Raw genomic sequence first — 115,343 nt, forward strand, 5'->3', positions numbered from 1 at the left:
GCAAGGCATTCAGGGTAATCGCTTGACCATTAAAGGAGGCGCCGCTTATGAAGCAATGGCTGCAAGGCTCTGGCAAACGGCTTGGATGGATTCTACCCTTGGTAGGTCTGATTGTTGTACTCTCAGCAGTGGCGGTTCCGGGCACAGCCCGGGCCGCAGGCACCATTACACTGGATGAACCGCCCGGGGGATATGTCTCCTCCGGCGGGCCGGTGGAGGTCAGCGGTACCTATAGCGGACTGTACGATGTCCGGCTATATGTGAACGGGACGGCCCAGTTCGAGGCGCTGCTGGATGACCCGGACGGGGATGACAGCGGCACCTGGTCTTATACGCTCGACACCTCACGTTACAACGGTTCGGTGGAGCTGGTGGCCCGCGGGCTGGATACCACCACCCGCTATGGGGTGTGGAGTCCGTCCGTCACCCTTGAGGTGAACAACCCGGCAGGCGTTGCGCCAGTGGTGACGATTACCGGACCGGACGAAGGCATTGCCGTGACTGGACAGGTGGCGGTCACCGTTCAGGCAGAATCGGCTACGCCGGTCTCGGGCGTGCAAGTCCGGGTGAACCGGGGACCGTGGCAGCAGGCCGCTTATAACGGCACGCAATATGTATATGCCTGGAATACGGCGGGCATCGGTGACCGCACGATCAGCCTGGAGGCCCGGGCCACGAATGCGCCCGGACGCTACGGCTACAGCCCGACCGTCTATGCGCAGGTCGGTGCGGGCACACATGAAACGGCGGTGCCTCTGCCCGACCAGGACCGGGCCATGTGGATCTGGGAGCCGGAGAGCTATAAGCTGCTGCTGAATCCGGGTTCGCGGGAGGTGCTGGAGTCCTTCGTTACGGACACCGCAACCTTCGGATCAGAGCCGGTGACGACGCTGTATCTGGCTGTGGGCAACTACGCGGGCTACCGGGCGCTGGAGGAGCAGGAGGATGAGCTGCGCTCCTTCATGCGCTGGGCGCATGAGCGAAACTTAAGCGTCCATGCCCTTGTCGCGGGCGGAACCTCCCCGGCTTATATGGGTGCTTATGAGCGCTACCATAGTCATGCTGTACGGGAGATCGAGCAGATTATCAACTACAATCTTGCGGTGGATGCGGATGAGAAGTTCGATGGAATCAATGTGGACATCGAGCCGTATATCTCCCCAGACTTCAAAGACCCAAGCAAGTTCCTGCAAAAGGAGTACCTGGATGGTCTGCAAAAAATGATTGACCGCCGGGATACAGCCGGTATCCAGCTGCCCTTCGGCCCTGCTGTCCCTAAATGGTATGATTCCTCCGAGCAGGGGGCGAATATCCAGTGGAATGGCACGACAAAATGGCTGTCCGAGCATATCCAGGATATCTCCGATTATATCTCGATCATGGATTACCGGGATTCCGCAGACGGCACAGCGGGCATCATTGCCGGCGCAGCTGGAGAGCTGGCTTATGCCGAGGCGATCGGCAAGCCGAATTCCGTAGTCATCGGGGTAGAGACGCTGGATATTGCGAACAGCGGTGACCCGGAGACCATTACCTTCCAGGAGGAAGGCCGCTCTCATATGGAAGCTGAGCTGGACAAGGTCTATGCCGCTTCCGGGCAGAGCAGCGCCTTCGGCGGAATTGCTGTCCATCATTATGATTCCTACCGGGCATTACCTTCATATTGGGGACCGGGCGGCGTCTTCTGGACAGCGCCGGAAGACCATGAAGCACCATCTGCACCTGCGGGTACGCCAACCGCTATTGCCAGTGACTATCAGAGCATACGGCTGAATTACGGAATGGCTACTGACAACTTGGAGGTAGACCGCTACATTATTTACCGCAGCACAGTACCCGGCTTCACGCCAACCTCCGCGGATATTGCCGGACTCGCCCGGGGCCTGAATTATCAGGACAAGGGACTGCTCCCGGACACCACTTACTATTACCGTATTGCTGCCCGTGATCTTGCGGGCAATATCGGGCCGGTCTCCAGCGAAGTGTCTGCTGTTACTGGAAGCACAGCGCTTAAGCCGATGATTGTGACGGATATGCAGCTAGCCTACACCGGGACTGCGGCTTCCGCTGCCATGAAAGTGCGCGACTATACTACCGGGGCGGTGCTTGCAGGGGCAGCGATAGAAGGCCGCTTCACGTATTCGGCGGGCCGTTATGCAGCGACGGTAACCGGAGCGGACGGGCGGGCTGCCTTCACTTCAGAGGCTATTCTGTCGGGGCGTCAAGCCGGATTCGAGCCAAGAAGAGTTCAGTCAGCCGGTTATTACTATGCCAGCGCCCATGACTTGCCGCATACTACCGCATTACTGTCGCATGGCGGGCTTAGTGGATTAACGTTATCGGCAGGAGTGTGGAATAAGCCTTTTGCTGCAAGTGACAAAGCCTATACCGTTACAGTCAACAGCAACGTAACCGTGCTACAAGTCACACCGGTTACCGTCAAGGCCTCGGATGCAGTACTTGTAAACGGAATGCCCGTGGCATCGGGAACAGCCGCGTCCGTTACGATCGGATCAGAGCCTGCCGATGTATCGGTCCTGGTGTATCACGAGGATGGAACCGCAGATCTCTATCTGCTGCATATCGAGCGAAATGCCCCGGCAGATCCGGTAATCCCGGTGACCATGGATGCTTATGTCCATGAGCATCAGCCTTCGGCCAATTTCGGGCAGGAGCCTGTGCTGGAGGTGGCCGATCTTCCGAATGCACAGGGCGGAGGGGACCGTATCGCCTTCATGAAGGCGGAACTGAATCTCTCTGGAACGGCGGTGCAGTCCGTAACGCTGAACGTCTATGTTACCGCTGCTCCAGCTTCTCCGGTTACGCTTGCTCTGAAGGGCTACACCGGAACGCAGTGGACCGAGAGTGGAATTACCTGGAATAACCGCCCTGTCAGCGGCGGAACGAATCTCGGAACAGTCCGGGTCACCGGGTCCGGGTGGTACAGCGCGGATGTGACCGCTTATGTTGTCGCGGCAGCGGCGGCTGGACTTACGCCGACCTTTCAGTGGAGCGACCCTAATACTGCGGGAATCGTTGTAACGCTGGCCAGTTCTGAGAATTCGGATAACAAGCCATATCTGTTAGTTAATGACGGGTTGTAAAAGAGAAGGGGCGGTCACTTCCGCCCCAATAAGGAGGAGAGGGTTCATCATGGAAGAGACGTTGACTCCGGCGGCGGAGCATCTAGTGGAGCGTATGCGCGTTCTGGTCTATAACCAGCGCAGCGAGATGGGTGCTGCAGCGGCAGGAGCAGTTGGGCGGCGAATCAGAGACTTGCAGGGGAAGTCCCAGGCTCCGGTCCGCATTGTATTTGCCGCAGCTCCGTCACAGAATGAGCTGTATGAGGGGCTGGTGCGGGAGCAGGGGATTGACTGGTCCCGGGTGCACGCTTTTCATATGGATGAATATATCGGCCTGCCGGAGAAAGCCCCTCAGCGCTTCGGGAACTATTTGCAGGAACGGTTGTTCAGCAGAGTCAATCCCGGACGGATCGAGCTGCTGGGCCGGACGGGCAATATTGAAGGGGAGTGCCGGAGATACGCGGAGCTGCTGAATGAAGCGCCTATTGATATCGTCTGCCTTGGCATCGGTGAGAACGGGCATATTGCGTTCAATGATCCGCCTGTAGCCGATTTCGCCGATCCGCTGCTTGTTAAAGCGGTTGAATTGGATGAAGCCTGCCGGACGCAGCAGGTGAATGACCGCTGCTTCGCCACATTGGACGATGTCCCTACTCATGCGCTGACGCTGACCGTGCCCGCCTTGATGGCAGGCCGCCATCTGTTCGGGATTGTACCTGGGAAGGCCAAGCAGGCCGCATTGCAAGCGGCGCTTCATGGCCCGCTCAGTACCGTGTGCCCGGCGAGCATCCTACGGTCTCATCCCTCCATTACGCTGTTTACGGACCGGGATGCCTTCGGCTCATGAACGGTGTGATCTCGGGAAGACATTACAGAACCGGCCTGCCGCTTGAGGTCCACGTTAACGGTGGCGTCATTGAAGCGGTTCATACGCTGGCCGAGAGTCCGCATATGGCCGATTGGCCATTGCTTGCGCCGGGGCTGGTTGATTTGCAGGTGAACGGCGGCTGGGGGCTTGACTTCAATACGCTGCCGCTTGCACCGGAGACCGTGGCTGGACTCTCGCACCGCCTGCTGGCCCGGGGAGTTACCTCGTATTGTCCTACCCTGATTACGAACGGGTCGGACCAGCTCGTCCAGGCAGCATCCGTGATTGCTGAAGCCGTGCGGACACAGCCGGATATCGCCGGGCTGATTGCAGGCATTCATCTGGAGGGGCCCTTCCTGTCCCCGGAGGACGGTCCGCGCGGGGCGCATCCCCTGGAGCATATCTGCCCGCCCGATTGGGAGGCCTTCTGCCGCTGGCAGGAGGCGGCAGAGGGCCTGATCCGGATCATTACCGTGTCGCCCGAATGGCCGGGAGCCGCAGCCTTCATCTCCAGATGCACCGCTTCCGGCGTCAGGGTCTCCATCGGACATACGGCGGCCTCACCGGAGCAGATCCGGCAAGCAGTTGCCGCAGGGGCGGTGATGTCTACTCATCTGGGCAATGGTATGCATCTCACGCTTCCGCGCCATCCTCACTATCTGTGGGAGCAGCTCGCAGCCGATGAGCTGTACGGCTGCATGATTGCCGACGGCTGCCATCTGCCGGATGCGCTGCTGAAGGTGATCCTGCGGGTGAAGCAGAGCCGGGCGATTCTGGTCAGCGATGCCGTCTCGCTGAGCGGCATGGCGCCGGGTGCCTACCGGCTGCATATCGGCGGCGACGTGGTGCTGACGCCGGAAGGAAGGCTGCATCTGGCTGGCCATCCGCGGCTGCTGGCCGGATCGGCCATGACGCTGGCGGACCAGGTGGCCTACCTGGCCCGGGCCGGGTTGGCAACGCTGGAGGAGGCGCTCGACTGCGCTTCCCTTCACCCGGCCCGGCTGCTGAGGCTCCCGCAGGCTGCCGGACTTACCGCCGGTGCCCCAGCAGATCTGATCGGCTTCCGCAAGGGCAGCGGCGGGGGCCTGGAGATCCAGGCGGTGTGGAAGAATGGCCGGATTACAGCGGCCAAGAAGGACTAGGAGAGTAGCAGAATAAAAGAACTGATTCCATTTGATTAACGCGATAGAGTAGGACGTTGCGTTCGTTCCGAACAATCAGAGATAAATGTAATGGAGTGGTCATAATGAGGCCATCCGTCCCAATGTAATCGAAAAACCGATCACATTGCGACTGGGGACGGTGCGTAGGCCCAATGTAGTCGAAAAACCGAACACATTCGGACCGGGGGCGGCGCGTGAGCCAAATGTAGTCGAAAAACCGATCACATGGCGACCGGGGACGGCGCGTAGGCCCAATGTAGTCGAAAAACCGATCATATTGCGACCAAGGGCGGCGCGTGAGCCGAATGTAATCGAAAAATCGATTACATTCGGACCGGGGATGGCGCGTGGGCCCAATGTAGTCGAAAAACCGAACACATTGCGATCGGGGACGGCGCGTAGGCCCAATGTAGTCGAAAAACCGATCACATTGCGACCAGGCGCGGCGTGTAAGCCCAATGTAATCGAAAAACCGAACACATTGCGACCGGGGGCAGCGCGTAGGCCAATGTAGTTCAAAAACCGATCACATTCGGACCGATGGCGGCCCGTAAGCCCAATGTAGTCGAAAAACCGATCACATTGCGACCGGGGGCAGCGCGTAAGCCCAATGTAGTCGAAAAAACGATCACATTGCGATCGGGGACGGTGCGGAGGCCCAATGTAGTCGAAAAACCGATCACATTGCGACCGGGGACGGCGCGTAGGCCCAATGTAGTCGAAAAACCGAACACATTCGGACCGAGGATGGCGCGTGAGCCCAATGTAGTCGAAAAACCGATCACATTGCGACCGGGGACGGCGCGCGAGCCCAATGTAATCGAAAAACCGATCACATTGCGACCGGGGGCGGCGCGTAAGCCCAATGTAGTCGAAAAACCGAACACAATAATAGGCGGTTTCGTCCTTACTGATCCAATCCATAAATTTAAACCTGACGATGTACTAGGAGGAGAGAGCGATGCTTAGCTTAATACCCGAGCCAAAGCAGGTGAGGAGTACAGAGAAGAAGCCATGGAGAGCCGGCGGGGAATTCCGTCTGCGGCTGGCTATGGAAGTGGAAGATCCCCGGCTGGTGCTTCATTGCCGGCGGGCTTTTCCCGGCAGGGAAGTCACCGCCGCCGTCTCGGGAGCAGGCGAGGGATACTCACTGCTGATTGAGGAGATTGTGAGAATCGAGGGAGCTGCGGGAACTGAGGACACTTCAGCGCAGGCTGAACCCGGAGCTTCCGGGCAGGATGCAGCCTGGGCAGCGCCTGGAGAAGCCGGACCGACTAACGGCCGGGCTTCGGCTGCTGATCCTGATGAGACAGGCCTGTTCCCACTGAAGGGCCGGGCGGAAAGCTACCTTCTGGACGTTAGCGCAAACGGAGCTGTAATCCGCGCACTCGACGCCCCCGGACTCTATTACGGCTTGCAGACGCTGCTGCAATTGCAGAGCCTGCACGGGGACGGCAGTATTCCGGCGATGTCCATTACGGACTGGCCCGATACGGAGCTTCGGGTGATGAATTTCGATCTGCGCCAGACCTTCTCGAAGCCGGAGCGGCTGATCGAATATCTGGCTGAATTCTCCCGCTACAAGACGAACGCGGTGCTCATTGAATACGAGGACAAGTTCCCATTCCAGACGCACGGGGAATTCGCCCATCCGCAGCACGCGCTTAGCCGGGAAGAGCTGGAGGCGCTCCAGGCTGCGGCCCATGAGCATTATATCGAGATTATTCCGCTGCAGCAGAGCTTCGGCCATCTGGAGTATGTGCTGCGCCATGACGCCTGGAAGCATCTACGGGAGACAGAGGAATCTACTGGCGAGATCTGCCCGTCCCATCCGCAGACCTATGAACTGATTACAATCTTGCTGGCGGAGATGATGGATGCCCATCCTGAATCACGTTATATTCATCTGGGTTGTGACGAGGTGTACAGCCTGTGCGAATGTGAAGCGTGCCGGAAGGAATTCGGCGGCGTACGGGAACGGGCCTTCATCTCCTTCCTGAACCGCCTGATTGAATTCACGGCCAGCCGGGGACGCCAGCCGATCTTCTGGCATGACATGCTGGACAAATGCCCGCCCGAGGAGTTGGCGAAGCTTGATCCGCGAAGCGCAGCGATGATCTGGATCTATAACGGCCGCAATATACAAGCGGAGGTTACTTCCCTGACCCATAAGTTCAGAGCGCTCGGCATTGAGGTGATGGGTGCACCAGCGGTCCGCAGCTTCGACTGGGCGGAGCATCAGAACTACCCTGTCATTGACAACCGGACCGACAATCTGCTGCAGTGGGCAGAGACAGCTGAGAAGCTGGATATCCGCTGTATGGTCGCTACGAACTGGACCGGGCCGTTCAGCCTTGGCGTTCCTTATGGCGTGTTCGAGACGACCTGGTATCCGATGCTGCTTCATGCCGATCTCGCCTGGAACCGGCGGGCAGATGCTAGTACGTTCATCGACCGCTTCCTGGAGCTGTTCCATGGTATAACTCCAGAGACAGGTCATGCGCGGCTGGGAAATTACCAATTAGAGGATTACTACGATATCATCTGGAAGCTGCGGGAGGAGGTACAGCGGAATCACGGCTACGCTGAGCTGATCGCGATCATGCATGATTTCGAGGTGGCCACCGACCGCTCCAGGGCGATTCACAAGTATGCCTACCGCTGGGAGCTGTACCCGGGCGACAGCGCAGAATGGCGTTCTCTGCTGAACAATTACACCCGTAACCATAACGGACGCGAAGCGGTCCGGCCCCGGATGCTGGAGGCGCTTCTGAAATACCAGCCCCGGGATATGGCTGAGCATTTCGTGAAATCGCGCTTCTATCTGCATGATTACCTGGAGCGGACGCTCTACCGGGAGATCGGGCTGGCCCAGGGAGAATGAGCACTCAATATACCGAGAGGAGGATGGAGCAATTATGCAGCTGAACGAAGCAAATCTAAAGCATGATCCGGACGCCATGAGCCTGGAGGACAAAATAGCGCTTATGTGCGTAGTCGGCACCCCTTCTATAGCGGCAGAGCCGGAGTTCCGTGAACGGGTGTCCGGAAACCGGTTCGGCGGGATTGGCCTGTTCCCTCATAATGTGAAGGATGAGCAGCAGACGCTGAAGCTGATGGCGGAGGTTCAGGCCATTGCCGGAGACTCCGGCATTCCGCAGCCTTACTATGTGTCTATCGATGAGGAGGGAGGCACGCTCTCCAAGTTCAAGACCTTCTATCCTTACATTCCCGGCAACCGTGCTGCCGGATTAAGCCTGGATGCTGAGACCGCCTATCTCCAGGGTAAAATCATCGGCAGCCAGCTCCACGCGCTGGGCATCCCGATGAACTGGGCGCCGGTGCTGGATGTGAATACGAACATTGACAATCCGGTTGTTGGGGTGCGTTCTTTCGGCGAAGACCCTGAAGTGGTGGCCGCCTTCGGCAAGGCATATATTCAGGGGATGCACGAGACAGGTGTAGCGGTAACGGCCAAGCATTTCCCCGGCCATGGACAGGTCAGCGGCGATTCCCATGTCGTCCTCCCCGAGTGTGAACTGACGCTGGAGGAATTAATGAACGGGCCGCTGTTGCCATTTATCGCTGCCATCGAAGCCGGGGCCGATTCAATCATGATGGGACATCTCGTATTTCCTAACATTCCCGAGTCGGCAGGACTGCCTGCTTCACTGAGCCCCTTCTTTGCCGGAGACTTACTGCGCAGCAGGCTGGGCTTTGAGGGTATCATCTGCACCGATGACATTGAGATGGGCGCGATCAAGAAGAATTTCAACCCGGATGAGGTGGGCGTACTGGCCGTGCTGGCCGGCAACGACATGATTCTGATGTGTCATACCCCGGAATTCCAGGAGCGGATCATCGCGGGTATCCGAAAAGCTGTTCTGGACGGCGTCATCGCCAAATCCAGAATTGACGAATCAGTCAACCGCATCCGCCACCTCTATGCGAAATTCCGGCAATACCGGGCGGCGGCCCGGCCCATTCCGCGCGAGGGATGGAATGAGGCGGCCCTGCAATATGCGCGCCGCACGGTCAAGATCAGCCGCGATCCGCAGCAATTGCTGCCACTGTCTCTATCGCGCCAATATATGCTAATCTTGCCGCGCCAGGAGCAGCTCACCATCGCCGATAACTCCGGCGGTAGTGACATCGGCTTAGCTGCGTTGCTGGTAGCCCGGGGCTTGTCCGTGCAGACAGAGTATTGCAGCATGAAGCCGGACGCCGCCGAAATTGCGAACCTGTGCGCCAAGGCCGCCGGCCGCACCGTCATTCAGGGAACACTGAATGCCCATCTGTTCCGGGGACAGCTCGAACTTGCCGCACAGCTTGCCGATGCCGGACCGCTGCTGACCCTGGTGTTACGCAACCCGTATGACGATGCTTACCTGCCGCAGAGTGCCGGCAGCATTCTGCTATGCTCCACCTCCGATTATTCGCTTCAGGCTCTAGCGGAAGTGTTGGTTAGACAGGCTTAATAACTCACTCAAGAGCAGACTCTCATGCCATACTTGGGGTCTGCTCTCATTTGTGTTGATAGAATAACATAGTATTATTGTTGATATATGGGAAATAAGACGGTGTTCGTCACAGAGGAGGATCTGCAGCATCTCTGATCCAGCGCACAATCGGCCGGAATTGATCGGTATGGATCAATTTTATCGTTGTATCCATCATTGGTTTGCGGGACGGGCTGCTTTATAATTTCATTGTGCAAGCAATGCAAGCAATGTCATTCTATTAAGGGGCTGCAGCAATGAGAGAACTGAAGGGCAAACAGGTCATTCTTCAAGATCATGATTTGAGACGCAGAGAGGACGCCAACCGCCGGTATCTGATGAAACTGACAAATGACAATCTCCTCTTTAACTATAAGGTGGAGGCAGGAAGATATGACGGCAGAGATATTCCAGCGGATGCACACGGGGGCTGGGAGACGCCGGTCTGCCAGATCCGCGGACATTTTCTGGGACACTGGCTGTCTGCGGCAGCAATCCGTTATCATGAGACCGGGGATCTGGAACTCAAGCTGAAGGCCGATCTTATCCTGGACGAGCTGGCTGAATGCCAGAAGGACAACGGAGGGCAATGGGCTGCGCCGATTCCCGAGAAATATCTGCACTGGGTGGCCCAAGGCAAGGCGATCTGGGCGCCGCAATATAACATCCATAAGCTATTTATGGGTCTTGTCGATATGCATCATTTCACCGGGAGCCGTAAGGCGCTTGACATCGCAGACCGATTCGCCGACTGGTTCGTCGATTGGAGCAGTACCTTCACCAGAGAGAAGTTCGATGACATACTGGATATGGAGACAGGCGGTATGCTGGAAGCTTGGGCTGATCTGCTGGAGCTTACCGGGAACGATAAATACACTGTTTTGCTGGAACGGTATTACCGCAGCAGATTGTTCCGCCCGTTACTCGAAAATAAAGACCCGCTGACCAACATGCACGCCAACACGACCATTCCCGAGGTACTCGGCTGCGCCAGAGCTTACGAGGTTACCGGCGAGCAGCGCTGGATGGATATTGTCACGGCCTACTGGAAATGTGCGGTCACTGAGCGGGGGATGCTGGCTACCGGCGGCAATACGGCAGGTGAAGTATGGATGCCGAAAATGAAGATCAAGGCCCGCCTTGGAGATAAGAATCAGGAGCACTGTACAGTGTATAACATGATCCGTTTGGCAGAATTTCTTTTCCGGCACACCTCGAATCCGGCCTATGCGCAGTATATCGAATATAATATGTACAACGGAATTATGGCGCAGGCCTATTACCAGGAATACCATCTGACCGGCAACAAGCACAGTGATCCGGCAACTGGGCTGCTCACGTACTTCCTGCCGATGAAGGCCGGGTTACGTAAGGATTGGAGTACGGAGACGGATAGTTTCTTCTGCTGCCATGGAACGATGGTCCAGGCTAACGCCGCGCTGAATAGAGGGATCTATTATCAGGAGCAGAACGATATCTATGTCTGCCAGTATTTCCGTTCGGAGCTGACCACCGAGATCCACGGAGAGAGCGTGCGGATTCAGCAGTCCCAGGATCATATGAGCGGAAGCATGCTGAACTCCTCGAACACAGCCGGGCAGCAGGAGCTGAATGAGATTACTGCACTTCATGAGAACATGCCGGATTACAGAAAATATGACTTCACCGTCCATGCCAGCTCTGTCAGCGAGTTTGCCGTCCATCTGCGGATTCCAGACTGGATCATGTCAGAAGCTGTGATCTATGTGAACGGCGAGCTGCACGGGAAGTCTGCGGATCACTCCGCCTTCTATACGATACTGCGAGAGTGGCAGGACGGCGACCGGATCAGCATCATTCTGCCTCTAGGCATCCGTTTCATCCCTCTGCCCGACGACGAGCAGACCGGCGCGTTCCGCTATGGCCCTGAAGTACTGGCTGGCATCACCGAGAATGAACGGATCCTCTACACCCCGTTAGCGGATGCAGCCGGTGAGATCATCATGGAGAACGAACGGGAGTGGGGAAGCTGGCGTTACTTCTTCAAGACCACCCGTCAGGACCCCGGCATCCAGCTCAGAAGAATCCGCGATATCGGGTATGAGCCTTATCAGGTGTATTTCCCGGTGAGAAACGAATAGAGGTTAGAACGGCCACCTGTATCCTTGCAGGTGGTTATTTTATGCGTAAATTTATTTTTTGAACGATCGGTCGTTAAATTATTGACAATTCATTAGGTTAATCCTTATAATGACATTAATTCAATCGAAGGGAGCCTGAGGGTTATCAAGAAAAAAGAGATTACATCCAGTTACATCATCCAGGCAGCATTTGAGCTTTTTGCTGAGTATGGAATAGAGAAAACGAGTTTGGGTTTAATTTCAAAAAAAGTGGGGATCACCAAATCCTCTATTTATTATCATTTTGCTACAAAAGAAGAGCTGATCAGCCGGACCTTTGAGCATATTTTCCGGGATCATCATTTTACAGCGTATTTTGATACGGAATCCGTTAATAAGGACAATTTTGCAGAAATCCTAATCAGCGGCGGTCTAAACATGCTGCCAAGCGGCGAGGAAGAGTATCGCTCCACTTTAAGGGTGCTCAGTGAGTTTGCCATGCTGGCTGAACGGGATGAGCAATTTCGAGCTCCATTCTTGAGAATCCAACAAGATTTTGTAACCGGTTTTGTTCAACTTCTGTCGAAGGGCGCTGAATTTGGCCTTATTGCTTCTTCAACCATCGGGGTTAACGCAGCCATTCTTGCCTTGCTTATAGATAATTTGTCCAGATGCAAGATGATGAGGATGGATCTCGAATATGAGCTGATTTGGGAAGAGGCTGTCCGAAGAATGATACTTCGTGAAGATCACCAATAACTTACAGGGGGCAGATACACTTGAAACATATTATTATTACAGGTACATCCAGAGGAATCGGTGAATCCCTGGCTAATCAATTCATCGACCCGTCCCACCATCTGATATGTATATCCAGAACGGCTAACCAAGGACTCATGGAGCGAGCGAAGCAACTGGGTTGTCACATGGATTATTTTAATTATGATTTAACGGATATCAGTGGTATCGATCAGCTTGTTGAAAATATTTTCAGCCGAATTGAGCTTCGTTCCAGCGGGGAAGCCGTCTATCTAATCAATAATGCCGCCATGCTGACGCCTGTAAGCTCGATTGATAGGTTAGAAACGGGACAGATCATAGAGAACCTCCACTTGAATCTGTTAGCACCCATGGTGATTACCTCCAACTTTTTACGACTTACTAAGCATCTGAATGTGGACAAAAGAATCCTGAATATCTCCTCAGCTTCTGCAAAGTACATACTGCCTTCACAAAGCGCCTACAGTACTGCCAAAGCTGGTTTAGACTCTTTTACCAAGTGTATAGACATAGAACAGAAGCTGGCTACGTATCCGGCAAAAGCAGCAGCAGTGTATCCCGGCATGATCGATACAAGCTTGCAATCGGAAATACGGTCTGTAACCACTGAGCTGTTCCCCTATGTGAATGAATTCATTCAGCTCTCTGCGGAAGGGAAACTGCAATCACCGGAATACACAGCGTCTAGATTAATTGAAATTCTTGTACATGATGATTTCGGAAAGACTGTTATTATTGAAACCATCGATTAATGCTGAGAGAGAGGTGATTAACATCAGTCCCTCCAGAAAATTAAGCAGCTTCAGCCAGCTTGATGACTTCATAACATACGGCGGTTATATGGAAATACCGGAGAATCACGGACGGACACTTCAGGAGCTTATGCTTGACTGTCAAGTCAGCTACAGAAGTGAGCACGGGCTCAGCCTGGAATTTGAGTTCCGGCAATGCAGCTTAACAGTGATTTACGCAAAAAAAGGCTATTTCGGATCGCAGCTTGACTTCAGCCGCAGAGGACGAAGAGTTACGGAGAGGGACATGCACCTATGGCAGGATTTTGCCACTTACCTGGCAGAGCTTGGGTTGACCACCGTCAACTTCACTCAGAACAGCAAGAGGATTAGAGCGCAGCTAAGCAACGGATTGCGGGTTATTTTCCAATACTCGGCGGACCATGGCGATTATCTGCTGGATCAGATCACCAGCCGTTACGGCAACCAGAGAAAATTGAACCGCATTATCGCTGAGCCAATGATCCTGGAGCTGGAGAGCATGGGCTGTATGGTCAGCGAATACCTGAAGCAAGGCGGATTCTTCAAGCTGCCGGGGCAGCAGGACCGCCGCTTCACGGATCTACTCATGCGGTGCACCACCAAAGAAAGCCACAGCAGTATAACAGGCACTATATTGGGATTTCAATTTAAGCGTTGGCTGCTGGAGATCTTTTATGATGAGAGGCTGCAGTTCACAGGCGAGAATATGAAATTCATCGGGGAACACGGAGAGGATAGGAAAGAGGAAGGGCAGCAGGATAACGAATTCCGCACATGGGGAGATTTTCAGGCGTTTGCCCGGTATCACGGCATTCAGATCGTAGAGCAATGCCGCAGCCTGGATGTCATGATCGTCTTCCTGGATACAGGGGCCAATGTGCATTTTAATTATTCCGAAGACCTGGAGGATTATGTTGTCACTGTGTTAGAGGGCGACGGAATGCGCTTGCGCGACAGCTACAGGAGAATTTATAAGGATTAATGCGTGTATTCATATGAAAATAAAAAAACCACCGTTGAAGGGCTTTCCCTTAACCGGTGGTTTTTTGCTGATAAACGAACTCCTGCCATGATCACCTACAAAAAGTAGGTCAAATGGAAATTCAATTGCCATTTTTTTGCGCATCTGCACGTTGATTAGAGTATTTCCATTCATCTACTTCACGGGGATCAACACCACACAAGTGACTGATTAGAAGCGCCAATGTAACGTTCGGGAGTACCACACCGTACTCAATATTCTGGTAGTTGCGCAAGGTGCATTTCATGGTGTCGTTAATCTGATGTACGATGGATTCTTGGGTATACCCTGCGGCTTTCCGTGCATCCTTTATCCTCAAAATGCAATATCTCCCTCGACTTTTCGGTATGTTTTTATGATAGGGGAGGAGACTCGTTAATTTAACGCTTTATAATACACGAAATATATTGCGTATAATGATTTTAGGTATATAATAATAGATGTAAACGGGATAATTAGTAAAATATCCCTTTATATTGACCGCCGTTTGATTCATCCTTAGTATCAACTATACGTATGCTTTTAATCCTATTTTATGGGAGGAGGGGTGTTGGTTTGGGATCGGTACATTCTATCCGGGAAGAACTGCTCGCGTATATGAACAGAAATCAAATGATACATTCCCATTTTGCAGAGTTAGCGGGTCTCAATTCAGGTACGCTCAGCCGGATCTTAAAAGGTAAACATCCAATCTCTATGGCACAGCTTGCTGCGATTACTGCTGGAATGAAGCTGCCTGAAGACTATTTTTTTGAAGACTATATCGATGAATGCTTTTCTTTTGTAGTCTCCATGCGGAGGATCCGACCCTTTATTTTCCGATGTGCAGAACTAGATCGTTTGGATTGTATTGAACAGATTGTGAACCGTCTGCTGGAGGATTTGTCTTATGCATCTTTACTGTTTGAATTCGCTGAACTTTTGTATGAGGACAATAAAAGCCAAGCTGCAAGGATACTGTATCAGGGTGTGAGCGAAGCCGAAAAGTATCAGCATTCCGAACGGTTAGCATTATGCCAGTACCGTATATTTCAGATTGAATTAGAAGAACAACAGGATCTGGAGGAGAGGTTACGTGCAGCCACTCAATTTGAGTTGTATGTCAACCGGTTAGACGCAGCCGATCAGCTCGATGCAATGAAACAGCTAATGCATATTTATGGTCTGGTACACAAGTGGAAGAGAGTAGACGAACTCGCTAAGGAAATGCACCGGATTGCATCCGTTCAATATGAGCTGGAAGGCCGTAGTTCTAACACAATAGAAGAAAGGGTGAAGCGTCCTGATCGTCCTTTTTACTATTATATCCTGTACGCATACTTAGCCAGATCTACTGCCAGCGAAGAGTGCGGCGACTACAAGAGGGCATTATCCTTTGTGAAATTGTATGCAAATGGTGAACGCTGGGTTCAGGAGAACGATGAAGAATCCCGGCAGGTCATTGCACAATTTACGGAATGGGCCGTTGCTAACACTTATCTGTACCGGTTAATGTCCGGAGATTTGGATGTAATACATGAGTACGCAGACTATATAGCTATTCAAGAGGATGAAATATTTGTGGCAGTGCGTTATATGGTTCAAGCGGCGAATGTATTTAAGCTTAATATCGACAGTATCTTAGAGCGGTTCGCGGCATACATACCTTATGAATCCAGCAAGACAGAGTTCGGTGAATACAATCAGGCCATCCTGCAAGAGAGCTACGCGCAATTCCTCATCGACCTGGCAATCTATTTTTTCAATCACAGCAAGAGTAAGGAACAGGCATTGAACACGGTACTGAAAGGCTTGGAAATATCAATTAGGATCAATAGCAGCCGAAATATCATTGTTTTTATGAGTCTTTATGAGCAATATAGGGAATTTACGGATCAGGAGCTGGAGGAAAGATTCAAAAATCTATCAAGTGAGGTGTATCAGCCTGTAGTGTTTCAATTGTTATTTCAACGACGATAACCTTGGTGACTACACTGGGACATGGTTGGGGAACTTAATCATTTTCGCGAAAATATACAGGGGTGCTCCTGACATTTCGGGGGGCGCCTTTTTTGTTATGTTCTGAAGTTATTTTGTGCAATGCAAAAGACATCCTATTATCTGTCATAAAACCCTAAGATAGCATAAAGGGAGGATTCTATGGTGAACAGAAATATGCTCGTGCAGGTCCGGATTGAACGTGCCCGGAAGCGGCTTCACATTCTGGCGGAGAAACATCATGATCTTCAGCACCCTGCGGTCCTTAAGCAATCCATGGTATTGGATGAATTGATTAACCAGTATAATATGGAGGGAGAGCAGCAGAGATTAATAGAGAGCAGGAAATCACTTGAGAACAAGCATACTTTATATTGAAGATAATGAAAAAATAGGCACTTGGGTCAAAGAGGAGCTGGAGCAGCGGGGATATTCGGTACAATGGCTGCAATCCGGTGAGGGAGCCGAGGCTGAGGTTACGCAGTATGATGTCGTTATTCTGGATATCATGTTACCGGGCTTAGATGGATTCACTATAGGCAAACGGTTGAAAAAGGCGGCACCCGCCGTTCCAGTGCTGCTGTTGACCGCCCGAACCTCCGTCGATGATAAGGTAGAGGGCTTACAATTCGCGGATGACTATGTGACGAAGCCCTTCCATACCGATGAATTGGTGGCCAGGCTGGAGGTATTAATCCGCCGGAGCGGCGGAGTCTCTTCGGACCGTATTACACTGGGCACTCACATTGAAGTGGATACGAAGCTTCAGACCATCTATGACAAGCGTACAGGAGAAGAGATTATTTTGACAGGGAAGCAGCATCAGATCCTGATGTATTTCCTGCGCCATCCGAATCAGGTTCTGCCGAAGGAACAGCTCTATGAAGCAGTCTGGGAGGAAGCTTATATCCCTGGAGACAAGACTTTACTGGTACATCTCCACCGGCTGCGGCACAAGCTGGAGCGCGACCCGGAGACCCCGGAGATTATTGAGACGCTGAAGGGAATCGGCTACCGGGTGAAGCTATGAAGCAGCCCCGTTCCTTGTTCCGGCATTTTCTGAAGCTGCACTTTCTGTTCATCTTGCTGCCGCCCCTTGTGCTGATGGTATTCTCATCCTTCTTTGGCACTTCCGGGACAGAGCCAAGATTCAATACGCTGAACCTTTTTTACATTACAGTGCTTATGTTCACTTGTATCATTGTCGCGTTCGTTGTTCTATCCTGGCTGTTCTTCTGGAGACTCCGCAAACGTCTGACCCGCTTACAAGAAGCTATGTCCGCTACTCCAACTAATGTGGATTCGTGGCCTGAGCCTGTCCTGATTCAAAAGGACCGCATGGATGAAATAGACCAGTTAGGCGGTTCCTTCAACCGGATGATCCGGCAGCTGGAAGACAGCCGCAGGCGGGAGCAGGAAGAGGCAGGGCTGCGGCAACGGCTCATTGCCAACATGTCCCACGACCTGCGGACGCCGCTGACCATCATGCGGGGACATGTCACCCGGCTGAACAAAGAACCTTTGAGTCCAGAAGGACAGAGCTCTTTAGCCGAGATCAACCAGACTATTACCCGGACCGGAGAACTGATGGATGATTTGCTCTCGTACACCTTGCTTACCTCGGGAAAATATCCCTTCGAGCCTGCACCCACAGACATGGGGCGCCTGGTAAGAGCCTCGGTTGCTGCGTGGTATCCGGTTTTTGAAGAACATGGCATTCAAGTCGATGTTGATTTGCCCGCAGAAGAAACCTTCCACTGGACAGCAGATCCTGGGTGGATGACCCGGGTGCTGGATAATCTGTTTCAGAATATCATCCGCCATGCAGCGGACGGGAAATATGTCTATATTGCTGTAGACGTGCAGCAGGAACGGATTCTTGTGGCTGACAAAGGCCCTGGCATGGATCATTCTGCATACGGTGGCGGGGCGGGAATAGGGCTATCGACCGTACATTACATGCTGAATACAATGACCCTGAAGGCTGAATTCAGCTCAAGCGGGCAGGGGACAAATGTAGTCATTGGCAGAATGTAACCTGAAATTAACCCGGAAGTAAACGGCCTGCCCACCGGGATGTAACCTTGTATCTGTATACTTAACACCATAACGAAAGGATGTGTTATGGTGCTTACCATCAATAACTTAGTCAAACGCCGCGGTACGCAGGAGATTCTATCCGGGATCACCTTCGAAGCGAGCCCCGGAAGAGTCACGGGATTCCTCGGGCCAAACGGGGCCGGCAAAAGCTCTACACTCCGCATTCTGCTCGGACTGGATCATGCCACCGCCGGCAGCGCCTTGATTCATGGCAAGCCCTTCGCAGAATTACAGCATCCGCTGCGAACCGTAGGTGCTGCACTGGACGGATCTGGAGCCCATCCGATGCGGACAGGACGGGCACACCTGCGCTGGATCGCTTGCGCCGCCGGTCTGCCCCGCTCACGGGTCGAAGAGGTGCTGGATATTGTCGGTCTTACCACGGCAGCGGGCACTAGAGTCAAGCAATATTCGCTCGGCATGGGGAGAAGACTGGGAATCGCAGCAGCGCTGCTTGCAGACCCGGAGATTCTGATTCTGGATGAACCGGTGAACGGGCTCGACCCGGAAGGCATCCGCTGGATCCGGACATTTCTGCGTAAGCGGGCAGAGGCCGGGAATACGGTGCTGCTCTCCAGTCATCTTATGGGCGAGCTGGCCGAAACGGTGGACGATGTGGTGATTATTAAGCAGGGGAGAATTGTCGCAGACGGCACCTTGCAGGAGGTAACCGGCAGTCATTCCACGCTGGAGGATGCCTTCTTCGCCCTGACCTCTGAACAGGCAGGTGATGCTTGGTGAAGGCATTCCATGCAGAAATCTCGAAATTGCTCTCGCTGCCGGGGATTTGGCTCGCCCTGCTTATTGGAGCATTGGCTCCTGCGGTCATTGCTGCCTTGGACGCTATAGCAGAAAAAGAGGCGATTATAGCTGGAGTCAGCACACGGCTGCCCGAAATGGGCTACAGCGGATTAGGTCTTGGTGTGCAGGGCGTTATTATCCTTGGCGTGCTTGCAGTCAGCAGCGAGTACCGGACAGAGAGCAGTGAAGGGGCCGGAGGGCAGCAGATTTCCACAAGTCTGATGGTTGTGTCATCGCGGCTTCAGTTGTTTCTGGCAAAAGCAGGCGCTGTATCTGTCATCAGCATCCTCCTGTGTATCCTTGCTGTAATTCTGATTGTACCAACCACACACTATATATTAGGTGACTATGCCCCGCTACTTGAATGGACCCGGCTTGCCGGTGCCGTCTGCTACTGGACCTTCACTGCACTGTTGGCCTTCGGGCTGACGCTGCTGACGAAGCAGGGCATGATCCCGCTTACCGTGCTCATGATTAATTCATCGCTGGTATCCTTCAGTGTCCTGCTGGCCAAGGTGACGAAGCTGGCATTCTATTTGCCGGACCGGGCCGGCTTCGAGATGTTTATGTTTACTAAGAACAGTGCCTCGACCGAGGTTACAGGCAGTCTGTTCGACAGCTATCACACCCCGTTCACCGGCGGCTTGATCATGTTTGCCTGGGTGGCCGTGCTGCTTGGGATTGCAGCTATTGTGTTCCATAGGAGGGATGTTGCAGCATGAATGTCTCATCCGGCAGGAAGACTATTCGAATCCTTAGGGCTGAACTGGACAAGCTGATGACATTGCCATGGATATGGACCGCAGTTACGGTTACATTTCTTGTTCATCTGCTTTTGACTGCGGCCTTCACTTCCGCCTCTCTGCAGGAAGGAGCCGCAGCACCCGGAATCCTGAATACAGGACTTGCCTCGATGAGCTATCTTCAGGCAGGGTTCATTATTCTGGGGATCTTGGCGGCTTGCTCCGAGTATACGGGCGGACAGATCCGCACAACGTTAACGGTAATCCCCTGGCGCGGACGCCAATTATTGATGAAGCATCTGGCACTCACCCTGATTACGATTCCTGCGGCGTTTATCCTTACGGCCTCCGGTGTCCTATATGCGGGCTGGAGGCTAGGCGGCCGTGCAGCAGGGATTGAACCTCATGAAGTCATACAAGCATTGCTGGGGGCAACGGGCTATCTGACCTTGACCACACTGCTTAGCGCGGCGATAGGGGCTTTATTGAGAAGAACCCTTCCGGCCCTGGTGATCCTGCTCGGCTATTATTTCATTATCAGTCCATGGTCGCGGGGGCTTCTGCCGGCCTGTTTCCCGGATACGGCTGGACGTTACATGTACCTGCTGCCTTCCTCTGGCGAACTGAATGTCCTTACGCCTGTGCAGGGGGCCGGTATTGTAATGTTCTGGATGGTGTCCTTTGTGGCGACAGCGATTGTTGTCTACCGTATCCGGGATGCCTGAGGCTAAGCGGAGGGTCACGCGGCTGACGGGCTGGACTTAGAGACGTTAAGTATATTACCATAGAGGCAATGAGTCATGAGACGGTACAAGAATGTACCGTTTTTTGGCGTCCAGGAAGATTGTATTACACCAAAGTACCTGACAGAGGTGATCCCGCATGATTGATGAATTCCCGCTTGCCGATTCATCTAAGTGACTTAAGGTGAAGGCTATAGTGAACACCGAACCATGTAGAGGAGCGAGAAGGCGATGAGAAAATCATATTTGTCCTTATTTACTCTGGTATTTTGGATTCCTGCAGTGATCCTTAGCATCCTGGTCTGGAACGATTATTCCGGTTATGTGCGCAGTGCAGCGGACCGCCTGCTCCCGGTCAAAGCGTTGTACTATCTGGACCAGGGCAAGAAGGTGCTTGCGGTCACGGACAGCAGCAACGGGCTAATGGCAACGTTGTATGACGCAGGCACCCATAAGGCTGAGCAGGAGGTGGAGCTGCGCTCAGACATCCACCGGCAGCGGCTGGTCTCTTATCAGGCCGGTAAGCTGGTGATCGCAACCAAGGATAAGGCAGGCCTGCAGGTGAATGTTATTGATCCGGCGGGGGGCGCGAAAGAGCTGGTACAAGGAAGCTTTAATATCCCGACCTTTCTGAGCTCCGACGGGCATGAATGGCGGGGCAGATTACTGTTCGCCGGGGCGGATAAAAGCTCAGCGGTCCATGTGGCGGAAGTCAGCCAGGCTCAGCTCCACTACGCGAATCTGAACGGCTCAGCCGCTCTTCCAGCACGGCCGGTCTCCATTCGTGAAGCCTTCTTCAGCTTCCAGGAGGGGCATTCTCTGCCCGTCTATGAGGTGGGACTCAAGGACGGGCGCACTGCTTATGCTTCTGCCCTCTTCGGCAAGGACGGCATACCTCTACTTGGGCTGAAGGGCGCGCAGGAAAGTGCTCCCGAAGCGCAGAAGAGGGTAGGACAGGAGTTTGCCGCGCAGCTCGGACTGGACAATACCCGGCTACTGCGGGTAAGCAGCGAATATCCAAAACAGGTTCACTATTACAATGAGGCTGCGGGTAAATGGGGCGAAGCCGTCAAGACGCCGGAGCCGGTCTATCAAGCCAGGCTCTTCCCGCTGAACGACCAAGAGACGCTGATTGCCGGGTCCACCACGGAAGACGAGATCAAGGGTACCTTACGCGGTTATTTGTATCATGAGCAGACTGGGGAATTTACGAATGTCAATGCCGCGCTTAAGACATTATCCTACGATAAGCTGCAAGATCCGAAGCTGAGCTTCTATAAAGAAGCGAATAATGATACACTGTACTATTCAAGTCTGGATTCATTGGGAGGCTGGCTGCATGTCAAGGAGGGGCTTAGCGGACAGATCAGCAACGGGGAGCTGCAGCAATGGCAGATGGCTGCCGGGGAGGATCAATTATCTGCAGCGACCTTCAAGAACTATGTGCTGACATGGAATGCCCTGGTTGTGAACTGGGTGATCTGGCTCGCAATTCCTTTACTGATGGTGGTGGGACTACTCTGGCTGCCACAGCTTCTCATCCGCAAGCGGTGGCAGAAGCTGGCCGAGGGGGTTCTGATTCAAGGCACGGTTATGAATCTGGCCGAGACAGGGATGCTGGTCAACGAACAACCACAGGTCCGGCTTACCGTCCGTTTCACGGACCAGGGCCAGAGTAAGGAAGTCCAGATCAAGCAGGTCATTTCTTATCTGAACCCGATCCGTCCAGGCGATCAGGTGATGATTAGCTATAACCGGAGCAAGCATACGGCGATCTTGGTACGGGAGAGCGACCTTAAACACCAGGCGCCGCCCCGGATCATTCATGATGCGGTCTTAAGACAGATAGAAGCCTGCGGACCTGTAAACCGCGGGCAAGCACTGCTGCTGCACCTTGAGGCAGCAGGCCAAAGCTACAGTGTGCCTGTGGTGCAGCCCTCCGGCTTCGTCTACCGTACCGGAGAACGGGCAGATCTGATAATCACAAGCGGCAACGCCCGTTTGTTGAGATACGGTCCTGCGGAGCGGAGTGATCAGGCAAACCAGCTCACCTTAGAGGCTGAAATTACAAGAGTTCAGCGGTTGCCGGTAAAGATTGCCGGCCAGAATCTGCTGCTGCTTGAGATAGTGATGGTGAACGGAAAGGAACGTCTGCGCAAGGTGAACAGCCAGTTCGTCCCGGAGAATCTGGAAGTCACTGTAGGAGCAGTAGTTCCCGTAACTGCGAAGCCGGAGGAGGTTGCGCTTCAATCGCGGCTTCTGCAAGGCAAGCAAGGCAGTGCCAGCGTTCGATCGGTCGACTACCGGGGAACGACCGGCGACCGGCCGCTTGCCACGATCACCGTCGAACGCAGTGGACAGAGCTACCGGATCAGGCAATCTATAGAACCGGTGTATGGCGTAGAAGCCGGGGATGAATTATGGATTGCTTACGATGAGCGCACCGGGGAAGCCACTATTGTTAATTATGCTACTTAGTCATTTATCATATGTATGCGGGAAGGGGAGAACAGACGATGGACAGCGGCAGCCAAATATACGATTACAGTAATTTTATGTTCCGGTTAAGCAGGAAGCCTACCCTTCCCCCATTGCAGTATAGGTCTGTCCTATTCAGTCTATCTTCAAGCGCCTCTTATTGACTGAGCAGGATAGCTTTATATTCTTATGAATGAAGGAATGTGCAACTCTCCCTGCCTAAGGCAGCGGAGAGTTTTTTTATTTACCTCAGATTGGAGTTGTACATTATGCAAATGAACTTTTTCCATCAAGGGAATCAGCGGAGAACCTTGGGCTGGGCGGATATTCTCGTCATTTCCTTTTTGTTATCCGTCCTGTATGCCGCAGCGAAGCTAGGCTCGGGGATGCAGGTGCCTCTAGATCCAGAGGAACTGTCTTCGCTCAGTCTGGACCCTAAGTGGCTGCCTTACTATGCAGGCCGCTCGCTCTTACGCATGTTTATCGCTTTTGCAGCATCCCTGATCTTCACCTTCGTGTACGGCCGCATTGCGGCGTATAACCGGACTGCTGAAAAATTCATGATTCCCGCTATTGATATCCTGCAATCCGTTCCTGTGCTTGGATTTCTGTCGGCCACAGTCCTGGCCTTCATGGCCTTGTTCCCAGGCAGCTTGCTCGGCGTGGAAATGGCTTCGATCTTCGCTATTTTTACCAGCCAGGTCTGGAATATGACCCTTAGCTATTATCATTCCCTTAAGACGATTCCGCGCGAGCTGAATGAGGCTGCCGCGATGAACCAATTGGGCGGATGGCATCGTTTCACGAAGCTGGAAGCGCCATTCTCGATGATCGGTCTGGTATGGAACAGCATGATGTCATTTGGCGGAGGCTGGTTCTTTCTGGCGGCCAGTGAATCGATCAGCGTGCTGAATCAGGATCTGCATCTGCCGGGAATCGGGACGTACATGGCCCTAGCCGCAGAGGATGGCGATATTAGAGCACTTATCTATGCGATCCTGGCGATGGTGGTGCTGATTGTAATGGTAGACCAATTATTCTGGCGTCCGGTGATTGCCTGGAGCCAGAAATTCAAGAATGAACAGACGGAAGCAGGCGAAGCACCAACCTCCTGGGTGTTAGAGCTTCTGAAGCGGGCCAGCTTTGTTCATTATCTTAACCGTAAGCTGCACGGCGGCGTTCATGACGGATTCCTGCGGCTTGCCACCCGAAGCGCACAGTTGAAGCTGCCTCATGTCCCGTCAAGGGTCAAAAAGGCTCTTCAATGGCTATTCCTGTCTGCGGCCGCTGTGCTGATGCTCAAGTATTTGTATTCAGGCATTCTCGAGATTGCCCAATTAAGCTGGGGCGAGCTGGTGCATGTGGTGTACCTCGGCCTGCTGACCGCACTGAGGGTAGTCGTCTCAACACTGCTGGCTGTACTCTGGACGCTGCCCGTGGGTGTGTTCATTGGAACGAATCCTCGGCTATCACGAATTGTTCAGCCTGTTGTGCAGGTGTTGTCTTCTTTTCCGGCGAACATGGCATTTCCGATATTCACGATTCTGTACTTGAAGTTCGGGATATCGATGGAGATTGGGGCAATTCCGCTGATGATGCTGGGGACACAATGGTATGTATTATTTAATGTTATTGCCGGTGCGATGGCCATTCCTTCCGATCTTAAGGAAGCTGCGGTGACTTTGAAATTGACACGCTGGCAGACCTGGAAAAAACTAATTCTCCCCGCCGTCTTTCCATTTCTTGTAACCGGCTGTATTACGGCAAGCGGAGGCGCCTGGAACGCCAGTATTGTATCCGAAATTGTATCGTGGAAGGATCAGGATCTTCAAGCAGCCGGGTTAGGTACGTACATCGCTGAGGCCACTACGAACGGCAATTGGCCGGAGATCATCTGGGGAATATTTGTCATGTGCCTGCTCGTTGTAATTGTGAACCGTCTGGTGTGGCGCAGGCTGTATGCACTAGCTGAAAGCAAATATCATTTGGATTAGAGGTGTGGAACATGACCAAAGTATTGATTGAATTAAAGCAAATCAGCAAACGTTATGATCAGCCGAAGCAGGCAAATGTGAGTATTATGGAGGATATTAATATCAATATTAAGGAGGGCGAGCTGGTATCCATCCTGGGACCTTCAGGGTCAGGGAAGTCGACTCTTTTGCGAATCATTGCGGGACTTGTCCCTCCTTCACAGGGCACGGTGCTCTATAATGGACGGGAGATTGCCGGTACCAATCCGGGTGTGGGGATGGTATTCCAATCATTTGCATTGTTTCCTTGGCTTACAGTCCTGGAGAATGTGAAGCTGGGGCTGGAGAACAAACCTCTGCGCGAAGCCGACAAAATGCGTAAAGCCCTCTCGGTCATCGATATGATTGGGCTTGACGGATTTGAAGGAGCGTACCCCAAAGAATTGTCCGGAGGGATGCGCCAGCGTGTCGGTATCGGCCGGGCGCTCGTCATGGAGCCGGACATTCTCCTGATGGATGAGCCGTTCTCCGCCCTTGACGTATTGACCGCAGAGAACTTGAAGCGGGACCTGCTGGAATTATGGACGGAGAAGCAAATCCCTACCAAATGCATTATTATGGTCACCCACAGTATTGAGGAAGCCGTCTATATGTCGGACCGGGCCATCGTCCTCTCCAGGGACCCTGCCCGTGTAATCTCCGATATTCCCATTCCCATGGCGCACTGGAGGGATAAACAAGATCCGCAGTTCACATCGCTTGTGGACCAAATCTACTCCATACTGACCCAAAGGGAAGTGAAGCCTGCCGGTCCGGCCGAAGAAAAGAAAAACACCATCGAGAAAATACCACCGGTTCCGGCAGGCGCCCTTACAGGCTTCATTGAACTGATTGACGATCTGGGTCAACAAGTGGACTTGTACAAGCTGGCCGATCAATTAAGTCTGAAACTGGAAGACTTCCTGCCCATCGTCGAAGCGGTGGAAATGCTGCAATTTGCTACGGTTCTGCATGGAGATATCGAGCTGACAGAGGTTGGACATCAATTCGCCGATGCAAGCGTCCTGTTGCGCAAGGAAATTTTCAAGGCCCAGGTGCTGGAGCATGTTCCGATCATGGACAAAATCATCTGGATTCTGCAATCAAAATCTAATAACAAGATGGAACGGGCCTTTTTCGTGGAGATTTTTGAGAAGCATTTTGAGGCAGAGGAAGCCGCACTTCAACTGGATATCCTGATCGACTGGGGCCGGTACGCGGAACTGATTGCCTACGACAAAAAAGCAAAGGTGTTGTATCTGGAAAATGATTCAGATTAACTTGGACATTCGCGCGGAGGAGGTTCCCGGTTTAAGAGAAGCCGTGGGCTGGTCAAGAAGAGACTCTGACTATCCTGCCCTGTTTCAGCGGTGCAATTTCTGGGCCGGAGCTAGAGATCCCGGAGGGAGACTCATCGCTTTTGGCTATGTTGCCGGAACGGGTCTGGAGCACGGGTATATGGAGGACATTATCATCCATCCAGATTATCAGAGGCGCGGAGTAGGACAGCAGCTTGTTAAGGAGCTTTTGAACGAGTCTATTCGACGCGGATTGACCATAGTAACCCTCACTTATAGCCGTGAGCATAAGGAATTCTATGAAAAGTGCGGATTCTCGTCTACAGCGGCCGGGATCTGGAAAGCGGAGGAAGGAAAGTAATTCATACAAGAACTGAGAAGCCAGCGAACTCTTATGGACGCTGGTTTTTTGGAGACCTTAAACCGACAGTAATTCTATAATATGTAAGGTGATTTACTATTATTAGGCAGGTTAATTCCATCATCCCGATCCGTTATGATTACATAAGCTGCGCCCTTTGAAGGAGGTTATGCGGACTTATGAATCCGACCCGGACATTGATTAAGGAGATATTGTCTAATAGTAAGAGAATCCTTGTTATGATCCTACTCTTCAATATTTTAGCCGCATTCGTCTCGACTGTTCAGCCCCTCCTGTTCAAAGACCTATTCGACGACATCCTGCCTGACAAGCAGATCGGTACGGCTGCATTCTATATGCTCCTGCTTATTCTGATTCCCGTAATTTACGCAGCTTTGAACAGCGTCACCTCTTATTATAATAATGAGCTGGGCAACCATTTATCCAAGAATCTGCGCCTGCGGCTGTTCTCTGACGTACTCCAGACCCGGCCAAGAAACGTGGACAGCATCGGCAAGGGGGAAATCATTAACCGGATCACCTTGCAGGTGGGGATGCTATGTGAAATTTTCGTGGTAGACACCCTGATGTCCATGGTCTCGAATGCTATTCTGCTAATCGCTACCCTGTGGATCATGTTCTCGATGAGTACCGAGCTTACACTCGCAGCCATCCTCTCATTCCCTCTATGTATGTATGGCTTCAAGCGCTTCAGGAGCAGGACGGAGCGCCTGGATAAGCAGTATCATGGCATTTTGGATAAGGGCATCAACTATTTGAATGATTTCTTCACGAATCTGAAGGCGGTCCACAGGTGTAACGGACATCAGGCGGAGCAGAAACGCTGGAGGGAGTGGAATGACGAGGCGTGGAAGATATCCCGGCAGTCTAGGCTATTTCATCATGTGGTGTTGAACCTGGTCGCGGATACGGTCATTTCCATCATTACGGGCATCATTTACGGCTATAGTCTGTTCCTGATTCTGAGAGGCCGCATCTCACCAGGCACATTGCTGGCTTTCATTGTGATTCTTCCAAGACTGTATCAGATTTTCAAGTCGCTGTTTACGCTGAACATCGATAGGAGCCGCATGACGGTCATTATTAATAACCTGAATGACGTCCTTGAACTGGAAAAAATTTCATCGGGAGCTACAGCTCCCGACTATCACAGTGTCCCCCTCCTGCAGCTGAGGAATGTCTCGTACCGGTACGCTCCGGCAGATTCTTTTGGGATCACGGACTTTACTCTGGACATTCAGCCCGGAGCCTTCGTGGGGATTGTTGGATTAAGCGGCTCAGGGAAATCTACGATATTCGAGCTAATCCACAGGTTCATTGAGCCGGATGAAGGGGAGATTTGCCTGGACGGCGTTCCGATCCAAGAACTGGACATTCATGAACTAAAACGATATGTCGGCTATTCCCCGCAAAAGGGAGTGTTATGGAACAAGTCCATTCTCGACAACATTATTTATCCATTGCAGAAGGAAGACATGAATGAAGAGACCTGGCGCAAATTCAGCACTGCTGTTGATCTTGCCCATGTGAATTCATTCGTACAAGCCATGCCTGAAGCGTATGATAAGCAGGTGGAGAACCATGGAGACAATCTCTCCGGCGGCGAGATCCAGCGGATTCTTTTAGCACGGGCTTTCATGAGTGAACCCCGGATTCTGATGCTGGATGAATACACCTCAGCTCTCGACGCCTTGACAGAGAGTGACTTGAACGATACCTTGTTGAGCCTGAAAGGGAAGCAGACGTTCCTGGTGATTGCACACCGGCTGTCCACCGTGAAGAATGCAGATGTCATCCTGGTCGTGGATAAGGGAAGAATTGTTGAGCAAGGCAGTCCAGCCGAATTACTGGTCCAACAGGGAATGTATTACAAGATGGTGGAGAAGCAGAAAATTTAGCGCTTCAGCAGAATAACACAGCTTGCACCGCCTCAATTATCACCTTTTGGTGACTATATCACAAAAAAGTGGGTACTGTTTTTCTTGTAACTTTTCCCCCATACTAGCGTTCATAGGAACTACAAACCATAAAAGGAGTGTATAATAGTATGGGTAGATTTGATGGGAAAGTAGCAGTTGTAACCGGAGGAACAAGCGGCATCGGGCTTGCGGCGGCAGAGCAGTTCGTACGAGATGGGGCTTACGTGTTTATCACAGGACGCAGACAACGTGAATTGGATGAAGCGGTACAGCAAATTGGTCAGAATGTTACAGGCGTTCAAGGTGACATCTCCAAGCTGGAAGATCTGGACACCTTATTCGATACCGTCAAGCGGGAAAAGGGACATTTGGACATTCTGTTTGCCAATGCCGGACTAGGGTCATTCCTGCCGTTAGGCGAAATTACGGAAGCCCACTACTACAAGACCTTTGATGTCAACGTGAAAGGAACTATTTTCACCGTTCAAAAGGCACTACCCTTGTTCCCTAACCAAAAAGGTTCCATTATCCTGACAGGCTCTACAGCCGGCTCAATGGGGGTACCTGCGTTCAGTATCTACGGCGCCTCTAAGGCAGCGATCAGACAGCTCGTCCGCAACTGGATTCTGGATATCAAAGGAACTGGAATTCGGATGAACGTCCTTAGTCCGGGTTCAGTCGTCACACCGGCGTACGATGAATTGTTCGGCTCCGAGCTTGACAATTACCTGGAACAGGCCAAAACAGATGTCCCGCTCGGCAGAGTAGGGCAGGTAGAAGAGATCGCCAATGCAGTCATGTTCCTGGCCTCGGATGAAAGCAGTTATTTGAACGGCATTGAATTATTCGCAGACGGTGGAGTGGCTCAAATCTAAATCAGCTTAACGTTTGTGTATCAACTCGGGAGATGATGGATTATTATGAAACTCTTTCACTGTGAACTGGAAGTGACACTAGAGGTGATCGGAGGGAAGTGGAAGGGACTTGTGCTGTACTATTTAATCAAAGGACCCAAGCGGACAGGGGAGCTTAAGCGGCTTGTTCATAATATCTCGCAAAAGATGCTGATCCAAACGCTTCGGGAACTGGAGAATGACGGATTAATCCGCAGAACCATGTACAATCAAGTACCGCCTAAGGTGGTATACTCAACAACAGAGCTGGGGCAATCCCTCGAACCCGTTCTGAGATTACTCTGTAACTGGGGAGGGGAATACGCAGAACAATCCTACGCTCCTGGCGAGATTGAGGTTCTAAATTTGGAATAAGTATTGATAATAAACTATAGTTCTAACCAGAGGAGCCTGCTGCCAGCAGGCTTCTTCTGCGTTTCCGCCGCACTGCTTACGCTCAATTAGATTTGTAGTACAATGTCAGCAACCCTTTTGACCAGTGACCAGGGGGACGTCTGGCGACGGCCGGAGACCCAAACTTCTCCGGAGTCACGGTAATCCCACACCGAGGAACTTTTGTTTGGGAACTTTAATTTGGAATATTTAGGATGTCAAATAAGCCGAGGCTTAGTATAATAAGTGCAGACGGATTCCAGGGAGGAGGTGGTTGTATGAGTGCAGGCGATATTAGCGACATTAGCGATATTACTCCGATTACCCAATTGAATATGAAAAGGAGAGGCTTTCATGAGCTACAACCCCGAAATCCCGAGAACCCGGTACGACAACTATGGCGACCGCGAATGGACACGGCTTACGAAGGATGGTCCCGGCGAACTTTTGTATCAAGTGCATCTGGACATTCTACAGCGTTACACTAAGCCTATTGATACAGTGCTGGAGATTGGTGCAGGTTCAGGCAGGTACACCAAAGATCTGGCTACCATGTGTTCTGAGTTGACCGTCGCTGATCTGTCCAGCCATCAGATTGAATTCAACAAGTCCAAAATGCAAGAGCTGTCCCTGGTGGACAGAATCAAGGCATACCATGTGTTAGATGTGCTGGATATGAGCGTGTTTGCAGATGCTTCTTTTGACTCAGTAGTATGTATTGGCGGTGTCATCAACTATCTCTTGGAAAGAGAGGCGGATGGTATCCGGGAGCTGTTAAGAGTACTTAAGCCGGGCGGCATCCTGATTGTCGGGTCGATGAGCTTCATCGGCGCTTCTATGTATTATCTCGAAGGCATCCGCTATGAGAAGGACCAGTTCGGGATCGATGCTACAAGATGGCTCATGAATACAGGGGTTCAGGACGAAGATCATTATCCAGTTCCCAGCAAGCATTACGTCCATATGATGAGGAGCTCTGAACTGGATGCTTTATTTGCACAGTTTCCGGTTAATATTCTGGAGAGAAGCTCTGCCGGACTATATACGCAAGCTGGAGATGCTGCCTTAGAGAACGCCCGGGCTGATCAGGAATTCTGGAAGCTGCTTGTCGAACAGGAGATCGCGTTCACCAAACTGCCGGGCACGCTGGATTGCGGCATGAATCTCATCTACGTGGTGCGTAAGCTATAAGGCTGCCGCTCAACAAGCATGACTTAATCAAAATCCCGTCTGCCACAAACAGGCGGGACTTTTTATATCCGAAGGAACGGGGGAACACGGAAATGGGAGTATGGACTAGCTCAATGAATGGAGCACCTTGGACAAAAGGTAAAATGGATCAGGCGGTGAAGGAGCTCAGACAGCGGGCGCTTATTTCGTATGTCATCGATGTGGACAAGCTCCAGGATCTGCAGGAATTGGATCAGCATGTATTTGCCGAACGCCCGGATCTGGTCTTGTCAATTAGCCAAGTGGACAGGAAAGTGCGCTATTCCGAGGAATTGCTGCAGACCTTAGCGGAACTACAGCACATCACAGCCTTAGAGTTGAATCTGTTTCATAGTGTGGATCTGAGTGTGCTTGGCAAGTTGCAGCGACTGCAGTTTTTATCCATTTCGGCCAAAAAGCCAGTGGACCTAAGCTTCCTCGCAAGCTTCAAGCAGCTGCAATATCTCTCGGTCCATGGGAAATTTCATGACTTAACGCCGATAGGCGATGCCGCCAGCCTGGATACCTTAATCTTGCGGACTACGATTCATGAGCTGGAATTTGTCCGCCGGTTACCGAACCTGCTGTGCCTCTTCATTCACGACTCCATCTTGAAAGGATCACTGGATGCGCTTGCAGATTCTACCGTCCCCATGCTGAGTCTGGCGGCTATCCGCAACTTAACGGAGGTGGATGCCCTGGAGTCCATGAGCAATCTTACATACCTGAACTTATCCTTGCCGAAGCTTGAGGCTTTGTGTGACTTTTCGAATATGCCGGGGCTTATACAGCTTGAACTCGATCAGATGAAATCCCTGGAGGATATTGACCCTTTATGGACCGCAACGCAGCTTGAAATGTTACAGCTAAGAGAGATTTCAGCAGCCGTGACCGCGAAGGAGTTAGAGCCTTTGACCGCAATGAAGCATCTGAAGCAGATCGACTTCCAGTTCCTTGATCTCAAAAAAGGAAGGATCGCAGCCTTACGTGAGTCGTTTGCCCATGCCGGCAAAAGCCATCTTCTGTATGAGAATATTGCCGAAGCCCAGCGAATCCAGCCCATGTCGTTAGTGCATTTACGTAAGCATATGGGAGTAGTTCAATAAGTTATTTCAATTAGACAGAAGATAGGAGTGATCACAGTGATTGATTTAGTACAACTCCAGAAGAGAGTGTATCAGAACAAGCTGGAAAAGGGGTTCAATGTCACAGATATTTATCAGGAATTTTGCCTGACCCACGGCGAACTGTCTGAGGCCTGCGATGCTTACCGGAAGAAGAAAGATGACCTCGGTGAAGAATTAGCGGATGTTGCCATCTACCTGATTGGACTGTCGGAGATCCTGGGGATTAACCTCGAAGAAGAGATCATGAACAAGATCGAAAAAAATGAAAGCAGAGTCTATGAGAATAGGGATGGAGTGCTCATAAAAGTTAAGGACTAAAGCGCATTCTCCAATCTTCGTGCATAAGTACCCCGATAGTATGGAAAAACTTCTATAGTGCAGATAAACAGCATGAATAGATTTCTCAGGAGGTTAGCGTGATGACAACTCAGGACCCGAAGGAGCTTTTGAAGCTGAAGCATGAGCAGGACGAGGAGAAGAGACAGTTCACTAGCTTTGCCCGGGCTGTATCCGAAGATGGGGAAGTAGAAGCAGGTCAGGAATTCAGTCATGACCGGGTGCCTGACGACCAGAACCGTATGAAATCGGTGGAGAACAGACAGAACTGAGCAGGACACTGACGGAAAAGTACAATGGATGGACCCCTCAGGAAGCCTTCCATGCTTTCCTGAGGTTTTTTTTGTTTATTATTGTATACATACACTACTCATGGAGGTTCATATATGGTTTTTATCATTTCAATTACTATCGTAGCGATTTTTGCCATATGGGGAGCAGTGGCGCCTGACCAGATGGCAAGTACCGCTAATGCCGCGTACACTTTCTCCATCCATAATTTCGGCTGGTTCTATTTGCTGGCGACTCTGTTCTTCTTGATCTTCACCTTCTATTTAGCCTTCAGCAGGTTCGGCAGTATCCGGCTGGGAGACGATGACGATGAACCGGAATATTCCACAGTCTCCTGGCTGTCGATGCTATTCAGCGCAGGAATGGGGATCGGGCTGGTCTACTGGGGAGTAGCTGAACCGCTGTCCCATTATTTATCTCCGCCGGAGGGCGTAACAGGAGGGACGACAGAAGCAGCACGGATCTCCATGCGCTATTCTTTTTTCCATTGGGGACTTCACCCATGGGCCATCTATGCCGTTATTGGATTGACGCTTGCTTATTTCCAGTTCCGCAAAGGGTACAAAGGCTTGATCAGCTCTGCTTTTATCCCTCTACTCGGTGAGAGGCTGGTATCCGGCTGGCTGGGCAAGGCCATCGATATTTTGGCGGTGATTGCTACGATTTTTGGAGTAGCGACTTCGCTGGGTCTCGGGGCTCTGCAGATTAACGGAGGTCTGCATTATTTATTCGGACTTCCGAACACCGTAGCCGCTCAGATTGCAATTATTGCGGTTGTGACCGTGCTGTTCCTCATCTCCGCTACCAGCGGTCTGGACAAGGGTATCAAAATCCTCAGCAACACCAACCTGGTGATCGCCGTTCTTTTGATGCTGTTCGTATGGATGACGGGTCCGACCTCGTTTATCTTTGATACCTTTACCACCACATTAGGCAGTTACCTGCAAAACATCGTCAATATGAGCTTGAGGTTAACGCCTTTTTCCAAGGGAACCTGGGTAGGGGCGTGGACCTTATTCTATTGGGCCTGGTGGATTGCCTGGGCACCCTTTGTCGGAACATTCATTGCGAGGGTATCCAAAGGAAGAACAATCAAGGAATTTGTCATTTGTGTGCTGATTATACCGAGTCTGTTCGGTTTTATCTGGTTTTCGGTATTCGGGGGAACGGGCATGCAAATGGAGCTCTTCGATGGTGTCCAGCTGGCTGAAGCCGTTAAAGGAGACACGACCACAGCTCTTTTCGTCATGCTGGAGCAATTGCCCTTAGACACCACAGTATCGTTAATAGCTACGATCCTGATTATGATCTTCTTCATTACATCAGCCGATTCGGCTACCTTTGTACTGGGCATGCTGACATCAGACGGCAAGCTGAATCCCAGCGCAAGAGTCAAACTAACCTGGGGAATTCTGCAATCCTCCATCGCTGTTGTGCTGCTGATTAGCGGCGGCTTGGGCGGCCTTCAGACTGCTTCCATTGTAGCTGCGCTGCCTTTTGCCATTGTTCTGATCGGCATGTGCTTCTCCCTGCTTAAAGCGCTCAAGGAGGAGGACAAAGAGCGCCGTCAACGGGAAAAACGCCAACGCCAACAGCTGAAGCGGCTGCTGGAGGAACATGAGGCTATCCAAGCTAATGCGGATTCCATTTGACCCGATGTTATCCTTATAACTAAAATTATAAAAAGGTGTGCGTTAAAGATCACAAAGGATAATCTAAGGATAGAAGCTAACAGAATGGAGGTACTTCATAGAGGCAAGCTAACGCGCGTATCGTCAGAGGTGCCCGGCCCCCTGGATACTAGCTCTCACCGTCGCCTCGCTCACTGTCGTTTATTTTATCAGTGCATTTCCGCTTGTCTCAAGGTACTCATGCAGCAGATTTAGCCTGAAATAATATACAATGGCTGAACCCTCAGGAACGCGATCCTAGCGTCCTGAGGTTTTTTTCGTAAAGCCTCCATTCACAATTCAGATTAATATCTTATAAGAAATTCTAGAAATCACAGAAATTTATCCGGGCAGGGGGTGCTACTATACAACTATAAATAGAGACGAGGTGATGACATGCAAGCGAAATTGGCAGCGGACGCCATGCCCCTACCCCAAAAGCGGAACTCATGGATAAGAACGATAAAAAAGTATAAAGTGATGTACGCTCTCCTGTTCCCGGCGTTAGTTTATTTTGCCGTATTCAAATACATTCCTATGGCGGGAATCATTATTGCTTTTAAGAACTATAACCTGGCTTTAGGACTATGGGACAGCCCGTGGGTGGGATTTAGAAATTTCACGGATTTTATGAACGGCGTTTATTTCTGGGACATCATGAGAAACACGATTATCATATCGCTGTATAAGCTGTTGTTCGGTTTCTCGGCTCCGGTCCTTCTGGCTTTGCTGCTGAATGAAGTGTATACCCAATGGTTTAAGAAAATCGTACAAACGATCACTTATTTGCCCCATTTTCTGTCATGGGTCATTGTGTATGGAATGATGGTGGCGTTATTGGCCCCGGGGGATGGGCTGTTCAACATGATATTGAAGGAGGCTGGAGTTGAACCCATCTCATTCCTGACAGAACCTGCCTGGGGCCGGCTGCTGATTATCTTATCTGAAATATGGAAGGATATTGGCTGGGGCGCGATTTTGTACCTTGCCGCATTAGCAGGAATCGATCCAAGCTTGTATGAAGCGGCCAGAATGGATGGCGCCTCCAAATGGAGACAGCTCTGGCATGTAACCCTTCCCGGCATCCGGGGAGTTATGATTCTGATGCTGATCCTCAAATTAAGCCATATTCTGGATGCCGGTTTTGACCAGATATTCATGTTTGCCAACAGCTTCAATCAGGAGAAGATCGACATTATTGACACCTGGGTCTACCGTGAAGGGCTTGAGCGGCTGAAGATTGGCCTGGCTACGGCTGTGGGATTGTTTAAAGCGGTCATCGGATTTGGTTTAGTGCTCGCGGCGAATAAGCTGGCCAAAAAATTCGATGGGCAAATCTGGTGAGGGGGTGATCCAAATGATCAATTTGACAACCGGGGAAAAAGTCTGGCAAGCCGTCGTTTATTTTATTCTGATTTTGCTGTCCTTGATGTGCTTACTGCCCTTTCTCTATGTGGTTGCTGTTTCAGTGACTCCGGAATCAGAAGTGTTAAGAAGAGGAATTGTGATTATACCAGAGACCTTTACCTTTCTAGCCTATAAAGAAGTATTCATTTCTCACGGGATCGGGCAGGCGTATAAAATCACCTTGTTTCGGACGATTGCAGGCACTGCGCTGAATGTGTTTTTTACGGTAATCGCGGCTTATCCCTTATCCAAAAAATATTTACCGGGACGAAGCCCGTTCCTGCTATTCATTGTCTTCACCATGATGTTTGGGGGAGGATTAATTCCGACTTATTTATTAGTCCGCTCTCTGGGATTGCTGAACAGCCCATGGGTACTGATCATTCCACAGCTTATTAGTGCCTTTAATCTGGTCATCATCAAAGGGTTTTTCGAGCAATTGCCCGCAGAAATCGAGGAATCCGCGAGGGTGGACGGTGCAAGTGAGCTTCAGTCGTTATGGCGGATCATTTTACCCCTGTCACTGCCCGTCCTGTCCACAATTTCTTTGTTTTACGCAGTCGGGCACTGGAACAGTTACTTCGATGCGATTGTGTATATCAATGATTCGGGCCTAATGCCGCTTCAAGTGATCTTGCGCAACATCCTGCTTAACGTCGCCACACAAAGTGCGGATTCGCTTGCCAATTCCGGCACGGTCAGTACGTTTGCTGTGCAAATGGCTGCAGTTGTCGTGACTACGGTTCCGATTTTGATCGTCTACCCGTTTATGCAAAAGCATTTTACCAAAGGTGTGCTCTTGGGATCAGTTAAAGGTTAAAAGGCATTCCAACCTGAGTTGTTACGGGGAAACCGTGATAATATAGAAGCAAAGGAGAGGTCATTATGCAACGTAAAGCAATTACATTGGCTATGCTGACAGCAATAGTGGGTATGGGAACGGTATTGTCAGGATGTGGGGGACCCAAAGAGGAACCGCCGGCAGCATCGGGGAATTCAGAGGGCCAGCAGAGTCCCTTTGAAACCAAATTGAAAATTACGATGTTTAACCAGGGTACGTTCAATGCGGCTGCTCCGATTCCTCCACGTGAAGAAGATATTCAGCGCCAAATGCTGGAGGAAGCCGTAAACATTGACCTCGAAATGATGATTCCCCAATCCGGGCAAGCCACGACTAAATTAAATACGCTCATAGCTGGCGGAGATATTCCGGATTTGATCTTCTTGAAAAGCCGGGCGGATCTTGCTCAATATTATGATCAAGGCGTTCTTGCAGATCTGACGCCGTATCTTGATCAATTTCCTGAATTGCAGAAACGTTTCAGCAGCGACTCCTGGGAGGCGGTGACCTATCAGGGACAAACCATTGGTGTTCCGGGTTATGATAATGTAAACGGTATCAGCCGAAGCTACTTCATCCGCAAGGATTGGCTGACAAAGCTGAATATGGAGGTGCCAACAACACCTGACGAGCTGTTTGAAGTTATGAAAGCCTTTACAGAGAAGGACCCGGACGGTAACGGCAAGAACGATACGTACGGATTCATCGGCGGTATGAATAAAGAAGGCAATCTGCAAACCTACGGCTTCGATAGTCTGATGTGGATGTTCGGTGTCAATCCTCCCTCAGCCATTGATGTGAAGGACAATGAACCGGTGTTCCTGTATACCGATCCCAAAATGAAGGAAGCGCTCGCTTATATCCATAAAATGATGGAAGCCAAAGTTGTAGATCCGGACTGGGTGACGATGAATACGCCCGATTTGCTCGACCAAAAGTTATTTAAGGGGAAAGTGGGCTTCATGATCAGAGACGCCCGCAGGCTGGAGCCGGATTATCAGCAGAAAATGAAAGAAATCAGCGGAGAGGTACCGGAATGGATCGTTATTCCTCCAATGACAGGTCCTTATGGTGATCAGATTGTAGAGAGAAAATCGTTCCAGGGCAATTCATGGGCCATATCCAAGAAAGCGGATAAGGAGAAAATCATCCGGATCTTGTCCATGCTGAATTATTTCTTCACGGACCAAGAAGCCTATCCGAATTTTGCCTACGGAATCAAAGGAATTCACTGGGATGTGGTGGACGGCAAGATCAAAAATAAAACCTCCGAATTATCGAAGGACATGAAAGAAAAGTACCTCTGGGTCGATCATTACAGAATGCCGCGCCGCGGGGATGATGCGGAGTACTTCAGCTTCCAGAATCCTAAGACGGCAGAAGCGTTTGAGAACAATCAGAAATACGTGGCGCCCACGTTGCCCGGGAACTTATTGACTGAAGACCCGAACGATTCATTGGCAGCTGACCGCCAGCGTTACATTAATGAGAGCCTGGTCAAATTTATGACTGGCAAGGAACCTCTTTCGAACTGGGACAATTTCCTTGATACACTAGCGACCAAGTTTGACATGCAGAGGTATAAGGAGTCTGTAATCAAACAATTTAAGGAAGCAGGCTTAATCAAGTAAAAAATATACGAAGAGAGCGGCTATCCTTAGCCCTCTCTTTATTGTCATATGCTATGATTTGTTCCATACCGATGCAGAAGGAAGATGATCGATGCGAAGAAGAATTAGCCTGCCTTTAAAATTATTTTTGATCGTCTTTGCCTTTGTATTAAGCTGCATCATCTTGATCAGCCAATTATCTTACCGCTATGTCCAGAAGGAAATAAGAACCACGGATGTGTATTACACCAACCAAATTCTTGACAAGATAGACCAGTATTTCACCGTTAATTTTTCCTCCTTCCAGACGATCCTGTTCTCGGTGGAATCATCGGTGAAAGCCAATATTGACAATACGGACGTAATTAAAAAGCAATTAAGAGAGCTGTATGAACTCAACAGCAGTTACGTCAGTAATATTTATCTGATCCAAAGCGATTTATCCATTCTAGGCGGAAGCACGGCTACCCGGATATTCGATGAACCTTTAGCTGAAAGAGAACCCTTGTTTGCTGCCGCTGACCAGAACAGAAGGACAACCTTTGTCAGCGACCCTTACAAATCTAAATATTCCGGCTGGACCGTTACCATGGTCCGGTATCTGAACGGCACTCCGTTTCCTATGGCCATTGCGGTAGATTTGGATCTCAATGCCATTGAAGAAACCTTGTTCAAGATTAATAGACAAGAACAAATGAATCTGGCTCTAATCACCGCATCGGGTAAAATCATTGCCGGATTTTCGGGAAATAAAGGCTCCCTGAATATTCAAGACCATACGTTTTCAATCGGTGAAACGTCAGCGGAACAAATTCTGGATACCGCAGAAACAAGCCTTCAATTGCACACCAAGGAGGGAGCTCAGGTCTCCCTGCTGAAAAAACCGACGGAAAAGTTCAACTGGACCATTATCTCAATCAATGATGAATCACGCTTGAAAGCGGCTTTGTCCAGATTGGAAACCTATTATATCGAGCTTCTGGCTGCGGGTTTTCTCTTAAGCCTGTTCGTTTCCTTTTTTATTGCCAAATATATAAGGACTCCGCTCTACGCACTCAAAACAAAAATGAAACGGGTGGAGCAGGGTCTCCTGACAACTACTATATCTATTAACCGAAACGATGAGTTTGGCGATCTCTCCCGGGCATTCGATCGTATGCTGCAGCAAATTGTGGAACTGATCCGGGGAGCAGAGCTTCATCATGACCTTGAACGCAAGCTGGAAATTCAAGTGCTGCAGTCGCAAATCAACCCTCATTTCCTGTATAACACGCTTGGTTCTATCAGCAATGTCATACGGCTCGGACAGATTGAGAAAGTAGATGTGGTGATCGAGTCTCTGATTTCAATCCTGGAATACGGGATCGCCGACGCTTCGGAGAAGGTCTCACTGCGCCAGGAGCTGCAAAATGTATCGGATTATATCGCGATCCAGAACATCCGTTATAACCGGAGCTTTCAATTGATTGAAGATCTCGAAGCAGGATTAACAGACTTTCCGGTATTTAGAATGCTGCTGCAGCCGCTTGTGGAGAACAGTATCTTCCATGGTTATAACGGAGGGGGGATCGAAGGCCCTATTACTATTCATGCGTACAGAGAGGGCGGCAGGGTCATCATAGAAGTCGTTGATCAAGGCGAGGGTATTCCGGCTGATACCATACAGCATATTTTAACTTCAGAACCCAGTGATGTGGAAGTGAAAAGGAAAAGAATCGGATTAAACAATATTCATGACCGGATCAGACTTCACTACGGAGAACAATTCGGACTCCAAATCACGAGCATACCTAAGGAAATAACCCGTGTTCAGGCCGTATTCCCGGCAGGCTTGTTTAAAGGAGATGCATGATGGTGAGAGAATACACCTGCTTCATTGTTGATGATGAGGATCTGATCCTTCAGCGGCTGGAATTGTTTTTTCAAGAGCTCTCCCTTAGGGATAAGCGATTTCATCTGGTGGGCAAAGCGAATAATGGGCTGGAGGGGATAGAGGAGATCGTAAAGCTTAAGCCGGATATCGTGATATCTGATATTGTGATGCCGCGAATGGACGGGATTTCCATGATAGAGCAGCTAAAGTCAACGCTCCCCCGTACCCAGTTCATTCTTTTGACCGCTTATTCCTCCTTTGAATACGCCCAGAGAGCGATTCAAGCCAACGTAATGGAGTACATTGTTAAGGTTCCGCTCAGGGAAGCGGATTTGAACCGGGCTTTAGATAAGGCAGCCGGGAATTTAAATGAGCTTAAGAAAAAAGAAGCGGAATTTCAATCGTTAAACGTATCCGTGCTTGAAAATAAATATAGAGTCCGCAAGCAGTTTTTTAACGAGCTAATCAGAGGGGAAATTCCTTCTCACCGGGCATCGGATTTTGCCAACCGCATGCAGTTTCATTTCTTCCAAGCTAATTATTGCTGTTTTATTGTCGAAATGAACAGGTATGAAAGTTTCCGGAACGCTTATTCAGCGTCTGATCAAAGCATCCTGAGGTATGCGATTACGAATATCATCGAGGAAACGGTGATGAATGGGGGCAGTGGTGTAGCTGCGGATTTATCCGCTAACCGTTTTATTGGCTTCCTATCCTGGGAGAATAACCGCAGTGATCTGGAAACGGAATATGATTGCCAAGCATTAGGGGGGCAGATCGTCTCCCATTTGCACCAATACTTGAATGTAAGGGTATCTGTCGCTTTTGGAGGTCCGCACCGGGGCTGGGAATCGATCAAACAAGCTTACACGGAAGCACAAAAGGTGAGTGATGATTTCTATTATCATACGGAGAAAGCAGTAAAAACACCTATGCACCGCTTCCATTACCATAATGACAGAAAAGAAGAATTTCAGCAGAGGCTGGCTGAATTTCTTGACGGGCTGAAAAGAAAGGTCTCCAAGGATGAGCTGGAGCAGGCCTTTGCTGATCTGAACCAGTTCGTTACGGACCATAAAATCCATAAGTCCATCATGGTGCCTATGCTGCGGGACTTGTACAGAGACATTACGGTGAAGTTTAAATCAGGAAACAAGCTGACCACGGAGGTAGCAGAGTTTCCCATCGAGTGTATGTCTTTCCGGGAGCAGCTTGCCTATATTGGCGACTTCACCTACGACTATGTACACGCCGGCCAGCTTTTACACCGCGCTGAAATCATGAGTGCTATACAGTTTATAGAGCGTAACCTGAAACAGCGGTTAACGCTCGAGGCGATTGCCGAGGAAGTGAATTTAGCTCCATCGTATTTTAGCAGCTTATTCAAAAAAACAATGAACGAGGGCGTGATCACTTACATCAACCGTAAAAAAATCCAATTAGCTCTCGAGCTGTTAAATGTTCGGGATTATTCAATATTGGAATTGTGCGAGGAAGTAGGGATTGTGAACGAAGGTTATTTTTGCAAATTATTTAAAGAATATACGGGGGATACGCCCAAGCAATACCGGATTAAAATGACCCGGTATGAATCCGGATAACCTTGCAACAATCGTATAATTTTTTCGTGAAATTATGTAAAAAAAAGCTCCACAAAAAGCTTACCATGAGAGAAGGATCTAATCATGGAGGTTATCAAAATGGAGCTTATTAAAGCAGATGTAACTGTCGTAGGCGGAGGTATTGCCGGGATCTGCGCAGCCATTGCTGCCGCACGCCAAGGGCTGCAGGTCTCACTTATAAATGACCGGCCGGTCCTTGGGGGAAATGCGAGCAGCGAGGTCAGGGTTCATATCAACGGGTCGGCATATCTCGGAAACAGTCCATCCTATTATGCGCGCGAGGGCGGATTGGTGGAAGAGCTCAAGCTGAAGATTTTTCACTATAATCCGTTGTACAACAAGAAGCTTATGCTTTCGCTTTCGGATACGGTCTTGCTCGACATGGTCTATGGTGAGGCTAACATTGCTCTATTCCTGAATACATGTGTGCATGAAACGGGGATGGAGAACGGCAGAATTAAGTGGGTGGAGGGTCTTCAATTAGCTTCCGAAAGAAAATTCCGTTTCGAAAGCCGGACCTATATCGATTGTTCCGGAGATGGCATTGTCGGCTATCAGGCAGGGGCTCACTTCCGGCAGGGGAGAGAGGCGAAGCATGAATATAAGGAAGAATTGGCACCTGAAGTGGCGGACCATTACACCATGGGCGATACGATCCTGTTTCAGGCCCGTGACGTAGGGTATTCCGTTCCCTACCAAAGACCTGGCTTTGCGTATGATATTACGAAGCTGGCTTTTTTCGATAGTATCAGACAAGGCTTAAACCACCGGTCATTTCCAAGGAAAATCAACGGGCTTGGCGGATTGTGGTGGCTGGAATACGGCGGGCATCTGGATATTATCAAGAATAATGAAGAGATCGCCTTGGAACTGCGGAAACTGGTGTACGGAATTTGGGATTATATCAAAAATAGCGGCGAATTTGATGATGTAGCCAATCTCATACTGGATTATGTATGCCCGATTCCGGGAAAGCGGGAGTCCAGGCGGTTTATTGGTGATCACATGCTGTCCCAGAACGATCTTACCACAAAGCCGCATTTCGAGGATGCTGTATCCGTCGGCGGATGGTATATGGACTTACATGCCAATAAGGGCATCTACGATGAGGGGCCGGCTACAGCCTGGAATTTCGTGCCCGGATTGTACAATATCCCTTTCCGCAGTTTATATTCACGAAATATTCCTAATCTTATGTTCGCCGGCCGCAATATAAGTGCTACCCATGTGGCCTTCGGATCAACCAGGGTAATGGCAACCTGCGGTTGTATGGGACAGGCGGTGGGAACGGCTGCTTCGTTATGCTTTAAATATGAGGCAGATCCTGCGGCTATAGCTGAGGATCATATGAGTGAGCTGCAGGCGCTGCTGCTCCGGGACGGACAAACGATTGTAGGGCTTCAGGAGGAATTGGACCCGTACTTCGCTGACGGATTAACGATTCGTGCTTCATCTCAGCGCAGCTACGACAATCTTCATCCAACCGAAGAGCTTTCCCTGGAGACAGGGTTATGTCTGGTCCTGCCGATTCAGACATCCGTAGCTGAAAGCGTACGGATCAAAATTAAAAACAGGTCCGGGCATCCGGAAACCCTGCAGGTGAAGCTGTTCGGCGGGGAACGGAAGGAAAATTATATTCCCGTCAGCGGGTTGAAAGACTACAGCTTGGCTGTTGCACCCGGTCATGACGACTGGATTACGCTGGACCTCGGCTGCCAGAAACCGGCTGACGACAAAATCTACATCGTACTGGAAGGTACGGCGGGCCTTGCCGTATACGGCAATGAAGAGAAAATGACCGGAGCGGTCAGCTTCTATTATAGACCGGAAGAGCCGTCCGGACTGAAGAAATTCAATAAGAGCATTTGCTTCAAGGAGCTGTTGCCGGCCCAGGATATGTATAATCCGGGGAATGTCGTCAACGGCTTCTCCAGACCTTATGGTCTGCCGAACAGCTGGATTTCTGAGCGTACGGAAGGACAGGAATGGCTGGAATTTGGTTTGGCCAGCCCCAAAAATGTGGACGAAATCCAGCTTGTTTTCAACCCGCAGCTGAATTTGGAGCATTTCGACGATCCGATTGAGTCTCTGATCCAAGATTATGAGTTGACCTTAACCTTAGAAGACGGAAGCGAGCGGACAATCATAACCCGCGGCAATTATCTCACCCTGAACAAACATAAGGTGGACGCGAAAGCGGTCACCCGAATCCGTTTTGATTTCTATGCGACGTATGGTTCGCCTTATTTTGAAGTGTTTGCTGTAAAATGCTTTGCTCCTAAAAACGATAAGTGAGGTCAGGTGAAGTCGAGATGAAGGATGTATTCCCTCGAAGAGGGCTCCCTAATGTCATTCAGAAGCTGGAAAATGGGGATACGGTCACCATCGTCTATTTCGGTGGCAGCAATACGCGTTCTGAAGGATACAGGGTTATGACGGCGGATTGGCTTCGTGGGCAATATCCCAAGGCGGATATCCGCGCGGTGAATGCAGGTATTAACGGGACAGGCTCGGATCTGGGCTGTGCCCGTGTGGAGACAGATGTACTGCGTCACCGGCCTGATCTGGTATTTGTTGAATTTGTCGGTAACGATGGCGGAGATCCCGAATCCAAGGCGCGGATCGAAGGGATTGTCCGTCAGATCCGCAAGCGGAGCCGGTTTACCGATATCCTGTTCGTGTATACGCTGAAGGAGCGGGATGTGGCCTTGTTCCAGTCCGGGGAATACCAGAAGGGCGCTCTAATGCAAGAGGAAGTGGCTGACTATTATGGGATTCCATCGATCCATCTGGGCGTAGCGGTCAGTCATCTGGTGTCGGAGGGACAACTCGTGTTCACCTCAAGAGAAGACGTATCCATTCCCGGCGCCGTTATTTTTACGCATGATTCGATCCATCCGACCATTCCCGAAGGACACCAGATTTACACGGATACGATCACCCGGTCCTTTGAGCTCATTAGAGAGCTTCAAGATCAGCCGGGAAGGTTCGTACATCACCTGCCTCAGAATCCGCTGGTCCCCGCTAATCCTTGGGAGTATGCGGCCATGCTGCCACTGGATAGTCTGACTACTTTTTCTGCAGGATGGTCATATCTGACACCGGGTGATTCTGCTCTAGCTCGCGAGTACAGCTGGTTGTTTCCCGGCCTGTGGCGGGCAGCCGATCCTGGAGAGGCGGTCACGGTGCAGTTCGAGGGTACCCGTATCGGATTATTCGATATCGGAGGGCCTGATTCCGGCAGATTGAAGGTGTCGGTGGATGGAGGGGAACCCTTTATTATCGATCGGTTCACCAATTACAACGATCATAATCGTAATCAGTATGTATTCCTGCCGGAGCTCCCGAACGGGCAACATACGGTTCGCTTCGAGCTCGATACCGGCAAGACAGACAAAGCGGCCGTGTTCGAGGCATCCGGCAATGAACGGAGCAGTGAGCATTTCCGGCAGCATCCGGATTGGTATGATCAAACGGTGATCCAGCTTGGGAAGCTGTTACTGGTGCAGCCTCCCTTATAATGGCTCATTCGACATTGTACAATGGATGAACCCTCAGGAACGCTATCCTAGCGTCCTGAGGGTTTTTAGCTTTTGATGCATTTCTTTTGTCCGTTCATATTCAGTTCATATTGACGTCACGGGGAATACACTTTCATTGGTTAAGCTTACATCTTAGCAAAAGAAGAAGTAGAAAGAGAGGGTGTCAAATGAGATTATTTGAGATACTTTTAGTTCTATCCTGTTTCGCGCTGCTCGCAGATCTATTGTTTATCAGAAGAGGGGCAAAGACAACAGGACTGGTTTTGGGGATAGGAAGCAGCGTTATATTAGTAGTTCAATTATTTGTAGAGGGATACAGATGGCAGTTGCTTTTGGTATATATGATGACGGCGTTACTCATACTCATCGTTATACTCAGGCATTTAGGCAAGATGGGAAATATAGGGAATATAAAAGCAGGGAAGCTGTTGAAATATAGTTCATCTTCCATCATCGTCATTCTGCTTGTTATATCTACCGGCTTGTCTGTATACTTGCCAGTCTTTCATTTGCCGAAGCTTGAAGGTCCGGAGAAAGTGGGTACTCAAACCTTTCATTTTACGGATCAGAACAGAGATGAAGTCTTAACTGCAGATCCAAGCGATAAGAGGGAACTAATGGTTCAAGTGTGGTACCCTACTGCAAATAGCAGTAACAAGAAGAGTGAAGCTCTTTTTCCAAAAGATAAAGAAATGTTCAAAAAGTATATCCAGACCTATTCTAATTCATTAAACCTACCAGACTTTGTATTCGATTACTGGAAGTATAGTAAAACCAACTCTTATGAAAATGTAGAAATATTGCCTTCTACAAGTCCTTATCCTGTGGTACTGCTATCTCACGGTATGGGAACCAGTCGGGTTCTCCATGCATCACAGGCCGAGAATCTCGCCAGTCACGGATATATCGTGGTCACTATCGATCATACGTATAGCACCTTTGCTACCATTTTTCCGGATGGCCGTGTAACGGACTATACCACCAAGACGACTACCGTAGAAGATCGCAGAAGAATCGGTAAGATATGGACGAAAGATGTGGAGTTTGTAATCGACGAAATTGAAAAGCTGAATTCAGGTGCAATCGAAAGTCAATTTAAAGGAAAAATTGATCTAGATCATCTGGGCGTAATGGGGCATTCCTTCGGTGGGGCAACAGCGTTTAACACAACTTATGTAGATCCTAGAATCAAGGCCGGGGTCAATATGGACGGGTCACTGATCGAAGTGGACAATAGAGATGATCTAAACAAGCCGTTTATGTTCATAAGATCCGGAGTTTTTAAAGACTGGTTGACAGATTTCAAGAAGGGGACCAATCCGGATAACGAAGTCACTAAACAACTTGAAGAAGAGCTGCACATTATTAAAAATGTGATCAATCAGGGAGGGCCTGCGATTTATATAGAGGGTACCCAGCACTTCAATTTCACGGACCTTCAATTCTATTCTGAACTGATTAAACTGACTGGAATCACAGGAGATATTAATGGTAAAAGAGGATCAGACGTCGTAAATCACTATGTCCTCGATTTCTTTAATAAGGAATTGAAAGGAGAAGGGGGACAACTATTGGAGGGGCCAAACGACAGTTATCCCGAAGTGAAATTTATAAAGCCGGAAGAGCTTTAATATGAAACAATATACGATTTTGATATAATTACAAACGATTTCGGGAGCAGCACTCCCTTCTTTATACTATTCTGAGAATAGAAATAAGAAGGGGGTGCTGCTTATGATCGTTCAGGCTGCGATAGGAATTCTGTTGATTCCATTCCTGTTTTTCGGTATACGGGCAATAGTTCATTCTATATGGTGTGACAAACTAGCCAGACAGCAGGATAAACGGTTCACTTATTATATCAGTCAAGAATACGTTGACGGCAAGGAATGCCGTCGTTAAGAATCGTTGCCGGCAGCAGCAGATTGCTTGCGAAAGTCTTGCGGGATCTGTCCTAATTGTTTACCGAACACATACGAAAAATAACTTGCCGTTTGAAACCCGCAGGCATGGCGATCTCTCCAACAGGCATCTTTGTCTCTTTCAGCATCTCACAGCTTTTTTGAAGACGGTAGCGGGTCAAATAATTATTGGGTGTCCATCCAACATGCTTTTTAAATAGCTCACAACATCTGCTTCTGCATACTGAACCGGCGGCTGCAATCTCATCAATGGTTAGTTTAGCGTCATAATGCTGGTGAATATACCTGGTCATTTTACGGATTGTCATCCATACCTGTTCATCATTCGGATTGCCCGGTGCCTGCTGTATATGATCGGCTATACCCGCACATATGGACACAGCCTGGGATAATAAGCGGAGCAGGTTCCCTTCATTACTGTGCACCTCATCATACAACTCAGTTAGCGCGAGCAGAATCGCATGCTGCCAAGACGTTTGGGAAGATAACAGTAAATAATCGTCGGTGCCGGAAGCGAATTTTTCTTCAAGATATGCTTTTCCCGCAAGCGTGTTTTCGCCCAGAAGGGCAGGATGAATGACGATGACCAGAAAAGTACAATCACTCTTCGCAGCAGAGAAGCCATAGTGGAGGCGTTTACTGTTAACGAAAATTCCATTCCCTTTATCGAGATGAACCGTTTGTCCATTCACATAATAATCCATTTCCCCGTCCAGCACTACAATGAACTCCAGGTCCGGATGCCAATGATACGCGGCCGCGAAGCGGTCAAATTGATGCAGCGCTCCCTTTTTAGCATACAGCGGGAAACCCGGCAGATTATAATTCAGTCTTTCGGATAAATCAGAGAATACCTCAAGGGCGAATTTATCCATAGCTACACCTCACTAGTGGATTATACGATTTTGACATAATGATAACTGATTCTGGAGGGTAAAACAAAAAAATGTCATAAGGATGGGATTTCCAAAGCAGAGGATAGTTGTATAATAAAGCTTGGAAAGAACTTTTCTGTTTTTGCTACATGTAACCTACTCATGGAAATATGCTAGCAAGATTGGTAGAGACCTTTACTATGGGTAAAAAAGCGGGGAGAAAGCATCTATGAAACAAAAGAGTTTGATTTATTCGCTAATGTTAGCACTTATATTATCGGTCGTATCTGGGGCTGGAAATATAAGTGCGGCTGCACGGAACATTACCGACATTGTCAAAGTAACCACACCTAGTGAGATTAAAATTGGAGAGTGGAAGTCATACGAAATAGCCATCACTGACTGGACAGATGGAGACGTTGCAGACCATGATTTTACTCCGATTTCTTCAGATGAGAATATTATAAAGGTTGTCCGGAAAACGAAATGGGTTTCTGAACTTCATGCCTTAAATAAAGGGACTGCCACCTTAACTGTCAATATTGGAGAAAAGTTTGAACCTTATATGTTCACTGTTCAAGTGGTCGATGATTATACAGTTAAGCCTGAAACAACTCCTACACCAACTCCTGAACCAACAAGTCCAGGAGTCAAAAAATCACCTACCCACGAAGAAGTTATGGTTAAGGACTTTGAAGAGTATAACAAGCAATTGCAGATTATAGGAAAGTATGAAAATAAAGCCATCACTTTGTATAATGAGCTAATTGACTTAGGAATAAAAGACTCAACAAGAAAAACATTTTTTCTTTCTCTAAGCAATACTGTAGTGCCCAACTATACTAAGTTTGTATCCGGATTGAAGTACCTAAAAGTGAATAATGCAGAGTTAAAAGAAATGCATAATCATTATCTAGCAGGGGCAAAACTCCAGTTAGAGGGGTTAACTATAATGCGGGATAGCCTGAAGACAACCAAAATAAATTATTCCAAATTCGAAGCAGGTTACAATAAGGTTGGAGAAGGAGTCAAGCAATTGAATAAAGCGGAGCTTCTCATGGATAATTACGGAAGTAAATACATCAAATAAATCATAAAAAGAACCCTTATATTCATATAAGGGTTCTTTTTATGATTCTAAGAAAAACGCACACCATAACGAACATCATTCTTGACGAACAGTGTTCGTTATGGTATAAATAGTTCAAATCCATTATTCATGCTGGATAGCTGTTCTGAAGCTTGTATTACTGTAACTTCATACGCTTATTTAAGGAAAGGAGAAGAGCGTTTATGTCAGAGACAAAGGATAGCGACAGTATGAAACCAGCCTTTTCCTTAAAGCAGATACTGCCCATAATTCTCGCAGTTGCTTCAGGGATGTTCCTGGTGATCTTAGACAGCACTATCATGAATGTAGCCGTGCCGAAATTAGTAAGTGCCTTCGATACCAATCTTAGTACGATTCAGTGGGTCATTACGGCGTATACCTTGTCTTTATCGGCAGTCATTCCGTTAGCCGGCTGGTTCTCTGACCGTTTCTCGCCCAAACGGATGTTTATGATTAGCATTGTGTTATTTGTTCTTGCTTCTGTACTGTGTGCAATGGCAACCACTCCTACTCAGCTTATCGTTTTCCGCATCATTCAAGGTCTGGGCGGGGGCATGGTGGCTCCCATCGGAATTGCCACTGTATTCATGGTCGCTCCTCCGGACAAAAGAGGATCTGTCATGGGCATCCTCGGGATCCCAATGCTGCTTGCTCCCATTCTAGGCCCCTTATTGTCGGGCTGGCTGATCGAGTACATCAACTGGCACTGGATCTTTTTCATCAACGTTCCGGTTGGCATCTTGGCTTTATTCATGGCCTGGAGGTACTTACCTGCATCGGATGCAAAATCGAACAACAAGCTGGATGTAATCGGCGCGCTTTTGGCTCCGGTTGCCTTTACTTCCATTGTGTTTTCTGTTCATCAAGCAGGTGAGAAGGGGTGGTCCAATCTATGGACGTTAGCTCCACTGGCATGGGGTCTCATTATACTGGCCATCTTTATATGGAATGAGCTCAGGCAAAAGCACCCGCTGCTGGAGCTAAGAGTATTCCGTTCACCTACCTTTGTACATGGCATTTCTGTCGCCTGGCTGAATCAAATTGCTTTATTCGGGAGTATTCTGTTATTCCCGCTGTATTTACAGCAAGTGAGGGGGCTAACTCCTCTTGAGGCTGGATTATATGTGATCCCGCAAGCCCTGTTATCTACTGTCGGGATTAATGCCGGCGGCCGGTTGTTTGACCGTTTCGGTGTTCGCCCGGTAGCCATCATAGGTATTCTGAACTTTGCGGTTCCTTACTTGCTCTGACACAGATTGATGCCCATACGAGTTCTCTATATATTATTTGCAGCTTTGCTTTTGCAGGACTTGGGCAAGGATTAACAATGATGCAGATCAATACACATGTCCTCCGATCAGCTCCCAAGGAATTAATAAGCCGTGTTACTCCCATCACCACTTCAGCCCAGCAAATCATGTCCTCCTTCGGCGTTACCATCACGATGGCTTTTCTGGCCAAACAAATCAGGGGACTTCCCGCACAGCATTCACCCGATCAATTAGGTCATGCCTTCGGCTCAACCTTCTGGATTACTTTGGGGTTTGCAGTTAGTGCATTGGTTTTATCTTTGTTTTTTGCAGGCAAGAAGCAGGTTTCTTAAGAAAATAACTATCTATACAAAAGGAGATGTCTACACATGACAACTGTTCATTCGACTGAACAACGCCGGATCGCAATTATTGGAGGTGGACCAGGGGGGCTAACGCTTGCCCTGATTCTGCAAAAGCATGGTATTACCTCGACAATCTATGAACGTGAGCATAAGAACCTAAGCCATGAACGCGGAGGCTCCTTAGATATCCATGAAGAGTCCGGGCAGCTCGCACTGAAGGAGGCCGGATTATATGAAGCTTTTCTGCAGGCAGCACGGTTTGAGGGCGAAGACTTCCGGCTCATGGATAAGACGGGGACCCTATACCTGGATGAAGTGGCCGACGAAGAGAGCTCGGAAGGGCAGAGACGCCCGGAGATTGACCGTGGTGTGCTTTGTGACTTACTCTTAAACAAACTAGATCCGTCTACCATACAGTATGGCTATAAACTGGAGAAGGTGGTGTCTCTGGGCGAGGGTAAGACGGAGCTTCATTTTGAGAATGGACATATCGCTGTGGCAGATCTTGTAATTGGTGCGGATGGTGCCTTTTCCCGCGTTCGTCCTCTGCTTACGGATACAGACGTGGAATATTCAGGTCTGACGATGCTGGAGCTTAACGTAATTGCAGCCGATCACCCGGATCTGGCCGCATTTAACGCACGTGGCAAGATGTTCGCCCTGGATGATCACAAAGGGATTCTGGGCCAGCTGAACGGCAACGGACGGATCAAAGTATATGCAAGCTTCAAGGTAGAGCGGGACTGGTTAGACGAAATCCGGAACGATAATCCGCAGGAGACGAAGGCCAAGCTGCTTGAGCTGTTTCACGATTGGAGTGAGCCGCTCAAGAATTATATCCGGTATGCCGAAGATGCGGTTGTACCCAGACGGATTTACATGCTGCCCGTCGGGTTTCGCTGGGAACACAGCGCTGGTGTCACATTAATCGGTGATGCAGCACATGTCATGTCTCCTTTTGCCGGAGAAGGGGTGAATCTTGCGATGCTGGATGCGCTGGAGCTGGCTCTTGCCATTGTAAGAAATAAGGACACAGCTGGGGCAATTGAAGAATATGAAGAGAAAATGTTCCAGTATGCTTCAGAGAAAGCATATGTATCTAACGAAAACCTCATCCTGAGCTTCTCGGAGAATGCCGCTCCAAAGTTCGCAGCACTCATGCAATCTTATCAAGACCTGTATGAGCAGCAAGGCTGATGTTATCTTCCATGATGTATTTACTATTGGCTTCCGGCATGTTATAAGGAAAGTATGATGAAACCTAAACGTGAAATTGTGAGCCGCCGTAACCGGCCAGCCAAAGAACCCCTTAGTCATGAATTGATTGTCAAGACCGCGTATGAGCTGCTGAAGCAGGAAGGGACCTCCGGCATGAGCATGAGGAAGGTAGCCAAGCAACTGGACACTGGACCTTCCTCCCTCTATGTGTACGTCAAAAATTTGCAGGAATTGAGTTCTTATGTGCTTGACCTTGGTCTCGGAGAGTTGAATCTGCCGGAGCTGACGAACGAGAACTGGAAGGAGCAGTTATTTCAAGCGCTGCAGGCTTATGCAGAACTGCTTATCGAGCAACCTGGATTAGCTGAGCTATCCCTACAGACGATTCCCATTGGGAATCATGCTTTTCGTCTGAATGAGTATTTACTTACCGTCCTCCAGAAAGGCGGAATCACCTCTACGGCCGCTGCTTGGGGAACGGACCTGTTGCTCCTGTACGTGTCTTCCATTGCGTTGGAGAAGGCTAAGAGAGCAAGCGAACTGATGGAAACTGCCCAAAGTTACTATAATGAAGCAGATCCGGTACGGTTTCCGCTCATGAACAGTCTGAAGACTGATTTATTCTCGGGGGATACCGCCTCCAAGGAGAGGTTCTTCTGGGCCATTGAAGTAATACTCCAGGGGATATTGCACAAACAGTTGGGAGACAATGGTAAGTAACCAAGCGACGAAGTTCATGAGAGAGGTGTCTATTGAAATGGAAGAGAATCAACCGGCGAAAGTAACCGTACAAACTGTGGTACAAGCCCCTATCGAGAAGGTATGGCGCTACTGGACTGAGCCGGAGCACATCACGAAGTGGAATCAGGCCTCCGAGGACTGGCATGCGCCAAGAGCCGAGAACAATCTGCGGCCTGGCGGAACCTTTCTGACACGGATGGAAGCAAAGGATGGCAGCATGGGCTTTGATTTTGGCGGCGTATACGATGTCGTGAATCAGCATGAGGTGATCAGCTACACCATAGAAGACGGAAGAAGAGTGGAGATTACGTTCGCCCGTCAAGGGAATGAGACGAAGATCATTCAAACGTTCGATGCGGAAAACGCCAATCCCGTCGAGCTCCAGCAAGCAGGCTGGCAAGCGATCATGGACAATTTCAAATCCTATACTGAAAAAAACTGATTAGAACAAAATCACCCTAAGGGATGAACAAGATTACCTTCGCGCGGCCTGAATGTATGCTGTTTTTCACTTACATTCAAGCCGCATGCCTACTTACGAGCCCAATGTATGTTGTTTTTCACATACATTCGGTCCATATGCCTGCTTGCGAGCACAATGTATGCTGTTTTTCACATACATTCGGTCCATATGCCTGCTTGCGAGCACAATGTATGCTGTTTTTCATATACATTCAGGCCGCGTGCCTGCTTGCGAGCACAATATATACTGTTTTTCACATACATTGGTCCATATTCCGCTGTACCGACAATTGTATTCGGTTTAAAACACTAAACTATCAAAGAAGACGCCGGGGAAGATGCCCGGCGTCTTTCTTTTGCAGCCTTAGTACGAGTGTATTCGTCGTTAGCCTCAACCCTGTGCCGCGTCCATGCCCATATAGTTAATCGCCCACAGATGGCCGTCCAAATCCACGAAGCCCCAATGATACATGAATCCATGATCTTCAGGCTCAGCGTGCAATTTCCCGCCTAAGGAGAGTGCGGTGTTCACGATTTCATCAACCTTGTCCCGGCTCTCGAATTCCAAAGCAATCGTAATCTGCGCATACTTGCCCGTATCGACGGCTTCCTTCTCCGTGAGTGTAAGAAAGAAGGCTTGATCGATCAGCATGACCTGCAGGTTGTCGCCGATCAAGAGGGCTACCGAAGTCTCGTTATCCGGATATTGCGGGTTGAGCTCAAAGCCAAGTCCAGTGAAGAACACTTTCGATTGGGCTACGTTTTTAACAGGCAGGTTGAGGCTCGTGAATGCGGACGTTAATGCCATTAGCAGAACACCTCTTCGTCATATATTTTCAAATATTTTCTTATGATTATACCACATTGGAACCTCTGGATTATTTTCTTCCAGCCCTCGAACGGGCGTCCCATATCAAACGTATTTCTGTCCCCTCTTCGGGATTCGATCGAACCTCAATTCGCCCTTGCATGGCCTCAATCAGCCCTTTGGTTACCGCCATGCCCAGGCCTGAGCCGACATCGGGCGCACCTGTATCTGTGCCGCGATAGTATCGTTCGAACAGCTTCCACACCGTCTCCTGATCCATACCGCGTCCATTATCGGCAAATTGAACGATGAAATCGCCTGCCTGTATACCTGGCTGCACACTTACAATCAGCTTCGCCTCCGGCGGATTATGCAGCAAGGCGTTGGCGGTCAGATTATCAACGATCCGTTCAAAGGAGGGGACGTGTACATAACCCTGTACCCCAACCGGGGCGGGATGGAACGTAATGCGGCCCACTCCAAAAGCCGGGTTCCGCTCAGCACGCTGTACCAAATCCTGCAGCAGAGCATTGATATCCGTTAGCTCAACAGGAGGCTGGTATCCGCCGCTGCGCAGACGATATGTCATGGCCAGGTCGCTTACCAGCCTGTCCATGTACATGGACTTGTCCACCATAATGCCCGCGAATTCGCGTACCTCTTCCGTAGTCCACTGGTATTTCTCTGCCTCCAGCATGTGTGCATAACCCTGGAGCGAGGATAGCGGTGTCTTCAGATCATGGGTAATTCCAGCAATCCATTCCTCCCGCAAAGAGTCGGTCTGTTTGCGGAGTTCTTTATCCTGCTTCAGGGTAGCGGATAACGTCTGGATGGAATGTAACACTTCCGTATATACCCGATAGTTTCGCCGCCATCTCCCGTTCTTCTTCTGGCTAAGCGGCCTGCCGCGGGGGCCGGCCGGCTCCTCATATTGTCCCCTTTCAAGCCGCTGCAGCCATTGCAGCATATGGAGCATCGGATACCCGAACAGGTTGGCATACCAGACAGCAAGCAGGATCAGCAAGCCGATAATAGATACCAGAAGCGCAATCAGGGCAGGACCAAAAATAAACCCGAAGGGGTTCTCATTGCTACCTGCCGGCTTGCTCCCAAGAGGAATACTCAGCATCCAGGTAGAATGATTCTGCTCATCATAGCTGGTCACTGTACTCACTCCATACCGGATGGGGTATCGTGTACGCAGAATCAGATCCTGGATACTGTAGCTGTCAGGGATCCCTGTTACGGGCTTATTGAAAGAAGTAACCTCCAATCCCTGTTCATCCAAAATCTGAAGATAGGCATCCGCCGAGCGGATGATTTCCTGCTGCCCGGATGCCAATTCCAGCTTGTTATTGGCATAACGGCCCCCGTTATATGCTTGCTCCAGCATGGTTACAGCCTGGTTGTTCTCTCCATACAACAGGGTGAAATTAATGCCTTCTCTTTCGCGGATAAGCAGATATAGCCGGTAGGGAAAGGGCTTTTGTCCTTGCCAATAAGATATGAGTTCTCCAGGTTTATAGTGATTCGGCACATCGGAAGGGGTATGAAAAGCATCCAACACACGACCCTGCTCATCGAGAACCTGAAGCCAGCCGTTGTTTTCATCAATTCGCTTCAGCAACCCCGGATCATACTTAACACTGCCGTCCGGCAAAATCTCTGCTGTACTGATTAGCTGGTCGAGTCCGACAGTGGCAAAATCTTCAACAAGGCTGGCCTCATTCAGCTGCTGAATGACCCAGTAAGCTATACTTCCGCCGATGATCAAGATCAGAATCACCGTACCTGCAAGCAGGCCAATGAACCGCGTCATCAATCTGCGTCTTACACTCATCGCCCAGATCCCATGTCGGACTGAATGAGCTTATACCCTAGCCCGCGAACGTTCACCAATAATTCAGGGTTGGAGGGATCAGCCTCAATACGCTCACGAATCCGGTGAATATGTACCATGACGGTGTTATCATCCGAAATGGCCTCCGATCCCCAGACCCGCTCATACAATTCAGACTTGGTGAAGATACGATTGGGATGTTTGCAAAAGAATAGCAGCAGCTGGTATACCAGCGCAGGGCAGTTCACGGGTTGACCTTCGACTCTGAGTTCACCGGCTGGCTCCATAACCTGGAAGCGCCCATAGTCATAGATCCCTTCCCGCGGCAGTTTTTCCGCTTCCGTCTGTCTGGGCAAATATCGTCTCAGCAGGGATTTGATCCGTGCGACTACTTCCAGCGGGTTAAAGGGTTTAACGACATAATCGTCTCCGCCAACCGCGAAGCCGGTCAGCTTGTCATAATCGGTGGTTTTCGCTGTCAGAAAGAGAATAGGGGCATCTGTAATTTGACGCAGAAAAGGGCAGATTTCCAGCCCGCTTCGGCCTGGTAGCATCACGTCCAGCACGATGCAGTGATAGGTTTTCTTTTCACATGCAGCAATTGCGTCTTCACCGGTAGTGACCGTATCAATATCCAGGAATTGCTCCTTGAGCAATACCGTTCGGAGCATATGCAGAATCGCCTGTTCATCATCAACAAGCAAAATTGAAACTTCATCCATGGCGAAATAGAGCCTCCCAGCTTTTTATATAAGTATCATACCATTCTGAAACACTGTGCTGCTTGCCGGTAACCTTAACGGATGCTTAATTTTGGAGAGGTAGCCCGCCGCAAAGTTATGATAGTCGTAAGAGTAAGTTAGACGGCAGATAAGATTGATGTCGTACACTGGACTGTAAAGATATCGTTCAAACAAAGGAGTGCAGGGAAATGACTAGAGGATATTCGAAAAGCTGGAAGGGGCTTGCCGCAGTTCTTGGTACGTGTGTGATGCTGTCTGCGTGCGGCACTTCGGAAGCATCTGAACCACAAGAGCAATTACCGGTAGAACAGACAGCCGAGGAGGACGCAATGATTACACCAGACAATTTCATGGATACCTTAATGAAGGGATCGAAGGAGGACATCTACAAACAGATGAGTCCGGAGCTACAGGAAATCATATCGCTGGACGAATTCAAGACGACTGCCGATAGCTTTATGGAAGGCACTGCTTCATGGGAGAAGGTTACCGAGTTTAAAATGAACCATCTGGTTGAAAGCTCATGGAAGGATCAGACGGGGACAAAGGGGATTCAAGCCTCTTTTGCCGAAGATCACCAGATTGCGGGGCTGCTGATTCAGCCGCTTGAAACGCATGAAGCAACGGATAAGGCGATGACCAAGACTGCATTCCAGTTTCCGATGAAGGGCAAATGGTTTGTGTTCTGGGGCGGAAACGATGTGTTATCCAACTATCATTATGCTCATGAAACCCAGCGCTACGCACTCGACATTATCCGCACACAGGATGCTTCAAGCTATCAAGGTGAGGGAAAAAACAACGAGGACTATTATGCTTTTGGTGAACCGCTCTATGCAGCCGCAGATGGCAAGGTGGTTGAAGTCAAAAATGACATCCCCGATAACACGCCGGGCGTGATGAACGCTGAAGAACCGGCAGGGAATGTTGTGGTCATCGATCATGGAAATGGGGAGTTCAGCATCACAGCACATCTCAAGAAAGGCAGTGTAGCCGTCAAAAAAGGGGATAACGTACAGCAGGGGGATCTCATCGGACATCTTGGTAATTCAGGGAACTCCAGTGAAGCACACTTGCATTTTCAGGTATCGGATGGGCCCGATCTATTCACTTCCCGTTCGGTTCAGATCCGCTGGGCCGATCAGAGTCAGAAGCTGACACGAGGGAATTCTTTTCAGGGACTGCCCGAATAGAGAGTGTAAAAAGTGTTGACTTTCGGCTTCCTATAAGTAATATAATATACCTACTTATAGGAAAGGATGATGAAGGAATGTCCCTGTCTCAGCCGAATACCGGAATTAAAGCGATAGAGCTGCAAATGGGATCATTTATTGTATATCCAACTTTGTTGTGGGATGAACGGAATCTTGTACTTGTGGATACTGGCATTCCCGGGCAATTGGATAAAATCCGTAAGTTACTTGAAACGGAAGGCTTTGGACTAGATAGGCTGACGCACATCATCATTACGCATCAAGACAGTGATCACATTGGCAGTCTGCCGGAGCTAGTTCAGGCCAGGGGGAACGAGTTGACGGTGCTCGCACATGAGGAGACTGTACCCTATTTGACGGGTGCGCTTCCGCTTATTAGAGGTACAACTTTTGCACCGTCCGTGCACGTTCATACAGCACTAAAGGATAGAGATATTCTGCCCCTGGCCGGCGGTATTCAAGTCGTCTTTACACCTGGACACACACCAGATCATATATCGCTATATCATATCCCAACTCAAACGTTAATTGCCGGCGATGCATTAAATTCGAAAGCTGGTAAGCTCCTGTCCTTTGACAACTATTACACGTTGGATCATCCGACTGCGTTGAAGTCGATTGCCAAACTGCTAGAGCTGGATATTAAAAAAGTGATCACATATCATGGTAACGAAGTTACACATAGAATCAAGGAAAGTCTCCAGAAAATAGTAAATACAACAACTTCTATTTGACCTGAAAGTTTCTTTTGAAATCAGTTTTGTTTGTTAAGCCACTCCGATCGCAGCATTGCATATTGAAATTCATCTACCCAAATGCCTTTGGACATGTAATTTTCGAGCAGGTGTCCTTCACGTCTCATGCCTAAACGCTCTAGCACTTGAATCGATTTTGTGTTCCTCACATCGGTAAAAGCGATCAGCTTATGTTTATTTAGTAAGCCAAACACATAGTCAATCAGGGCACGAAGCGCCTCATTCATGTATCCTTTTCCTTGATGCTCAGGTGCTAGAGTGAATCCTATCTCAACCATTCGGGGTTCATCTGCGAGTGTGTGAATGGCACAATCACCGATTAATTGATCTGACTCCGTTAGAGCAATTGCATATTGGAACCAAGTCCCGGGCTGATCCGGGGAATGTACTATTTGTCTGCTGATAAATGCTTCAGCTTCTTGAAGCGTATAATGATCCCAGGATTGAAAACGGGAAACCTCTGGATTCGTCCGGTATTGATAAAAAGAATGTACATCCTGCAAATCAAACTTTCGAATAACAAGCCGGTCGGAAACGCAATATACTTCGTTTGATTTCTCCATAAGTAAACCTCCTGCATCAATAATTTTCGTTTGTTACAATCTGCGGTGGGCTTGTTCTGCGGCCTCCATGATGATTTCGCCTAAAGTTGGATGCGGATGAATGGTCATGGCCATATCTTCTACCGTTGCTCCCATCTCAATCGCAAGGGATAGCTCAGATATAAGAGTAGATGCTTCAGCGCCTACAATCTGTGCACCTAATACAAGACCAGACGCAGCATGAGCGACGATTTTGACAAAGCCTTCGGTTTCTTTCAGAGCCAGCGCACGGCCATTAATAGAAAAAATAGATTTTCCAACGACAACAGGAATCGATTGTTGTTTACACGCCGTTTCGCTAAGACCAACGCTCGCAATCTCCGGGTGAGAGAACACAACCAGCGGAAGAGCTTTGTAGTCGATGACAGAGGGTTTACCCGCGATCGCTTCTGCTGCAATTTTTGCTTCATATGAAGCTTTATGAGCCAAGGCAGGGCCTTGAACAATATCTCCAATGGCATAGATATGCGGGATAGATGTTCTGCACTGCTTGTCAATCTTGATCAAGCCTTGTGGAGTAGGGGACAGACTTATATTTTCAAGACCCAAGGTTCCATCTGTGTTCGGTTTCCTGCCCACCGTAATTAACGCATATTCAGCTTGAACAACATGGTGTTGATCCTGACGCATATAATGTAGATTGATGTGACTCGTATATTGGTCTGCTCCTGTAACCTTAGCTTCCGTTAAGATGGTTATCCCGTCCTTCTTCAGTTGACGAACGACAGGTGCGACAAGCTCTGCTTCAAATCCGGGTAAAATCTGTTCACCGCCCTCAAGCATCGTAACTGTGGTTCCAAATCTCGCAAACATCTGACCCAGTTCCACGCCAATATAACCGCCGCCAACTACAACAAGGCTCTTAGGAATACCGGCCAGCGATAGCGCCTCAGTGGATGAAAGAATCCGTCCGCCGAAAGGAAGAGCGCTGATTTCAATCGGACGGGAACCGGTTGCCAGAATGAGATGTTTGAAGCCTATTCGGCGCTCATTCTGTTCAGCGTGATGAATTTCAACGGTATTCGCGTCTATCAAGCTGGCTTCTCCTTCGATAACTGTCACACCTGCTGTTTTAAGTAAAAACCGAACTCCTCCAGACTGCTTATCCACCACAGCTTGCTTAAAGAACTGAGCCTCCTGAAAAGAAGAAGCTTCGTCAACAGTATACCAGTGTCTGCGCAAATGAATACGCTCCGCTTCAGCAATCAGCGCTTTGGAAGGAATACAGCCTACATGTGTACATACCCCTCCGATCTGGTGGCGCTCCACAATGACTGTTTTCATGCCCAGTTGTGACGAACGTAATGCGGCTACATAACCGCCAGGCCCCGATCCAATGACCAGGGTATCTACAGCTTCTAATGAGTTCATGATGAGTACCTCCAAAATAAAATATGATGATCGTAATATATTATAATCATCATATTTTAAAAGAGTCAACACTTCATAATAAATTGACATCAAATAATATGATAATTATAATATTTTAAAAACATTCATAAATACAGACTTATACAAAAGGGAGAGAGCAGGATGCCTTATCCGAAAGGACACAAGCTCAAAGTTCGAAGCCATATTATTACCAGCGCAGCCAAAGCATTTCGCACCCACGGCGTGCGGAATATTAGTCTTCCCCATATTATGAAAGGTGCTGGACTGACGCACGGAGGATTTTACTCCCATTTTGCAAATAAAGATCAGCTTGTGATGGAGACCTGTCATTTCGCAATTAGTGACACCATCGACACACTTCAGAGAATTGCAGACCAAAATAAAAATGAAGATCAGACGCCGATTGAGGCCGTCATTGATTTTTACTTAAGCCCTCTGCATCGGGATCAGACGGAAGCCGGTTGTATCTTACCTGCTTTATCAGGAGAGGTTGCCCAGCTACCGGAAAATATTAGGCAAGCGTACACACAAGAGCTGCAACGTTTCATTGCGTTTATTACAAATATGGCTGGGATCGATCCCTCTAATGGTTATGCGTTGGTGAGCAGTATGGTGGGTACTGTGGCACTGGCAAGGGCAGTTAGTGATGAGAAGTTCAGTGATGCTTTATTACAGGCAGGTCGTGTGCAATTCAAACAAATGGTAAGCGCCGGCTCCAGGTTCCCCAGTTAGAACGGAATTGTTATTTGACGAAGTAAGTTGATTGTGCTAGCATTGCTTTAACTTAAAACGAAAAGGCTATGATGAGAAATAGTAACTATTAAGGATCTCACAGAGAGAAGATGGTTGGTGCGAATCTTCATTGATCTAATAGTGAAGCAGTCTCGGAGCTGTGGACCGAACAGAGGAATCTTAGTAGGCTTCAACGGAGTTCCACCGTTATTCAGGAAACAGTATCGGAGCAATCCCGTACTGATAGAGCGCAGAGCAATCTGAAGTTAGGTGGTAACACGGACATAATCGTTCGCCCTAAGTTGACAAGAAACATGTCAGCTTAGGGCTTTTTTGTTTTAAGCATAACTAATATTTAATGGAGGGTTTAGAATGACACCAGATGAGTTGAGACAATCCTATGTTGATTTTATGAAAAGAATAGGGGCTAGCCAAGTGCCTTCTTCTAGCTTGTTACCGGAAAATGATCCCTCAACGTTGTTTACAGGAAGCGGTATGCAGCCGATGGTTCCCTATTTATTGGGGGGAAAGCATCCGATCGGCAATGAGATTGCTAATATTCAGAAGTGCTTAAGGACAGTGGATATTGATGAAGTAGGGGATACGTCGCATCTGACATTTTTTGAAATGATAGGCCGTTGGGAGTTCAAAGCTAATGAACATAACTATAAGCAAAAACAAATCGATGCCATTTGGCATTGGCATATCATCGAATTAGGAATTGATCCGGGCAGGCTGTATATCAGTGCTTTCGCAGGAAGTGATGAACTGAATATACCGAAAGATACGGAAGCCCTTGGGCTCTGGTCAGCAAAATTCAAATCCGTCGGGATAGAACCCATCATTGAAGATGATCCCTGGCAATATGGGGCATCCAGAGGCGGGAAAATATTCTTATACGATGAAAAAGAAAATTGGTGGAGCCGGGCCGGAAGTCCTCTCCATATGCCGGTTGGTGAACCGGGTGGACCCGATAGTGAAATGTTTTATGATCTTGACCCAAGCGGTGATCCACTGGATCATCCTGCTTCTGAAAGCGACAGATTCCTGGAAATTGGGAACAACGTATTTATGTGTTACACAAAAGGAGAGACCGGATTCGTAAAAATGCAAAATCCCAATCTGGATTATGGAGGCGGATTAGAAAGGGTGGCTACAGCCCTTAACGGGGACAAGGATATTTACAATACGGCTTTCTTCCTTAATCCCAAGAACAAGTTGATGGAGCTAAGCGGTAAATCCTATGCTGACGATCTAAAGTCCTTTAGAATCATACTGGATCATGTGAGAGCGGCTACGTTTCTCATTAATGACGGTGCAGAGCCGGCAAATAGTGATGCAGGGTATATAACAAGAAGGCTATTAAGAAGGGCCATCCGTGCGGGTAAAAAAATAGGGATACAAGGAAGCTTTGTGGGTCAGTTGTCTGAAGTTTATATCGATGAAGCAACAGCTTATGAAGATTTGATCCGCAATAAAAAGAAAGTAATTGAAATCGTAAATAAGGAAGAAAGTCTTTTCTATAGAACATTACAGCAAGGAGAATTTGAAATACAGAAGCATCTGAAGAATAAGGGTAAAGTTACGGGGGCAGATGCCTTTTATTTTTACGAAACCTATGGATTTCCCTTGGAGTTGACAGAAGAGTATTTAACTGAAAGTGGATATAGCATGGAAGACAAGGCGTCTTATACAGAAGCGGCAAAGAAACATGCTGAAATGAGCAGAACTGCTTCTGCGGGTAAATTTAAAGGTGGCTTAGCTGAACATTCCGCAGAAACAACCGCGCTGCACACGGTATCTCATTTGCTACTTGCGGGGTTAAGGGAAGTTCTAGGTGATCATGTTCACCAACAAGGAAGTAATATTACTTCCGAACGATTACGGTTTGACTTCAACCATGATGAAAAACTTTCCCCCGAGCAAATAGCTAAGGTGGAGAAGTATGTGAATGATGCAATTTCATCGAAAGCAGTTACCTCTATTTCAGAGCTGCCTAAACTTGAAGCGAAAGAAAGTAATGTGGAAGGAAACTTTTGGGATAAATATCCGGATATCGTTAAGGTGTATACCATCCAAGATCACGAAGGGAAAGTGTGGAGCCGGGAAGTATGTGGAGGGCCTCATGTAGAAGATACCACAAACTTAGGAACATTCCGTATTGCAAAAGAACAATCTTCGGCTGCTGGAGTCAGAAGGATTAAGGGAGTAATTAAAGATAAAGCAATTCGGATTTAATCCGAATTGCTTTTTTACTGCTAATAGAAATATTGCAGAGAGTATCAATCTGACATCATTCACTCTGATGAATATCGTTCGGAAGTTCATCATTGAGTTTCTGGTACCCGAGTCCCCATGTTTCCATAGAGAATATAATTGGCTTCAGTGAATTTCCTAAGTCACTTAAGCTGTATTCGACTCTCGGAGGGACTTCTGCAAAAACAGTACGAATGACAATTCCATCCTCTTCCATTGAGCGTAAATTTTCAGTGAGAACCTTTTGACTGATCTCCGGGATACTTTTACGAAGTTCTCCGAATCGTTGAGTTCCCTTCAAAAGATCCCTCATAACCAATAGCTTCCACTTGTTACCTATCAATCCAACTGTCGTTGCGACGGGACACAACGGCAACTCTTTTTTTGAAATCACTACATTATCGCCTCCAATAGTTACTAATAGGTTCCTATATAACAAAAAGGTGCCTACTTTCAAAACCAATACATTGCTTATATTATAATTCTGTCGATGAAAAATCAAATGAAAATGATGAAAGGGGGAGGGAGTTTGAGAGAAAGTTTATGGATGCAACTGAGTGACTATTTTTCGAATCATATGTCAACGTTCTTGAATTCTTGGAAAGAGCATTTAGAGATCAGTTTATTGGCATTGATGATTTCTACACTTATAGGAATGATCTTAGGTACCTTATCAACTAAATATAGTCGTTCCGAAAAATGGATCACCTCGTTATTTCAAACATTACGAATCATTCCCAGCCTAGCAATCTTACTTCTGTTGCTTCCTATCATGGGTACTGGAATTAGGCCAGCCCTTGTCGCTCTCATTATTTTAGGAATCCCTCCAATCTTAATGAATACAGTATCCGGATTACAAAGTGTGTCCATGTCTTTACTTGAATCTGCACAAGGTGTAGGGATGTCTGAACGACAAATCAGATGGAAAATCCAATTTCCAGTGGCTGGACCATTGATTTTGACAGGGATTAAAACCGCTGCGATTGAAATTATCGCCAGCGCTACCTTGGCTGCCAAAATTGGAGCTGGTGGATTAGGAGAGATCATTTTTACCGGTTTAGGACTCAATCGAACGGATTTACTTTTAATTGGTGCTATCTCAGTAGCGATTCTGGCTATTGGGATAGGCTTCATTTTAGATGTGTCTGAACGTGTATTGTTTAGATATAAATTCTTGCAAAGGTAGGGTTCACACAAATGAAAAAGAACATAAAGAAAAAATTAGTTTTAACCATTTCAATCACACTTGTTTTGTCCATAATGTTGAGCGCATGTGGTAATAAAACGAATAATCATGGATCGACAATACGAATTGGTTCAAAAGACTTTACTGAGAATTTAATTGTCGGGGAGCTATATGCATTGGCTTTGGAGAACGCGGGATACCAAGTAGAGCGGGTTCCTAATATTGCGGGTTCTATCATTCATTCATCGATTGTTAATAACGATATCGATATGTATCCAGAGTACACAGGTACTGGGTTGTTGGCCGTATTACAGATGGATTTGATGACAGATCCGGATGAAGTGTATACAACAGTCAAGGAAGAGTACAAAAAGCAATTCAATATCACATGGCTCGATTATTCAAAAGCAAATGATGGAGCGGGTCTCGTTATGCGAACGGAAGTATCACAAAGATTAGGGATCAAGACCATTACTGACCTGCAAAAACATGCCGGGGAGATTCGATTTGCTTCCCAAGGAGAGGTGGACCAGCGCGCTGACGGTATTCCAGCACTGGAGAAAGTGTATGGCAAGCTCAATTGGAAATCATCCAAAGTATATGATAACAGTTTGAAATATGAAGTGCTTAGAAACAACGAGGCTGATGTTGCGCCCGCATATACTACTGAAGGTCAGTTGGTAAACAAAGACGAGTTTACTCTATTGGAAGATAACAAACAAGTATGGCCCCCTTATAACTTGGCGCCTGTTATCCGTGATAATGTGCTTTCAACGGATTCCGGCATCGCTGAAGTGATCAACAAGGTTAGCTCGGTATTGGATACAGACACCGTAACCGCACTAAACGCGAAAGTGGACGTAGACAAAGAAGAATATGAAGATGTGGCCAAAGAATTTTATGATTCCATTAAATAAGGATGGCGTTAACATGAATCCAACAGCAATCGAATTCCATGATGTGAGTAAAACATATTCAGATTCCAATGAATATGCAGTGGATCATGTGAACCTGTCGATAAGTGAAGGGGAGTTTATTACCATCCTCGGCTCCTCTGGATCAGGAAAAACAACTTTATTGAAGATGGTGAATCGGCTTAACGATCCTTCCCACGGAATTATTAAAATATTTGGGGAGGATATCGCTGGAGTTGATCCTGTAATACTTAGAAGGAAAATCGGCTATGTTATTCAGCAAGTAGGCTTGTTCCCCCACATCAATATTGAACAAAATATAGCTACCGTTCCTCGTCTTTTGAAATGGGACAAAAAGAAAATCGAAGATCGGGTACAAGAATTGTTAGCTTTGGTTGAATTAGATTCAGAGAACTTCAAACGACGTTATCCTTCACAATTGTCCGGAGGGCAGCAACAGAGAATCGGTCTTGCGCGAGCATTGGCAACCGATCCCAATATTATGCTGCTGGATGAACCCTTTGGGGCCTTGGACGCTATTACGCGCTTGAATCTCCAGGATGAACTCTTAAAGATTCATGGGGGAATGAAAAAAACCTTTTTGTTCGTGACTCATGATATTAATGAAGCATTCAAGCTAGGAACCAGAGTTGTGATTATGAATCAGGGTAAGGTTTGTCAATTCGATACCCCGAGAGAAATTATAACTCATCCTGCAGATGATTTTGTGTACTCACTCATTCAATCTTCGAAGGAGCAAGAACGCTTCTGGGGGAACTTAACATGATCAACTATGCCATTAAACATCCGGATAAGTTGGTACAAGCATTATTGGAGCATGTGGAGATCCTCATTCTGACCATGCTGCTCTCTGTGCTCATTGCCATCGTTTTAACCATCTTAGCTCTGGCCTCTGATAAGGTATCTAGATCACTCATTTACATGTTTTCAATTTTGTATTCTATTCCGAGCTTGGCTTTGTTTGCAATCATGATCCCTGTGACCGGATTGGGGAAAACGACAGCCATTACCGTGCTCATTGCTTATAACCAATATATCCTTCTACGTCAGTTCACTGCAGCTTTGAATCATGTTGAACCATCTGTTATTGAAGCTGCTACAGGGGTCGGTATGAGCCGATTTCAGATCTTACTTCAAGTTCAGGTACCCTTAGCAATCAAGCCTCTGTTTGCAGGCCTTCGACTTGCTTCGGTAACAACCATTGGCATGGCAACCATCGCTGCCTTCATTAATGCAGGAGGGCTAGGTACGATATTAAATGATGGATTACGGACCATGAATATCGATAAGATTTTGTGGGGGGGCTTATTGTCAGCAGGACTTGCCATTGTGACGAACGCAATATTCATGCTGTTTGAGAAACGAATCCATTTGAGATCGGAGAAATAAATAATGAAGGCAGTTGTATTGGAAAGGGTCTGTACCCCACAAGAACTACAGATCACTGAAGTACCTATTCCTATAGTCAAACCTGGGTGGGTACTTGTAAAAATCAGGGCGTTTGGAATAAATCGCTCGGAAATGTTTACTAGACAGGGGCATTCACCGTCCGTTCAATTTCCGCGTATTATGGGGATCGAATGCGTAGGGGAGATTGAAGACCCTTCTGATAGCACATTTATAAAGGGAACAGCCGTCGCTTCATTAATGGGAGGGTTAGGCCGTGCATTTGACGGAAGTTATGCTGAATATGCACTTATACCTTCGGACCAGGTGTATCCTATTCCTAGGGATATGAAATGGACTGAACTTGCAGCGATACCGGAAATGTATTATACCGCGTATGCATCCTTATTTGAATGTCTTCAATTGACTTCAGGAGAGATGCTGCTTATTCGTGGTGGGACAAGTTCCGTAGGCTTAGCAGCACTTCAGCTAGCTAAGAGTGTAGGAGCAACAGTCATATCAACGACTCGAGACAAAGAGAAATTTGCACTTCTCCAACAAGCTGGAGCAGACTATGCACTGCTCGATAATGAGCATTTGAGAGAACAGGTGTATGCTATTGCTCCAAATGGGGTAAACAAGGTTCTAGAGTTGGTTGGTACACCAACTGTAAAGGAGTCCTTGCAATTCATCTCAGAACGAGGGATATGTTGCATGTCAGGAATATTAGGAAATGAATGGACTCTTGATGCCTTTGAACCTTTAGTGGATATACCCACAGGTGTGTATTTTACAGCGTTCACCAGTGAAGTTATCAAAGAAAGTTCACTGATCCCTTTATTTGAGCATCTCCAAAAACATGGTATAGTCCCACCTATTGCCCGAGTCTTTACACTCGAGGAGATTGGAGAGGCACATCTTTTAATGGAAAGTAACACCGCAAACGGTAAGATCGTTATATCTTACGAAATAGAAAGGGGTTTAAATATGACGATTACAGAAAACAAACAATTGATGCATCGTTTCACGAACTTCATTAATACGGCAAGCAAGGAACTTGCTGAAGAATTGATTTCTCCAGATGCTGTTTTTTATGTACCTATGCAAAAAGAACCAATGAATGGTCCAAATGGTTATCTCTCCATAATTCATATGATGAGATCTGGTTTTTCCGATATACAATGGACTGTTAAGGAGCTGGTAGCAGAAGAGGATCTAATAGCAGCTCATTTTGTCATGAAGGGCACACAAGACGGAGTGTTTCTCGGGTTTCCACCAACAGGAAAGAAAATTGAAGTAAATGCAATGAATTTTTATCGGATCTCTAATGGCCAAATTATTGAAGAGTATGGTCAACCCGATATGCTTGGCTTGCTCCAACAAATAGGGGCAATTCCAAAAGCATAATTATATCACCACTTGTAAATAAATTAATTGATCTCAGAAAATGCTGCTATTAAAAGCGGCATTTTTTTGATTTCTAATTTACTTTACAAAGAAGGTGTAGGAGACAAACAACAATCAGATTGGAATTTTTGACAGGCAGCACAGGGCGTTGACGATTGGTATTATGCTCGTTCTAACCACCGTAGCTTTCGAGGGGCTGGCTAATACGACATGGACTTGAGGGCATTCAAACAGCCCATGTTTACGTTTGGCACTGTTATGCTTATGATTGCCGTAATGTTGATGATGTCAGCCATGATTATTAAAAGCAACTCCTTAGAATTTGTTTTTTGTCGGAAGACAAGAACATGGTACTATTGCCGATTTGATAAACATCTAAATATAACGTCAGGTGAAGGCAGCAGTTGGAGAAAATCTGGAGCTTGCAGATTGAAGTTGAAGAGACAGGAGATTGAAATCTTTGAAACCTGCGCAAGTTGCAAGTTTTTTTCGGTTGAGAGGAGCGAATGGCAATTTAAGAGCCAACAAATTAATTGACCACAGGATGGAAAAGACTTATTATTGCTATAAAATGGTCTGTAAGGAGTGAAATAGGAGTTGTTGGAACTTGATGGTATGGATACCGACTCTTTAATAGCTATGCTAAAAGCTTCATTCACCTTAGACAATTTTACAGCAATGATAGATATCTCTGATAAGATTATTGGGATGATCGCAGTAATACATGCTACAGCCCCCAAGGGATCTGAGACCCAAAGGTTAAAGCGTTCTCTAGTGTATTACTTTGGGTTTAGTCTTTGTGCGAAGGGCATTGCTCTCCAAAAACTTGGGGATTACAAAAACGCCCGCCAGTGTATAGAAAAGTATTCAAATTTGAGCTGGGTTCAACTTGATGACGAGGAATCATTGGCAGAAATTGAATATTACAAAAGTACAGCTAGAGCAAACACCTTCGTTCTTGACTTACTTGAGGGAAAGGAGGAAGTATTGCCTGAATACGTGAAATTTTTAAAGATGGGTGCAAGGGAAGAGTTGACCGCCGGGTTGCTAAATATCTTGGACTCCGCTTTAAGATACAACTACCAGGTGGACTGGGCATTGGAAGAACTGCAAAGTGACATTGAGAAACCTGATGATACCTCACCTGCTGTAGATGTTAGGTACTACATAGAATATATTCATCTACTATCAATTTATTGGTTTAAACGGGGGAAGTCAGCCATTGCAATAAACCTAACACTGGAAAATATCATATTAAGTGGTAAACTATTTGATAGAGCAGGTTTTAGAAAAGCTATTGCTTTTTATGAGCTTGTTAGAGCTAAGGCCAATATTTCACAGCTACAAGAGTATCATGCAATTATGCGAAATATTTTAGAAGGGGAGTTCAATGATGAAAATGTTGAAAAAGAAGCTTTTGTTATTGACAACCGTATTGCTGATTAGCTCATTAACCATTTTGACTGCCGCAAGTGCCGAAGATGTCACTTTATTTCAGTCCACAACAGTAACAACAAATAGCCACGGCATGGGCCATTGATTTGTCTGAGATGATTTACAGAGCCATTCAGTAAATCAATCCAGAGCTTATTATTGTTGATTTACATCATACAGGCCAATGATCCTCAGGATCATTGGCCTGTTATTCTGTTTTAGTAGACGCCTACCGCATTGTAAGCTTTGGTTACAGCAGTTACTTGAGCCGAGCCTGCTCCAAACAATTCAGTGGCCGATTGAATGATGGCTGTACGTGCAGCAGAGAAGTTGGAGGAGGTTGTAAGATAATATACAAGTGCATTGTAATAGATTTGAACGGCATCCTCACGGCCAATGCCTGTGACTGTTACACCGTTAAACGTACCGCCTTGAGCAGCCAGATAGAAAGCTTTATTATTGATGCCGCTATTCGTATGCACACCACCTTCGTCTGCCGAGCCGGTATAACGGTCGCTGTATTTGTCAGGCTGGCCGTACAATGGCGGATTAGCTAGTGAGCGGAGTGCGTCACCCGCTACACCCGGTGTATATATTTTATCACCGATCAGCCAGTTCGCACCTTCAATTGAATTTCCGATGATGTCGGAGAAGGACTCATTAAGTGCCCCCGGTTCTCCGTAGTATTCAAGATTGGATGTTTTCTCAGTCACACCGTGCGTCAGCTCATGGCCGACCACGTCCAAATCACCGGACAGCAGTGTAAAGGTAGATCCATCCCCATCACCGAAAACAATTTGCGCACCATTCCAAAATGCGTTGTTATAGGAAGTGTAGTAATGAACGGTCGAACGGATCTGCAGTCCGTTGTTGTCCAGGCTGTTGCGGCCGAAATGCTGGAGATAATAATCATAGGTTCTCTCAGCATAGGTGTGGGCATCAACCGCGGCTTTGTCTGTCCAGACATTGTTAGTGCTGGTTAAGAGCGTCCCCGGAAGAGAAGTCTTGTTCTTGGCGGTATAGGTCACAATGCCCTTGCCGCGGGTGCTGTCATAGAGCTGGTAGGTTGAACCCGAGAGGCGTGTCTCGAACGTTTTGGTATCTCCAAACACTCCAGTGCCCGTACCCGTCAGGTTCTCTAAGATGTTATATTTGAACAGTACGCTGCCATTCTCCGCAGAAATGAAGTACCGTATCCGCAAAGGCTCGGGTTCCAGCACGTTCACTTCCGTTTTATAGGCTAATTTAGGTTCTCCGTCAACGATAAAATAATACAAATCCGCTGTAGGAGTTATTTGCGGCTCACCTAGCGGTCCATGTTCCAGCGTGGCATCCTGGCTGGCTGCCAGAATGGCCTCTGCTCCGGATATGGTTTGGAGTTGAATCAGCGGCTGCGGAATGGTCTGGTATACATCTTCAACTACACTTCCCAGCAGGGAGGTAACGTTGCCCGTTTTGTCGATATGCAGGGTCTGATCGGCTCCATATACCGGTATCCCCGAGATATACTGGCTTAACCGGTAATGCTGGCTGCCGGTCCTGCTGTTTGTTTTTTGCTCTGTAATTTTGAATTTCTCCCGGACATCCTCCTTAGCCGAAAGATGCAGGTTCCCTTTAACATTCTCAAGATATCCCCATACTTTGTCCTCAGAAGCGGAGCCTGCCGGGGCTTTCCAGGCTTGGTCCGTAATTGAAATAGGGGAAGAGCCTGAGAAGAGCTCTATGGGATTATTCTGCTCATTGTTTTCAGCCGCAGTGCCCACCGAGGCAAAGGATCCAAGTGCTACAATACCTGCAAGAAGTGAAGCTACAGTCTTTTTCATATTTAATACTCCTCCGATCAAATTGGTTGGTTTTAAGTTGTGCCGGGTTCTTATAATCATCCTTTATCAAGCCTGTGTACTTACTCAAGCTGCGATCTGGGGTGCAAGGACTAAGGCGGCGAACAACCTTAATGTACGGAGGGAAGTGTGGAGAGGGCAAGACCCCTTTCGTGAAATTTACAACTACATCCTTGTTCACAGATCTCCAAATTGGATATAAATGATAAAAATGTAATTATAGTGTTTTCAGTATATTTAGGTTTTTGAATAGTAACTATGATCAGAATCACAATTAATGCAATAAAATTAGTAAACAATCATTATGCAACATTGAAATTGGACATGGCGGCTTCAAAAGAACTGAAGCTTGTCAGTCTACAGCATTATTCCTGGGAGCAAGACAGCCCCGATGTGTGTCTGCACTCGTGACTCGCCCTCCTTTTGAAACGTTTCCAAAATAAATATTGAAACGTTTCCATTTTGGTGATATTATATTTTCCAGAGAGAGTTCGGAGGTGTTATATGACAAGTATTAAAGATGTTGCAAACTTAGCAGGCGTTGCTGTAGGAACCGTATCCAGAGTCATTAACAACTCTGGCGCTGTTAAACCCAAGACACGCAAAAAAGTGGAGGAAGCGATACAAGAACTGAATTACTTCCCTAATGAAGTGGCCCGGAATTTCAAGATGCAGAAATCCAAGATGGTAGCTCTACTGCTTCCGAGCATCTGGAATCCATTCTTTTCTGAATTGGCTTATTACATTGAGGATGAGCTGGATCGGGAAGGCTTTAAGCTTATGTTATGTAATAGCGGAGGTAAGCCTGAGAAGGAGCTGTACTATCTGGAAATGCTCCGGCAGAACAAAGTGGCGGGGATTGTGGGCATAACTTATAACGATATCGAGAATAATGTGAGCAACAACATTCCGATTGTAAGCATCGACAGGCACTTTAACAAGAAGATTACCTGTGTGACCTCAGATAATTTTGAGGGAGGACGTCTTGCTTTAAGGGAGCTGGTGAGAGCAGGAGCCAGGAAACCGGCTTTTATGGGGAGTGTTACTTCCGTTTTCAGCGAAACCATGAACCGCAGGCAAGGATTTATCCATGAAGCGGAGGCTTTGGGTATCGATTATGTGATCTATGAGAAGCCGGATCCAATAGTAGATGACAATGCCTATATTCACGAGTTCCTCAACGAGCATGGCGATGTAGATGGAATTTTTGCCATTACCGATATGCTGGCTGCCAGCTATATTGACAAAGCACGCAGGAAGGGTATTCGTATACCAGAGGATGTGAAGGTCATCGGTTATGACGGTATTCAGGATAACCCTTATTTTCATCCTATTCTATCTACAATCAGGCAACCGGTAGAAGAGATGGCACGTATGACAATTAGACTGCTCTATAACAAGATTGAAGGCATTCCCTTAGATAAACAAGTGTATCGTATCCCTGTTAAATTCAAACAAGGTGAAACGACATGATCCCTTTAATCGAAAAACTTCAGCTTATTCTGTGGATGCACTCTATGAACTGATGTTTTTCACTCTAAATTGGAAACGTTTCAATATTGATTTTTATGAAGTACTTGATAGAGATCTACCGACTGAGTTTTTCTAAATTTAAATTGGAAACGTTTCAAAAAAATTATTTGCACACGAAAGGGAGAATATGCGTGAATTCAACAACCAACCGTGTGGATCATTCCATGATCCAACCAAAACGCAAACCGTGGAGCAGGTTCAAACGCGATTACGAACTGTACCTGTTTTTACTGCCAATCATTATTCTTTACCTCGTATTTAAGTACTATCCGATGTATGGGGTGCAAATTGCATTTAAGGATTTCTCACCCAGCCAGGGGATCTGGGGAAGTGAATGGGTAGGATTTCAGCACTTTGTAGATTTCTTTGATTCCTATAACTTCTGGACCATTATCACAAACACGCTCTCACTCAGTTTTCTTTCACTGTTATTTGGCTTCCCGGCTCCAATCATCATCGCAATTATGCTGAATCAGATGCTGGGCAAGTCCTATAAGAAATTTGTACAGACCGTGATTTACGCGCCTCACTTTATCTCTACTGTAGTACTCGTTGGCATGCTCAATGTTTTTTTGTCTCCAAACAGCGGAATCGTGAATCATATAATTACCTCGTTTGGCGGACAGCCTATTCTCTTCATGGCTGATGAGGGTTGGTTCCGTCCCTTGTATATTTTATCAGGAATCTGGCAGGAAACAGGCTTCGCCACAATTATCTATCTTGCTGCACTTGCGGGAGTCAATCCCGAGCTGCATGAAGCGGCCATTATGGATGGAGCGAGCAAATGGAAGCGTGTCTGGTATGTAGATATTCCCAGCATCCTGCCGACGATCGTTATCCTGCTGATTCTCGCATTGGGCAACATTATGAGTATCGGTTTTGAAAAGGCGTTTTTGATGCAGAGTGATCTAAACTACGCCACCTCCAATATTATCCCTACCTATGTATATGAGATGGGGATTCAGAAGGCCCAATACAGTTTTTCTACGGCAGTCGGCCTGTTCAACTCCCTTATTAATATTATCCTGATCTTCACCGTTAACCGGATCGCTAAAAAGATGACAGAGACCAGTCTGTGGTAAGGAGGAAATGATGATGAATCAATTAGTGAAGCGAAAGAGCAGAGGGGATGTATGGTTTGACATCATCAACTACATTCTGTTGACCATTATTATGCTGCTAGTACTGTATCCATTGTATTTTGTACTGGTTGCCTCATTCAGTGACCCCAATTACATTTACTCCGGTGAGGTCTGGCTATTCCCGAAAGGCTTCACACTGGACGGTTATGAACGGATATTCAGTGACTCCTCCATTTGGATCGGATATGGCAACTCCATTCTTTATGCAACGCTGGGAACATTAATTGGAGTAGCCGTGACGGTATTTGCAGCCTATCCGTTAGCCCGGAAGGATCTGGCCGGGAAGTCTGTGATTATGTGGTTTTTGCTGGTGACCATGTTTTTCAGCGGCGGGCTGATTCCCACTTATCTGCTGATTAAGGATCTGCACCTGCTGAATACGATGTGGGCGCTGGTCATTCCCGGGGCAGGCGGTGTTTTTAACGTCATTATTGTAAGAACCTTTTTCCAGTCATCCATACCAGACGAAATGTGGGAAGCGGCTTCCATTGACGGGTGTTCCAACACCAGATTCTTCTGGAGTATCGTTCTGCCGTTGTCCAAGTCCATCCTGGCAGTAATGGTGCTCTACCATGTGGTCGGCTTCTGGAACGGTTTCTTCGATGCCTTGATCTATCTGAACGATGAGAGCAAGTATCCGCTGCAATTAGTGCTGCGCAACATCCTTGTCCAGAATCAGGTCAACTCCGGCATGATGATCGATGTGGAATCCTATGCCGCCAAGATGCGTGTGACAGAGCTGATCAAATACGGGGTCATCATGGTATCCAGTCTTCCGCTGCTGATTTTGTATCCTTTCCTCCAGAAGTACTTTGTTAAAGGCGTAATGATCGGCTCCATCAAAGGATAGTACTCTGACGCGGTACTTGAAAGGGGGGATGCACCGCATATTCAGAGCAATAGGTGAAACCAAAACAGGAGTAATTAGCAGGCGGAATGAACAAAAGGGAGGTTATCGAAAATGAGTTCTTTATTTAAAAATGCGGGGATTCTGGTATTGGCCGGAGCGTTTGCGCTGAGCGGATGTTCGGGTAACGGTAACGGGACAAACAATCAGGCGGAGAATTCCAATCAGAAAGACAATTTCAATGCAACTGGTCTTCCTGTTGTAAACAAACCCGTGTCGTTAAGAATGGTAGCCCCGAAGGCGGCCCTGGCACCAGAGTTCTCAGAGATGGAAATCTTCAAGCGGCTGGAGCAGGAAACCAATGTGAAGATTGATTGGGAGAACATCCCGGATACCGATTATACAGAAAAGAAAAACCTGCTGCTTGCAAGTGGCGATTTGCCGGATGCCTTCTATGCCGCCGGATTCACTGATTACGAGCTGATCAATTACGGTAAAGATGGAACACTTATTCCGCTGGAGGATTTAATTGATCAGTATGCACCTAACCTGAAAGCGCTTCTGGATCGCCGTCCTGATATCAAATCATCGATCACAGCGCCGGATGGGCATATCTACGGGCTGCCGTCCTGGGAAGAAAACAATCTTGGAACCAACCCTTTCTTCCACGTCATTAATAAAAGCTGGCTGGATAAGCTGGGCCTAAAAGTACCGGAAACGCTGGATGAATACACGGAAGCGCTGCTTGCCTTCAAAACAAAAGATCCGAACGGCAACGGCAAGCAGGATGAAATCCCGTTAAGCTTCATGCATATGCAGTGGTGCATGGATATTGCCGGACTATTCGGGGCCTTTGGTCTCCCGGATAATCTGGAGCACCGTGTCGTCCGTGAAGGAAAAGTCATTTTCACCGCAACTCAGCCTGAATATAAGGAAGCCCTGAATTATTTCCATGAAAAATGGTATAAGCAGGGCCTGATTGATCCGGAATCCTTCACCCAGGATGCTGCACAGTATCTGGCCAAAGGCAAAACGACAGATGAGACACTGGGATCTTATATCTGGTGGGAAGTCGAAGAAGTTGTCGGAACCGAACGTGCCAAGGATTATGTACTCTTATCTCCGCTCAAAGGCGCGAATGGAGAGCAAACGATTGGACGCGCGAATGGCGGAGGTCCAGGCCGAGGGTCGTTTGCCATTACCAAAGCGGACAGCAATCCGGAAATCACCATGCGCTGGATTGACCAGCAGTATGAGCCTTACATGGCTGCTCAAATCCACTGGGGACCGCTGGATGTCGTGTACAAGAAGGACGAAAACGGAAAACTGGTGAATTTACCGCTTCCTGAAGGAGCCTCAGCAGGTGAATTCCGCCAGAAGGTTGCTCCGGGATCGGGCGCACCTGGTGTCATTACTATCGATGACTTCGGTAAAGTGGTGGACATGGAACCCCGGGCTCAGCAGCGCGCTAAAGATCTCGAGCAATATTACAATCCATATATGGAAAAGGAAAACTATCCGAGTATCTTCTTCGAGCCGGAAGAACTGGACACCATCAACAAGATCGAGCCAGAGCTGATTAAATATGTAAATACCCAAAGAGGAAGATTCATTGTAGAGGGCGGCGCAGATAAGGCTTGGGACAACTACATTAAAACACTGGACAAGATGGGCCTGAATGAACTGATGGAGATCTACCAAAAAGGGTTGGATCGATATAATGCAAATCTGAAAAAATAAATAGAAGTTAGGTGGGGGAGAAACTGTGCTTGATGTCATCGCAATAGGAGAAGTGTTGATAGACTTTACACCGGCAGGCCAGACAGCAGGAGGTAACGGGCTGTTTGAATGCAATCCAGGGGGGGCTCCGGCAAACGTAGCCGCAGCACTCTCACGTCTGGGTGCCAGATCAGCACTGATCAGCAAAGTTGGGGAAGACCCCTTCGGTTCATTGCTGCAAAATGCACTGCATAATAACGGGGTAGATGTAACAGGGGTGTCGGTTACCAATGAAGCGAGTACAACATTGGCCTTTGTTCACCTGGATGACCAGGGGGACCGCTCTTTCAGCTTCATCCGGAAGCCGGGGGCAGATACCTTCTTACACGCGCAGGATGTTCCGCTGGGGCAGATTGAAGCTTGTCAGGTGCTGCATTTCGGCTCGCTGTCCATGACCCATGAGCCTGCCCGCACGGCAACCCGGACGGCAGTCCGCAGAGCGAAGGAAGCAGGGGTTCTACTGTCGTTTGATCCTAACATCCGGTTTGCGTTATGGGAGAGTAAGGAGGAGGCCAGACAGAATATTCTCTGGGGGATGAATTATGCCGATGTGTTGAAAATCTCGGAAGAAGAGCTAGCTTTTGTTACTGGCAGCAGCAATCTTGAAAAAGGCGTACAAGAACTCCAGCAGCAATATGACATCGGACTCCTCGTCGTCACTTTAGCGGAAAAAGGCTGCTATTACCGGTTGGCTGGTCAGGATGGATATGTGCCGGGCTTTAAGGTCAAAGCAATCGACACGACAGGAGCAGGCGATGCTTTTCTAGGCTGTTTGTTATACAAGCTTTTAGAAAGCGGAAGTTCCCTGCAGGAGCTGACCAACCAGCAAATTACCAGTATGCTGATTTTTGCCAATGCCGGCGGAGCGCTAGTAACCACACGAAAGGGGGCTCTTGGTTCTATGCCGACGACAGAAGAGATTAACCAGATGATAGAGTCTGGGAACCACAATAATGATGAGCAATTCAGACCAGGGTTTCACTTTTCACCACCCTCCAGCTGGGCCAATGACCCGAACGGATTAGTCTATTATGAGGGAAGCTATCATCTATTCTATCAGCATCATCCTTACGATAATAAATGGGGACCAATGCACTGGGGCCATGCTGTCAGTGAAGACCTGATTCAATGGGAGCACGCGCCTATTGCTCTATTTCCGGATGAGCACGGAGCAATCTTTTCGGGATGCTGTGTAGTGGATTGGAATAACAGCAGCGGCTTATTTGAAGATTCGGATGGACTTGTCGCGATCTTTACGCATGCCGATCACCATCCGGATACAGGGCAGCCGCGCCAGCGGCAGAGCCTGGCTTACAGCAGCGATAAGGGCATGAACTGGCATAAATATAACGGAAATCCGGTGCTGGCCGAGGAAGAACTGATAGACTTCCGGGACCCCAAGGTGTTCTGGCATGCGGAAAGTGAACGGTGGATTATGGTGATTGTCGCTGGAGATCATGCCCGGTTCTACGCATCCGAGAATCTGCGTGAATGGTCGCTGACCGGTGAATTCGGTAGAGAAGAAGGATCACATGACGGCGTCTGGGAATGCCCTGATCTGTTTCAACTGCCGGTGGATGACACCGGGCGTTCGAAATGGGTGCTGATCATCAGCATCGGAGATCATCCCAATTGTCCGGAGGGATCGCGCACACAATATTTTATTGGAGAGTTCGATGGAAAGACGTTCATCAATGACAATCCTGCGGATCATATACTGTGGCTTGACTATGGAAGAGATAATTATGCGGGAGTTACCTGGTCCGATATTCCGGAGCAGGACGGACGCCGCGTAATCATCGGATGGATGAGCAACTGGAAATATGCCAACGAGACGCCTACCGGCTCCTGGAGAGGTGCGATGACTTTGCCCCGTGCCATGTCCCTGACCAGTAAGGACGGAAGTGTCGTGCTGAGCCAAATGCCTGTCCGGGAAATAGAGCAGCTGCGGAATGAATCTATGAGCTGGAACGATATCACAATTACGCCGGCGACTCCTTTTAGACAGCAGATGAATAGTGATCTGTTAGAAATTGAAGGAGAGATTGATATCCTATCCGGGGACGCGGTATATATCCATCTGCAATCTGTCGGACAGCAGAGCGAAATTATTATCGGATATGACCCTGCTCAGGAATGGCTGTTCACGGACCGTTCAAAAAGTGGTCTGACGGATTTCCACCCGGCGTTCGCAAGCCGTCACGGTGCCAGGCTGGCCGCTGCGAACGGCAAGCTTAAGCTGCACATCTGGCTGGATCGCAATGCAGTTGAAGTTTATGCAGCTAATGGTCTGGTTGTGCTAACCGATCAGATTTTCCCGGATGCTCCGATTGAGAATATCCAGGTAAGCACACAATCAGGACAGGCTGTTCTGAACTCGCTTCAAATCCATACGCTGAAGTCCATTCAGATTCCAAGTGTTAGTACAAGGCAGTCTCAAGGGAGGAATGACGAATGAGCGGCCATGAAGGTGACCGGGGACTAATGATGCATTGGGCTTTCGATGAAGGAAGCGGAGCAAGCGCTATGGAGAGCGTCACTAAGACGGTAGATGAGATTCATTATGTATTCAATAATGCGGAGTTTACCGACCCTTGTACTCCGCCGTGGAGACAGGGAGTAGCAGGAAGTGCTCTCCTCTTCGATGGTTACTCAACGTATATTGCTCATTCTGTCCACGGAGAAGAGCGTAACGGAGAGCCGGAATTTCTATCGGCTCTCAGCATTGGAGTATGGATTGCCCCGCGCACCTATGAGTGGGGACATGAAGGCAAACTGGCTGCCATAGTGAACCGCTACAATAACAAGACTAGGCAGGGATATCTGCTCGGCATGTTCCGTCATGGCTCCTGGTCCTTCCAAATCGGGCTTGAGGGAGGAGAATGGAAGGAAATCTGGGCGCCGGATGGTTATGAACTTCCCAAGAATGAGTGGTCTTATGTGAACGCCGTATTCGATGGAGAAGCGGGTGAAATCAAGCTGCTGCTGAACGGCACCGAAATCACATCGGCTGCTGTGCCCCGCGGTTCCCGCATAGCGGAGGCGATGGACACGGATTTGTTCATCGGCAGGAATAATCACGGCAGCAGGCTTGCCGAAGTGTTCAGCCTTCATATGTTCAGCGGGATCATGGATGAGATGAAGATTTATAACCGTGCCCTGAGTAACGAAGAAGCAGCAGCTTTTTATCAGGAAGTGTTGGATTCCGCACATGGAGGCGTCCGGCCGAAGTTGAATTATGACGACATTAAGCTGGATCGTATACCTCTGCTTAAGGACCGGCACAGGCCGCAGTATCATGTCAGCCCTCCGGCACATTGGATGAACGAGCCTCATGCGCCAATATATTTTGACGGGCAATATCATTTGTTCTATCAGCACAATCCGCAAGGACCGTACTTTCATCATATCCACTGGGGACATTGGGTGAGTGAAGATCTGGTGCATTGGCGTGATCTCCCTGTAGCGCTGGCGCCTGAGAGGGATCAGCTCGCCCCGGATGGGATCTGGTCGGGAAGTGCGGCTTATGATGCAGAGGGGCTGCCGGTTCTGTTCTTTACAGCAGGCAATGATAGTGCTTCACCGAATCAGAGGGTTGCACTTGCCCGTAGCACTTATCCGCAGGACGGAGACCCGGATCTCATTACGTGGATTAAACACCCGGAGCCGCTCATCGTGCAGCAGAAGGGGATGGGCGCATTCGGAGATTTCCGGGACCCGTTCGTGTGGAAGGATGAGGACGGCTGGTATGCCCTGGTAGGATCGGGAATTGAGGGCGAAGGCGGGGCAGCATTAGCATTTGCCTCGCAGGATATGCTGAATTGGACGTATAAAGGTCCTTTCTATCAGGCGGATATTCAGAAGTTCCCTTATCTTGGCCCCATCTGGGAATTGCCTGTACTTCTTCCCTTAGGCACTGACAACAAAGGGGACAGCAAGCATCTTCTGCTGGTTAGTCCTGTAGGAAAGGGTGCCGATGTTGAGGTATTCTATTGGATCGGGCAGCTGGAGAAGGATGAGCTGTCATTTATTCCGGATCAAGAAGAACCGCAACTGATAGATGTTGGTGATTTCCATTTTACCGGTCCGAGCGGCATGGTTGATCCGAAAACGGGCAGAAATATTGTGTTCACAATTGCCCAAGGGGACCGTACGTCAGAGATGGAATACAAATCGGGCTGGGCTCATAACGGAGGTTTGCCGTTAAGCGTGTATTTAAGAGATGATGGGCGATTGGGAATAGAACCGATTCAGGAACTGGAGTCGCTGCGGGGCACCAAGCGGCTATCCCTCCAAGACAAGTCGTTGGCTGAAGCTAATCTGCTACTGGGGGATGTACAAGGCGACATGCTTGAGATTCAGCTGGAACTGGAGCCGGGCAATGCCGGACAACTCGGAATCAAAGTCCGGTGTACACCGGATGGGGAAGAAGAGACACTGCTGGTTTATGACTGTAATGAAGCTAAGTTCCTTGTGGACCGCACGAAAACGACACTGCACCCGGGTGAAAAGTGTAGCGGGATTCAAGGAGGCAAGCTGGAATTGTTAGGAGAAAACCTGAAGCTGCACATCTATTTGGACCGCTCTATGGTCGAAGCATATGCCAACGGATTGAAAAGTCTGACCACCCGGGTGTATCCGAGCCGCAAGGATGCTCTGGGACTTGAGATCTGGGGCGATGGGGAACCGCTGGTTAAGTCCATGGAAATATGGGATATGCAATCTATATGGTAATGGGAGCGCCTAGGCGCTCCTTACTATACCATGGATAATGCAACAAACACTTAAGCCACTTTGCTCCCTCGATATGAAACCGCTTCATTCACGTCTCTCTTACTTCATGACTATGCATCCTTGTATCCGGAGAGTCATTTCAAAAATACGTATGAATGATTTCATGAATAAGAAATGATGAAGGAGGCTCGTTGATGAAAGAAGCCAAAAGAAACAAAGCATGGATCTCCAGAATGGTTGCAGGGGTGATGGTTCTTCAGCTTGTAGCTCCCGGAATCTCGGCTGCAGCCGGAGCTGGAGTAGGCACTCGGGAGACATTCACCCCTAAGGCTGACGCAGGATTGTCGGTTACGGATGCGGTCTATTCAATTACCCAGGCTGACGAGGGGTTGTCAGTTACGGATACAGTCTATCAAATCCAGAATCCGGGCTTTGAAACCGGGGATATATCAGGCTGGACCGTTGTCAGAGGCCAAGCGTTCGGCCAGGACAGTGTATCGGGTGAATCCACCTGGTGGGCGGAACAAATCCCGTACAATCAGGAAGGGGCTTATCATCTAAACGGCTGGAAGCATGACGAAGCTGCGACCGGTGTGCTTCGTTCCAGCATCTTCGAGCTCGGCGGCAGCGGATGGATCAGCTTCAAGCTTGGCGGTGCCAAAAATCCAAACAAGGCTTATATCAATGTCGTGGAGGCTGAATCGGGACAAGTGATTGCGAGGTATGGCAATAGCGCTTTTGCCGATGTCGGCTTCCCGAACCCTGCACAAGGTCTGCGGCTTGCCAATATGGAGCAATATAAGGCGGATATTTCCGAATATTTGGGCAAAAAGCTGTATGTGGAAATCGTTGATAATGCCACCTCGGATTGGGGAGTGGTATTTGCAGACGCCTTCTTCATGTACCATGAGTCCGAGCCTGCGGAAGGAATTACCGCCACGGATATCAAGCCGGATTTCCAACGCTATCAAATTGAGAATCCCGGCTTTGAAACCGGGAACTTAACAGGCTGGACAGTTGTCGAAGGCGAAGCGTTTGGACCGAACAGCGTGTCAGACGAAACCACCTATTGGGTTGAACAAATCCCGTATAACCAGGAAGGCACTTATCATTTAAATGGATTGAAGTATAACGAGAGCGCAACAGGTAAGCTTCGGTCCAGCACCTTCGAGCTGGGCGGAACAGGCTGGATTACCTTCAGACTGGGCGGAGGCAAGCATACGGATCAAGTGTATGTGAACGTTATCAATGCGGACACAGGTGAACTAATTTCCAGGTATGGCAACACCGAATTTAACGAGTCCGGGTTCCCGGATCCGGCACAGGGCCTGAGACTTGCAAATATGGAGCAGTATAAAGCCGATCTCTCCAAGTATATCGGAAAGAAGCTGTATGTGGAGATCGTGGATAATGGTCACGCGGATTGGGGAGTAATCTTTGCGGACGCCTTCCACACCTTCAATGAGCTTGTACCGGAAGAAGGAGTTATGGCGGATAACATTATGCCGACCGAAATCCAGAATCACAGCTTTGAAACCGGAAATTTAGAGAGCTGGACTGCTCAGGGCAACGCTTTTCAAGTGGACAATGATGCCCAAGCTGGTAAAGAAGGTAACTATTATGCCAAGTCCACTTTGGAAGGACAGGGTTCGATTACCTCCAATATCTTTACACTTCGAGGGACCGGGACAATAAACTTCACTGTTGTAGATATCGTTAATCCTCAGGAGGCCTATGTCGCATTATATGATGCCAGCACTAGTGCGTTGCTTGAGAAAACTGGTGTAGTCAGTGCGAATGAGAAAATTTCCTGGAAAATGCAGAAGCACTATAATAAGAGGCTTTATATCAAAGTTATCGATCCATCCAATCAAGCACGTATCTCCGTTGACGCTTTTCAAGCGAATAATACGGGAACCATTTTCTACATGAACCTTGATGAAGGCGCAGGAAAAAAGGCACATGAGGAAGTAAGTAATCTTGATCATGATGTAAACTACGTATTTAATAACGCCAGATATATGGATTCCAAAGATCCAAGATGGACTCCACGCGGAGTAAAAGGCGGCGCTTTGCTATTCGATGGATACTCAAATGATATCGAGGTTAATGCAAAGGATGCCGTTCCAGTAAGTGACGCGTTAACGATTGAGGCTTGGGTCGCTCCACGCAGCTACGAATGGGGAGACGGGAACAAGCTGTCTGCTATCGTGAACCAGTCTGATCAGGATAAGACCGAAGGTTTCGCTTTGGGGATGTACCGGCACGGCGCATGGTCAATGCAGGTCGGCATTGGCGGACAGTGGATTCAGGTATGGGTCAAGGACCATCCACTCGAAAAGTATAAATGGAATTACGTAGCAGCTACATTCGACAAAACGGACGGAATCATTAAATTATATCTAAATGGTCAGGAAGTGGCTTCTGGGGCAACTCCTGTCAACGTTCCGATAACCCCTTCTACGGAAAAGCTGATTATCGGAAAAAACAATAAATCTGCAGAGTTTGCGGGATTGTTCTCCTATAATATGTTCAGCGGACTTATAGATGAAGTGAAGCTGCAGAACAAAGCGCTCACGGGTCAAGAGATCCTTGCTGAGTATAAGAATGTGAAAGCGCTTCACGGCGGCGCGGTTCCGGAAATTCCAAATGGTGACATTGACGAGGATCCCAGTGTGTTTGACGGTGATCAGCACCGTCCGCAGTACCATGCGATGCCTCCGCAAAACTGGATGAATGAAGCGCATGCACCGATTTATTATAACGGCCAGTATCATTTATTTTATCAGCATAACCCGCAAGGTCCATTCTGGCATCAGATCCACTGGGGACATTGGGTGAGTGACGATATGGTGCATTGGGAAAATGTGAGACCTGCACTTGCGCCTGAAGCGGGCACGCTTGATCCTGACGGTGTGTGGTCAGGCAGCGCAGCGTATGACCGTGACGGCAATCCTGTTCTGTTCTATACTGCCGGCAATGACTCTTTGTCACCAAATCAAAGAACGGGCCTGGCGACTCCCGCAGATCTGTCCGACCCTAGTCTGGAGCAATGGGTGAAATCTCCTGAGCCGGTAACGGAGCAGAACGGCAACGGCATCCATAATGAGTTCCGTGACCCGTTTGTATGGTATGACCAAGAGACCGACAAGTGGTATCAGCTGGTGACATCCGGTCTTCAAGACTTCAGCAGCGGTACAGCTCTGGTGTATGTGTCTGACGATATGTACAACTGGGAGTATAAGGGGCCTTTATACGTTAGTGACAGAAATCTTTATCCGGAGCTTGGTACGGTATGGGAGCTGCCGGTATTATTGCCGATAGGTGAGGACAGTACAGGACAACAAAAATACATTTTCATGGTTAATCCCCATGAGAAGCCAGAGCAGGTTCCTCCAGCTGACGATGTGCAAAGAGATGTTGAAGTCTTTTACTGGATTGGAACCTGGGATAGAGATAATTTCAAGTTTACACCTGATCAGGACGCGCCTTCCAAAATGGATGTGGGAGATGGATATTTGACCGCAGAGAGCGGGATGGTTACACCTGACGGAAGAACGGTCGTATACTCTATGGTGCAAAATGTAAGAACGCCGCAGGCTGAATATCAGGCTGGATGGGCTCATAATCTGGCATTGCCGGTTTCCCTGAGCCTGGATGAGCATGATGAATTGCGCATTGAGCCCATTGAGGAATTGCAGAGTCTCCGGGGAGATAAGGTGGTTGATTTCTCGGACAAAAATTTGCCTGCCGCTAATCAATTGATCCGGAGTGTCAAAGGCGACATGCTGGAGATTGTGATGGAAATTGATCCGGGCGAAGCCCAGAAATTCGGTCTTAAGGTACGGCGCTCCGATAACGGCCAGGAAGAAACGCTGATCTACTATGATAAGGCGAACGGGACCTTCAATGTGGACCGGACCAAGAGCAGTATTGATCCGGATGTGCGCGTGGACGGCATTCAAGGCGGATACGTGGATCTGGACGGAGAGAACCTGAAGCTGCATATTTTCCTGGACCGCTCTGTTGTCGAAGCCTTTGCAAATTACAAGAAAAAACTGACAACCCGCGTCTACGTGGGAAGATACGATTCCTTGGGCTTGCAAGTTTGGGCCGACAACGATATTACAGTCAAGTCGATGGAAGTATGGAATATGAATGCTTTGACGGGTGAACCGGCTGCTCCCGTTGATGTGCCTGACAACTGGGACAACTCTGTATACACCGATATTACGGATCTGCCTAACCACGATTTTGCTACAGGAGACTTAACAGGCTGGATTACGGAAGGAGATGCCTTCCAGGATGTGCATGTGACCGATGCCAAGTTCTTTTGGGACACGATCTACTTCAATCCGTCGCATAAAATTCCGGGAGGATATCATTTGTGGGGCTTCAACGAGGCGGCCGGCGGTGACAGCTTGACGGGAACGCTGAAATCGCAGAATTTCATCCTTGGCGGGAACGGCAAGCTCAACTTCCTGGTCAGCGGCGGGCGTGATATCGATAAGTTGTATGTTGCGCTGGTCCGGGCATCGGACGGCAAAGAGCTATTCAAAGAGACTGCGACCAACTATGAGGAGTATCAGCGGAAGATCTGGGATGCTTCGCAGTATATCGGCGAGGAGCTCTATATTAAGGTGGTTGACCAATCCACAGGCGGGTTCGGACATATTAATGTCGATGATTTCAATGTACCGGTTAAGGTGCAGCATCCGGTGAATCCGAATAACCCGACTGATCCAACTGATCCGCCAGATCCAGCCCTTCCAAGTGAACCAGCCCACACGGCCAACCCGACTGACACAGCCGTTCCAAGCAATCTTCCGGGGAAGCCGGTGGTTCCGGTAGGCAAACCGGAGAGTCAGGGCAATTTGGCATTCGAACTGGCAAAGGGCGAGCGGCAGGTGCTATTTCCTGTGACTATGGCGGCTAATGACGGCAAGAATGCTCTGAAAGTTAAGAACACAGATGTGGAAATCGAAGTTCCTGCAGAGGTATTAAAGGGGTTACAGGCGCTGGTTACTGACAGCGAGCTTGGGCAGTCGAAAATCTCTATTGAAATGGATGCATTATCTTCAGAGCAAAGTAAAGAGCTGCTTGCACAAGCCGGAAAAAAGAATCATGCGGACATCTCCGCAATAGGAGAGGTCTATGACTTCAAATTGGCTATTGTAAAAGCCGATGGAACGATGCTTACACTTGAGAAATTCTCCAAACCGGTCACCATCAGGCTGAGTGCAAAAGAGAATTCCTACCAGGATCTGACGGGTATCTATAACATCGCTGCGGACGGCAGAGTGGAGTATAGGGGCGGAAGCTATTCAGACGGTAAATGGAATGCACAAGTGAACCATTTCAGTAAATTTGCCATCCTTACCTATGACAAAACCTTTGAAGATGTTCTTACCTCTTATTGGGCCTATGACGTAATCAAAAGAATGGCTGCGAAGCAAATTGTCTTGGGCGTGAGTGAGACGGATTTCGCACCGAAGCAAAAAGTAAGCAGAGCGGAGTTCGCTTCCCTGATCACCCGGGCACTTGGAATAACAGGGACGAACTTAACCGCATTCAAAGATGTAGAATCCACGGAATGGTACGCTTCTTCCATTGCCGTAGCATACGAAGCGGGAATTGTAACGGGAAGAAGCACAGATACCTTTGCCCCTGAGGAAACGATAAGCCGTGAAGAAATGGCATCCATGATCCACAAGGCGTATTTGTTTCATACAGGGCAGAATCCTGTCTTCAGTCAAAGGAGTAATTTCAAAGATGCCGGTACGATTAGTGCATGGGCTGTAGATGCAGTGGCTGCCTTACAGGAGCTCGGATTAGTTACTGGGCGCGGCAACCAGTTATTCATGCCACATGAAACCGTAAATCGTGCGGAAAGCGCGCAAATCATCTCGCTGTTGCTGGATACAGTCAATCAATAATGGCGAAGGAAAAGCCGGGGAGGCAAGGTGATGTCCGCCTTCGCCATGACTCCGGCTTTCTCTGCTTTATACCGAGTATCATCATACTTAAGGAAGAGGGAGGAATTATTAATGAAAGAATTTTTTTATCGTCCAGACAACGCTTGGGTGGGGGATGTAATTCCTTACTATGAAGATGGAGAGTTTAAACTGTTTTATCTGCACGGGTGGAGAGACAATTACCGCGAAGGTCTTGATCAGGGCTGGCATCTTCTTGGCACGAAAGATTTCGTGAATTACCGGGAAGAAGGAGCCTGCAAAATCGAAGGCGGGACCGGTCATATTCTCAAAGTGGAAGATATCTATCATATGTTTTACTGTATTTTTCCTGATGGAAAACAGTTTGCCTGCCATGCCATCAGCAAGGATCTGCGAACATGGGAGCCGATTCCTGAAGACACTTTTGGTCCAGACGGCGAAATTTATGAGCTGGCGGACTGGCGTGATCCCTTTGTGTTCTGGAATGAAGAAGAAGGGCAATACTGGATGCTGATCGCCGCTCTGGCCAAAGGACCGACTAACCGTAAAGGCTGTACCGGTCTGCTGTCGTCCAAGGATCTCAAGCATTGGGAGTACCGGGAACCGCTCTATGCACCGAAGCTGCATGTGGGAGCGCATGAATGCCCTGACCTGTTCCGGATGGGAGACTGGTGGTACCTGATCTACTCTTCGTATACAGGGCGTTTTGGCACCTTTTACCGAATGAGCCGTTCCTTGAATGGACCGTGGATTACACCGCAGGAAGAAGCATTTGATGGACGGGCTTATTATGCGGCCAAGTCGGTATCGGATGGGCAGAAGCGTTATCTATTCGGCTGGAATCCAACGAAGGATGACGACCTGTTCGGCTGGAACCCGCCCAAAGCTCCAGGCAAAGATTATGACACCTGGGATTGGGGCGGCAATATGATTGTGCATGAAATTATTCAACGTCCGGATGGGGCATTAGGCGTGAAGGTTCCGGAAACGGTTGACTCTGCTTTTGCTGAACAGGTACCTGCGAAGTTTGAGGGAATTATCGGAGATTGGTCGATCACGGACGATGTGCTGCTCTGCGAATCTCCATATGCCTTTGCAGGTGTATCACACAGGAGGAGCTGCCTGACTTGTGCAAAATTTCTGCAACCGTTCGTTTCTCGGAGACGACTCAGGGTCTGGGGATCATGCTCAGGGCAGATAAGGGTCTGGATATTGCCTACTATATCACGCTGGAACCTGAACGAAGCCGGATTACCTTTCGTGGACTGATAATGCAAACGGAGGAGGGGGGCAAAACCTTTCCTTACGATGTGGAACTGGAACGCCCACTCAAGCTGCTGCCGGATCAGGAATATGAGCTGAAGGTGTTTATCGATCATACAATTTGCGAGATTTATGTCGGTGGGGAAGTGGCGCTGAGTGCCAGAATATACGATATTCAACATGGTAAACTTGCCGTTTTCGTTAGCCAGGGCACAGTGGAGTTTAGCCGGCTCAAGCTCGAAACTGTATAATTCAAGGTGGAGTCAGCATTTGAACTGAACCAACTACTAGACACAACCTGTTAGTGATTGAACTGTGTTAGTAAAGAAGAAAAAGACCCGTGCCCCGCACAGGTCTTTTTCTTATAGGGGACCGGACATATTGCTTCTTATTTACTTTGATAACTACTGCTTAAGAGTAGTCAGCATACTCTGAATATGGCTTTCCATTAGCTGTCGGGCTGTTTCGCTTTGCCGCTCCTCGATGGCAATGGCGATCAGAACATGGTAATTGGAAGCCTTGGTCCGCATATTGGGCAGCGTATTGGTCTGCTTGCGTCCTTCGGCCAGCAAGGGAAGAATCGAATGGAGCATCCGCGCCACCACCGGATTGGCTGCCCCTTCGGCGATTAACTGATGAAAGGCGAGGTCGGTCTCGAAGAAGGAGCCGCCTTCCTCCATTTGCTGCACCATACGATCTGCCAGTACCCGCAGCCGGCGGATCTGATCCTCATCGGCCCGCTTCGCGGCTAAAGCAGCAAGTTCCGGCTCAATGAGCAGTCTGGCTTCCAGCAGATCCACGATCGATATGTTATCTAATTCCTCTAAGCCAGCCGCCGGATCATCCAGCAGCAGCGGATCATTCCGCACATACATCCCGCGCCCGTGCTCAATGCTGACATTCCCCTGACTCTCTAATATCCGCAGCGCCTCACGTACTGTAGTGACACTAACAGAGAAATCAACAGCCAGCTGCTGAAGAGTAGGGAGCCGGTCTCCCGGAGCCCATTCCCCACCTATAATTTTCTGCTTCATAAGTTCTATTGTCGCTTGAAACGCGGTTTGTTTATTCTGTTTCATAATTAGCCGTCCCTTTGACTTGGAATACATTCATTCTAGCATATGAGCTTCGTGACAATAAACAGATACGTCTGACCATTGATTTAGTATTGACTGGCGAAGAGCAAGATAATATGATCATAGCGTAAAGATCATATCTATAACTAAAATTCATGTAAAAGATACGATCTTTACGAGGAGACTCAATTAGTGAAACAGCAGAAGGAGGAGGGGCAATGGAGGTCGTAACCTTTGGGGAAACCATGGTGCTTCTGGCACCGGACCGGATGGTTCCCCTGGAGTATGTGAACGGTTTTCAGAAGCATGTTGCCGGAGCAGAGACCAATGTGGCCATTGGGCTTACCCGGATGGGGCATACCGTCGGCTGGTTCAGCAAGCTCGGAAATGATCCGTTTGGCCGGTATATCAGGCAGTTCGTCAGAGGACATGGCGTTGATACTTCCGAAGTCAGGGTTACAGATGAAGCGCCGACGGGAGTGTTCTTCAAAGAGCAAATCTCCCCGGACAAAATACAGGTGTACTACTATCGCAAATATTCGGCGGCCAGCCTGATGCAGGCGGAGGAGCTTAATGAGGCATATGTGGGAGGTGCGCGCATCCTGCATGTTACGGGTATTACTCCGGCGCTTAGCCATGAGTGCAGGAGATTAACCTTTCGCGCCCTCGAAGCGGCCAAAAAACACGGTACAGCCATTGTATTTGATCCCAATATCCGCTGGAAGCTGTGGAACAGAGAAGAGGCTTATCGTGTTCTTAACGAAATCGCGGCTCTGGCCGACTACGTGCTCCCCGGTATGGAAGAGGGACAGTTCCTGACAGGATGTAGTGACCCTGCAGAGATCGCAGACCGGTTGCAGAAAGCCGGTGCCGGCGCTGCCGTTATCAAGCTCGGCGCGGACGGGGCTTATTACAGTAACGGACGAATCTCTGGAACTGAGCCCGGGTTTCCCGTGAAGAGACTCATTGATCCGATGGGTGCCGGAGACGCTTTTGCCGCAGGGTTTATAAGCGGATTGCTGCGTGGGGAGGAGCTACCTTCTGCCGTGCGGCGCGGCAACGCTGTAGGTTCCATTGTTGTCGGGGTAAGCGGCGATGTGGAAGGTCTGCCGGCCCTGCAGGATGTGGATCTTCTCCTGGCAGGGGAAACTGGCATGGAGGATATTATCCGGTAAGTGAGGCACATTCCCAAGGAGGAGGAAGGACATGGACAAAGAAACGCAAATCGAGCAGCTGATAACCTCCGGTCTGGTCGCCGTTATCCGCAGACCACCGCCTGAACGGGTTGAGCACATTGCTGCGGCACTGGCAGAAGGCGGGGTCGGGGCGCTGGAGATTACAGCCGATACCCCGGAAGTATATCGGCTGATCGCGGACATGAAGGCGAAATATGGGGATCGCCTGCTGGTAGGGGCGGGAACCGTACTGAAACTGGCGCAGGCCGAACAGGCGATCGCGGCGGGAGCCGATTTTATTTTCTCCCCCAATTTGAATGAGGCGATTGTAGCACTGACCTTACAGCACGGACGAATCTCGATTCCAGGTGTAATGACACCGACCGAAGTGGTCAGAGGGCATGAAGCGGGTGCAGACCTGCTTAAGGTGTTCCCGGGCGGTTCACTCGGTGCCTCCTACATCAAGGAACTGCAGGGGCCACTTGGCCACATCCGCATGATGCCGACAGGAGGCGTGACCCTTGCGAATGTCGGAGACTTCTTTGCTGCCGGAGCCGTTGCCGTCGGTCTTGGAAGCGCTCTCGTCGACCGGGAGGCGGTGGAGCAGGGCGACTATGGGCAGATCACAGAGACGGCCCGCCAATTCGCCAAGGAAGTCCGCAAGGCCAGAATGAACAACAGCAAAGGAGCAAAATAAGATGAAAATAACCGGATTTGAGACCTTTATCGTTCCTCCACGCTGGCTGTTTCTGAAACTTGAAACCGATGAAGGTATATCCGGCTGGGGGGAGCCGGTGGTCGAAGGCAAGGCGCATACGGTGCAGGCCGCAGTGGAAGAGCTAATGGATTATGTGATTGGGCAGGACCCCCAGCGGATTGAAGACCTGTGGCAGCTGATGTACCGGGGAGGCTTTTATCGTGGCGGGGCTATTCTGATGAGCGCGATAGCGGGGATCGATCAGGCGTTATGGGATATTAAAGGGAAAATCTACAATGCGCCTGTGTACCAGCTGCTGGGCGGCGCTTGCCGCAATTCCATGCGGGTGTACTCCTGGGTAGGTGGAGACCGTCCCATTGATGTGGTCAAGGCGGCGCTGGAGAAGAAGGCCGCCGGGTTCACGGCGATTAAGATGAATGCCTCGGAAGAGATGCAGTTCATTGATACCCATGACAAGATTTATGCTATCGTCGAGCGGGTCGCCGCCATTAGGGAGGCCTGCGGACCAGAGTTCGGAATTGCTGTTGATTTTCACGGACGGCTTCACAAACCGATGGCACGGGGACTGGCCAGAGAGCTGGACCCCTACCGCCTGATGTTCATAGAAGAGCCGGTGCTGCCGGAGAACAACGAAGTTCTGCGGGAGATCGCACATCATACCAGCACTCCGATCGCCACGGGTGAGCGCATGTACTCACGCTGGGAATTCAAAAATCTGCTGAAGGACGGGGTGGTTGACATTATTCAGCCCGACTTGTCCCATGCAGGAGGGATCACGGAATGCAAGAAAATCTTCGCCATGGCCGAGGCATTCGACGTCGCAGTCGCGCCACACTGCCCGCTTGGGCCGATTGCTCTGGCCGCCTGTCTTCAGGTGGATGCAACGTCTTACAATGCAGTCATTCAGGAACAAAGCCTGGCCATCCATTATAATCAAGGCAATGACCTGCTGGATTATATCACCGACCCGGCCGTCTTTGCCTACAGTGACGGGCATGTCCATATTCCTTCCGGACCGGGTCTTGGCATTACCGTGAACGAAGAGTATGTGCGGAGGATGGCGAAGGACGGCCACCGCTGGAGAAATCCGGTATGGCGGCACCGCGACGGCAGCATTGCTGAGTGGTAAGGTTTAGCATTTATAGTCCCATTGAAGCCGCTAATTTAGCGGCTTTTTATTTTAGATGTTGTCAGAAAACCTGCCATGGGAGTAATATGATATACATAAAGTAGACAGGTATAATTCATACTTAACATTAACGTAGGAGTGGTTGCAGTGAAGATTCTTGTAGATGATCTAAGTGGAGCACAGGTGATTGGATTAATTGCAGAACATCTGCAAGGAATGGCAGAGGACTCTCCGCCAGAGAGCATTCATGCCCTTAATCTGGACGGGTTGAAGCAACCGGAAATTACCTTCTGGTGCGCTTGGGAGGATGAAGAGCTTCTGGGCTGCGGGGCAATCAAGGAATTGGACAAGGAGCATGCTGAGCTCAAATCGATGCGGACCGCTAAGAAGCATTTGCGCAAAGGTGTAGCCAGAAAAATTCTTGCTCATATTATTGAAGTAGCCATAAGCCGCGGATATAAACGGATCAGTCTGGAGACTGGCTCCATGGATTCATTCATCCCCGCACGCAAGCTGTATGAAGATTTCGGCTTCACGTATTGTGAGCCATTTGCAGATTATATCCCGGATCCGAATAGTAGTTTTATGACGAAGGAACTGTAGTTTATGATATAACACTTGAAGAACAGCATTCTGTAGTTGCAGAGGATGCTGTTTTTTGAGGTGCTTTTTCATTGTTAAAAATAGAGAAGATATTAGATTAGTAGTATTGACTTAGAGTGCGCTTAAGCTTTTATACTGGTCACGTAGATGCAAGTAAGTGGAACTTAATAGATGTTAAAGGGAGGATTTCGTGTGAAACATTTTACGTTGGGAAATACAGGATTGGTGGTAAGCGCTTATTCTTTGGGGTGTCTGAATTTTGGATCGCGAACCGACAAAAAAACCTCTTACCAGCTGCTTGATCATTTTTTTGAAGCAGGTGGGAACTTTCTGGATACAGCCAATAATTATGCGATATGGAATGAAGGCTGTGTGGGCGGAGAAAGTGAGTCTTTGCTTGGCGAATGGATGAAAGAAAGAAAAAACAGACATCAGATCATTTTAGCCACCAAAGTGGGAGCGAAACCGGTCGTGCCGAAAAGCGAAAAAATGGAAGGCTTAGGCCGCCAAGCAATTGAGAAGGGAATTGACGAAAGTTTGCTGAGGCTTGGAACAGATTATGTAGATTTATACTATGCTCATATAGACGATAACGAAACTGAACTTGAGGAAACCTTGGAGACCTTTGATTCCTTGGTCAAATCGGGTAAAGTAAGGGCTATAGGCTGCAGCAATTACCGGCTGTCCAGACTCCTTGAGGCCAAAGCGGTCAGTCAGTCAAAAGGATGGCAATCCTATTGCTGCATCCAGCAGCGGTATACGTATTTGCAGCCTAGAGCGGATGTGGATTTCGGAGTGCAGGTCAGTGCGGATGAAGATTTACTTGCTTACTGCAGTCAACACGATGATTTTACGCTCTTGGCTTATTCCCCCCTCCTTGGAGGCATGTACAACAGAGAGGAAGCTATCCTGCCCGATGCATACCGGGGAGAGGATCAGATGTCTCGATTGCATACTCTAAGGAAGGTTGCTGGAGAGCTTGGAGCGACACCAAATCAGCTTATCCTGGCTTGGATGCTGCACAAGCATCCGAGAGCTCTTCCAATTGTAGCTGCAAGCGGTCTGACGCAACTGGAAGAAAATTTGGGGGCACTTAAGCTCCAAATTAGCTCAGAACAGCTTGATCAATTAAACTGATGTTGAAAGGAGCGGACTCGTTATGACCGGTAAAGAACTGACCATTCAGCAGGCTGCTGAGATGACGGGGTTAAGCGTACATACCCTTCGTTATTACGAAAGGATCGGTCTGATGGACCCCATACCCCGTGCCGAGAATGGTCATCGGATGTATCGGGAGCATGATTTTGAATGGATCGTATTACTCGCAAAGCTTAAGACTACAGGAATGCCGATCGCTCTTATGCAACAGTTCGCTGATATGATGCGGCTTGGCAATGAGGGTATTCCCCAGCGCAGAAAACTTCTGGAAGAGCATGAGCGGAAATTAATCGAGCAGGCTCAAACGATTCATCAGACTTTGGATATTCTGCGGGATAAAATTGATTACTACCGTTCTTGGGAAGAGGATACAAGGCGGGAGGAGGCCAGTTTGAAGTCAGCCCGGTGACCAGTTCATCTGGAATTAGTATCCCGGGGTTCATACATTACCTTTATCAAAACAACTCTTGATGAGTTGTTTTTTTCTTGCTTTAAATATATGTATGCGATATATTGCATATAAGATAATTGAGAAGTGAGGAATATAACTATGCCAGTACCTAAAAATTTTGTCTCGCCTGCACGGATGTCTGCGAAAGAAAGAGCCTTCTCCCAAATTCAACGATGGATTATCGACGGTACATTGCAACCCGGGGAAAAACTGCTTGACGCCGACTTGGCTGAGTCGCTTGGCGTAAGCCGCACACCGATTCGGGAAGCCTTTCAGCTACTCGAAGTACAAGGGCTCGTATCTACTCATCCTGGTAAAGAAACCAGGGTACAGGAAATTGAGAAGGATGACATCTTCAAGATGTATTCAACGATGGCGGCTCTTCAGGCTTTAGCGGCTGAAACTACCACAAAAATTATTATTCCAGAACAAATTGAGCAACTGCGGGCACTTAATTTGGAATTTGCCAGTGCCATTAATAGCGGTCAACCTTACCAGGCCATGGAGGCGGATGAACAGTTCCACAACCTGATTGTGGAACTGTCTGATAATCCCTATATCGCTTCATTCAGCGCATCACTTCAGATTCATATCCGGCGATTTAAATATGTGTTCTTAGAGCGGCCAATTACGGAGACACATGCTTCAGTCGATGAGCATGGTTTAATTATTGCAGCGTTCGAGAAGAATGATTCTGATCGTGCTCAGGCAATGATGAGGCAAAATTTCATCCGTCCGATGCAGGAACTGCACGGATTACTTTAAGCAGACAGGAGCGGGGACAAATGGTGGATGGAAAAGATCTTCGTATTAACAGCAAAGTAATTAGCGAGGGTGTCAACCGGGTGCCGAACAGAGCAATGCTGCGTGCTGTTGGTTTTACAGATGAGGATTTCAAAAAACCAATAATTGGCGTAGCCAGCACTTGGAGTGAGGTAACCCCATGCAATATGCATATCAATGAATTGGCTGTTCAAGCGAAACAAGGGGTGCGTAACCATGGTGGTGCTCCGCTGATTTTTAATACGATTACAGTCTCAGACGGTATTTCAATGGGACATGGAGGCATGCTGTTCTCACTGCCAAGCAGGGAAGCCATCGCGGATTCTATTGAGATTGTAACCGGAGCTGAACGCTTTGACGGCCTGGTGGCAATCGGTGGTTGCGACAAGAACACGCCTGCCTGTCTGATGGCGATCGGGCGGTTGAATATTCCTTCCGTTTACGTATACGGCGGAACGATTCTGCCCGGAAAGCTCGACGGTAAAGACGTTGATATTGTAACGGCCTTCGAAGCGGTAGGACAATATCATGAGGGGAAAATAACAGATGAACAGCTCCATAAGGTAGAGTGCAGCGTTTGTCCGGGTCCGGGCTCTTGCGGCGGCATGTACACCGCCAACACAATGGCTGCTGCGGCGGAAGCAATGGGCATGAGCCTTCCCGGTTCATCCTCTACGCCGGCCGTTTCGCCTGATAAAGCGGGAGAATGTGCGGCGGCGGGCAGACAAGTCATAGCGCTGCTGGAACAGGAGATTTACCCGAAAGACATCATGACGAAAAAAGCGTTTGAGAACGCCATTACGGTCGTTATGGCTCTGGGAGGTTCAACCAATGCATTCCTGCATTTGCTCGCTATTGCGCATTCGGTAGGCGTGGATCTCACCTTGGATGATTTTGAGCGGATACGCCTGCGTGTTCCCCATTTGGCAGATCTGAAGCCTAGCGGCCAATATGTAATGCAGGATTTGAACGAAATTGGCGGCATTCCCGGCGTGATGAAGTTATTACTCGCTGAGGGACTTCTTCACGGTGATTGCCTGACGGTCACAGGTAAGACCTTGGCAGAGAATCTGGCGGAAGCAGATCCATTGAGAGACGATCAGAAGATTATCCGTCCATTGAAACAGCCGCTGAAGCCAAATGGACCATTAGTTGTACTTAGAGGTAATCTTGCTCCTGAAGGCGCCGTAGCCAAAATGTCAGGCATGAAGAAGCTCCGGTTTGACGGACCGGCCAAGGTGTATGACAGCGAGGAGGCTGCAACGGAAGCAATATTAAGAAATGAAATCGACAAAGGCGATGTACTGGTTATCCGTTATTGTGGTCCAAAGGGCGGTCCAGGCATGCCGGAGATGCTGTCTGTTACCGCATTAATTGTAGGTAAGGGTCTTGGCGGGGAAGTGGCCCTAATTACGGATGGAAGGTTCTCAGGTGGCTCGCATGGATTCGTAGTCGGACATGTATCACCTGAAGCGCAGGTAGGCGGACCGATCGCGTTACTGAGAAGCGGGGACATCATCACTATCGACAGCGAAACACAGCAGATTATGTTTGACGTGTCAGAAGAGGAATTGGCTGCCAGAGCTCAAGCATGGGTACAGCCTCCGCTAAAAGTAAAATCAGGCGTGCTGGCCAAGTATGCAAAATTAGTTTCCTCTGCATCTAAAGGTGCAGTGACTGATATTTTATAATATTGTCGCCGGAGCCTGCCCAGAGTATCATATAGACTAGAACATGTGGTCAGAGCGATCAGGAGGGAGGGATGTAAGCATGCCTGACGTTACGTTTTACCGGGATGAAGCGCTTCCCTTTCTGGAGGGGAAGCACTGTACGGCGGACGATCTAGCCTACCATAGGCATTTTCACGAAGAATATTCGGTCGGACTCATAGATGCAGGCCATACCAACGCCTGGTGCGACGGCGAACAGATTCAGGTGGAAGCGGGGAAAATAATCAGTTTTCCGCCGATGATGCTACATGCCTGCCATCCGGCACCGGACGTGGAATGGCGCTATAAGATGTTGTTTATCCGCCCCGACTGGCTGCACAAGCTTGGACCGGGGGAGCTTAACCGGCTGCACATCCCGTTCTTGCTGGGCGGAGGCAAGAATGAAGCGTGCCGCAAACGATTAAAACATACGATGGGTGCGCTCGCAGGCGGCGGTTCTCCGCTTGAAACCGAGACGGCTCTTATTGAACTCGTGCAAGCTTTGGTTGACCCTAACGAGAATGACCTGGGGCATGCAGACTCACCAGGTATTCAGGAACAAAAATATGTGAAGCTGATCAAAGACTACTTACAGGCCAATTTTACCGGGCAGGTCACTCTGGAACAATTGGAACAGGAAGCCGGAATCAGCCGCTTTCATCTGATCCGGCTCTTCAAGAAAGGGAGCCATCTGCCCCCTCACGCCTATCAAAACCTGCTGCGCATCAATCATGCCAAAATCCAGCTGGCGAAGCAACGTCCGATCGTTGATATCGCGGCAGAGGCAGGTTATTATGACCAAAGCCATTTTACCAAGGCTTTCTTGAAAATTGTAGGGGCAACGCCCAGGCAATATGCGATGTCGATTTAGAAGAGCAATTTTTTACAAGATTACATCCTTCTGCGCAAGTACACTTGAAATACTTGTAGAAGGGGGAAACGTAATATGCATGATAACAAAGACTGGGAACAGCAAGCGGCAGACGCATTAAAGTCGGTCGCCAGACGAATGGATATCAAGGCTTATGTGGAGCAATCGCCATTGCTTTACGGGCTACTGAAAAAGGCTGCTTTACAGTATGTAACAGGCGACTCCCGTAAAGACGGGCTTGAAGCGGGGCAGAGGCTTACTGCCAAAGGCTATGCTATTGCGCTAGAGTACATTGGCGAGAATACGGTAAATGCTGAGGAATGCGAGGCGGCTGCTCTGGAATTCACAGCGCTAATCGATGATCTTGGTGAACAGGGGGCAGCCGCCCGCGTATCCTTCGATTTGTCGCATATCGGACTCATGCTGGATACCGAGCTCGCTTATACGAACTTGGCCAAATTAGCGGAACGGGCGCTGGGAACAGAACTGGAGCTGTTCATCAGCATGGAAGAGTCCGCTAAGACAGAGCAGATCCTTGAGGTATACAAGCGGGCCGCGTCCAGGTATCCGAATATCGGCATTACACTGCAGGCGCATTTACATCGGACGCCGGATGATTTGGCCGCGCTATCCGCTTCGCCAGGCCGGATACGAATCGTGAAAGGCGCCTATCAGGAGTCGGCTGAAGTCGCGATATCCCGATCCGAATCGCTGAATGAGCGATATTTGCAGCTAGTGAGACAGGCGCTCGGAGACGGGCACCGGGTTTCAGTTGCTACGCATGATGAGCGCATCATAGAGGAAGCGATACAGCGGGGTCTATTGACGGAGCGTGGCGCGAGGCTGGAGATGCTGTACGGCATCCGGCCGGAGCTGGGCAGCAGGCTGAAATCAGCCGGTTATCCGGTTCAGATCTATTTGACCTATGGCCATGAGTGGTACTTGTACCTATGCCACCGGATCGCCGAATATCCACCGAATCTGTACCGGGCAGTTGCAAATATAGCTGATTCGCAGCGCGTTGATCCTGTTGAGGCATATGATTGAACCAATTGGGAACGTTAGTTAAATAAACCCAACTTGGCAGCCGGTAAAAGGTCCGGCTGCTTTTTGTTGAACTTCTTCCCATACGTGCCCGCGCCCAGCGTGGGTTTTCTGTTTTAAGGGACCAAGTTCTTGTCTTTTGCTGATGATTTTGATGGCAAACATTGTTGAGGTTCGAACTACTGCATTTATTAGTCTTGCTCCTCGGATGGAGATCAACGTAAACCAACAGCTTAGGCATCATAAAAGCCAGTCCCTCACAGGACTGGCTTTTATATAGTAAAATAAAGCTAATCTGAAAATACCCGTAAGTTAAAATACACTTTAATAAAAGGAGATTAGCGATGCGGATAAAACAACTGATTGTAGGATTATTATATGGATTCTGTGCCAGCCTAGTTATTGGTTTCCTTATAGCTATTTTCGGAAACGGCATTGCAGGAGGAGCAGGAAGTGATGGCTGGTTATGGTTTTTCTTGACGTTATGTGTACCATTATCTTTGTCTTTTTCGATATCCGGTTTTCAATTCCACCATATCCAATTTAAAGGCGCCAAATTTATGGTGTTATGTATGATCATCGCTTTTATAAACGTGTTAATTATGGGTACAGCAGGTGCCATTATTGTTAGTGGTGAAACCAGAGGGTATGAGACCGTTAACATTGAAGGGTATTTGCAATGGGGTCCTGTATATGCAGTTCTTTTCCTCCCATTATCTACTCCCTTGGTAGCAGGACTTTTACTCGGATTCCGAAAATCATTGAATGTGATACAACGTTGAATGATTACAACTTAGAGTGGATTCAAGAATAATGGTTACCGGAATAATGCAGGTGAAAAGAAGGGAGCAGAAGGTATTGAGCTATTGAATAAGATGGAGGCTCTACTTGATAAGTATACAAAAAAATACTTCGAATGAGTTAAATATAAAAGAGCCCTTAAAGTAATTTGAGGGTTTCTTTTTTTAATTCGTAAGAGTGAGGCGTACTACTGAGAAGGGGGGCGCCAGTAACTCCTTGACGCAATGAAACATAATAGTTATTATAGACATCTAAAATCCTTATTTAAAAGGAGAGCGAGAAGATGGATGTATTCAAAGGTCAGTATGAAATGATCCAACGCACAAGGGAATCATTATTTCGGTTTTGCGAATCCATGTCCCCCACAGATTATGTGAAAGAAATAGAAACCTTTGGCGAAGTTTCTATTAGCAGTCTGCATGCTCATGTAGCCGATTGTTATCGGGTATGATTAAGGATTCGCTCCCTTGGCAAATCACTTCCCACAATAAACGTGGAATCCGTTGACGATGTAGAGAAAATGCGTGAAGTGTTTAAGAACACGGATGAGCTGGTTTATGAATTTCCAACTGACTTTAAAATCAAATGGGATCCCACCAAACCAGCAGCCTGGCATAGTGACAGTGTAGAGCTAACCGAATTATGGTTATTCTCGCACACCATCACCCACGAATTTCATTATAGAGGACAAATTGTAAAAATGGGCAGGCAACTCGGGTACATCCCGCCGAAAATGAACCTCGCTAAACCTTAATGATTTCATAGCATCCCAACCCAAACACGAATTTGGGTTGTTTTTTTGTCATTCCCGGCCAAGTGGTCAAGAAATTCACCTAAAAGGTCATGTAAATGCCCTTAAAGCAAATACCAAACGGCAGGTACAATGAGGATGTCACACGGATAAGAGATTATGACTAAGGGTTAAGGAGGTAGCCTATGGATTCAGATTTGGCATCGGCGGATCGCAAGCCCGGTAACCATCCCCTTCGTACGGTCAAGCCGGAGCGGTTTCAGGCCCTGAAAAAGTACTGGGACTTATACCTGATTATGCTGCCGGGACTCGCGTATTTTATCATTTTTAAATATGTGCCAATGGGGGGCATCATCGTTGCCTTTCAGGATTTTAGCGCCTTTGCCGGCATCCGCGGCAGCGAATGGGTGGGACTTACGCATTTTAAAAATATGTTTACGGACAGCGAGTTTTACACGGTATTCAAAAATACGCTGCTGATCAGTTTGTACAAGCTGATCTGGGGATTTCCGGGTCCGATCATCCTGGCCTTGATGCTGAATGAAGTCCGGCACATGCTGTATAAGCGCGGGGTCCAGACGCTTGTCTATCTACCGCATTTTCTGTCCTGGGTCATCATCGGAGGCATTCTGATCAACGTGCTGTCCCCGGCAACGGGCATCGTCAATCAGTTTCTGGGCATGCTCGGTTTGGAGCCGGTCTTCTTCCTGGGCAGTCAGGAATGGTTCAGAACGGTGCTGGTGGTCAGCGATATCTGGAAAGAAGCGGGATGGGGGGCCATCATCTATCTGGCTGCGCTGGCATCGATCGATCCACAGATCTACGAGGCCGCTGTCGTAGACGGCGCGGGCAAATGGAAGCAGTTACTCCACGTTACCCTGCCATCGCTCATCGGGACCATCGTGATCCTGTTCGTACTGCGCCTCGGGAGCGTTCTGGATGTCGGCTTCGAACAGATTTTTGTGCTCTATAATCCGCTGGTCTACAATGTGGCCGATGTTATCGAGACTTATGTCTACCGGACCGGAATCACGCAGGGCCAATTCAGCTTTACTACCGCTGTCGGGTTGTTCAAATCGGTCATCAGTCTGATATTGGTCGTCCTCGCCAACAAAGCCGCCAGGAAGCTTGGCCAGAACAGCTTATGGTAGAGGGGGTGAATCTATGAGACTTACTAGGGGAGAACGTCTGGCATCGGGGCTTAATTACCTGATCCTGGGTTTCATTGCTCTGCTTGCGCTTCTGCCTTTCCTGCATGTCGTGGCCCAGTCTTTCAGCAGTCATCAGGCGATAACATCCGGCAGGGTGACGTTATGGCCGGTGGATTTCAGTTTCGAAGCGTATGTGAAGGTACTGCGCGAGCATGCCTTTGTGAACGCCTTCAAGGTCAGTTTGCTGCGCACGGTCATCGGCACGCTGTTGAATGTGGTGATCACTTGTATGCTGGCCTATCCGCTGTCCAAGGCTTATATTAAAGGACGATCAGCCATCATGTTCCTGATTGTGTTCACGATGCTGTTTAACGGGGGCATGATTCCGACCTTTCTGGTCGTGAAAGCGACCGGGCTGCTGAATTCCTTCTGGGTCTATATCATTCCTGGAGCGGTTAGCGCGTTCAATGTTATTATTATGAAAAATTTCTTTCAAGGCGTGCCGCCCGAATTGGAGGAATCCGCCAAGATTGACGGCTCCTCCAATATCGGAACGCTCGTCCGGATCGTTGTTCCGTTATCCATGCCGGTCATTGCAACGATTACCTTGTTCCATGCGGTTGGACATTGGAACGCCTTCTTTGACACCGTCCTGTATGTGACGGACCGGAATCTCTTCCCGCTGCAGGTGTATCTGCGTGAGCTGATCATGTTCAATCAATCGAACATCAGCAATAACAACGGGTATTCCGCCAATATCGACAGCACGCTGCTGGCCTTGGAGTCCTTGAAGGCTGCGGCGCTGATTGCCAGCACAGTTCCGATCCTGCTCGTGTATCCGTTTCTGCAGAAGCATTTTGTCAAAGGGATTACGCTTGGATCCGTAAAAGGCTAGAACTGCATGTAACATGAAAAGAGAGGGGATTGTCACATGAAAGTCTCAATCTTGGTAAAAAGATCCGTATCCATTCTGGCGGTGACCTCCATGCTGCTGGTGTCCGCATGTTCATCCGGCACGAAGGAGGAAGGTGGCAAAGGGAAGGAAGAACGCCAGGCCATTGATATCGTATTAAGCAATGCCGGACGGAAGTTCCCGCCGGGCATGGACGAGAACAATAATCCTTACATTGATTACATCCGCGAGAACACGAGCTTGGACATCAAGCTGCTCACGCCTCCTGCGGACGGTTACGGGGATGCCCTGAACGTGATTATGGCCTCCGATGATCTGCCGGATATGCTCCTGTCCTATGACGCCAATTGGTTCGAAAGCTATGTCCGGCAGAAGGCCCTTACCCCTCTGAATGATTTAATCGACGAATACGGACCGAATCTGAAGAAAAGTATCCCGGAGGAAGCCTGGAAGGTCGTCACCGTGGACGGAAAGATCTATGGGATTCCCAGCTTGAACCCGATCCCGGGCAATGAAATCATGTTTGCACGTAAGGATTGGCTGGACCGTCTGGGACTCAAACCACCGACAACGCTGGAAGAATACAAACAGGTGATTCGCGCTTTTGCGCAGGATGATCCCGACGGAAACGGCAAAGATGATACGTTTGGCCTGATCCTGCAGGAAAACCTCGGCAGAGTAGCTCCGTTTATCGGGGCATGGGGAATCCAGCGGGGCCAATGGACTGAACGGGACGGGCAATTGGTGAATTCCAGCACACTGCCGGAAATGAAGGAAGCACTAAGCTATCTTGCCGATCTCTATAAGGAAAAGCTGATTGATCCCGAGTGGGCTCTAAATAAGATGGCTAATGTTGACGAGAAAGTCGCCAGCGGCAAAGTGGGCCTGTTCTCCGGGAACTGGTATGATACCCGCGGCCCCATCTTGACCAACCAGAAAAATGATCCCAATGCAGAGTGGATTCCCCTCGAATATCCAACCGGACCTGACGGGAAGCAGGGAACCTGGGGCAACAGCTATGTTGCCGGGTTTAATGTGATTCCGGTTACGAGCAAACATCCGGAGGCTGTTATTAAGATGCTTGATTTCATGATCGGAGACGGATACCGCACACTCATGCTCGGATTTGAGGGCGAGGTATGGAATATGGAGGACGGGAAGGTGGTTACGAACTTTGATGAGCACAACAAGCATATTTACCGGCTAACGCTCGGCGAAGCGATTGTACCGTTCAATTCTGAAGTATCCAGAGAGCGTCTGGACTCGCTCGGTATGGAGTTTAAGCTGAATGAGATTGTCGACAAGATTAACGAGGTTGCCATCCGTAATCAATATCTGGGCGTACCGACGCCAGGAATGGGTAAATACGGGCCTAAGCTGTCCAAAATGGAGGTCGAAGCATTCACGAAAATCATCATAGGCCAGCAGCCGGTAGACAGCTTTGATCAATTTGTTGAAGACTGGAAGAAAAACGGCGGCGAGGAAATGACGAAGGAAGTCAACGGGCAATGAACAGGACGGATAACAGGGTCTAAGCTATAATGAAGGCATGCAGAATCGTGGGGGAATCGTATGAAGTGGCTGACGCAATTCCGCAACGTCTTGAAGCAGTCGATTCAGTTTAGGCTTACCTGTTATTTTCTTCTTATCTTGCTGCCGCTGGTGGCGTTCAGTATGTTTGCCAATGTAAAGTCTCAGCGGATTTTGGAGCAGGAGCTTGGCGAGCGCACACTCAGTGCCATGAACTCCGCGTTGGAGTTTGTTGACCTGACCTTAAAAAGCATCCACAATCTGTCCACCTTGATCGCAACTGATACCAATTTATCCGCCCTGCTGTCTCATCAGGAGAAGACCCTGACCTCCGGGGCAATTATGGACTTCACGCGTGTCATGAAAGAGCTTACGAATATAACTATGGTCAATGAATATTTAAGCGACACCATGATTTATCATCGTCCTTCCAACTCGCTGATCACAACAAAGCTCGGGCTGCTGCACCGTGAATCCCAAGGCCCTGAGCCATGGTACGGTGAGGCTCTGAAGGCAAATGGCGCAAGCATATACTACTTGTCAGAACGCCATGAAGAAAATTTGTCCGGAATCCCGGATCCTATCTATAACCGGAATCAGCTTATTATGATGAGACTTATGGATTTCTATCGCGGCGAAAAAGGCGAAAATGTCCTCATGCTGTCGATTTCGAAAAATCAGCTGCTCCGCTCGTTGTCCCATTTGCTGGCGAACAGCAGCTCCAAGGTCTATCTGTTTGATGCCCGGGAGCGGTTAATCGTATCGAGTGCTCCTGCAGAAACATTGTCTTTCGAATGGAGGGACGTCGAGCCAGGCAATGTTTTGGTCCGGGAAACCCCGGAAACGGATGAGAAAAATTTGATTCTGCGGGTGACTTCTCCCCGAAGCGGATGGTCGCTGCTGCTGATCCAGCCCGAGCGTGAGATTTATGATAAGTCGAGGCCGCTGCAAATTTTTGCGTACTGCATTATTGCACTCAGTGTCGTGCTTGCCGTCTGGATTGCCTGGTTTATCTACAGCGGAATTGCTTCTCCGATATCAAGACTTGTGTCCGGCATGCGGCAGCTGCGTAAAGGCAATCTGAATATCAGGCTGGAGAACGGGCGGCAGGACGAGTTGGGGTATTTAACGGAGGCTTTCAACGAAACGGCGAGTCAGCAGCGTCATCTGATCAAGGACATCTATGAGCAACAGCTCAGAATGACCAAGACGGAGCTCAAATTTCTGCAGGCTCAGATCAATCCCCACTTCTTGTACAACACGCTGGATTCGATTTATTGGACGGCCAAAAATTATGAAGCGGAAGAGATCAGTACGATGGTGCTCAACTTGTCGAACTTCTTCAGGCTGAGTTTGAGTAAAGGGCAGGAGTCGTTTACGGTGGAGGAAACATTCAAGCACCTTCAATACTATATTCGGATTCAGCAAATCCGTTTTGCCGAGCGATTTACGGTGGAGTACTGCGCTTCTGAGGATAGCCAGCATTTGCATATTCTGAAGCTGCTGCTTCAACCGCTGGTTGAGAATGCCATATTGCATGGATTGGAGAAACGAATAAAAGGCGGAGCATTAAGCATTCGCACCGATGTCTCTAATGACCGGCTGATCATCCAGGTAACCGATAATGGAAGAGGGATTCCAGGGCCAAGGCTTATGCGGATTCAACAGGCCCTGGCAAGAATCAGGTTCGGGGATTACACGGCCCCCCTGAAAAGAACTCCGAGTTTTTTGCGCTGCTCAATGTCCAGGCTCGAATTACCATTTACTATGGGGAGACGGCGGAATTGAAGATCGTCAGCGGGGAAGGGAACGGAACGACGGCGATCATCGATTTGCCGGCAGAGCGCTGCCGGGAGGAGAGAGGGGAACCGGAACATGAATCTCATGATTGTTGAAGATGAAATTCGAATATTGAATAGCCTGGCCAATAATATACCGTGGAATGAGCATGGCATCGAAGTAGTGGCGCTTGCCGAGAACGGCTTAGAAGCGCTGTCCATGATCGGGCGCAGGAAGCCGGATATCATGCTGCTCGATATCGAGATGCCGGAGATGGACGGGTTGACCTTGGCGAAAACGGTGCTGCAGCAGGAACCGCACATGAAAATCGTGATTTTAAGCGGCCATGACGATTTCCCGTATGCGCAGGCTGCTGTGGGGCTTGGCGTCATGAAGTACTTGCTGAAGCCGGCCGGAGACGATGAAATTTTGAAGGCTATTCTTGCGGCTGCGGAAGAGATACGAGAGGAACTGATGGAAAAGCACAGCATGATTGAGCTGCAGCGGAAATGGCATGACCGCCTGCCTCAGCTCCAGGATGATTTTTATAGAAGCTGGATACAGGGCCGGTATGCGGACTGGGAGCTCAAGAAGCATATGGAGGAGCTGAATCTGGAGCTTGCCCTCTATACCTGGTTTGCAGTAGCCGTATGTGAAATCGATCCGATTCACGAGCAAGGGGAACGGTTTACGTCTTCGGATCAGGCGTTGCTGCAGTTTTCGCTGGAATGCATAGCGGCTGAATGTTTACAGCATGAAGACTGCCGGGTCTTTAATGATGCGGACGGAGCAACCGTGCTGCTCTTTTTAGGAAAACCGGAAGAACCGGCTCCAGATATCATCCAGCGGATCAATGTTCACATTCCCCGTCTCTTCAACATTGTTAAAGAGTGTCTGAAGCTTACCGCCAGCGCCGGACTAGGGACCCCAGGCTCATGGGAGCATGTTTCGCTGTCCTACGGGCAGGCACGCCGTGCGCTGCAGGAGCGGGCCATTTACGGAAATGAGGTGTTCGTTCCTTACCTGGACGTAACCAACATGGAGCAGCCGTTTCACTATGACGCTGAGTTCGAAAAACAGCTGGAGATTGCAGTTCATACGGATCATGCGGCAGCGGTTGCTGAGCTGATAGACTGCTACTTCAAGGACGTATACTCCCAAGCGGTCTCAACCCAAAAGGTATACGAGCATTTGCTGTATTTGAGCAGCTTATTTACACGTATGATTCAATCGCGGGGCTGGTCGATGCAGGAGGTGCTGCAAGAGGATTATTCGATGCTTCTATCCTTTGAATCCCTGCTATCCAAAGAGCAAATCGTGGAATGGTCCAAAAGAGTGGCCAGCCGCATTACCCAATACCGGGAACGGGAGCGAAAGCATTCCAGCCATCGGCTCGTTAAACAAATGATCGAGGCCGTGGAGGAAATGCTGGGGAAGGAAGAACTGACCTTGCACACGCTGGCCGAAAGATTATATGTCAATCCCTCTTACCTTAGCCGGCTCTTTAAGCGGGAGGAAGGGAAATCCATTTCGGAATATCTCCTGAAGCGGAGTATGGAGCATGCCAAAGAGCTCTTATACAGCGGCGTTAAGGTGTATGATGCAGCAGAAGCGGCAGGATATCGTGATGTCAGCTATTTTGCCAGAGTGTTTCGTAAATATTGGGGTGTAGCCCCGAGTGAATTAAAGAAACAAGAGCGTTCAGTCTCACCGCGGTTGATGTAAGTTAAAGCTACAATGGAAGAAAACAGGTGGAGGTGGTCAGAATGACCGATATGGCACTAACCGTTAAAATACCCGAGCGCGATATTCCAATCTACACGGAAGTGGATGTTGTTGTTGCCGGAGGAGGACCGTCAGGAGTAGCGGCAGCGCTCGCAGCTGCAAGAAACGGGGCATCCGTATTGCTGATAGAGCAAAGAGGATACCTGGGCGGCATGGCGACGGTCTCTCAGGTTCCTGCATTTTGCCCGTATACCGATCAGATCAAGCCAGTAATCCGCGGGATTGGGCTGGAAATTCTGCTTGCTATGAAGAGCAGGATGGAGGAGACGTTTCAGGAAGCATGGAAGGACCGGCTGGATTGGGTGCCGATTGATGCGGAAATTTTAAAGCGCATATTGGATGAGAAGATGATGGAGGCTGGCGTTAAAGTGCTGTACCATACCTTCGTCAGTCAAGTTCTTCAACAGGACGGCATCATTGAAGCGGCGATCATTAATAACAAGACCGGAACCCAGGCGGTGAAGGGGAAGATATACATTGATGCAACCAGCGATGCGGATCTCACCTATCTTGCGGGCGGGCAGCTCGCCAAAGGTGGAGATGACGGAGAGCTGCAGCCGGGGACGATGTGCTTTGTCCTGAATAACCTGGACCGGAACAAATTTCTCTCAAGTGCTGAGACGCACGGCCACGATCTGAAACATGCGATCAACAAGGCGAAGCTTGAAGGGAGATTACGCGTCGCCAGAGATTGGGCCGGTATTTCCTGGCTGAACAATCATACGGCAGGCTTCAATTTCGGGCATGTATTCGGGATAGATGGTTCAAATACGGATGATCTGACCCGCGGAGCAATCGAAGGCCGCGCACTTGTTGAACACATTACCGGATGGCTGCGGGAAGCGATTCCCGGATTCGAGAACGCTTTCCTGACGTTGACAGGCGAACAGATCGGCATTCGGGAGACCCGCCGGATCATCGGCGATTATATCGTCACCGCCGACGATTTTCTGGCGTGCCGTTCGTTTCCGGACGACATTGCCCGAAATGCCTACTTTATTGATATTCATATGGCAAAGCCTACGAGCGGCATGACGATGGTACGTCTATCGCCGGGAGAGTCGCACGGCATTCCTTATCGCGCCTTACTTCCGGTTGGTATTCAGAACGTAATCGTAGCCGGCAGAGCGATATCAACCGATAGAGCGGCCCAAGGCTCCACCCGGGTCATGCCGAATTGCTTTGCCATGGGCGAAGCCTCCGGTACGGCCGCGGCGATTCTGGCCAAGACAGGTACGCGGGAAACGCGCAGTATCGACATCACGGACCTGCAGCGCAGACTTGTCCGCCAAGGCGCATGGTTAGGGGAGCAGATCAATGAGCGGTACTAGGAAGGTTGAACTGTATTACAGTCAACTGTGATAGAAAGCCAACTAGTAGAGCATCAGAATTAAACAAGTGATTTCATTCCATAAAAGTGGTAAGAGATGATGCTGGGTTCGTAGCGAAAAAAAGCAGAGATAAGTGTATTCTGTGCAACTAAAAATAGGGAAACGGGTGAACTTCCTCTTCTAATTGTAGTCTGTACAACTAAATTTTCCCGGATCGACGAAAACCCAGATATAGAGGCATTTTAATTGCAGGAAATACAGCTAAACGGAGATTGAGCGGCACATCCGATGATTTAGTTGTACGAATTGCAATTAAGCCTCCCCCTTGCAGCCTATTCGGTGCAGATAACCTTCAGCAAGCTATTAGTTAAAGTAATTCCCACACGTTTAGATCTGATGAGCTAACTAGTATCAAAAGGCTGAGCCCAAAGTCATATTCTTGACTTAAGCTCAGCCTTTTAAAGCTGTTAATCCGGGCGGTTATTTACAAGCGTTGTGTCTATTCGGATTCAGAACGAGGAAATCCTCTGGAAGCTCGAACAGCTTGGCCACCAGTTCGTCTATACCGGACTCCAGCTTGAACTCCATTTCCTCCCGGTACAGCGGAACCAGGAAATAAACCTGAACCTGATTGCCATCTTTCGTATGGACGGTGCTAACCTCTTCCGACAGAGCATACAGGATCACACCGGACAGCTCCGTGTTATCCGCGTAAGGCTCGTAATCCTCCGTGTTGGGGATCGTATGTCCGTATCCAAGCCACGTCTGATACATATGCGGGAATCGGGCAAGCATCTTCATCAGGCGGATCGGCCAGTAGTTCTCCTCCACTTCAAAATCCTCCTGCGTAAGCGGCCAGTCCGCCGGCAAAAACATCATCAGCTCCGCGCGTTCCAGATGCTTATACTCTTTACGGATCTCCTGAGGGAGCGTCAGCGGCAGATCGCTCATCCCATTGGTGTACAGCACCCGGTAGGGCTCATCAGGTGTAGCCTCCATAATATTTACATCAATATGTACGATGTCTGAAATCAGTTCGTGGAACACGCCAGTTTCCCGGTTTGGAAAGACCCGATTGAAATGTTCGTTTAAATCTTCCATGTACAAAATATTGGCGGGAGGCGTAACCTGCTGCTCATCCGAAGCGTCATAACCATAAATGGTGGTACCATCTTCCGATTTGCCCATTTCCTTGCCGCCAAACAGTTTTTTGAAAAAGTTCATGTCTTTGCGCTCCTCTGTGTGGGTGTATATTAAAGTGCGAAATGAAGTATTTGAAACCTCACTTGGAAGTATAACAAAAGACATAGCCCCGGAGCGATGGGTCTATCGATTCGAATTTCAAAAGGAGCAGATATGAACTATATCATTTTTGATCTGGAAGCCACCTGTTGGGAAAATGACCGCAAGCGGGGCGTAGGCATGGAGAGAGCCTTGACTATGCTTGAATTGCCGCTTGAAGGTACTCACCATAGAGGTATCGATGATGCCAAGAACTTCGCGAAAATATTCGTTAAGATTTTTGACCAATTGAAGGTTTGATAATTTAAATTGATCATGTCTATAGCAGTGAATAATAGGATACTGATTCTGCAAATAAAATGGTTGGATTCAGATGACTCTTCACCGTATTAATTGAATGGATTCTTTGCTTTGTCCTTTGATGGCGATACCGCTCCGATCCGGCTCCTACCTTCATTCGGATTTGGTCATTTTGAATGAACATACTATCGAGTGCAGTCTTGATCATGTTAAGTTGATTGGGGGCCCATTCTTGTCCGTGCATCCGGACGTATTCTGTGGCTTCTTCTGCAGTACAATGACATATCTCTTTCAGAAAAGAGCCCCATTTGATTAAATCCACCGCATTGTCACCCGCACAAAGAATGCAATTCCCATAGCTGATCTGTCCTCCGAAGGTTAACTTCAACACCCCATACCAGTATCCGTAAGGCTCTGAAATATGCATGAAGGAAGGGCGGCAGCTAAATGCGAACAACTCGATTCGTGACAGTCTGGCGTTAATCATGAATAATGCCTCCTAGGTTGTCTATAGATTTCATATAACGCTGCAGATTATGGGTCTGCTCAGCTGTGGCTACATAGGCTGACAGTTCAGTTTCATTCTCACATACAGCAGCATGCTCAAGCCAAACGGAATATTTGGTTTTCTGTACGATGGATAAGTGTAATGGAAAGGTTTTGCGGGATCGCAGCAAAAAAGCATGGTTAATGCAGGCTCTCTCCAGTGCTTACGAGGTTAGCTGACGGATTCGGACGGTGAGAGTCGTCCTACCAGTGAAGAGTTCAATCTTCTTTGGATTCACCCCATTTCGGCTGGCCACAGCCATTTGGTTCCCCCGCTTCCCGCCTGACGGGAATTCAGCATTTGTTAAAAGGAATCTTACGCTGAGCATCACCGTTTGTAAAATGCTGAAAGTTCTCTAGGAGACTAAATAAGACTCTATAGGATATAAAAATGAAGAAAATCCCTTGTAATCTAGCATTCATCCTCGATTTTCTTAAGTTATCGCGTATTTATTAACTTTTTAATGCAACCTAAATGGGGCTAAATGAATCTTAATGCTTCTTTAATCATGATTATAAAAAAGAGAATCGGAGAGATTGAGACTGGTTGCAGAGATACTAAGAGGTTTATTGTCTGCCTTTACAGGTGAACATGTGCGAGAGCCCGATTAATTATTTGCTTGTATGGAGTGCCGCCATTATGAATCCAATATTGGAATGGATTGAGAATAAATGTTCTGGTATAATCAACTGAGAACATCAGTTCTGTTATCAAATGCCATTTGCCGTAAGTTGCATGGCAAGAAACATCGGATTGGGATAAGATCCTCAAGAGTGCAAAATGGACGCCTATATAAAGCTTTATGGGAGCAAATGCTAGGGGCGTTGTACTTACCGATACTTGGACATACTAACACTTTGAACTTGTAGGTTTACCTTTTATTCCGAGAAAAAATGAGTTTATATATAATATTGACCTTATTTAAAATCAAAGGAGAATGCGACTCATGGATAAGAAAACCATTTACTTTTTGTGTACAGGAAACTCCTGCCGGAGTCAGATGGCCGAAGGCTGGGCCAAGAAATATTTGAGCAATGAATGGAATGTGTATAGTGCAGGCATTGAGGCTCATGGGTTGAATCCGAAAGCCGTTCAAGCGATGAGTGAAGTAGGTATAGATATCTCAGGTCAAACATCAGATATTATTGATCCGCAGCTGCTGAACAGCTCTGATCTCGTCATTACTTTATGTGGAGATGCAGCAGATAAGTGTCCCATTACCCCGCCTCAGGTGAAACGTGAGCATTGGGGATTCGACGATCCGGCAAAAGCGCAAGGAACAGATGAAGAGAAGTGGGCAGTCTTCCAGCAGGTTCGTGATCAAGTGGGAGAGCGCATCAAACAATTTGCTGAAACGGGTGAATAGTCACGATAGTGGAGTAACTGCTGCTAATGAGACAGGAGAGAAACTATAATGGTAAATTATCATGAACTGATTGAAGGTAAAGTATAATAGATCTTTTTTGCTAAAACCCCAAATTAAACCCGACCTTTATTACTAGGTCGGTTTTTTGGGTGCGCCTGGCATGGATGATAACTTGGCGGTGAAACGAGCTTGCCACATAAAGCGAAGTTCAATACTGCCCGAATCCCAGCATGTATATGTGGTGGTCTAACAAAGGACTGTGTGTTCTCCAATATCCGTACCGGGCTGGAAGAACTGCTTCAGTTGATGAAGGAGCTTCAGCAGGAACACGCCAAGAGTGACTCCTCTTTGGCACCCATGCTTGCCGCATGCGGGTGGTCCCTTGATCGGTCAGTTCCAGAATAATGTTACATTAATTAAATCCAAACCCCCAAGTTAGCTGTCTATATAACAGGAGGTGAACGACAATGATCGATGCACAGCAACAAATCAACGCCGCACAAAACGGAGATCACGATGCCTTCGTTTCTCTTATAAAGGATCGGACGGATAAGCTGCACCGAGTGGCCCGCCATTATGTACGGGAGTCCAAAGATGCGGAGGATATCGTTCAGGATGCCCTGGTTAAGGCTTATGAGTCACTGCATACGCTGCAGCAAGCCGAAGCGTTTGAGAGCTGGCTTACCAGAATTGTGGTGAACCGGGCACTCAATCACTTGAAGAAATCCAAGCGTGTTCACCTGAGCGAAGACCCGCAGGCGCAAGAGACATTGGTCGTTAATGATATCGATCAAACCCTGGATCTGGAGCGAGCATTGGCCAGTCTGAATCCGAAGCTGCGTCAGCTCCTGTTCTTAAAATATAAGAAGGACCTGACCCAGCAGCAAATCGCCCATCTCCTGGACATGCCATTAGGTACTGTAAAAACACAATTACGGAAGGGGCTGGAGCATTTGCGCAACGAAATGGCTCAAGATTTTCCCGAACGAGACCTGGATACATTACGCCTGCAGTTAAGACAACAGGCAGAGCACCAGTTTGCCGTTTCACCGGATTATGATTTGATCGTCAATGATTATCAAGAGAACACCATGAGGGGAACAGGGAAGGGAGAAGCGGGATTCTTATGGGTTAAAACGGGGAGTGATGACGCCGTTTCTGCTACACTCTCCAGGGACGGCAACTTGCTAGACTATGCCATTTCCTGGGCCTCATTGGACAACGGGACACGGCTATCTGAGGAGGAGCTCAAACAGCAGGCAGAGCAATTCCTGGAAGATCATTATCCCGGCGCACTGCGTAATTTTCCGTATTGTGAGATGGAGTGGATGGAAGGGATGTTTGGGTACACACGACAGCAGAAGGCAATGGGGCTGCCGCTTCCTGAGACGGGATGCCTGATTATGGTTCACCCCAGCGGTCGCGTGGTCGGATTTAGGTACTACGGAACCGTTCCAGGGCCAGCACTCCCAACCATGATCACACCAGAAGAGGAACAGTTGGCGTGGATGAAGGCGCATTTTTTGCTACATGTGGAATATTGCATATTGGACAAAGCCGTGTACACGGATGGTGACGATCAGGTCCATCTTGTTTACGCCCCCCGAAGTAGAGGACTAATCTATACTGCATCATCACAGGAGGAAGTTCCGACAGCCTATAGGGCAGAAGCTGTCCCTTCTGACCCAAGAACTCTGGACGAGTGGCCAGGTGAGTTCCCGCCCGCACGAAGCCTAGAAGAGTGGATTGGCGTAGACAAGGAACAATTTCAGTTAGTACAAGACGACAATATTGGCTCGAACACCAAGTTGATGGTGTGGAAGCAACAGAATGAAGAGCGTCCAGCCAAG

General features: G+C 48.6%; 94 protein-coding genes, 1 riboswitch and 1 other annotated feature (1 of these 96 cut by a window edge). Of the genes, 83 read left to right on the forward strand and 11 right to left on the reverse strand.

The genetic code is table 11. The features are described from left to right. The first annotated feature begins 47 nt into the window (after nucleotides 1–47). The 36 genes from NST69_RS14965 (at nucleotide 48) to NST69_RS15140 (ending at nucleotide 47,184) form a co-directional block, all read left to right on the forward strand. Complete coding sequence (locus tag NST69_RS14965; RefSeq protein WP_342549891.1) at nucleotides 48–3,104, forward strand: DNRLRE domain-containing protein; 3,057 nt, start codon at nucleotides 48–50, stop codon at nucleotides 3,102–3,104. A gap of 49 nt (nucleotides 3,105–3,153) precedes the next feature. Next, a complete protein-coding gene (locus NST69_RS14970) occupies nucleotides 3,154–3,930 on the forward strand; it encodes a glucosamine-6-phosphate deaminase (RefSeq protein ID WP_342549892.1) in 777 nt (258 codons plus the stop codon). Continuing rightward, nucleotides 3,927–5,093 carry an amidohydrolase family protein gene (locus NST69_RS14975; RefSeq protein ID WP_342549893.1) on the forward strand — a complete coding sequence of 389 codons (1,167 nt, stop codon included), beginning with the start codon at nucleotides 3,927–3,929 and terminating at the stop codon, nucleotides 5,091–5,093. Before NST69_RS14970 ends, NST69_RS14975 begins: the two co-directional genes overlap by 4 nt. Before the next feature lie 982 nt (nucleotides 5,094–6,075). Further along, the gene (locus NST69_RS14980) at nucleotides 6,076–7,998 is read left to right on the forward strand and encodes a DUF4838 domain-containing protein (RefSeq protein ID WP_342549894.1); all 1,923 of its coding nucleotides are present in this window, start codon (nucleotides 6,076–6,078) and stop codon (nucleotides 7,996–7,998) included. Nucleotides 7,999–8,032: 34 nt separating this feature from the next. Beyond that, nucleotides 8,033–9,592 carry a glycoside hydrolase family 3 protein gene (locus tag NST69_RS14985; protein WP_342549895.1) on the forward strand — a complete coding sequence of 520 codons (1,560 nt, stop codon included), beginning with the start codon at nucleotides 8,033–8,035 and terminating at the stop codon, nucleotides 9,590–9,592. Nucleotides 9,593–9,870: 278 nt separating this feature from the next. Continuing rightward, nucleotides 9,871–11,733 carry a beta-L-arabinofuranosidase domain-containing protein gene (locus NST69_RS14990; protein ID WP_342549896.1) on the forward strand — a complete coding sequence of 621 codons (1,863 nt, stop codon included), beginning with the start codon at nucleotides 9,871–9,873 and terminating at the stop codon, nucleotides 11,731–11,733. A gap of 177 nt (nucleotides 11,734–11,910) precedes the next feature. Continuing rightward, nucleotides 11,911–12,471 carry a helix-turn-helix domain-containing protein gene (locus NST69_RS14995; protein ID WP_342550180.1) on the forward strand — a complete coding sequence of 187 codons (561 nt, stop codon included), beginning with the start codon at nucleotides 11,911–11,913 and terminating at the stop codon, nucleotides 12,469–12,471. Between the two features lie 20 nt (nucleotides 12,472–12,491). Then, a complete protein-coding gene (locus tag NST69_RS15000) occupies nucleotides 12,492–13,244 on the forward strand; it encodes a (S)-benzoin forming benzil reductase (RefSeq protein ID WP_342549898.1) in 753 nt (250 codons plus the stop codon). Next, complete coding sequence (locus tag NST69_RS15005) at nucleotides 13,228–14,247, forward strand: hypothetical protein (RefSeq protein WP_342549899.1); 1,020 nt, start codon at nucleotides 13,228–13,230, stop codon at nucleotides 14,245–14,247. Before NST69_RS15000 ends, NST69_RS15005 begins: the two co-directional genes overlap by 17 nt. 594 nt (nucleotides 14,248–14,841) lie before the next feature. After that, on the forward strand, nucleotides 14,842–16,245 hold the full coding sequence (locus NST69_RS15010; protein WP_342549900.1) for a helix-turn-helix transcriptional regulator: 1,404 nt from the start codon (nucleotides 14,842–14,844) through the stop codon (nucleotides 16,243–16,245). 180 nt (nucleotides 16,246–16,425) lie between these two features. Continuing rightward, a complete protein-coding gene (locus NST69_RS15015; RefSeq protein WP_340952806.1) occupies nucleotides 16,426–16,641 on the forward strand; it encodes an aspartyl-phosphate phosphatase Spo0E family protein in 216 nt (71 codons plus the stop codon). After that, the gene (locus NST69_RS15020) at nucleotides 16,616–17,293 is read left to right on the forward strand and encodes a response regulator transcription factor (RefSeq protein ID WP_209870952.1); all 678 of its coding nucleotides are present in this window, start codon (nucleotides 16,616–16,618) and stop codon (nucleotides 17,291–17,293) included. The genes NST69_RS15015 and NST69_RS15020 overlap by 26 nt, the downstream gene beginning before the upstream one ends. Beyond that, complete coding sequence (locus tag NST69_RS15025; RefSeq protein ID WP_342549902.1) at nucleotides 17,290–18,300, forward strand: HAMP domain-containing sensor histidine kinase; 1,011 nt, start codon at nucleotides 17,290–17,292, stop codon at nucleotides 18,298–18,300. The genes NST69_RS15020 and NST69_RS15025 overlap by 4 nt, the downstream gene beginning before the upstream one ends. Before the next feature lie 87 nt (nucleotides 18,301–18,387). Beyond that, entirely contained in the window at nucleotides 18,388–19,104 is a 717-nt protein-coding gene (locus NST69_RS15030) for an ATP-binding cassette domain-containing protein (protein WP_342549903.1), read from the forward strand. Then, nucleotides 19,101–19,886 carry an ABC transporter permease gene (locus NST69_RS15035; protein WP_339314351.1) on the forward strand — a complete coding sequence of 262 codons (786 nt, stop codon included), beginning with the start codon at nucleotides 19,101–19,103 and terminating at the stop codon, nucleotides 19,884–19,886. The genes NST69_RS15030 and NST69_RS15035 overlap by 4 nt, the downstream gene beginning before the upstream one ends. After that, nucleotides 19,883–20,632: an ABC transporter permease gene (locus NST69_RS15040; RefSeq protein ID WP_342549904.1), complete on the forward strand. Its 750-nt coding sequence runs from the start codon at nucleotides 19,883–19,885 to the stop codon at nucleotides 20,630–20,632. Before NST69_RS15035 ends, NST69_RS15040 begins: the two co-directional genes overlap by 4 nt. Nucleotides 20,633–20,881: 249 nt before the next feature. Next, the gene (locus tag NST69_RS15045; RefSeq protein WP_342549905.1) at nucleotides 20,882–23,128 is read left to right on the forward strand and encodes a hypothetical protein; all 2,247 of its coding nucleotides are present in this window, start codon (nucleotides 20,882–20,884) and stop codon (nucleotides 23,126–23,128) included. Between the two features lie 269 nt (nucleotides 23,129–23,397). Then, entirely contained in the window at nucleotides 23,398–25,122 is a 1,725-nt protein-coding gene (locus NST69_RS15050) for an ABC transporter permease subunit (RefSeq protein WP_342549906.1), read from the forward strand. An 11-nt stretch (nucleotides 25,123–25,133) separates the two neighbouring features. Next, complete coding sequence (locus NST69_RS15055) at nucleotides 25,134–26,420, forward strand: nitrate/sulfonate/bicarbonate ABC transporter ATP-binding protein (protein WP_342549907.1); 1,287 nt, start codon at nucleotides 25,134–25,136, stop codon at nucleotides 26,418–26,420. After that, a complete protein-coding gene (locus NST69_RS15060) occupies nucleotides 26,407–26,799 on the forward strand; it encodes a GNAT family N-acetyltransferase (protein ID WP_340952791.1) in 393 nt (130 codons plus the stop codon). Before NST69_RS15055 ends, NST69_RS15060 begins: the two co-directional genes overlap by 14 nt. Before the next feature lie 179 nt (nucleotides 26,800–26,978). Then, nucleotides 26,979–28,718, forward strand: a complete 1,740-nt coding sequence (locus NST69_RS15065; RefSeq protein ID WP_342549908.1) for an ABC transporter ATP-binding protein — start codon at nucleotides 26,979–26,981, stop codon at nucleotides 28,716–28,718. A 149-nt stretch (nucleotides 28,719–28,867) separates the two neighbouring features. Continuing rightward, nucleotides 28,868–29,614: an SDR family oxidoreductase gene (locus NST69_RS15070; protein WP_342549910.1), complete on the forward strand. Its 747-nt coding sequence runs from the start codon at nucleotides 28,868–28,870 to the stop codon at nucleotides 29,612–29,614. A 45-nt stretch (nucleotides 29,615–29,659) separates the two neighbouring features. Then, the gene (locus tag NST69_RS15075; RefSeq protein ID WP_342549911.1) at nucleotides 29,660–30,007 is read left to right on the forward strand and encodes a helix-turn-helix domain-containing protein; all 348 of its coding nucleotides are present in this window, start codon (nucleotides 29,660–29,662) and stop codon (nucleotides 30,005–30,007) included. Nucleotides 30,008–30,379: 372 nt separating this feature from the next. Then, the gene (locus NST69_RS15080; RefSeq protein ID WP_342549912.1) at nucleotides 30,380–31,216 is read left to right on the forward strand and encodes a class I SAM-dependent methyltransferase; all 837 of its coding nucleotides are present in this window, start codon (nucleotides 30,380–30,382) and stop codon (nucleotides 31,214–31,216) included. Between the two features lie 92 nt (nucleotides 31,217–31,308). Then, nucleotides 31,309–32,340, forward strand: a complete 1,032-nt coding sequence (locus NST69_RS15085) for a hypothetical protein (protein ID WP_342549913.1) — start codon at nucleotides 31,309–31,311, stop codon at nucleotides 32,338–32,340. A 36-nt stretch (nucleotides 32,341–32,376) separates the two neighbouring features. Further along, the gene (locus tag NST69_RS15090; protein ID WP_342549915.1) at nucleotides 32,377–32,679 is read left to right on the forward strand and encodes a MazG-like family protein; all 303 of its coding nucleotides are present in this window, start codon (nucleotides 32,377–32,379) and stop codon (nucleotides 32,677–32,679) included. 101 nt (nucleotides 32,680–32,780) lie between these two features. Continuing rightward, nucleotides 32,781–32,969: a hypothetical protein gene (locus tag NST69_RS15095; protein WP_036726849.1), complete on the forward strand. Its 189-nt coding sequence runs from the start codon at nucleotides 32,781–32,783 to the stop codon at nucleotides 32,967–32,969. A 114-nt stretch (nucleotides 32,970–33,083) separates the two neighbouring features. Then, on the forward strand, nucleotides 33,084–34,640 hold the full coding sequence (locus NST69_RS15100) for a BCCT family transporter (protein ID WP_342549917.1): 1,557 nt from the start codon (nucleotides 33,084–33,086) through the stop codon (nucleotides 34,638–34,640). A gap of 414 nt (nucleotides 34,641–35,054) precedes the next feature. Next, nucleotides 35,055–36,002, forward strand: a complete 948-nt coding sequence (locus NST69_RS15105) for an ABC transporter permease subunit (RefSeq protein ID WP_036726841.1) — start codon at nucleotides 35,055–35,057, stop codon at nucleotides 36,000–36,002. Between the two features lie 13 nt (nucleotides 36,003–36,015). Continuing rightward, the gene (locus tag NST69_RS15110; protein ID WP_076075216.1) at nucleotides 36,016–36,885 is read left to right on the forward strand and encodes a carbohydrate ABC transporter permease; all 870 of its coding nucleotides are present in this window, start codon (nucleotides 36,016–36,018) and stop codon (nucleotides 36,883–36,885) included. Between the two features lie 65 nt (nucleotides 36,886–36,950). Next, complete coding sequence (locus NST69_RS15115; protein ID WP_342549919.1) at nucleotides 36,951–38,537, forward strand: extracellular solute-binding protein; 1,587 nt, start codon at nucleotides 36,951–36,953, stop codon at nucleotides 38,535–38,537. Nucleotides 38,538–38,628: 91 nt separating this feature from the next. Then, the gene (locus tag NST69_RS15120; RefSeq protein ID WP_342549920.1) at nucleotides 38,629–40,368 is read left to right on the forward strand and encodes a histidine kinase; all 1,740 of its coding nucleotides are present in this window, start codon (nucleotides 38,629–38,631) and stop codon (nucleotides 40,366–40,368) included. Continuing rightward, on the forward strand, nucleotides 40,368–41,990 hold the full coding sequence (locus NST69_RS15125; protein WP_342550181.1) for a response regulator: 1,623 nt from the start codon (nucleotides 40,368–40,370) through the stop codon (nucleotides 41,988–41,990). The genes NST69_RS15120 and NST69_RS15125 overlap by 1 nt, the downstream gene beginning before the upstream one ends. A gap of 99 nt (nucleotides 41,991–42,089) precedes the next feature. Then, complete coding sequence (locus NST69_RS15130; protein WP_340952770.1) at nucleotides 42,090–44,306, forward strand: FAD-dependent oxidoreductase; 2,217 nt, start codon at nucleotides 42,090–42,092, stop codon at nucleotides 44,304–44,306. A 17-nt stretch (nucleotides 44,307–44,323) separates the two neighbouring features. Further along, complete coding sequence (locus NST69_RS15135; protein ID WP_342549921.1) at nucleotides 44,324–45,532, forward strand: GDSL-type esterase/lipase family protein; 1,209 nt, start codon at nucleotides 44,324–44,326, stop codon at nucleotides 45,530–45,532. 188 nt (nucleotides 45,533–45,720) lie between these two features. Next, nucleotides 45,721–47,184, forward strand: a complete 1,464-nt coding sequence (locus tag NST69_RS15140) for an alpha/beta fold hydrolase (protein ID WP_340952768.1) — start codon at nucleotides 45,721–45,723, stop codon at nucleotides 47,182–47,184. A 323-nt stretch (nucleotides 47,185–47,507) separates the two neighbouring features. Here NST69_RS15140 and NST69_RS15145 read toward each other — a convergent pair whose 3' ends face one another. Continuing rightward, nucleotides 47,508–48,350 (reverse strand): AraC family transcriptional regulator, encoded by an 843-nt coding sequence (locus tag NST69_RS15145; RefSeq protein ID WP_342549922.1) that lies wholly within the window; start codon nucleotides 48,348–48,350, stop codon nucleotides 47,508–47,510. 229 nt (nucleotides 48,351–48,579) lie between these two features. Between NST69_RS15145 and NST69_RS15150 the strand changes: the two genes are divergently transcribed. From NST69_RS15150 to NST69_RS15175, 6 genes are all read left to right on the forward strand, one after another. Beyond that, nucleotides 48,580–49,440 carry a hypothetical protein gene (locus tag NST69_RS15150; protein ID WP_342549923.1) on the forward strand — a complete coding sequence of 287 codons (861 nt, stop codon included), beginning with the start codon at nucleotides 48,580–48,582 and terminating at the stop codon, nucleotides 49,438–49,440. A gap of 203 nt (nucleotides 49,441–49,643) precedes the next feature. Continuing rightward, nucleotides 49,644–50,711 (forward strand): DHA2 family efflux MFS transporter permease subunit, encoded by a 1,068-nt coding sequence (locus tag NST69_RS15155; protein ID WP_342549924.1) that lies wholly within the window; start codon nucleotides 49,644–49,646, stop codon nucleotides 50,709–50,711. 77 nt (nucleotides 50,712–50,788) lie between these two features. Further along, nucleotides 50,789–51,064: a hypothetical protein gene (locus tag NST69_RS15160; protein ID WP_342549925.1), complete on the forward strand. Its 276-nt coding sequence runs from the start codon at nucleotides 50,789–50,791 to the stop codon at nucleotides 51,062–51,064. Nucleotides 51,065–51,100: 36 nt separating this feature from the next. Further along, nucleotides 51,101–52,273 carry an NAD(P)/FAD-dependent oxidoreductase gene (locus NST69_RS15165; RefSeq protein ID WP_342549926.1) on the forward strand — a complete coding sequence of 391 codons (1,173 nt, stop codon included), beginning with the start codon at nucleotides 51,101–51,103 and terminating at the stop codon, nucleotides 52,271–52,273. A gap of 54 nt (nucleotides 52,274–52,327) precedes the next feature. Beyond that, nucleotides 52,328–53,014 (forward strand): helix-turn-helix domain-containing protein, encoded by a 687-nt coding sequence (locus tag NST69_RS15170; protein WP_342549927.1) that lies wholly within the window; start codon nucleotides 52,328–52,330, stop codon nucleotides 53,012–53,014. A gap of 37 nt (nucleotides 53,015–53,051) precedes the next feature. Continuing rightward, nucleotides 53,052–53,477, forward strand: coding sequence for an SRPBCC family protein (locus tag NST69_RS15175; protein WP_342549928.1), 426 nt, complete (start codon nucleotides 53,052–53,054; stop codon nucleotides 53,475–53,477). Between the two features lie 411 nt (nucleotides 53,478–53,888). Here the strand turns inward: NST69_RS15175 and NST69_RS15180 are convergent, their stop codons facing one another. The 3 genes from NST69_RS15180 to NST69_RS15190 all read right to left on the reverse strand — a co-directional run bounded on the left by NST69_RS15180 (nucleotide 53,889) and on the right by NST69_RS15190 (nucleotide 56,867). After that, on the reverse strand, nucleotides 53,889–54,305 hold the full coding sequence (locus NST69_RS15180; RefSeq protein ID WP_342549929.1) for a VOC family protein: 417 nt from the start codon (nucleotides 54,303–54,305) through the stop codon (nucleotides 53,889–53,891). 70 nt (nucleotides 54,306–54,375) lie between these two features. Then, nucleotides 54,376–56,145 (reverse strand): HAMP domain-containing sensor histidine kinase, encoded by a 1,770-nt coding sequence (locus NST69_RS15185; RefSeq protein WP_342549930.1) that lies wholly within the window; start codon nucleotides 56,143–56,145, stop codon nucleotides 54,376–54,378. Further along, nucleotides 56,142–56,867, reverse strand: a complete 726-nt coding sequence (locus tag NST69_RS15190; RefSeq protein WP_076075192.1) for a response regulator transcription factor — start codon at nucleotides 56,865–56,867, stop codon at nucleotides 56,142–56,144. Before NST69_RS15190 ends, NST69_RS15185 begins: the two co-directional genes overlap by 4 nt. A gap of 209 nt (nucleotides 56,868–57,076) precedes the next feature. Here NST69_RS15190 and NST69_RS15195 point away from each other — a divergent pair, with 209 nt between their 5' ends. After that, the gene (locus tag NST69_RS15195) at nucleotides 57,077–58,081 is read left to right on the forward strand and encodes a M23 family metallopeptidase (protein ID WP_342549932.1); all 1,005 of its coding nucleotides are present in this window, start codon (nucleotides 57,077–57,079) and stop codon (nucleotides 58,079–58,081) included. A 77-nt stretch (nucleotides 58,082–58,158) separates the two neighbouring features. Next, on the forward strand, nucleotides 58,159–58,836 hold the full coding sequence (locus tag NST69_RS15200) for an MBL fold metallo-hydrolase (protein WP_342549933.1): 678 nt from the start codon (nucleotides 58,159–58,161) through the stop codon (nucleotides 58,834–58,836). Nucleotides 58,837–58,856: 20 nt separating this feature from the next. Here the strand turns inward: NST69_RS15200 and NST69_RS15205 are convergent, their stop codons facing one another. Next, nucleotides 58,857–59,420 carry a GNAT family protein gene (locus NST69_RS15205; RefSeq protein WP_339257012.1) on the reverse strand — a complete coding sequence of 188 codons (564 nt, stop codon included), beginning with the start codon at nucleotides 59,418–59,420 and terminating at the stop codon, nucleotides 58,857–58,859. 33 nt (nucleotides 59,421–59,453) lie between these two features. Beyond that, a complete protein-coding gene (gene lpdA, locus NST69_RS15210; protein ID WP_342549935.1) occupies nucleotides 59,454–60,830 on the reverse strand; it encodes a dihydrolipoyl dehydrogenase in 1,377 nt (458 codons plus the stop codon). A 162-nt stretch (nucleotides 60,831–60,992) separates the two neighbouring features. Between lpdA and NST69_RS15215 the strand changes: the two genes are divergently transcribed. Together NST69_RS15215 and NST69_RS15220 are read left to right on the forward strand one after the other, a co-directional pair. Continuing rightward, nucleotides 60,993–61,583 carry a TetR/AcrR family transcriptional regulator gene (locus NST69_RS15215; protein WP_342549937.1) on the forward strand — a complete coding sequence of 197 codons (591 nt, stop codon included), beginning with the start codon at nucleotides 60,993–60,995 and terminating at the stop codon, nucleotides 61,581–61,583. A gap of 59 nt (nucleotides 61,584–61,642) precedes the next feature. After that, nucleotides 61,643–61,886, forward strand: a binding site (T-box leader). 69 nt (nucleotides 61,887–61,955) lie between these two features. Then, nucleotides 61,956–63,821: an alanine--tRNA ligase gene (locus tag NST69_RS15220; RefSeq protein ID WP_342549938.1), complete on the forward strand. Its 1,866-nt coding sequence runs from the start codon at nucleotides 61,956–61,958 to the stop codon at nucleotides 63,819–63,821. Between the two features lie 55 nt (nucleotides 63,822–63,876). Here the strand turns inward: NST69_RS15220 and NST69_RS15225 are convergent, their stop codons facing one another. After that, nucleotides 63,877–64,233: a helix-turn-helix domain-containing protein gene (locus tag NST69_RS15225; RefSeq protein ID WP_017688258.1), complete on the reverse strand. Its 357-nt coding sequence runs from the start codon at nucleotides 64,231–64,233 to the stop codon at nucleotides 63,877–63,879. Between the two features lie 135 nt (nucleotides 64,234–64,368). On the opposite strand from NST69_RS15225, the gene NST69_RS15230 reads away from it, so the two are divergent. The 6 genes from NST69_RS15230 (at nucleotide 64,369) to NST69_RS15255 (ending at nucleotide 70,199) form a co-directional block, all read left to right on the forward strand. Beyond that, nucleotides 64,369–65,025: an ABC transporter permease gene (locus NST69_RS15230; protein WP_340952750.1), complete on the forward strand. Its 657-nt coding sequence runs from the start codon at nucleotides 64,369–64,371 to the stop codon at nucleotides 65,023–65,025. An 11-nt stretch (nucleotides 65,026–65,036) separates the two neighbouring features. Then, a complete protein-coding gene (locus NST69_RS15235; protein ID WP_340952747.1) occupies nucleotides 65,037–65,942 on the forward strand; it encodes a glycine betaine ABC transporter substrate-binding protein in 906 nt (301 codons plus the stop codon). A gap of 13 nt (nucleotides 65,943–65,955) precedes the next feature. Continuing rightward, nucleotides 65,956–66,726, forward strand: coding sequence for an ABC transporter ATP-binding protein (locus NST69_RS15240; RefSeq protein ID WP_340952745.1), 771 nt, complete (start codon nucleotides 65,956–65,958; stop codon nucleotides 66,724–66,726). After that, complete coding sequence (locus NST69_RS15245) at nucleotides 66,723–67,349, forward strand: ABC transporter permease (RefSeq protein WP_340952742.1); 627 nt, start codon at nucleotides 66,723–66,725, stop codon at nucleotides 67,347–67,349. Before NST69_RS15240 ends, NST69_RS15245 begins: the two co-directional genes overlap by 4 nt. A 3-nt stretch (nucleotides 67,350–67,352) precedes the next feature. Beyond that, the gene (locus NST69_RS15250; protein WP_342549941.1) at nucleotides 67,353–68,753 is read left to right on the forward strand and encodes an ester cyclase; all 1,401 of its coding nucleotides are present in this window, start codon (nucleotides 67,353–67,355) and stop codon (nucleotides 68,751–68,753) included. Between the two features lie 597 nt (nucleotides 68,754–69,350). Further along, a complete protein-coding gene (locus NST69_RS15255) occupies nucleotides 69,351–70,199 on the forward strand; it encodes a hypothetical protein (protein WP_340952737.1) in 849 nt (282 codons plus the stop codon). Between the two features lie 206 nt (nucleotides 70,200–70,405). On the opposite strand, the gene NST69_RS15260 is transcribed toward NST69_RS15255, so the two are convergent. Further along, nucleotides 70,406–72,010: a M4 family metallopeptidase gene (locus NST69_RS15260; RefSeq protein ID WP_340952736.1), complete on the reverse strand. Its 1,605-nt coding sequence runs from the start codon at nucleotides 72,008–72,010 to the stop codon at nucleotides 70,406–70,408. A gap of 522 nt (nucleotides 72,011–72,532) precedes the next feature. Here NST69_RS15260 and NST69_RS15265 point away from each other — a divergent pair. From NST69_RS15265 to NST69_RS15305, 9 genes are all read left to right on the forward strand, one after another. Then, nucleotides 72,533–73,501: a LacI family DNA-binding transcriptional regulator gene (locus tag NST69_RS15265; protein WP_209874150.1), complete on the forward strand. Its 969-nt coding sequence runs from the start codon at nucleotides 72,533–72,535 to the stop codon at nucleotides 73,499–73,501. Nucleotides 73,502–73,725: 224 nt separating this feature from the next. Beyond that, on the forward strand, nucleotides 73,726–74,643 hold the full coding sequence (locus tag NST69_RS15270) for an ABC transporter permease subunit (RefSeq protein WP_340958055.1): 918 nt from the start codon (nucleotides 73,726–73,728) through the stop codon (nucleotides 74,641–74,643). Between the two features lie 13 nt (nucleotides 74,644–74,656). Then, a complete protein-coding gene (locus tag NST69_RS15275) occupies nucleotides 74,657–75,553 on the forward strand; it encodes a carbohydrate ABC transporter permease (protein ID WP_209874147.1) in 897 nt (298 codons plus the stop codon). 111 nt (nucleotides 75,554–75,664) lie between these two features. Further along, a complete protein-coding gene (locus tag NST69_RS15280) occupies nucleotides 75,665–77,290 on the forward strand; it encodes an ABC transporter substrate-binding protein (protein WP_340952733.1) in 1,626 nt (541 codons plus the stop codon). 25 nt (nucleotides 77,291–77,315) lie between these two features. Beyond that, nucleotides 77,316–79,787, forward strand: a complete 2,472-nt coding sequence (locus NST69_RS15285) for a PfkB family carbohydrate kinase (RefSeq protein ID WP_340952730.1) — start codon at nucleotides 77,316–77,318, stop codon at nucleotides 79,785–79,787. Next, on the forward strand, nucleotides 79,784–82,063 hold the full coding sequence (locus NST69_RS15290) for a GH32 C-terminal domain-containing protein (protein WP_340952727.1): 2,280 nt from the start codon (nucleotides 79,784–79,786) through the stop codon (nucleotides 82,061–82,063). The genes NST69_RS15285 and NST69_RS15290 overlap by 4 nt, the downstream gene beginning before the upstream one ends. Before the next feature lie 194 nt (nucleotides 82,064–82,257). After that, nucleotides 82,258–87,999, forward strand: coding sequence for a GH32 C-terminal domain-containing protein (locus NST69_RS15295; protein WP_342549944.1), 5,742 nt, complete (start codon nucleotides 82,258–82,260; stop codon nucleotides 87,997–87,999). A gap of 111 nt (nucleotides 88,000–88,110) precedes the next feature. After that, nucleotides 88,111–89,286, forward strand: coding sequence for a glycoside hydrolase (locus NST69_RS15300; RefSeq protein WP_342549945.1), 1,176 nt, complete (start codon nucleotides 88,111–88,113; stop codon nucleotides 89,284–89,286). Then, entirely contained in the window at nucleotides 89,202–89,531 is a 330-nt protein-coding gene (locus NST69_RS15305) for a GH32 C-terminal domain-containing protein (protein ID WP_342549946.1), read from the forward strand. Before NST69_RS15300 ends, NST69_RS15305 begins: the two co-directional genes overlap by 85 nt. A gap of 153 nt (nucleotides 89,532–89,684) precedes the next feature. On the opposite strand, the gene NST69_RS15310 is transcribed toward NST69_RS15305, so the two are convergent. After that, nucleotides 89,685–90,359 carry a FadR/GntR family transcriptional regulator gene (locus tag NST69_RS15310; RefSeq protein ID WP_340979459.1) on the reverse strand — a complete coding sequence of 225 codons (675 nt, stop codon included), beginning with the start codon at nucleotides 90,357–90,359 and terminating at the stop codon, nucleotides 89,685–89,687. 215 nt (nucleotides 90,360–90,574) lie between these two features. Here NST69_RS15310 and NST69_RS15315 point away from each other — a divergent pair, with 215 nt between their 5' ends. From NST69_RS15315 to NST69_RS15405, 19 genes are all read left to right on the forward strand, one after another. Continuing rightward, on the forward strand, nucleotides 90,575–91,531 hold the full coding sequence (locus NST69_RS15315; protein WP_342549948.1) for a sugar kinase: 957 nt from the start codon (nucleotides 90,575–90,577) through the stop codon (nucleotides 91,529–91,531). Between the two features lie 31 nt (nucleotides 91,532–91,562). Next, the gene (locus NST69_RS15320; RefSeq protein ID WP_340979461.1) at nucleotides 91,563–92,228 is read left to right on the forward strand and encodes a bifunctional 4-hydroxy-2-oxoglutarate aldolase/2-dehydro-3-deoxy-phosphogluconate aldolase; all 666 of its coding nucleotides are present in this window, start codon (nucleotides 91,563–91,565) and stop codon (nucleotides 92,226–92,228) included. A gap of 1 nt (nucleotide 92,229) precedes the next feature. Next, a complete protein-coding gene (gene dgoD, locus NST69_RS15325) occupies nucleotides 92,230–93,378 on the forward strand; it encodes a galactonate dehydratase (protein WP_342549949.1) in 1,149 nt (382 codons plus the stop codon). A 147-nt stretch (nucleotides 93,379–93,525) separates the two neighbouring features. After that, nucleotides 93,526–93,981 carry a GNAT family N-acetyltransferase gene (locus NST69_RS15330; protein ID WP_342549950.1) on the forward strand — a complete coding sequence of 152 codons (456 nt, stop codon included), beginning with the start codon at nucleotides 93,526–93,528 and terminating at the stop codon, nucleotides 93,979–93,981. Between the two features lie 192 nt (nucleotides 93,982–94,173). Further along, nucleotides 94,174–95,118: an aldo/keto reductase gene (locus NST69_RS15335; RefSeq protein WP_342549951.1), complete on the forward strand. Its 945-nt coding sequence runs from the start codon at nucleotides 94,174–94,176 to the stop codon at nucleotides 95,116–95,118. 22 nt (nucleotides 95,119–95,140) lie between these two features. Beyond that, nucleotides 95,141–95,548: a MerR family transcriptional regulator gene (locus tag NST69_RS15340; RefSeq protein WP_342549952.1), complete on the forward strand. Its 408-nt coding sequence runs from the start codon at nucleotides 95,141–95,143 to the stop codon at nucleotides 95,546–95,548. 141 nt (nucleotides 95,549–95,689) lie between these two features. Beyond that, nucleotides 95,690–96,355 (forward strand): GntR family transcriptional regulator, encoded by a 666-nt coding sequence (locus NST69_RS15345; RefSeq protein WP_342549953.1) that lies wholly within the window; start codon nucleotides 95,690–95,692, stop codon nucleotides 96,353–96,355. A gap of 20 nt (nucleotides 96,356–96,375) precedes the next feature. Continuing rightward, the gene (gene ilvD, locus NST69_RS15350) at nucleotides 96,376–98,064 is read left to right on the forward strand and encodes a dihydroxy-acid dehydratase (RefSeq protein WP_342549954.1); all 1,689 of its coding nucleotides are present in this window, start codon (nucleotides 96,376–96,378) and stop codon (nucleotides 98,062–98,064) included. Between the two features lie 79 nt (nucleotides 98,065–98,143). Next, complete coding sequence (locus tag NST69_RS15355; protein WP_342549955.1) at nucleotides 98,144–98,953, forward strand: AraC family transcriptional regulator; 810 nt, start codon at nucleotides 98,144–98,146, stop codon at nucleotides 98,951–98,953. 75 nt (nucleotides 98,954–99,028) lie between these two features. Beyond that, complete coding sequence (locus NST69_RS15360) at nucleotides 99,029–100,000, forward strand: proline dehydrogenase family protein (RefSeq protein ID WP_342549956.1); 972 nt, start codon at nucleotides 99,029–99,031, stop codon at nucleotides 99,998–100,000. Between the two features lie 341 nt (nucleotides 100,001–100,341). After that, nucleotides 100,342–100,779 carry a hypothetical protein gene (locus NST69_RS15365; protein WP_342549957.1) on the forward strand — a complete coding sequence of 146 codons (438 nt, stop codon included), beginning with the start codon at nucleotides 100,342–100,344 and terminating at the stop codon, nucleotides 100,777–100,779. 302 nt (nucleotides 100,780–101,081) lie between these two features. Further along, entirely contained in the window at nucleotides 101,082–101,249 is a 168-nt protein-coding gene (locus tag NST69_RS15370) for a hypothetical protein (protein WP_342549958.1), read from the forward strand. A gap of 42 nt (nucleotides 101,250–101,291) precedes the next feature. Beyond that, nucleotides 101,292–101,552, forward strand: a complete 261-nt coding sequence (locus NST69_RS15375; protein ID WP_342549959.1) for a DinB family protein — start codon at nucleotides 101,292–101,294, stop codon at nucleotides 101,550–101,552. 182 nt (nucleotides 101,553–101,734) lie between these two features. Next, nucleotides 101,735–102,700 (forward strand): sugar ABC transporter permease, encoded by a 966-nt coding sequence (locus NST69_RS15380; protein ID WP_342549960.1) that lies wholly within the window; start codon nucleotides 101,735–101,737, stop codon nucleotides 102,698–102,700. A 13-nt stretch (nucleotides 102,701–102,713) separates the two neighbouring features. Next, nucleotides 102,714–103,595 (forward strand): carbohydrate ABC transporter permease, encoded by an 882-nt coding sequence (locus NST69_RS15385; RefSeq protein ID WP_342549961.1) that lies wholly within the window; start codon nucleotides 102,714–102,716, stop codon nucleotides 103,593–103,595. A 36-nt stretch (nucleotides 103,596–103,631) separates the two neighbouring features. Next, nucleotides 103,632–105,125 carry an extracellular solute-binding protein gene (locus NST69_RS15390; RefSeq protein ID WP_340952700.1) on the forward strand — a complete coding sequence of 498 codons (1,494 nt, stop codon included), beginning with the start codon at nucleotides 103,632–103,634 and terminating at the stop codon, nucleotides 105,123–105,125. A gap of 60 nt (nucleotides 105,126–105,185) precedes the next feature. Beyond that, nucleotides 105,186–106,931: a sensor histidine kinase gene (locus NST69_RS15395; RefSeq protein WP_342549962.1), complete on the forward strand. Its 1,746-nt coding sequence runs from the start codon at nucleotides 105,186–105,188 to the stop codon at nucleotides 106,929–106,931. An 87-nt stretch (nucleotides 106,932–107,018) separates the two neighbouring features. Next, nucleotides 107,019–108,647 (forward strand): response regulator, encoded by a 1,629-nt coding sequence (locus NST69_RS15400; RefSeq protein ID WP_342549963.1) that lies wholly within the window; start codon nucleotides 107,019–107,021, stop codon nucleotides 108,645–108,647. A gap of 41 nt (nucleotides 108,648–108,688) precedes the next feature. Next, entirely contained in the window at nucleotides 108,689–110,038 is a 1,350-nt protein-coding gene (locus tag NST69_RS15405; protein ID WP_342549964.1) for an FAD-dependent oxidoreductase, read from the forward strand. A 480-nt stretch (nucleotides 110,039–110,518) separates the two neighbouring features. On the opposite strand, the gene NST69_RS15410 is transcribed toward NST69_RS15405, so the two are convergent. Then, complete coding sequence (locus tag NST69_RS15410) at nucleotides 110,519–111,262, reverse strand: suppressor of fused domain protein (RefSeq protein WP_342549965.1); 744 nt, start codon at nucleotides 111,260–111,262, stop codon at nucleotides 110,519–110,521. A 132-nt stretch (nucleotides 111,263–111,394) separates the two neighbouring features. Between NST69_RS15410 and NST69_RS15415 the strand changes: the two genes are divergently transcribed. Then, the gene (locus NST69_RS15415) at nucleotides 111,395–111,580 is read left to right on the forward strand and encodes a hypothetical protein (RefSeq protein ID WP_051478126.1); all 186 of its coding nucleotides are present in this window, start codon (nucleotides 111,395–111,397) and stop codon (nucleotides 111,578–111,580) included. Between the two features lie 19 nt (nucleotides 111,581–111,599). Here NST69_RS15415 and NST69_RS15420 read toward each other — a convergent pair whose 3' ends face one another. After that, nucleotides 111,600–112,067 carry a hypothetical protein gene (locus NST69_RS15420; protein WP_036726760.1) on the reverse strand — a complete coding sequence of 156 codons (468 nt, stop codon included), beginning with the start codon at nucleotides 112,065–112,067 and terminating at the stop codon, nucleotides 111,600–111,602. 205 nt (nucleotides 112,068–112,272) lie between these two features. Then, nucleotides 112,273–112,436, reverse strand: a riboswitch (cyclic di-AMP (ydaO/yuaA leader). 637 nt (nucleotides 112,437–113,073) lie between these two features. Between NST69_RS15420 and arsC the strand changes: the two genes are divergently transcribed. Both arsC and NST69_RS15430 read left to right on the forward strand, forming a co-directional pair. Next, nucleotides 113,074–113,493 carry an arsenate reductase (thioredoxin) gene (gene arsC / locus NST69_RS15425; protein WP_076075075.1) on the forward strand — a complete coding sequence of 140 codons (420 nt, stop codon included), beginning with the start codon at nucleotides 113,074–113,076 and terminating at the stop codon, nucleotides 113,491–113,493. Nucleotides 113,494–113,960: 467 nt separating this feature from the next. After that, nucleotides 113,961–115,343: the 5' portion of a sigma-70 family RNA polymerase sigma factor gene (locus NST69_RS15430; protein ID WP_342549967.1), read on the forward strand. Its footprint extends 594 nt past the window's final position; only the first 1,383 of its 1,977 coding nucleotides appear in the window; the start codon lies at nucleotides 113,961–113,963; the stop codon falls past the right edge of the window.

Source organism: Paenibacillus sp. FSL P2-0089 (assembly GCF_038595095.1).
Taxonomy (GTDB): domain Bacteria; phylum Bacillota; class Bacilli; order Paenibacillales; family Paenibacillaceae; genus Paenibacillus_AQ; species Paenibacillus_AQ silagei.

Excerpts from the sequence above, each read along its gene's own strand:
- NST69_RS15125 (WP_342550181.1), top strand. The coding sequence starts at position 40,368 with ATGGTGAGAGAATACACCTGCTTCATTGTTGATGATGAGGATCTGATC.
- NST69_RS15140 (WP_340952768.1), top strand. The coding sequence starts at position 45,721 with ATGAGATTATTTGAGATACTTTTAGTTCTATCCTGTTTCGCGCTGCTC.
- NST69_RS15245 (WP_340952742.1), top strand. The coding sequence starts at position 66,723 with ATGATCAACTATGCCATTAAACATCCGGATAAGTTGGTACAAGCATTA.
- NST69_RS15045 (WP_342549905.1), top strand. The coding sequence starts at position 20,882 with ATGAGAAAATCATATTTGTCCTTATTTACTCTGGTATTTTGGATTCCT.
- NST69_RS15060 (WP_340952791.1), top strand. The coding sequence starts at position 26,407 with ATGATTCAGATTAACTTGGACATTCGCGCGGAGGAGGTTCCCGGTTTA.
- NST69_RS15085 (WP_342549913.1), top strand. The coding sequence starts at position 31,309 with ATGGGAGTATGGACTAGCTCAATGAATGGAGCACCTTGGACAAAAGGT.
- NST69_RS15385 (WP_342549961.1), top strand. The coding sequence starts at position 102,714 with ATGAGACTTACTAGGGGAGAACGTCTGGCATCGGGGCTTAATTACCTG.
- NST69_RS15240 (WP_340952745.1), top strand. The coding sequence starts at position 65,956 with ATGAATCCAACAGCAATCGAATTCCATGATGTGAGTAAAACATATTCA.
- NST69_RS15345 (WP_342549953.1), top strand. The coding sequence starts at position 95,690 with ATGCCAGTACCTAAAAATTTTGTCTCGCCTGCACGGATGTCTGCGAAA.
- NST69_RS15200 (WP_342549933.1), top strand. The coding sequence starts at position 58,159 with ATGTCCCTGTCTCAGCCGAATACCGGAATTAAAGCGATAGAGCTGCAA.
- NST69_RS15395 (WP_342549962.1), top strand. The coding sequence starts at position 105,186 with ATGAAGTGGCTGACGCAATTCCGCAACGTCTTGAAGCAGTCGATTCAG.
- NST69_RS15380 (WP_342549960.1), top strand. The coding sequence starts at position 101,735 with ATGGATTCAGATTTGGCATCGGCGGATCGCAAGCCCGGTAACCATCCC.
- NST69_RS15205 (WP_339257012.1), bottom strand. The coding sequence starts at position 59,420 with ATGGAGAAATCAAACGAAGTATATTGCGTTTCCGACCGGCTTGTTATT.
- NST69_RS15145 (WP_342549922.1), bottom strand. The coding sequence starts at position 48,350 with ATGGATAAATTCGCCCTTGAGGTATTCTCTGATTTATCCGAAAGACTG.
- NST69_RS14980 (WP_342549894.1), top strand. The coding sequence starts at position 6,076 with ATGCTTAGCTTAATACCCGAGCCAAAGCAGGTGAGGAGTACAGAGAAG.
- NST69_RS15130 (WP_340952770.1), top strand. The coding sequence starts at position 42,090 with ATGGAGCTTATTAAAGCAGATGTAACTGTCGTAGGCGGAGGTATTGCC.
- NST69_RS15165 (WP_342549926.1), top strand. The coding sequence starts at position 51,101 with ATGACAACTGTTCATTCGACTGAACAACGCCGGATCGCAATTATTGGA.
- NST69_RS14965 (WP_342549891.1), top strand. The coding sequence starts at position 48 with ATGAAGCAATGGCTGCAAGGCTCTGGCAAACGGCTTGGATGGATTCTA.
- NST69_RS15260 (WP_340952736.1), bottom strand. The coding sequence starts at position 72,010 with ATGAAAAAGACTGTAGCTTCACTTCTTGCAGGTATTGTAGCACTTGGA.
- NST69_RS15215 (WP_342549937.1), top strand. The coding sequence starts at position 60,993 with ATGCCTTATCCGAAAGGACACAAGCTCAAAGTTCGAAGCCATATTATT.
- NST69_RS15400 (WP_342549963.1), top strand. The coding sequence starts at position 107,019 with ATGAATCTCATGATTGTTGAAGATGAAATTCGAATATTGAATAGCCTG.
- NST69_RS15185 (WP_342549930.1), bottom strand. The coding sequence starts at position 56,145 with ATGAGTGTAAGACGCAGATTGATGACGCGGTTCATTGGCCTGCTTGCA.
- NST69_RS15365 (WP_342549957.1), top strand. The coding sequence starts at position 100,342 with ATGCGGATAAAACAACTGATTGTAGGATTATTATATGGATTCTGTGCC.
- NST69_RS15405 (WP_342549964.1), top strand. The coding sequence starts at position 108,689 with ATGACCGATATGGCACTAACCGTTAAAATACCCGAGCGCGATATTCCA.
- NST69_RS15190 (WP_076075192.1), bottom strand. The coding sequence starts at position 56,867 with ATGGATGAAGTTTCAATTTTGCTTGTTGATGATGAACAGGCGATTCTG.
- NST69_RS15115 (WP_342549919.1), top strand. The coding sequence starts at position 36,951 with ATGCAACGTAAAGCAATTACATTGGCTATGCTGACAGCAATAGTGGGT.
- NST69_RS15220 (WP_342549938.1), top strand. The coding sequence starts at position 61,956 with ATGACACCAGATGAGTTGAGACAATCCTATGTTGATTTTATGAAAAGA.
- NST69_RS15050 (WP_342549906.1), top strand. The coding sequence starts at position 23,398 with ATGCAAATGAACTTTTTCCATCAAGGGAATCAGCGGAGAACCTTGGGC.
- NST69_RS15040 (WP_342549904.1), top strand. The coding sequence starts at position 19,883 with ATGAATGTCTCATCCGGCAGGAAGACTATTCGAATCCTTAGGGCTGAA.
- NST69_RS15110 (WP_076075216.1), top strand. The coding sequence starts at position 36,016 with ATGATCAATTTGACAACCGGGGAAAAAGTCTGGCAAGCCGTCGTTTAT.
- NST69_RS15340 (WP_342549952.1), top strand. The coding sequence starts at position 95,141 with ATGACCGGTAAAGAACTGACCATTCAGCAGGCTGCTGAGATGACGGGG.
- NST69_RS15175 (WP_342549928.1), top strand. The coding sequence starts at position 53,052 with ATGGAAGAGAATCAACCGGCGAAAGTAACCGTACAAACTGTGGTACAA.
- NST69_RS15305 (WP_342549946.1), top strand. The coding sequence starts at position 89,202 with ATGCTCAGGGCAGATAAGGGTCTGGATATTGCCTACTATATCACGCTG.
- NST69_RS14990 (WP_342549896.1), top strand. The coding sequence starts at position 9,871 with ATGAGAGAACTGAAGGGCAAACAGGTCATTCTTCAAGATCATGATTTG.
- NST69_RS15265 (WP_209874150.1), top strand. The coding sequence starts at position 72,533 with ATGACAAGTATTAAAGATGTTGCAAACTTAGCAGGCGTTGCTGTAGGA.
- NST69_RS15075 (WP_342549911.1), top strand. The coding sequence starts at position 29,660 with ATGAAACTCTTTCACTGTGAACTGGAAGTGACACTAGAGGTGATCGGA.
- NST69_RS15030 (WP_342549903.1), top strand. The coding sequence starts at position 18,388 with ATGGTGCTTACCATCAATAACTTAGTCAAACGCCGCGGTACGCAGGAG.
- NST69_RS15360 (WP_342549956.1), top strand. The coding sequence starts at position 99,029 with ATGCATGATAACAAAGACTGGGAACAGCAAGCGGCAGACGCATTAAAG.
- NST69_RS15015 (WP_340952806.1), top strand. The coding sequence starts at position 16,426 with ATGGTGAACAGAAATATGCTCGTGCAGGTCCGGATTGAACGTGCCCGG.
- NST69_RS15300 (WP_342549945.1), top strand. The coding sequence starts at position 88,111 with ATGAAAGAATTTTTTTATCGTCCAGACAACGCTTGGGTGGGGGATGTA.
- NST69_RS15135 (WP_342549921.1), top strand. The coding sequence starts at position 44,324 with ATGAAGGATGTATTCCCTCGAAGAGGGCTCCCTAATGTCATTCAGAAG.
- NST69_RS15235 (WP_340952747.1), top strand. The coding sequence starts at position 65,037 with ATGAAAAAGAACATAAAGAAAAAATTAGTTTTAACCATTTCAATCACA.
- NST69_RS15295 (WP_342549944.1), top strand. The coding sequence starts at position 82,258 with ATGAAAGAAGCCAAAAGAAACAAAGCATGGATCTCCAGAATGGTTGCA.
- NST69_RS15370 (WP_342549958.1), top strand. The coding sequence starts at position 101,082 with ATGGATGTATTCAAAGGTCAGTATGAAATGATCCAACGCACAAGGGAA.
- NST69_RS15160 (WP_342549925.1), top strand. The coding sequence starts at position 50,789 with ATGATGCAGATCAATACACATGTCCTCCGATCAGCTCCCAAGGAATTA.
- NST69_RS15170 (WP_342549927.1), top strand. The coding sequence starts at position 52,328 with ATGATGAAACCTAAACGTGAAATTGTGAGCCGCCGTAACCGGCCAGCC.
- NST69_RS15275 (WP_209874147.1), top strand. The coding sequence starts at position 74,657 with ATGAATCAATTAGTGAAGCGAAAGAGCAGAGGGGATGTATGGTTTGAC.
- NST69_RS15080 (WP_342549912.1), top strand. The coding sequence starts at position 30,380 with ATGAGCTACAACCCCGAAATCCCGAGAACCCGGTACGACAACTATGGC.
- NST69_RS15410 (WP_342549965.1), bottom strand. The coding sequence starts at position 111,262 with ATGAACTTTTTCAAAAAACTGTTTGGCGGCAAGGAAATGGGCAAATCG.
- NST69_RS15390 (WP_340952700.1), top strand. The coding sequence starts at position 103,632 with ATGAAAGTCTCAATCTTGGTAAAAAGATCCGTATCCATTCTGGCGGTG.
- NST69_RS15250 (WP_342549941.1), top strand. The coding sequence starts at position 67,353 with ATGAAGGCAGTTGTATTGGAAAGGGTCTGTACCCCACAAGAACTACAG.
- NST69_RS15310 (WP_340979459.1), bottom strand. The coding sequence starts at position 90,359 with ATGAAACAGAATAAACAAACCGCGTTTCAAGCGACAATAGAACTTATG.
- NST69_RS15055 (WP_342549907.1), top strand. The coding sequence starts at position 25,134 with ATGACCAAAGTATTGATTGAATTAAAGCAAATCAGCAAACGTTATGAT.
- NST69_RS15420 (WP_036726760.1), bottom strand. The coding sequence starts at position 112,067 with ATGATTAACGCCAGACTGTCACGAATCGAGTTGTTCGCATTTAGCTGC.
- NST69_RS15290 (WP_340952727.1), top strand. The coding sequence starts at position 79,784 with ATGAGCGGCCATGAAGGTGACCGGGGACTAATGATGCATTGGGCTTTC.
- NST69_RS15320 (WP_340979461.1), top strand. The coding sequence starts at position 91,563 with ATGGACAAAGAAACGCAAATCGAGCAGCTGATAACCTCCGGTCTGGTC.
- NST69_RS15270 (WP_340958055.1), top strand. The coding sequence starts at position 73,726 with ATGATCCAACCAAAACGCAAACCGTGGAGCAGGTTCAAACGCGATTAC.
- NST69_RS15180 (WP_342549929.1), bottom strand. The coding sequence starts at position 54,305 with ATGGCATTAACGTCCGCATTCACGAGCCTCAACCTGCCTGTTAAAAAC.
- NST69_RS15105 (WP_036726841.1), top strand. The coding sequence starts at position 35,055 with ATGCAAGCGAAATTGGCAGCGGACGCCATGCCCCTACCCCAAAAGCGG.
- NST69_RS15100 (WP_342549917.1), top strand. The coding sequence starts at position 33,084 with ATGGTTTTTATCATTTCAATTACTATCGTAGCGATTTTTGCCATATGG.
- NST69_RS15120 (WP_342549920.1), top strand. The coding sequence starts at position 38,629 with ATGCGAAGAAGAATTAGCCTGCCTTTAAAATTATTTTTGATCGTCTTT.
- NST69_RS15155 (WP_342549924.1), top strand. The coding sequence starts at position 49,644 with ATGTCAGAGACAAAGGATAGCGACAGTATGAAACCAGCCTTTTCCTTA.
- NST69_RS15070 (WP_342549910.1), top strand. The coding sequence starts at position 28,868 with ATGGGTAGATTTGATGGGAAAGTAGCAGTTGTAACCGGAGGAACAAGC.
- NST69_RS14975 (WP_342549893.1), top strand. The coding sequence starts at position 3,927 with ATGAACGGTGTGATCTCGGGAAGACATTACAGAACCGGCCTGCCGCTT.
- NST69_RS15150 (WP_342549923.1), top strand. The coding sequence starts at position 48,580 with ATGAAACAAAAGAGTTTGATTTATTCGCTAATGTTAGCACTTATATTA.
- ilvD (WP_342549954.1), top strand. The coding sequence starts at position 96,376 with ATGGTGGATGGAAAAGATCTTCGTATTAACAGCAAAGTAATTAGCGAG.
- NST69_RS15065 (WP_342549908.1), top strand. The coding sequence starts at position 26,979 with ATGAATCCGACCCGGACATTGATTAAGGAGATATTGTCTAATAGTAAG.
- NST69_RS15195 (WP_342549932.1), top strand. The coding sequence starts at position 57,077 with ATGACTAGAGGATATTCGAAAAGCTGGAAGGGGCTTGCCGCAGTTCTT.
- NST69_RS15280 (WP_340952733.1), top strand. The coding sequence starts at position 75,665 with ATGAGTTCTTTATTTAAAAATGCGGGGATTCTGGTATTGGCCGGAGCG.
- dgoD (WP_342549949.1), top strand. The coding sequence starts at position 92,230 with ATGAAAATAACCGGATTTGAGACCTTTATCGTTCCTCCACGCTGGCTG.
- NST69_RS15355 (WP_342549955.1), top strand. The coding sequence starts at position 98,144 with ATGCCTGACGTTACGTTTTACCGGGATGAAGCGCTTCCCTTTCTGGAG.
- NST69_RS15415 (WP_051478126.1), top strand. The coding sequence starts at position 111,395 with ATGAACTATATCATTTTTGATCTGGAAGCCACCTGTTGGGAAAATGAC.
- NST69_RS15095 (WP_036726849.1), top strand. The coding sequence starts at position 32,781 with ATGACAACTCAGGACCCGAAGGAGCTTTTGAAGCTGAAGCATGAGCAG.
- NST69_RS14985 (WP_342549895.1), top strand. The coding sequence starts at position 8,033 with ATGCAGCTGAACGAAGCAAATCTAAAGCATGATCCGGACGCCATGAGC.
- arsC (WP_076075075.1), top strand. The coding sequence starts at position 113,074 with ATGGATAAGAAAACCATTTACTTTTTGTGTACAGGAAACTCCTGCCGG.
- NST69_RS15025 (WP_342549902.1), top strand. The coding sequence starts at position 17,290 with ATGAAGCAGCCCCGTTCCTTGTTCCGGCATTTTCTGAAGCTGCACTTT.
- NST69_RS15315 (WP_342549948.1), top strand. The coding sequence starts at position 90,575 with ATGGAGGTCGTAACCTTTGGGGAAACCATGGTGCTTCTGGCACCGGAC.
- lpdA (WP_342549935.1), bottom strand. The coding sequence starts at position 60,830 with ATGAACTCATTAGAAGCTGTAGATACCCTGGTCATTGGATCGGGGCCT.
- NST69_RS14970 (WP_342549892.1), top strand. The coding sequence starts at position 3,154 with ATGGAAGAGACGTTGACTCCGGCGGCGGAGCATCTAGTGGAGCGTATG.